Raw genomic sequence first — 115,343 nt, forward strand, 5'->3', positions numbered from 1 at the left:
AATTCCATTTAATTTATTGTTCTTATAATTCCATTCTGCTTTTAAATCTCCATTTTCATAAAATTCTTTTGTAATACCATTACGTTTATTCTCAGAAGTTTTCTTTTTATTCAAATATTTAACTATGTATTTATTTTTCTTTTTAGTAAGTGAAACTTTATAACTATCTCCATCATGTCTTAAATCTAAAAGAAATCCACCATCAGTTGTTTCAATTTTGGTTATTTTATCATAAATGTTTGCATTACTTCCAGATTGAAAAAAATCAGCCTCTTTAAATTGGTTGGTTATTTTAGAATATAAATCATCTTTTATCACATCTATAAAAGTATAAGAATCTTTTTTTGTGTTTTTAATTAAGATGGGAGAATACGTAATTTGATAACAGAATTCCATACCAGCATTAGGTTTAAAAACTTTTAAATAGTCGTTAGATTCTGCTTTGAAAAACTCTAAAGTACTACCTTGAGGAGCTTGTTTATCTAGTTTTTCCATTTTGTATACATTTTTACCTGCAATCAGATATTCATCATCATCATATACTATTTTCACGTATTTGTATGCCTTACATGTTTCATCGTATTTCTCACCATTAAAGTCTCTAAGCGATTTCCCAAGAATTTTAACGTAGATTCCAGATTCAACACTTTTTATTGGTCTAAGGTTTTTATCTAAAAGTTTTAAATTATCACCTAATAAAACAGCAACACCATCTTCATTTTCAAAATATAATTCCATTTTTTTATCTAATGGAGATTTTTTAGGTTCTTTAGGAATACGCTCTTTTTCATTTTCATTATATGTGATTTCAAACTTTTTGGAAAAATATTTCGGCATATATAAATATGCATTAATTAAATTCCCTGATGAAGTAAAAACTCTATATTCTTTCCCAAAGATATTTTCTTGAGTTTCTTTCTTCTTTTTAGCGTTTTCAATCATTTCTATAAATTTAGAATGAAATGCTTTTTTATAATCCTCAAATGATAAGTTTGGGTTTTCTTTAAACTTTAAGTAAACGTCTTTAAAAAGTGTTTGCGAACTAAACATAACTCCTGATGAAATAATACGTTGCCTTTTTTTATTTAAATTGACTAAAGTCAATCCCAAATCTTCAATGTTAGTTTTGAAATCTAATATCAATGAATTATCTAAAACATCTATAACAGTAAAGTCATAATTACCAATTTTCATTTCTTTACCAATATCTGATTTTTTGATTTTTAAATAATCATAACCTTTGATAAATCCACTTTCAAATTCTATTGTTCCCTTAAACCCCTCTGTTTTTATTTTAGTTTTAATATCAAAAGAGGTACTAATGGTTCTCCAATTATGGGAGTAAGCATTTCCGTTTTCAAAGCCTGAGGAAGAGTGAAATCCAAACCCAGAATTACCACTTTCTTGAATCTTTAAGATTGTACTATCATCTGCAATTTTATTCGTTTTAATTGATAACTTAAAAATACTTATTAGGTCGTCACTTATAAATTCTGGGAAATATGAATTGAATTCTAAAATGTGATTTGAAAAGCTTCCTTTCTTAATTTTAATGGTAGCATTTTTTATTAAAGTGTCTAGAGCCTTTTTTGATTGTGCTTCAGTGTATAGTTTTGTATTCCAAGGCAGTTTATAATCTTTATCTATTTTTGAATTATGCTCTTGTTTTTTAAATACTTCAGAAGTAAAAGCGTAGGTGAGTTTTTCTGCAAATTCAAGCTCTTTTAGTTTAATAGAATCTTTTTCTTGACTATAAGATAACGATGAAATAATTAAAAAGAATATTACAATTTTGGTTTTCATGTTTTTTAACTAATATTTTTTGCTTGTGCCTAACAATGTTGTAATAGCAATTGCTATTATATTCCATGTATTTATTACAAATCTAGTGGATTTTTAATTGATTTGAAATTGTTTATTGCCACTTGAGTATAAATTTCTGTTGTTTTTGTACTACCATGTCCTAGCAGCGTTTGAATATACCTTAAGTCAGTACCATTCTCTAAAAGATGAGTAGCAAAACTATGTCTTAACATATGCGGAGTTACTCTCCTGTTTATCTTTGATTTTTCTGCTGCCTTAACTACTATTTCTTTTACACTACTTCCACTATATTTAGTTCCTTTTAATCCTTCAAACAGGTATTTTTTTGGTTTCCATTCTTTATAATATACTCTTAATTCTTTTAAAACGGTTTTTGATAACAATGAATATCGGTCTTTATTATTTTTTGCATTTTTGATATGAATTAGCATCCGCTTACTATCTATATCTTGAATTTTTAATTCCAATAGTTCACTTCTACGTAATCCAGCAGAATATAATAGACTTACAATACAACGGTGTTTTATGTTGTTGGTATTGGCAATCATAGCGAGAATTTCCTCTTTGGAAAGTACTTGAGGGAGTTTTTGTTCTTTTCTAGGTCTTTCAATACTATAAAATCGATTAGGCATTCCCATCACTACTTCGTAATAAAACTTAATGCTATTGATCGTTTGATTAATATAACTATTAGATTTTTTTTGACGAATAAGTAATTGCAAATATGCTCTTATCTCCTGCTCTGATAATTCCACAATATCCTTATCGGGATACTGATTTATGAACTTCTCAAATAACGAGATGTATATTTTACAGGTGTTTAGGGCATATCTTTTAAGTTCTAATTTTAGAAGATATGCTTCTGGTACATATCTATATGAAGCTGCTTTAGCTCTATTACGATACCAGTTAACATCGACAGGCTCATTATCTCGTATAACTTTCTCTTTAAAGAAAGAATTTCCGTTAATCCAAGCGACACCTCTAAATTTCTCAAAAACATGATTCAAGTTTTCTTTGGTATTTATGATATATACCATAGCAAACTCTCTGCTCCATTTAGGATTGGGGAGTTCTTTTATCAATGCCTGGATTACCTTATCAGGATGAAACTGTAATCCAATCATCTTTTGGTTACCAATCAGCAAATGCTTTAAGGTGATATGTTTGGTGAGGTTCATGATACAAAAATGCAGTATTTAAAAATCATAGTAGTATTTTAGTCGAATAACATTCGAATAGGATTCGACTACTATTTGATTCATTAGAAACTATGAATATATGTCCACATTGCAAAGCTGAAATTATGGGTAGATCCGATAAGAAATATTGTTCTATCCATTGTAAATCTGCTCATCAATATCAAAAACGTAAATCAGAAGAAGCCTTATATTACACTATTGACAAAAAGTTAAAAACCAATCGTAAACTCTTAAAAGCGTATAATAAATCTGGGATGTCTACTATACGTAAAGAAAAGCTACTATCTGAGGGGTTTGACCCTACTTATTTTACGCATTACTGGAAAAACAAAAAAGGACAGATCTATTTGTTTTGTTATGAATATGGATTTCTGGATCTAAAGGAAAACCAGAAAGAAAAGTATCTTTTGGTAAGGTGGCAGGATTATATGAACAGTTAGGTAATAGGTAACAACTCATATAATCGATTTGCTTTATACTCCTGTATATTCTCTTATACCATTTTAATTTTGAAATAGTAAACAAAAAATACAGTTTTATTGGGTGAATTTAAGTCGGAAATTGAGTTTCTTTCTAACTAAAAAACCCTCAAAAAACCATTGCATTTTAGTTAGTTTTCTGCATAAAAAAGAGCGTGTATCAGCCTGTTTTTTAAAGGTGTTTTAAGTTATTTTTTACTTCAAAACGGTGTTTTTGAGTGGTATTTTTGGACGCCTAGAGCAATAAAATTGGCTTCTTAGATGAAAAAAAACGGCATCTAAGGTCAAAAAAAATGGCTTCTTAGGTGAGTTTTGGCGTTTTTTAGACAAAAAAACACTCCCCGGCACCATAAGCGCCAGAGAGTACTTTATAATGTGTAGCCTTAAACTACATGCTTACTCACTTTTCTTTTTAAATCGAAGTGTCTTAAGCATGTTGCTTAATTCTATACTTGGGCGATAACGAATTTTTGTTCGTTTAATTAATGATGGGGTTACCTCTTCTGGAGTATCAACCCCTTCACTATTAACCCCTAAACTAAAACTACCCAACTTACCCAAACGTATGGTACGCCCCTGGCTAAGCTCGTTCTGAATAGTTGTCACCAATCTAATGATTACTGCATATACATCTGCCCGGGTAACTGTTGATCCATCACTTACCAATTGTGATAACTGATCAATATCGGTTACTCCACTACTTACAACCAAAGCATAGTGCTTTGGGATAGCCGTAGCATCCCTTGGATCCTTTCTGGCTATCGATTTAAAATGTACTGACATATTCTATCATATTTAAAGATTCATATAACCAGTAATGAGTCAAGTTTTATTCCAAAGACAAAGAATTATACTACGAATACATCAAAACAATACGTAGATCACTGATTAACAACAACATAAAACAGATGTCAAAATAGCAGTTAAATATTATATTTATTGACAAAATGTCAATAAATTAACATTTTTACTGAATATTTTATGTTGAAAATTAAATATAAACTACAAATACACACTAGAATTGTTGTGTTTATTTATGCAAACTGCTATTTTAAAGATAGATTATCGTTGGCCAGCATACTAAAAAGAAGTAGTTGTCTTATATTATTATAAGCTGCAATTGTTTTGCAAAAAATAGTGTTAGTTTTATCGATACTTATCATTCAACCCAATACCATCGAGTATCATTGGGCTTATTTTCTCTAATCTTGATATACGAGTAGCTTCTCGCTTTGCGGTAGTAATATATTCTGCGTATTCTTTTTGTTTGAAAGGAGTTAATTGTTCAAAAGATTTTTTTAAATTATCATTAGCATTCAGTGCTGTTAATAATTCAGAAGGAATCTCGATTGTTTTTGATCGTACTGGTTTGATTTCCTTACCCTCTTTTTGATTTCTAATTGCTTCTTTTGCATACTGAAGTATCATTTTTTTGTCTATCTCATCAGTAGTATTAAACCTCCATTGTCGTAAACCTTTGGTTTTTCCTTCTTGAGCGTTTAGCAACTTCTTTGCCTTATCTTCTAAGAATACACCTTGATAAAACCAAATTCCAACATAGGATTTAAATGCTCCTATTCCTATTACATTTTTTCCATTAATAATATACACCGGAATCCCCCATTTTATAGTCTCTTCCATTTCGGTAGTAAGCAGTATTGATCTTAAGATTTCTATTGCTTCTTTCCATTCTTCATTCTTTGAAATAAATTCTTCGACAGATTCATTTTTTTGCATAGCCTCAGGTATTAAATTTATACGTTTCAGAACACTACCAAATTATAGATATAACCCGTTGTGCATTTAGGAAGGTTATTACAAAAAAGCGTCAATTCGAGTGTTTTGTCGTAATGGAATGGAGACAAAATGTATCGAGAATAGCTTTTTAAAACTAAAATCCTATTCTCGATACACTTCTCCTAAAGCCGAATCACTCGAATTGACGGATTATAGTTAAAAAAATATCTAAATGCACAACAAGTAGACATAGTATCCTTTTTCTTATACTCTTTCTAGTTTAAGATGTGGTTCTTCGGGTAGTAAAATTTCAATTTGATCTCCAACAGATACTTCTCCGCCCTCTACCACTACTCCCATAACACCAGCTTTTCTTATTAAATCCCCGTTCTCATCAGTGTCCAAAACAGCTTTCATCAATCCTTCTTTTATCGAATTCAATTGATTACAAGGGTTTCTTAAACCGGTTATTCTAATTTTCACTTTCTCACCAAGCTTCAGAATAGTACTCTTAGGAAGACTTAATAAGTCTACCCCGATAGTAGTAATATTCTCTCCTACCTCCCCTTTTTTGATATAAAACCCTTTCTTCTTCAATTCCTCAAATAGTTCAGAATGAATTAGATGTACTTGTCTTAAATTTGGTTGAGTAGGATCCTTTAATACTCTAGATCTATGTTTTACTGTTTTTCCCATATGGGCATCCCCTTTAACACCCAATCCTTTGATAAGAGTTATATGCTCGTAACTAAATTTATTAAAAGTGTGAGATTGACTCTTACTTACACCTATTATCTTTCCTTTCTTCATTTAGTATATAATACGCCAATATTCTTATTTTCTTTTCAACGTAGAAAAAGCTAAAACGTCTCTCCCGTCTGTGATATAATAACTATAACTAATATGATTTTCGTCTACTTTGGTTATTATCACAGTACCATCTTTGATACAAGTATTCGTGTTTTCTAATATTACTTCATTGAAAACAACACGATCATTCGAATACTCTACTAGTTCCCATTGCCCAGAACATTCTAAACTTGGGTATTTGATCTCAAAAGATTGTTGGTAAACATCAACCTCTAAATTAATAGACCAGGTGTTATTTTCTTCTAAATCTAATTGACAACCAACTCCTTCCCATTGACCATTAAGCCATACTATATCATCTGTTTTACATCCTATTAAAATTAAAGCAATAAAAATGAATAGTACGTTCTTAAATTTCATGTCGTTTTTCATGTTAAAATTCTAAATATTTTATCAAATCCAAAGTAATTTTAATCATGATTGTCATACTAGACGTTCTGTCTTTATTCTCTTTTAGATTACTTAAACCTTATAGATTTTGAGCTTATAAGTTCGATAATTTAGAGCATTTTACAAAGAAATATTTATGTTTTTGGTTTCTTTAGAATTCCAATTGAAGTTTATTTTTAGCTTCTTATCTGCTTCATTCCAATCAAACAAAGGAGAAGCACCACTTATTGTTATAGATTCTGGAGTGGATTGAATATTATGAATAATCAAAGTAATTTTTCTATCACTAAACGTATATTTAGCTCCTTTTTCTACTGTTAGCGCTATTGATAGTTTTTTATCGTTTGCTGTACTAATAAATTTTAATATTTCATAGTTTCCTTTTTCAAAAGCATTAGGTGTTTTGCCATCATCATCATATAATTTACCAGAACTCTGTTCTACAGTACTATCATGATAGTAATGTAATATTATCTCTTTTGTCGAATACATTTCGGTGGTTTGTACTGGTTGCACCATAGGAATAAATGCTCCTGCTTTTACAAACACTGGGATGTGATCTTCTGCAACTTCAACCGTTTTAAATGTTCCTCCTTCAAATTTCTGTTCGGTAAAGAAGTCGTACCAAGTAGTTCCCTTTGGAAACGGAATATCCATAGATGCAATACCAGGTTGTACTATGGGCGATACCATAAAATGATCCCCCCACATATAGGTAAAACTTATTTCAGATAATTCCTTATTATCTGTATTTTCAAAAAACAAAGGGCGCATCAGTGGTATGCCCGTTTGATTATTCTCAAAAGCAATAGTGTAATTATAAGGTAGTAAACTATATCTAAGTTCGATACTTTTCTTGGCTAAAGCTTTTGTTTTTGTATCATGAAAAACCGGTTCTGGTGCAATATGTTCTTGGGCATGTGGCCTAAATATTGGTTGAAATACTCCATATTGTAACCAGCGGGTATACAATTCTGAATCAAATGCTTCACCGCCAGCAAATCCTCCCAGATCAGAGTGCATATACCCTAATCCCTGCATCCCCATCTGTAATGCTATTTCGGTTTGGGACTGCAACCCTCCCCAACTTCTGTTTACATCACCAGACCATGGGATCATTCCAAACCGTTGAGATCCAGAATATCCTGCTCGCATTAATATAAACGGACGTTGATCAGGAAAATCTCTTTGGTACCCTTCCTGTACCAATCGCGCCCAATCATGACCATAAATATTATGAACCTCATCTGCGCTTCCTGTAGCATGCTGTAATTCTGAAGGGTGTACTTCTGGTTCTCCTAAATCACCCCACCACCCTGCTACTCCATAATCGCGAGTATATGTAGCATAAATATCCCAAAACCATTCTTTTGCTTTTGGGTTATAAATATCTATAATTCCGGTATTTCCAAAATAAAAATCATACGTAAACGGATTCCCTTGCGTATCTTTTCCTAAAACACCTTTCTTTACAGCTTCATCCCATTTTTTTGAAGTTGTTAGTACAAAAGGTTCTGTAACTAATATGGTTTTGATTCCTTGATCTCTAAAATCATTAATCATTTGTTTTGGATTCGGAAATGAATCTTTTAAAAATTCAAAGTTCCCCATATGTCCCTTGATTTCTTTTCCAAACCAATAAATATCAAGAATTACTGCATCTAATGGTATACTATCTGTTTTAAATCTAGCTATAGTTTCTTTGGTTTCTTTTTCAGAATGATATCCAAAACGGCTAGCAAAATTTCCAAATGCCCAACGAGGAGGTAATGGCTGTTTTCCTGTCAGATTGGTATATTGATTCATCAAATCTTTCCAATCATCTCCTGCTACTACCTGATATGTTTTTCTACCGCTAATGGTTTCATATCGTAGTGTATTATCTTTTTTACTATCGATATCTAAAAATCCAATCGGTGCATTATCAAAATGAACAGCATATATTTTAGAAGAAAGCACTACAGGCATTGTAAAATTCATTAATTCAGAATAATTTTCATACCCATAATGAGCTCTATTGTATAACTGAAGTTTTTTACCTCTGCGATTCATCCCTACCACTCGAGATCCAGCTCCGTAAATGACTTCACTTTTATCCAGGTTAAAATCTAAAATTTCGGTAGAATCTGTTTTTATATATCCTTCCTTTTCGGAAATCAGCTTCTTTCCCTGATACGTATATGAAATATGAAAAGGTTCCTTGGTGATATGAACACTAATACCACTGGTATGTATAGTTAATACACTATCATTTTCTAGTACCTGTACTTTTGAAGCAATAGAGTTTAAGATTACGGCATGAGATTGTGAATTAAATGTCTCCCCCGTTGGTATAAATGAAGTTTCTATAATTTTATCAGAATATGGTTTAATTATATATTTTCCATTATCCTTAAACACCTCGATATGAGTGTCTTTTTTTTTAAAACCTTGATATGGGCCTTCGTACTTCTTTTTACAAGAAATTGTCGCGAGTATAAGTGTTACAAATACAAGAAAAAAGGTAAACTTAGAATTCATATTCAATATGTATTTTTATCAACAGATAGTACTCAAATATAACGGAATCCCTATAGAATAAAACTATAACCATAGCTGCATCAGAAAAATTATTGATTTTTCAGTAAAACTCAATTTACTTAATCAAAATCACAAAAAATCACTACAACGTTTTCGTAAAAAAATCTGGTACAAACCTGACCTCTAAATACGTTTATCAAAAAGTACAGCATATTGGGTAACAAAACTTTGTTAAAGCTGATATAGGAGTAGAAATACAAAAGGAGGAACCGAAAATCCTAAAAAAAGAGTAGGAAAATCAAATACTCATTATTATGAAAATTAAAACCTGTAAAAATGTAAATTACTCAATTCTAATCTTGTTTATTGGAGCGTTCCTTTTCTCATCCTGTGAGAAAGAAGAAGTTGTATCTTCAGAAAAAGAAAATACAATCCTTAAAAATTCAGATAGCAAAAATCTGAAGCGAGAAACTATCGGGGTTTCTACTTGTAATTCTTATAACAGATCATCTTGTGGTGACGACCTGGTTCTGGATACAGAGGAATGCAATTTTATTTCAGGATCCGGAAGAGATATGCCAAATCAATATATCATTGATGATTTATTGAATAATTGCCGTACCGAAGAACTCCCGTCTAATTGTAGCTGGTGGGGAGGAAATGTAACACAAACCCGTATCATAAAATTGTATTTAAACAATTGTTGTTATTCTGCTGCTGTTTTTAATAGCAGATTAGACGGTTGGATGGATTTGGCCATTGACAATAAGCCAAATTCTTCATATTTGGTCACTAATTATGAGCGATTGCCTGGTGGGAATATGCATAATTCACCCTATGGACCTTATGAAATTAGAATTAGAGTTACCTATCGTAAAAAAATATGTAGCTTAACTTCATTACCAGGTGGTATTAGACAATAAATATCAATATGTATATATAGAACAGGCCATTTACAAGTGTAGATGGCCTTGTTTTATTGTTATAAAACTTCATTTATTGTTTTGATTTACGGATAAAGAAGAACATTTCATTACTTTAAATTTAGAAGACGACTAATGGTATCAAATAGATAATAGACATAATCATTTATTTAAGAATCATAAACAATCAGGTAATATACGTGATGTAAATTTAGAGTGTTATTAACTAAGCTAATCTTAAATGTACAGCACACGATGAAACGTCATTACCAAATCATTTTTAAAATAAGGCATTGTATATTTTTAAGTATATTCTGTATGGGGCTATTAAAAATACAAGCCCAAAAATTGACAACAAAAGACGAATCTAAAGAACAATCCAAATTCGATCTTCCTACTGATAATCATTTTAATAGAAAAACATACCAGAAAGGAACTGGTAAGTCCTATATAAACTTTGGAGATATATTGATATCCAGAGCAGTTTTACCAGCTGCCAGCTTCTCCAATGGACCCACTTCAGGACAGTTTATCAACCAAGGATTAATTAATCAACAACCAGTTCCTTTTTATAACAAACAGCCAATACAAGGATTTTCTGCAATTTTAAATAATTACGATAGAACTTTCACCGTATTATCCGATAATGGATTTGGGAGTATCGAAAATTCATCAGATTATAACCTTCGTCTTTATAAAATTAAACCAAATTTTAAGAGTATTATTGGCTGGGGTGATGGATCTATTGATGTATTAAGTTATATTGAATTAAGAGATCCTAATCATTTGATTCCTTTTGCCATTACAAATCATTTTAGTGATTCGAGAATTCTCACTGGTGCAGATTTTGATATCGAATCCATACAAAGAACTGCTAATGGTGAGTATTGGATTGGTGATGAATTCGGTCCTTTCTTATTACACTTTGATAAAAATGGTGTTTTATTAGATCCTCCAATTTCTTTACCAGATTTTGATAACACTGGAAAAGAACTTCGTGCACCACAGAATCCGTATAGTGAGGAATACAGTGCCTTACGAATAATGAACGCTATGCGGTCACATGCAAAAGCATATGGAAGTAAATCTCCGGTAATGTCTCCCTGGTATGTGATGCTTGATGATCAAAATACCAATACAGTTGTAGGAAGCAGAAAATTCCCTCCCTCTACCCTTTCTACTGCATCAAGTGAACTATTTAATGTCTCTTCTTTAAATCGTGCAGGTCACCAGGTAGTCGTATATACTGTAAATGATTTTGAAAATATAAACCTGCTTTTGGGCCTTGGTGTACAGGGAATTATCTCTGATCGCCCTGATATAGTATTAGAAGCTCTTCAAAACTTCGATAAAAACAAAGATGGCCAACCTGATTTCATGACTTCTGAAGGGTTGATCAATATCAATTTATTTGATGCCCAAGGACACAGAGGTGCTCGTAATTTGCGTCCGGAAAACACCTTACCTGCTATAGAGGCAGCACTAGATTTTCTGATGCCAACCATAGAAACTGATTGTGGTATTACTCTGGATGGAGTTCCTGTTTTGGATCATGATCCGCATATCGAAGCTGCAAAAACACGTAAAGCAGATGGTACTCCTTATGAGTTTAAAGATGAAGTTCTTGTTAAAGACCTTTCTTTAGATCAAATTCAAAGTACATACATTGCTGATAAAACCTTAAATGGGCGGCCTTCTCAAACAAATAATTTGTCTTTATCACCAGTTGCTGTGGCTTTTGCAAACCAGAATAAGTTTATAGATCCTTATATTATGCCATCTCTACAACAACTATTCGATTTTGTAAATTTTTATGTTTCATATTATCAAAACGGACCTGGAGCTTCAGATCCCGAGGCTGTGAAACGTTGGAAGAATGCATCCAAGGTTCGTTTTAACATTGAAACCAAAATTAACCCCAGAACCGATATCGATGATCGCGGAGATATCTTTGCAGAAAGGACTGTAGGTCCAGAAACTTTTACAAAAGCAGTGGCAGATGTAATTGTTGCAAATCATCTTACAGATCGGGCAGATATTCAAAGTTTTGATTTTAGAACACTGCTTATTGCACATAAACAATATCCTGAGATAAGAACAGTATGTTTATTTGGGGATTTCCCAAAAGTTGGTAATGCCGGAGACGGAACCAATTTACAAGATCAAAATGGGAAAAACACTCCATGGCTAGCAGGGCTATATTGGCCATATAGAAATACCAAATTAAAGACTCCTTTTCGTGTAAAAGGCAGTGGAGGTTTTGAAGGAATGGCACTAAGTACTGATAAGAAAACACTATTACCTTTGTTAGAAAAACCTCTTGAAGGTTCTGAAAATAATAATTTACTGATTCATGAATTTGATTTAGAAAGTAAATCCTACACAGGTAAAAGATTCGAATACCCTCTTCATAAAAACGCCAGTGCAATTGGAGATTTTATTATGTTTAGCTCAAAAAGAGGATTAATCATAGAGCGTGATGGTTCTCAAGGAGATATAAATGGTTATAAAGCAATTTATGAAGTAGCATTAGATAAAGATGAAACATTGATAGAAAAACGACTACATGTTGATCTTCTTAAAATCAATGATATTCGTAGAATATCTGAACCAGGATTAGAAGGTGATATAGGAATAGGAAAAGAGTTTGCATTTCCGTTTGTAACCATAGAAAGCGTTGTTGTATTTAACCCTTTTCTTATAGGAGTACTTAACGATAACAACTACCCTTTTAGCGTTGGGCGTCATATAGGTAAAGAACTTCCAGACGATAATGAGTTTATCCTTTTATGGTTAGATCAACCGTTAGGGAAGCAATGGAAAGAAATACAATCTGATACAAAAAATATAACGACCAACACTATCAAAGTTTATCCAAATACATTTAGAAATGAAGTTACTTTTTTAAATACTGGAAAAAATAAAAACACTGTATCTATTGATATTTATGACATAAGAGGTAATCTCATTAAAAAATTGGTTGATCAGCAACAAAATGATAAAGGCTTTACATATACCTGGAACGGTACATCAAAAAATGGTTTTGAAGTTTCTAAGGGAATCTATATTGCTGTAATTGAGATTGATGGAGAATTTATCAAAAAGAAATTCTTAAAAAAATAGTAGCATAACACTAATTTCGCATCACTCAATAAGCTAAACAGAGAAACCACCTGCAACAGGTGGTTTTTTTATGAAGTATGTTTTTTTGCTTAATAACCACATTAATAACAAGGCTTTAGCAGTTTATATGTAAAGTGAAAATTAAATATATTGTTATCCATGCAACCCTTTGTTTTCTCAATTGTCTTTGAAATATAAAATCATAAAAGCCATAATTATTTTTTTCAACAACTCAATCAAATCAAAAGTTATAAAACAAAACCAGTATGCATAGACATTCAAAATTTAAAAACCTAAAAAAAAGGACGCAGCAATTAATAATGTGCTGTTTGACTATATTTTTTGTAAGTACCAGTGTAATGGCACAGGACAGCTATACTATAAGTGGTACAATTAGAGATAATAATAATGGAGAAACGCTTTTTGGTGCTTCTGTTTTTCTGAAGGGTACTTCTATTGGTGTAATTACCAATGAATATGGTTTTTATTCTATTACCGCTCCAAAAGGAAACTACACTCTCATTGCATCCTATGTAGGATATACAGACATTAATAAGGAAGTAGTACTTGACAAAAATCAAAAAATAAATTTTGATGTTGTTGAGTCCTCTACAGAATTAGATGAGGTAATTATTAAAAGTGAAGAAACAGAACGTGTAAGTCTTAGAAAACCCGAAATGAGTGTTTCTAAACTAAATATCAAAACTGTAAAACAAATGCCTGTAGTATTAGGAGAAGTAGATATTATAAAATCTATTCAAATGCTACCAGGTGTAACCAATAATGGTGAAGGATCTAGTGGGTTTCATGTAAGAGGTGGTGCGGCAGATCAAAATTTGGTACTACTCGATGAGGCTATAATCTATAATACCTCTCACTTATTAGGCTTCTTTTCAATTTTTAATGCAGATGCTATTAAAGATATTAAATTATATAAAGGAGGGATTCCTGCTCGTTTTGGTGGTAGAACTTCTTCTGTCTTGGATGTTCGTCAAAAGGACGGAAACAATAAGAGATTTAGTCTTACCGGAGGGATTGGTGTAATTTCTAGCCGATTAGCTGCCGAAGGACCTCTTTTTAGTGATAAAGGTTCTTTTTTGGTTGCAGGTAGAGGTTCGTACGTTGATCTTATCTTAAAAGCAGCTGGAGAAAAAAATACTGTAGGGTTTTATGATGTAAACCTTAAAACCAATTATAAATTAAGTGAGAATAATAAACTATACTTATCTGGATATTACGGTAGAGATACCTTTAAGTTTGGAAATAATTTCAAAACCAGCTACGGAAACCTATCAGGAAACTTAAGATGGAACCATATCTTTAATGATAAATTATTTTCGAACTTATCCCTTATCTATAGTAAATACGATTATGATTTAGATATTGCGATCGAGCAATTCGAATGGATTTCTTCAATTAATAATTACAATGCCAAATATGATCTTAAATATTATGCCAGTGATAAATTTAAATTAGACTTTGGAATTAGCGGTATATATTATGATTTTGATCCGGGACAAGTACAACCAACATCAGAAAGTTCATCTATAAATCCTTTATCTCTAGATCGAAAAAAAGCTTTTGAAAGTGGTGTGTATGTAAATGCAGAACACAAACTTACCGATAAACTAACAGTACAATACGGTGTTAGATACAGTGCTTTTAGTCGATTAGGAGGGCAACCAATGGTAGACTATGCTAATAACCAACCTGTTGTTTATAATAGCACTTTAGGTTTTTACGAGAGAGGTACTGAAATAGGAGAAACCAATTTTGAAAAAAACAAAGCAATTAAAAGTTTTGGAAACTTTGAACCCAGAGCTTCCCTAGCCTATCAACTAAATGATGTTTCTTCTATCAAAATGGGGTATTCTAGAGCAGCACAGTATATTCATTTACTATCTAATACTACGTCAGTTACTCCGTTAGATGTTTGGACACCAAGTGGAAAGTATATCAAACCACAATTATCAGATCAATATGCATTAGGGTATTTCAGAAACTTTAAAGATAAAATGTATTCCTTAGAAGCAGAAGTTTACTATAAAACTACGGATAATCGCATAGATTATATTGATGGATCTGATTTAATAGGAAACAATACTATTGAAACCGAAATACTGAATGGAGAATCCAGAGCATACGGACTAGAATTGTTGGCTCGTAAAAATGAAGGGAAATTAACAGGATGGATTGCTTATACTTTATCAAAAGCAGAACAAAGAAGTTTTGGTGGTAATGCAGGAGGACCTGGAATCAATAATGGAGATTGGTATAACACTGCATATGACAGAACACATGATATTTCGGTAACAGGATCTTATAAATTAAGTGATAAATGGAGCTTTGGAGCTAACCTGGTTTTTCAAACAGGAAGACCCGTAACCTATCCAAATGGTCAATATGAATATGAAGGATTGTCTATTGCCAGTTATTCTGATAGAAATTCTGATAGATTACCATCGTATCACAGACTTGATATTTCTGCAACATACAGACCTAATAGAAAACCAAACAAAAGATGGAAAGGAGAATGGGTCTTTGGGATTTATAATGTATATAATCAGAAAAATGCAGCTTCAATATCCTTTGGTCAAAATGTAGAGACAGGAGCAAATGAAGCTACAAGAACAGCAATTTTTGGTATAGTGCCATCGGTAATCTATAACTTCAAATTTTAAAAAAAATATAAACATATGAAAGCTTATTTAAAAATAATATTCCTTTTTACTATAGTCTTTACTTCTTGTGAAGATGTAATAGACGTGGATGTACAAACAGCTCCTACCCGATTAACTATTGAGGCTTCACTAGATTGGGAAAAAGGTACTACAGGAAACAATCAAATCATAAAATTAAGTACATCAACTCCATACTTTGATACAACTTCTAATACAGGTGTTACTGGCGCTTCGGTTAAAGTAACTAATGACACCAGTGGTGTAGAGTTTGCTTTCACTGATCAAAATAATGGAACGTATACAACTACAGAATTTGTACCGGTACTTAATCAATCCTATACGCTAGAGGTGATTTATAAGGGAGAAAAATACTCTGCCAAAGAAACATTAATGCCTGTTGTTGATATTAAAGAAGTTAATCAATCAACCGAAGATGGTTTTGATGATGAAGTTCTGGAGGTTAACCTTAAATTTGATGATCCCAAAAATGAGGAGAACTATTACCTATTCAGGTTTAAAGAAGAGGGAGATCTCCTAGCAGAATTTGAAGATTTTAAAGATGAATTTGCCAATGGTAATGAAATCAGCTGGTACTATGAAAAAGAAGAAGATACTGATACCAAAACTGAAGAGTTTAAACCAGGAGATGTCGTAAATATTGACTTATATGGTATTTCTGAAGGGTATTATAATTACATAAAAATACTCATCGAGCAATCCGAAGATGTTGGTCTGTTTAGTGCAACTCCGGTTACTTTAAAAGGAAATTGTATTAACCTGGATAATGCAAACAATTATGCCAATGGGTATTTTAGATTAACACAAGTATCACGAAGAACGTATACTTTTAAATAATGGTGTAAGTTTAAAATTAATAGCATGAAAATATCAAAATGCACAACGGGTTTAATTAATAAATTTAATAAAGGTCAGATGATATACATCTGGCCTTTATTAAATTAGATATTCTTTTAATTTCTTGGGTACAGAAATGATTTTTCTACTTCAAAATCAATCACACCATCTTCTTTTACTTCATAAATAATAAAAAGCTCTCCCCAATATACCCCATCTGTAAAATCGGCTATAATCCATTTGTGGTTTAATAATCTTACTTTATTAATATTCATATTACCTTCCATCCCAACAAATGGGATTAATGGGTTATCTTCTCCAGCCTTATTTTGTCCTATAATCTGATCACTTATTGTTAAAGCTAATTTACTGGCATCATACCCCATTTCTTCAAAGTAACTTACTGCATCTTCATTACTTTCTAAAGTAAAATAGGTAAGATCCATATTAGCACTGGTTAACGAATCAATAGTGGCTTCCTTTGTTGTAATTTTGGTCTTTAAGTTCTCTATTTTTGCATCATAGGATTCTTTTGCTTTTTTAGCATTCATGAACTGGAAAAGAATAAATAATGCTGCAAAAATGAATAGATATAAAAAGATCTTATTTCTCATGTTTAGATAGTTATTTTTAAATTATCGTAAGCTATAAATACATTTTCGGGGAGGGTTTTCTCCACTTCAGCATGAAAGCCTAGCATATGACTTATATGAGTTAGATATGCCTTTTCTGGTTGTATTTCTTCAATAAATTCGAGCGCTTCTTCCAAATTAAAATGCGAATGATGAGGTTCTATTCTAAGTGCATTGATCACTAAAACTTTAACTCCTTTTAATTTTAATCTTTCTTCTTCTTCAACCGTTTTTACATCGGTCAGGTATGCAAAATCTCTAAATCTAAATCCAAAGACTTGTAAACGATTATGAAACGTATTTATAGGAATAACATCCAGGTCTCCCAATTGAAAAGGTTGATTCGTAAGTTCATTTTCAATAACACTTGGTGCTCCGGGATATTTGTTTTCTGAAGAAAAAATATACTCAAACCTAGTTCTAAGTGCTTGCAGAACTCTTTTATGCGCATAGATAGGAATATCACCTTGTCTAAAAAAAAATGGACGTATATCATCCAACCCCATAGTATGATCTGCATGTTCATGAGTAAAGACTACCCCATCGATTCGAGACACCTGATTCGAAAGCATTTGCTGTCTAAAATCTGGTCCGCAATCTACAACATACTGATACTCATCCCAAGATACAAGTATAGAAACACGAAGTCGCTTATCCCTAGCGTCGTCACTTAAACAAACAGGGTGAGTACTTCCAATAACCGGAATCCCCTGTGATGTACCTGTACCAAGAAAAACTACTTCCATATTTTAGTAAACTAGAGCAAATGTACTTATATTTTTTTGGTCAAAAATCACATATTCCTCATAAATAACACTTAAAATATTAGGGGATCTAGAAATTTACATTCAAACCTTTTTTAATACTCATTGTATTATTACCTTTACAGTAAACAAAAAAAGCCCTTTTTACTATGCCTATTAAGATAATGGGAGATAAAGAATTTGAATCTGTCCCTTCAATAAAGAGTAAAGCTTTACGTATTAACCTGAATCAAAACATCTATGGTACTTTTGCAGAGATTGGTGCTGGTCAGGAAACCGTTCGAAATTTTTTTAGAGCAGGTGGAGCTTCTGGTACTATTGCAAAAGCAATGAGTGCATATGATAAAGATTTTAGTGATGCTATTTATGGTATTGAAAACGATAAGCGTTATGTTACCGAAGCAAGATTAAAAAAAATGCTTAATCATGAGGTTACGCTTATAGAAGAAAGAATTACTCGAGAAAAACACCCTAATAAGTTATTTTTCAGCTATGCAAACACAGTAGCCACTATTGATTTTGCTAAAAAATATAAAGGCCATGGTTGGGTAGGTATTCGATATCAAACAACCCCCAATGAAGACTATAATGAAATATTGCTTCATATCCGTTTTCATGAAAATGATGCTAGATTACAGCAAATGACTTTAGGAATATTGGGTGTTAACCTTATTTATGGAGCCTATTATAAATACGATAACCCAAAAAAGTTATTGCGATATTTATATGATCACTTGGACAAGGACCAAATAGAAATTGACACCATTAATTTTTCTGGCCCGAGATTTACAAAAGTAGATAATCGTCTGATGAGTCTACAGTTAGTTAAAAATGGAATGACCGAAGCGGTAATGTTTGGACCTGATGGGCATAACATATTACCTGCTGCAATATTATATAAGAAAAACATATTAGCACTTCGTGGAAGTTTTAGACCTGTAACAAAGGTTAATATGGATATTTATGAAAAGTCACTCAATATGTTTTTGAGTGAGAATAAAGTAAATAAAGATAAAACCGTAGTAATTTTTGAAGTAACACTATCAAATCTAAGAGCCGAAGGTGAAATTGATGAAGAAGATTTTATGGCTAGAGCCAGATTGCTTTGTTCCCTTGGGCAAACAGTTATGATTTCTAATTTCAAAGAATATTATAAAGTAGTCGAGTATTTCTCTAATTACACCAAAGAACGTATGGCACTTTCTATGGGAGTTAATAATTTAGTGGATATTTTTGATGAAAAATACTACAGACACCTTAGTGGAGGTATTTTGGAAGCTTTTGGTAAACTATTCTTTAAAGATCTAAAAGTATACCTATACCCATTAAAGAATCATAAAACCGGAGAGATCACTACTAGTGATACGCTAAAAGTACATCCGAGAATGAAAGAACTTTATAAGTTCTTTAAGTATAATGGTAAGCTACAAGATATTACGGATTATGATCCTTCTATAATGAATATTTTCTCAAGAGAAGTATTACAAAAGATTCAAGAAGGAGAACCGGGATGGGAAGAACAATTACCAGACCTTATTCCTGAAATGATAAAAGCCAATAACTTTTTTGGATATAAAACAATAGAAACTGTAAAATAATAAGTTACAGTACAGATACAAAATGGATTTAAAAAAGCAGTATGGTAAAATAACCATACTGCTTTTTTAAATCCATAATATCCTCACACCTACAAAATTTGCGCAGCGTGATCTTTGGTTTTCACTTTTGCAATAACTTCAGAAATTATTCCTTTTTCATCAATAACAAAAGTAGTACGATGAATCCCATCATATTCTCTACCCATAAATTTCTTTGGACCCCACACTCCAAAAGCTTCAATTACAGCTTTATCTTCATCTGCCAATAATGGATAAGGTAATTCATATTTATTTTTGAAATTTTGCTGCCGTTTAGCACTATCTGCACTTACTCCAATAATTTCATAACCTTGTGTCAGGAAAGTTTGGTAATTATCTCTAAGGTTACAAGCTTCGGCAGTACAACCGGGAGTACTAGCCTTAGGGTAGAAAAAAACAACTAGTTTTTTTCCTTGATAATCATTCAGGGTAATGGTATTTCCATCCTGATCTAATGCCGAAAAATTAGGGGCCTTATCCCCTTCTTTTAATGTTGTCATTGTATATAAATTAAATGTAGTCTATACTATCTGTGTAACTAAACACCCATGTTTGTATGTAATAAACAATAAAATTCAACTTATCTATTACTTATTTTTGTACAGCGGGCAAGTTATAAAATTTCAAAAAAAACAGAATTAAATTTAACTTAATACTTCAGAAATAAGTTTGACAATTAAATCTTTATTTCTATTCCCACTATATAACCCTTTTGTTGTGTTCAGATATTTATGTATTCTTGCATTTAAATAAATGGGATTTGATATATGTCGTTGTTTACGTTTCTAAATATTAAAAAAAAGATACTTCTATTCGTTGTTTTTGTCTGCATAAATGTATTTAGCACTCTTGCACAAAACCAGGTTAAAATAGATTCTTTACTACAACTACTTGACACAAAAATCACAGATAAAGAAAAAGTAGATATTTATAACAATATAGCTTTGCAATACTCTTCTACCGACTCTACTAAAACCTTTAATTATGCAAATGAAGCTATTAACCTCTCTAAGCAATTAAATTATATTGAAGGTATTTCTGATGCCCATTATAGCATAAATCAAGCTACTATAGGATTAGAACATTCGAATAAAGCATTTGATTTATTTCAAAAAACAAAATATGCTAAAGGTAAAGCCAAAGCGTATAATGACTTAGCACTTACCTATAAGAAAAAAGGGGAATATGCTATGGCAATAAAGCATTTTACAAAAGTTTTAAAAATAGAAGATTCTTTAGGAAATAAAAACGATGTAGCTTTCTGTTATAGTAATATTGGACAAGTACACGCAAGATTAGGAAATTATACCAAAGCATTAGATTATAACTCTAAAGCTTTAGTATTGTTTAAAAAACTGAATAATAAAAATGGGATCTTTTCTGGATACAATAATATGGGAATGATCTATGTGTATCAAAGTAAGTATTCATCTGCATTAGAATATTTTATAAAAGCTTCTAAAATCAATGATGAAATAGGCAGTAAAAGAAAAACTATTATATCTCTTAGCAATATTGGGTTTATTTATGAAACTTTAGGAGATTACAACTTAGCTCTAGAATATTATTTTAACTGTTTATCAGTTAGTAAACAAATTAAAGATCAATCAAGTATATCTGAGGATTATTTAAACATTGGAAATGTTTATTTTGAACAAGGTGACAACACCAAAGCTTTAGCATATTCTTTTAAATCCTTAAAAATTGCCAAAGATTTGAATATTAAAGGCATCATGATATCAAATTATTGCTTAACAGGTGAAATATATCTCGATGAAAAAAATTTTAAAGAAGCGCTGAAGCACTTAAAAAATGGATTGTCATTAAGTCAGGAAATTGGAGAGCTATCTTCATCTACCACCGTAATGAATACCATAAGCGAAATTGAATTTGAATTAAAAAATTATCAAGAAGCAAAAAAATATCTTATCAAAAGTATTCATATTGGACAGGAGATTGGTTTTCCTACTGCGATAAGCGATGCTTCGTATGGTTTAGTAAAAGTAGAGAAAGCATTAGGTAATCATAAAGCTGCTCTTGAATCTTATGAACGATATCATGCCATTTATGACTCAACCTTAGGAAAAGAGAAATCAAAACAATTATCACAATTACAAGTACAATACGAAACTAAGAAAAAAGAACAGGAAATCAAGAGTTTGGCTCAACAAGCCTCTATCCAATCTTTAGAATTAAAACAAGCTAATTTTAATAAAACTATTTTTGCCATTATAAGTGTAGTTTTATTGCTCATTGGACTGGTGTTATATTTAGTAAATAGACAAAAGAGATTAGCATTAAAACAAAGAGCACAGGATATAGAACAAAACCTGTTGCGCGTACAAATGAATCCGCATTTTATTTTTAATGCCATGACTTCTATACAGGATTATATGAATCAAGGAGATGCAAAAAAAGCGAGTTTATATCTGGTAAAATTTTCTAAACTAATCAGACAGGTATTAGACAACTCTAGAAGTGAGTTTATTACTTTAGATCAGGAAATCAATATGCTAGATAATTACCTGAGTATACAAAACCTAAAACGTGATCATCCTTTTACTTTTAAGATTGAAGTAGAAGAAGATTTGAATGTTGATGAAATTGCCATCCCTCCTATGTTTGCGCAACCTTTTATAGAAAATGCTATTGAACATGGGGTGGCAACCATTACAATTCATTTCTCGAAGGAAGGAAATCATTTGGTCTTAAAGATATTGGATAACGGATCTGGCATAGAAGAAGCGATGAAGATAAAACGTAAAGATCATGTATCTCACGCTATTAAAATAACTGAAGAACGTATCGATTTGTATCGTAAAATGAGAAAGAAAAAAATTGCATTTGACATCCAAGACCTTTCTCAAGGCACACAAGTAACGTTTAATTTACCATTTCAACAGATATAAATGAAAGTAGTCCTTATAGAAGATAATCCTGCAGCAAGAAGAAATTTTTTAGAGTTACTTAATGAGTATTGTCCTAATGTAGATTTTATAGGAGAAGCGACAAATGTAGCAGAGGGAGTTGCACTTATTACTGCTAGTGAGCCAGATCTTGTATTTCTAGATATTGAGATGCCAGATGGTACTGGATTTGATGTATTACGAAAATTACCAGAAATCAATTTTCAGGTAATATTTGCTTCTTCTCATGAAAAATATGCGCTAAGAGCAATAAAATTTAGTGCCTTGGATTATTTACTGAAACCTATCGATCCCGAAGAATTAATAGAAGCCGTCCAAAAAGCGGAGTCAGAATTTGAGCATCATAAAACACCCCAGAGAGTACAAACACTTATAGACAATATAAATGATCAATCAAAAGAGCCTACACGCTTGGTTCTAAAAGATAAGTATGGTATTCAGATTGTATTTGTTAAAGATATTATACATTTGGAAGCAAATGGTAGTTACACAAAGTTTTTTATCCATAAGCAGGGTAGTCTTTTAGTATCTAAAGGCCTCAAAGAATATGAGAATATGCTTTCTCAACAACATTTTTTTAGATGTCATCAATCTCATATAGTAAATCTTGATTATTTATTACGATATGATAAACGAGATGGAGATTACCTGGTATTAAAAGATAAAAGTAAAATCCCATTAGCAACCAGAAAAAAAGAAACTTTACTGAAGCTAATAAATGACTTTAATTAATGTTTTTATAACAATAAAAAAACTCATCTTTACCCTTGTAAAAAGGAAAAAAGATGAGTTTATATAGAACAAATTATTTGATCATTACTTTTCTACGACTAGTAGAAGAATTATCAATAATTATTGGTGTATTCTTATTCTGATCTGTAATAATTGATCCTCCTTTAACACTTTTTGTTTGTTCATTTTTAATTTCAAACTCTAGAAATTTCACAAATTTACTTTTCATTAAATATCATTTTTTTAATTAGACATAGGGTAAATGTACAGACATTTTAATCTTCAAAATTTGTTGTTTTATAATCGAATGAGATTATGACATAAGTGACCAGAACAAATGTATAAGCGTGGCATATTATATTTTTTAACCTCACAACAGATAACAACTCACTTCATAATCATTACAATCTATACATCCACATTATTTTATAAATATAAAGCCTTCGATTCCTAGTTTTATTTTTAATTTTAGGGCAAAATTATTTCATAATATGACTAAACAGGAAAAGGTAGATTTTACTATTAAGACACTTCAGGAATTATATCCCCAAATACCAATTCCATTAGATCATAAAGACCCGTATACTCTACTCATTGCAGTATTAATGAGTGCACAGAGTACAGATGTAAGAGTTAATCAGATTACTCCTCTTCTCTTTGACAGAGCAGACAATCCATATGCAATGATTAGATTATCTGTAGAAGAAATTCGTGAAATTATAAAACCTGTAGGTTTAAGTCCGATGAAAGCTAAAGGTATTCATGGATTATCACATATATTGATCGACAAGCATAATGGACAAGTTCCTCAAAGTTTTGAGGCTTTAGAAGAGCTACCTGCTGTTGGTCATAAAACTGCTAGTGTAGTTATGTCTCAAGCATTTGGTGTACCTGCATTTCCTGTAGATACACATATTCATAGATTAATGTATAGATGGGGATTTACAAATGGTAAAAACGTTACGCAAACCGAAAAAGACGCCAAGAGATTATTCCCAAAAGAATTATGGAACGATCTGCATCTTCAAATCATATGGTATGGTAGAGAATATTCTCCTGCAAGAGGCTGGGATCTTGATAAAGATATTATTACCAAAACTATAGGCAGAAAAACTGTTTTAGACGAGTACCAAAAAGCAAAAAGGCCTATTAAAAAATAGGCCTTTTTATAAGTTTAATTCAAAATCGCTTCAAACTTAAGATTGTTATACTCTACAACCTGTAACGATTTTGAATAGTTTAGAAGAAAATCTATTGTTCTTCTGTTTGGTACTAAATGTTTTTCTTCTTTTTTAGAAGACTTAAAGTAAAATTTTGCCATATTATATAATCTTAAATTTATAGGGTTATATAAGGATAACGGCACTAATTCTACTTTATTGTATAAAAAAGTTATTAATTTGTTAAAACTATATTATTTTTTTCTATTACTTTTCTTAAATTAATTAACGCATATCGCATTCTACCAAGAGCTGTGTTTATACTAACACCTGTTTTATCAGATATTTCTTTAAAGCTCATATCTCTATACATACGCATTATTAAGACTTCTTTCTGATCATCTGGTAATTCTTGAATCAAATTGCGTAGATCTTCTTCAACCTGATCCTTTATTAATCGCTTTTCGGCATTTAGATTACCATCACTGATTACAGAGAAGATACTAAACTCTCCGTTATCTTCGAATTTTGGCATACGATTCCCTTTTCTAAAGTGATCAATTACCAAATTATGGGCAATACGCATTACCCAAGGAAGAAACTTTCCTTCTTCATTATATTTTCCATTTTTTAATGTTCGGATTACTTTTATAAAAGTATCCTGAAAAATATCTTCCGAAACATCTCTATCAAAAACTTTTGAATAAATGAAACTGTAAATACGTTGCTTATGACGTTCAATAAGAACAGAAAGGGCACATTCGTCTCCTTTAATGTAGTTGTTAACCAGAACTGCGTCTGTTAGGGTGTAATTTTTCATACCTTGACAAAATTTAGTACAAACAAGCGTGGGGCTCGTGCTATGTTAAACTTATAAAGTAAAGGTATGCTATAGGCAGTTTTATTTAAATTTTGGTTATTTAATTCGGGGCTAAGATAATAACATTCATTGAATTTCAAACAATTTCTTGTTAATTTTTTTAACTAAACTTTCAATCTACATAGATTATCATACTTGTTTAGTAATCCTTATCTTTGCTTCCTTACCGCATATTTACTATGATTCAAGACATTACAACCTTAGATCCAAAAGAGAATATAATTATCAAAGGAGCTAAACTTCACAACCTGAAAGATTTAGACGCTGTTATTCCTAGAAACAGATTAGTAGTCATTACAGGACTATCTGGTTCTGGTAAATCCAGTTTAGCTTTTGATACCTTATATGCAGAAGGGCAACGCAGATATGTAGAAAGTCTTTCGTCCTATGCAAGGCAGTTTTTAGGGCGTCTTAATAAACCCAAAGTAGATTACATAAAAGGCATAGCACCAGCAATAGCAATAGAACAAAAAGTAAATTCTACAAATCCAAGATCTACTGTCGGAACTACCACAGAAATCTATGACTATCTGAAATTACTTTTTGCTAGAATAGGTAAAACCTACTCCCCTGTTTCTGGTAATCAGGTAAAAAAAGATAGAGTAACCGATGTAATCGAATACATAAAATCTTTTGAAGATGGAGAAAAACTATTACTACTCTCCCCTATTCATATCGAAGAAGGTCGTACACTAGAAGGAAAACTAAAAGTATTACAACAACAAGGATATGCACGTATAAAAAACAATGGTACTGTATCCCGAATAGAAGACGCTTCTATACAAGAAAATGATGACTTTTATCTGGTTGTCGATCGTATCGTAAAAAGAGATGAAGAAGACTTTTATAACCGCTTGGCAGATGCTATTGGCTCCGCATTTTTTGAAGGTAAAGGCACTTGTTTTATCGAAACACTAAATGGAGGTAACCTCAAACAATTTAGTAATAAATTCGAATTAGACGGAATATCTTTCCTTGAACCCAATATTCATTTATTTAGCTTTAATAATCCATATGGTGCTTGTCCAAAATGTGAAGGCTATGGTGATGTAATAGGTATTGATCAGGATCTTGTTATCCCTAATACTGCATTGAGTATATATGAAGGAGCCGTTTTTCCCTGGCGAGGTGAAAGTATGGGATGGTATAAAGATCAATTGGTAAATAATGCCTATAAATTTGATTTCCCTATTCATAAACCTTATTTCGAATTATCAGATCAAGATAAAGAACTGTTATGGAAAGGAAATGAATATTTTGAAGGTATTACCAGTTTCTTTAAAGAACTAGAAGCCAAAGCTTATAAAATTCAGAATCGGGTCATGCTTTCTCGCTATCGTGGAAAAACAAAATGTAATACCTGTCAAGGAAAACGTTTACGTAAAGAAGCAAATTATGTAAAAGTTGATGGGGCTACACTTACTGATTTGGTAGAAAAACCATTAAATGAGTTAGCAGATTTCTTTAAAAATATTACACTTAATGAATATGATACTAAAATCGCTAATCGCCTTCTTAAAGAAATCAATACTCGATTAGAATTTTTACAAAATGTAGGGTTAGAATATTTAACGCTTAATCGTAAATCAAATACATTATCCGGAGGAGAATCACAACGTATCAATCTGGCAACCTCGCTAGGAAGTAGCTTGGTAGGTTCTATGTACATTCTTGATGAACCTAGTATAGGATTGCACCCAAAAGATACCGAAAAACTCATTAAAGTACTGCAATCTCTTCGTGATTTAGGAAATACCGTAATCGTTGTAGAACACGATGAAGATATCATGAAAGCTGCAGACGAAATCATAGATATAGGCCCAGAAGCAGGTACTTTTGGTGGTCATGTGGTTGCAACAGGTCCTTTTGACCAAATCCTAAAAGCAGATTCTCTAACTGCAAAATATCTGAATGGAGCTCTAGAAATTGAAGTTCCCGCAACTAGAAGAACCTCTAAGTATAATGTCGAAATTATAGGAGCACGTGAGAATAATCTAAAAAATATTGATGTAAAAGTTCCTCTCGGAGGTTTTACAGCAATTACAGGAGTATCTGGGAGTGGTAAAAGTACGCTTGTTAAAAAAATTATATACCCTTCTTTACTCAAACAATTGGGAGGGTATGGAGAAAAAGCCGGGCAGTTTACAGAATTAAAAGGCAATTATAGTAATATTAAACATGTAGAGTTTGTAGATCAGAATCCAATTGGTAGATCCTCTCGCTCTAATCCTGTTACTTATATTAAAGCCTATGATGATATTCGTAACCTATTCGCTTCCCAAAAATTATCCGGGATTCGTAACTATAAAGCAAAGCACTTTTCTTTTAATGTAGATGGCGGTCGATGTGAGACCTGTAAAGGAGAAGGAGAAGTTACAATAGAGATGCAGTTTATGGCCGATGTACATCTAGAATGTGAAACCTGCGGCGGAAAACGCTTCAAAAAAGATGTTCTCGAAGTAACATTTCATGATAAAAATATTCATGATGTACTCTCTATGACCATAGACAACGCCATTGATTTCTTTTCAGATCATAATCAAACCAAAATCCAAAGAAAATTACAACCCCTGCAAGATGTTGGCCTGGGATATGTGCAATTAGGGCAAAGCTCTTCTACTCTTTCTGGTGGTGAGGCTCAACGAATTAAACTAGCTTCATTTTTGGTAAAAGGAAATACCAAAGACAAAGCATTATTTATTTTTGATGAACCTACTACGGGGCTTCATTTTCATGATATCAAGAAATTACTCAAATCATTTAATGAATTGATTGCAAAAGGACATTCTATCTTAGTGATAGAACACAATTTAGATCTTATTAAATGTGCCGATTATATAATTGACCTGGGACTCGAAGGTGGTAAAAACGGAGGCAATATCATTGCAGAAGGTACACCCGAAGAAATTGTAAAAATCAAAGGTTCATATACAGGAGAATACTTGAAAGAGAAGTTATAATCTCCCTCTATATCTTGCAGCTACACAACTATATACTTACATAAGTTTCTCGCACGATGCAAGAGTTAAAGTGCACATATACATGAGCTTCTCGCATGATGCGGGAGTAAAATATATACTTACATAAATATCGTTACTTCTATTTTGAAATAATCACAAACATTAACATTATTCTAGTACCCAAACTTGTAATGTTATCATTGTCTTTTCGGCTAAAAGTTCTTAATCTCAAAATCAAAACAATGTCACTTACCGAAGATCTAAAAACTCGTACCCAAGCATCCCTAAAAAAATACCCCGAAAACGTTCATCAAATAATGAATAATGGGATAAAAGCATTAAAAGACACCGAAATCATAGCAAGGGCCTTAAAAACGGGAGATCGTATCCCTGAAATTATACTTCCAAATGCTTCAAATAAAAATATAACTGTACAGGAAATATTATTAGATAAAAAAGTGATATTATCCTTTTATCGTGGCGGATGGTGCCCTTATTGCAATTTAGAACTAAGCGCATTACAACAAGCACTACCAGAATTTGAAAAATGCGGTACTACATTAGTTGCCATAAGTCCAGAAACTCCTGATAATTCTCTAAGCACTTCAGAAAAAAACAATCTAAGTTTTGAAGTTCTATCTGATCTAGACAATAAGATTGCTTCTAAGTTCAATCTCACCTTTACGCTACCCGAAGACCTTATTGAAGTTTATAAAGGGTTCGGTATCAATTTAGAAAAAAGCAATGGAAACCCTAAACAACAACTCCCAATATCTGCGACCTATGTAATTGATCAGGACGGTACGATTATCTATCATTACATTAAAGAAGATTATAAAGAAAGAGCTGATCCTAAAGAAATAATTAAATTTCTGAAACACAAATAATTAACCTCGATTTATCATTTCTTACATGCTTTTGGCACGCCATTTGTGAAACATATATCAAATAGCGGAAGCCGAAAAGCTAATGAGTAGGCATAAACCCAAAACATGTAAGTTATGAAAAAAATGATACTTTTTATTGCAGTATTATTACTAGTAGGAACAACTGCACAAGCGACCGACCAAAAACACTCGGATCACCAGGATAGGGTTACAAAACGCTATTACCACAAGCAACCCATTGTATTTGCTGAAGGCGGAGTACAATTTTTCGTGTATCCCGAAGGAGACATTGATTACAGAATCATTAAAAGAAGACGTAGATCCCATTATGGGAACTGGAATAATAACGCATATAACACACCCGGTTCATATGCACATCGCAGACACCATAATAACTTTATTAGATATGATGATTATGGTCGATTGAAAAAGGTAGGACGCAATTACATTACGTATGATCGATATAACAGAGTGCGTAGAATAGGTGCCATATCAATGCGATATAATAGAAGAGGATTAGTATATCAAATAGGAGGTCTATATATCTATTACAAAAAATATGGTCGAATAAAATATGTAGAAGGTGGTATTCACTATGATGGTTGTGGATATTGTGGAATTGATTCATGTGCCATCACCCACACCCCGTATTATAATCAAAATTGGAAATCTAAACATTATAAACATGATGATGACGATGATGACGATGATGACGATGATGACGATGATGATCACTATTATAAGGATAGAAAAAGAAAAAAAAGATATAACGATGACGATGATTAAAAAATAGATTGTATAAAAATTGGTTAGTTGTTTAAATCCCGTTGCCAGGAGTATTTGGTAGCGGGATTTTCTGTTTTAGGGCGTTCGAGCGGGCTATCCGTTGCAATTCCTCACACGCTATTGGCGTGCTGCGGGATTTACACTACTATCCCTAACGCAAAACCACATACAATTGATGAACCTTATTTCCGACTTAAATACATTAAAACTTCGTTATAAGACTTAAAAGCACCATAAAACATGATGTTTTCTTAGTTTTAGCACAGCATCGCCCTATGGTTAAGCTGAAAAATGTAATACAACGGTATATTTTGAAGTAATTTCAAAGGGTAATAGATTTTCTAATGTATAACCCTGGTTTAAAGTGTTGTTAACCTTTTTTCAAGACAGCATGAATATCATATATTTATACCTTTTACCAGTTCTCATATGAAAATACTGTAAACTGAATCAAATTATTTTTGATTCAGACGAAAAAGAAATGATTTTAATAGGTAATTTCATATGAGAACTGGTATTGTACCCATCATAAATAGTCATTTTACTAAATATCAAATCAAAAAATATGAACTTTTGTAAAACTTTTCTATTACTTTTTATAATCGCTAATGCATCAATAACTGCTCAAAAAATGCAATTCGAAGACTACGACCCACCCTCTACTCTAGTCGTTCCCGGAACAGAAATTAAAAAAGCAAAATTTCCTTTTATCGATGTACATAATCATCAATTTAGAATGCCAACGCAAAATCTACAAGAAGTCGTTACAGAAATGGATAAACTAAACATGGCGGTAATGGTAAACCTATCAGGAAGAGGCCGAGGATCTGATGAGCATCTTACTAAATCACTAGAAAATGTTAAAACTAACTTCCCTAATAGATTCATCGTATTTACAAATATCAACCTTAAAGGAATAGATGAACCTGACTGGACAGAAAAAACAGTTGCTCAAATAGAAAAAGATGTCACTATGGGAGCCAACGGATTAAAGATCTATAAAAGTCAAGGGATGGATAATAAAGATAGTAAAGGCAATCGTATTAAAATCGATGATCCACGAATAGGACCAGTATGGGAAAAATGTGGTCAATTAGGTATCCCTGTTTTGATACATTCTGCAGATCCAAAACCATTTTGGGATGCACATGATAATAAAAATGAACGCTGGTTAGAACTTAAACTGCGATCAAGAAGAAAAAGAGATTCCAAAGTAACCGGTTCATGGAAAACCATAATACAAGAACAACACAATATTTTTAAAAAACATAAAAACACTAAATTTATCAATGCCCATTTGGGTTGGTATGGAAACAATCTTGCAAAACTTGCTGAACTTATGGATGAAATGCCTAATATGTATAGCGAGATTGGAGCGGTTATAGCAGAATTGGGGCGGCAACCTCGTAACGCAAAAGCTTTCCTTACTAAATATCAGGATAGAGTAATGTTCGGAAAAGATTCATGGAATCCCGAAGAATACTATACCTACTTTAGAGTTTTAGAATCAGACGATGAATATTTTCCTTACTACAAAAGATATCATGCGTTCTGGAAAATGTATGGATTAGATCTTGATGATGAAGTATTAAAAAAGTTATATTATAAAAATGCACTTAAAATAATCCCTAATATCGATAAGAGCCTATTTCCCAACTAGAAATAAGCAATTTGTGATTTCCATATTATAATACAATCGATATACAAAATATCGTATTAAAATATTTTGTATATCGATCTAAAACATAAACCAATTATTGTATTAATCTAATAAAGCAAGGGCATCCAAAATTTCTTGTGTAGTTTTAGGCTCAAAAGTAAACGAAAGTTCCTCTTCTTCAGAAATAACTACGCTTTTCGTTGCCAAATACTGTTGATTATTCTCGATAGTAATTACTACATAGGTAACTTCTAACCCTACTGGCAAAGAATCTGTATAGCTTTGTATAATTGGGGTCCCAGCATTAAAAATTTTAACAACGGCAGGTAAGTTATTTTCTTCAAAGATTAAATACACTGCGGTTTCTGTAGCATTAGGGCTATTAGTTAAATTGATATAATTTGTGGTTTTTGCTCCTGGATATGCATAAAACTTATCACAATTTGACCATCCTGTTTCAAATACATCATAGATATAAGAAGATGGAGCTGCATTATATACAATACCACTTGCACTATTACCACTTGCACCATCTCGTGTAGCATTCCAAACAATACCTCCATCATTTGTTGCAGTACCAGCAAAAGGGAGCATATCATTATCTTCTCCTCCTGCAGACGGTACCTGAACCTGATAAAATGTACCTGGCGCCATATCTAGAGAATTACCATTTTGGGTAACCACAACTTCTGTCTCTCCTTCAGAAAGAAGAAAGGTATTTTCGTCAGAAAAATTAATTGCATTAGTAGGTTTATTTGACAAAATCATTTGACTTGCCTTAAAAATTTCTTTAATAGCAACATCTACTGTACCGCTAATCAAATTTCCATCACCATCAACCAGTGAATTTGGAGGAAAAGTGATCTTAGTTCCATCCTCTCCAGTAAAAGTACCTCCTGTGGTTGCATCAAGTGTAAAATCTTGTTTTTGCACACCATTAGACTCATAAAATCCCAGAATATCATCATAATCAAGAATTTCTTGCTGTGGTATAAGAGCATCATCATTTTTTGAACAACTGCTCATCATAAAAGCAGCTAACACTACTATTGTGAAAATATTTTTTAACGTATTCATCATCTTAATTTTTTAAAGTTTATACCTTCATATCAATACACAAAGAATATTGTTACCCCAATCATTAATTTATTTTCACACTTTTTTCTGGATAATGTATATCCTAAACATAACAACTAGTCACACTACAAAACATACAACACTGTTTTGCAGCTATTTAAGTTTTTGGCACACTGCTTGATACTATAAAATTGAGAATGAAAAATTAATTTCTGTTCTCATATTTAAAACCACAGATTATGAAAAATTTTGTTTTACTTTTTACAGGCTTATTGTTAGCATCATTTACTGCTAACGCTTCAGAAACGAATACAGAATCGTCTGCTCGATATTACAATTATGGAAAATCATTCATCTTCTCTGAAGGAGGAATTAATTTTTCGGTATATGCAGATGGTCAATTTGATTTTTATATCAATGGACAAAGAAGCGATGTAAGTATCGGTGTTAATGCTCCTGGAGTAAACATAAGTTTTAATTCTGGATATGATTATGATGCTTATGTACAATATGATGATTATGGAGCTGTAGTACAAATAGAAGATGTACCAATCTTTTATGACTATAATGGTAGGATTGTACAAGCCGGAGACATATATATCAATTATAATAACTATGGGCGTATCTCGCGAGTTGGTGGATTATATGTGCATTATAACGGCTACGGAAATTTCTTAAACTGTACTGGTTATATCAACCGTTATAACAGATACTATGAATACAGACCTTTTCACGCATATTTTACAGTACCAGTAGTAAGCAGATGTATTGTGTACGAAAGACCATACAGAAGATATTATACGCCTTATAGATGTTCATATACTGTATACAGATCTAATTATTATAGTGGATATTACCACAGACCATATAGAAGTCGTAACTATTACAGGCCTCATAGTAGAGTATCGAGTTATAACAGAGGATATAGAGGTTCTAGTGCCAGAGGTATTACATATAGAACAAGAGGTCATAGAACAGCAATGTATAAAAGAAATGATCGTAACTATAATAAAGTAGCTCGTAGTAGATCTAATTATAATAGAGGCAATGCAACTCGTAGCAGATCAAATAATCATAGTACCAGAAGTACTACAAGAAGTAGATCAAACAACAATAAGGTTGGAAATATAAACAGAACACGTTCTGTAACACCGAATACAAGAACACGTACGGTGAGTAGAAATACTAAAGCCAGACAGAGAGTACAATCAAACAATAGAAGTACTCCCTCTAGACAAAGAGTTCAATCAACTCAACAACGAACCCGAAGTGCTGTAAACAACAGACCTAAGTACGATAGAAACAGTAGATCTCGTAATGCGGTAGCAAAGACAAATCAGGTTCGAAGACAAAGAAATTCTGGTAGAAATTACTCTGGTAATGTAACAAGACGTTCTAATAACAGTCAATATAGTAGTAAGAGAACAAATACACCCAGAACAAAAACAAACAGACAAAGAAGCAATACTTCTAACAGAGCATCGAGATCAAACAATTCTCGCTCTCGTAGTAGCAGAAGTAGAAGCTAAGAAGACATATAAGACATTAAATTTTTTGGTTGGTTAGTTGGAAAATCCCTCAGAGTAGTATGCTTTAAGCACCTCGAGGGATTTTCTTTATTAAATTATTAATATCGACAGATACTTTCAGCATATAAAAAACAATAGCATATCCCAAGCCAATTATAATGCTTTTAAAAATGATATTAAGAATCGGGTGAAACGGTAATTCCCAAAAATAAAATCCAAAAACAAAAGCTATAATTAGAGTTAATGCCAAAGCTGTTTTTTTTGAAAATGGATGCATCTTAAATTTAGCATAGACAATCCATAACTTAGCAAAATTATAACAAAACACTGCAATGCATGTAGCAATAGCTGCTCCGGTAACCCCAAAAGCAGGAATCCAAAGCATATTGAGTATAACAGTAAGAATTGCCATCCCTACTCCTATATATAGTACCATTCTGTAATAATCAGAACTGTACAGGATCGCATTATTATTCCCTAAAAGATTATCAAATAATTTAGCACTTCCAATCAAAACCACAACCCAGATAAGCAGTTCATACTCATTAGGGATAATTTCAAAAAGCTGGTTTACATTGCAAATAATCAGCACAAAAAGCAATCCACTTGCCACTAAAAGGTTAATAGAACTTTTTTTATACAAATCCCGTAATTGATCTTTTGCTTTTTCATTAATTAATTTGGCTGTTAACGGATATGTAATCTGGTGCATCGCCCTCGAAGGAATAATAATTACACTTGCAATATAGGCGCATATACCATATTTAGCCACATTTTCTATAAGAAGATAGCGTTCTATCATCGTCTTATCCAAATCAATTAATAAGGTAGCTACAGAGCCCGCAATTAAAATCAATCCAGAATATTTGAATACAGAAATATAATTGTTAGGTAATGAAAACTTTGGTTTAAAACGATGAAGTTTCAACGCATATACTTGCATAATACCTGTACGTAATAGATATGCAATCATAAGTGCGTATACGAATTGCTCAATTGTAAGGATTTCAAAATACACCATAAACAAAAGAATACTGATGCATAGCCTTAAAAACAGTTCTTTCATTACGTTTCCGAATACACTCTTAAGCTTTACTTTGGACCATGCAAAAAACACTTCAAAATAAGATACTGCAAATGCCAGAATAAAAATAGTCCATACATAAGGTTGTACTATTGTATTCTTATCACTAAACAAATCAAGAATTGTTGAATAGAAAAACATGCCTATCAATCCCAGAATCAAGGCTACCAAAAAAGGTAAGATCAACATCATAGTTAGAAACTTATCCTGTTGCTTCTCATCTGAATAGGATGAAAAAAATTTCACCAGCGTATTGTGTACACCAAAAGCCATTAAGGGCCATATCAGATTTGAAGCTGTCATTAGATAAGAGACCAATCCATAATCTTCTTCATTCATAAAATTAGTGAATAAGAACAAGGTATTTACAGCTCCAATACCAAACCCTACACAGGTAATAATAATATTTCGTATGGTTTGATTAATGACAACTCCCATTACTATCTTTTGATAATGTAATTTTAAAGGTTAAAAGTACAAAATACAGAATTAGGTATAGCAGTATATCGCCATTTCATTATTTTCTCACCATAGAAGATAGATCGTAATATGATATCCTCTAGATCTTATATGATATATGCATTATATTTTTCTTATAAAAATGCTATAAAAAAAGAGGTTATCAAGTATGACAACCTCTTTTATTATCTAAAGTGGTAAGGGACAAGAACTACTATCCCCAACAATTATCCAGTCCTTATCTCTTCTTAAAGCCTCTCTAGCTTCAAATGCATCGCAGTAAGTTAACTCTTTTACTCCAAAAGTAACATTAGATTGTAGATTAGGTAATGTAGCCCATTTGGTAAGCAAAGCATCATAGTTATCTTCAGATAAGCTTGTATAATCCAACATGTTATCCATATATTGAACATTTTGAACATCCCAACTACTAAGATCTCTATTAAAAGATGTAGCTAACTTAAACATACTATTCATATTAGTTACCTTACTCACATCCCAACTACTTATATCTCCATTAAAAGAATTAGCTCCATAAAACATACCCCCCATAGAAGTTACATTACTCACATCCCAACTACTTATATCTCCAGTAAAAGAATTAGCTCCATAAAACATAGTATTCATATTAGTTACCTTACTCACATCCCAACTACTTATATCTCCATTAAAAGCATGAGCTTCTGCAAACATATCTTCCATGTTTGTAACTTTACTTACATCCCAAGTACTTAAATCTCTATTAAAAGATCTAGCATTCTGAAACATACTATTCATATTAGTTACCTTACTCACATCCCAAGCACTCAAATCTCCAGTAAAAACATTAGCTCTATAAAACATATCTTCCATATCAGTAACCTTACTCACATCCCATTTACTAAGATCTCCATTAAAAGCAATAGCACCATCAAACATACGCTTCATGTTAGTAACCTTACTCACATCCCAAGCACTCAAATCTCCATTAAAAGCAATAGCACCATTAAACATAAGATACATACTCGTAACATTACTTACATCCCAAGCACTCAAATCTCCATTAAACGAAGTAGCTACAGAAAACATAGCCGACATATCAGTCACTTTAGAAAGATTAGGTACGTCTGTAGCATTATAGGTCATATTTTCACATTGAGCAAAAGCATTTATAAAAGATTCCCAGATAATATCTCCCCATTGCTCTATGGTCTGCAATTTTAAAGCATTTGAAGATTCTACTAATCCAAAAGCGGGGAAAGTACCCGAAATAGAAACTGTATAAACCCCTGCTTCTTTATAGTCATGTCTTGGTGTAGTAGTTTGATTGTTCTCAATAGTACCATCACCCCAATCTATAGTGTAATCATATGTAAAGTCATTATCAATCCTAACATAAATCTCTTCATTAGCCATCGTAGTTTTCCAAGTGGTAACAAATGGTTCTGCTACATTTTCTACAGTAACTGTAATATTTGCACTAACTTTATTTTTACCATTTGATACTTCTGCGGTAAGTGTATGCGAAGTAACTGTTTCAAAATCTAGTTTTTTATCAGCTACCAAACTTAGTTCTCCTGCATCTGTTAACTCAAAAAGATCATTACTATTTTGGGTTAATACAAACGTAAGTGCTTTGCTTTCTGGATCACTTGCTACTACACTCCCAATAACCACATCATCCGCAATATCTTCTTTTACGGTAAATGTCTGCGAACTGATTTCTGGTGCTTTATCAACTTCGGCTGTTGGGTTTTCTGTTTCTGTCTGTGGTTGTGTATCATCATCCTTACTACATCCAATAAATAATACGGCTATCATCAATATAGCCAATACACTTGCTTTAATTTGTTTTCGTTTCTTCATTTGTACATTTTTTTGAGGCTTACGCTCTGGTTTTTAAACAAAACCTGAGAAGCTTACGTAATTTTGTTTCTAATAATTTATATTTTGATACAAACCTAGCAAGATGTTTATCACGAAAAGAAGGTGTTTTTTATTCGCTATAGATTGTTGGATATTCGCTGAGCTTTAGTTGATATTTGCTATATCAGCTTATTACATATTTTGTTATTAACAACTATAAAGCAAGTGGTATTTCGAAATGAAGAAAAATTATATTTCGAAAAATTATTAGATTAATCGTATTATATTTATCGAAGTTTAATACAGTTAGATTTCTGGATTCTTTAATATTTCAGCCATTACTCTAGTCAGCTCCCTCCTGCTATACTTTCCTACTCCTATAACATGAGATGCTAATGTTCCTTTTTGAAACTGAACAAAATATTCGAGTATTTGGACTTTTATCTTTTCATACTCTTGATACTCAAAAAAGACTCCTGAATTTGTTTCTTTAATAATTTTGGATATATCTGCATCTTTAGGTCCAATGGCAATAAGAGGTCTTTTAGACACCATGTATTCAAATAATTTACCAGGAATAATACATCGAGTATCTTTACTGTCGATTTCAATCAATAGTAAAACCTGCGAACTTCTTTGAATTTTGATAGCATCTATGTGCGAGACATAACCTTTCAGTTCTAAAAAATCTGATAATCCGGCTTCCCGGATTGAAGACAATACATCATTACTAACAGCTCCTACCAATTGTAATTGAAATGCTTCAGAAAATGCTTTATTTTCCTTGGTCAAATCACACAAGGCTTTCCAAAGATTCTCTGGATTTCTACCAGACAATAAAGATCCTATATGCGAAATAGTAAATTTAGTATCCAAAATCGTTTCAGGAATCGATTCTTTATCATAACCATTAGTTATTACAGAAATTGGTGTATCCGTAATTTCTTTAAACTCATTTTGGGTAGTAAAACTAGTAACAACAATATGATCTGCGGTACTTAATACCTCTTTTTCCATAGATATATGCTTTTGCATAGATCGTTTTGTGAGTTTCAATTTATCATGATATCCTATGGTAGTCCATGGGTCCCTAAAATCGGCAAACCACTTTACTCCTGTTTGCTGTTTCAACTCCTTCCCTATCAAGTGTATGCTATGTGGTGGCCCCGTAGTAACTATAGTATCAATTTTGTTTTCTGAAAGATATTTTTTTAAATATTTAACCGAAGGTTTCACCCAAAATCTACGAGCATCGGGAATAAAAAAATTACCTCGTATATACAACAGCAATCGTTGTATGAAAGATTGTTTTGCTGTACCGGCAATAATCCCTTTACTTATCGTTTTGGTTTCCTTTTTAGAAAAAAACTGAGCAAAACGATACGGTTCGAAAATAGGTTGTTTTAAGATTTCTATTCCTTCAGGAATTTCAGACAACAAAGAAGTATCTTCTAGAGGATATGTTGGGTTTTCTGGAACATAAACTACTGGTTCTATATCAAATTCTCTAAAATACTTGACAAACTTAAGCCATCGCTGTACTCCGGGTCCTCCTGCAGGAGGCCAATAATATGTAATGATCAGAACCTTCACAATATATCTTACTTATCTTCTTTTGCTAAAGAGAATAAACTCCCTGTTTTCTTATATTGAAAATACAATCCTCCTATTATTAATAAAACAAAAAGAATAGAGCTTGTAAGTGTAATAGCACTACCTGTTTTAACAACCTGAGGTTCGAATTTAAATTCTATTGAATGTTTTCCTGCTGGTACTTTTAGGCCTCTTAACATATAATTTACTGGATATATAGGTGTAGTTTTCCCATCAATATATGCGTTCCAACCATCTTTATAATATGTTTCAGAGAAAACAATAAAACTAGGATTAGCAGCATATACATTATATGCCAGATGATTAGGCTGGGTTTTAGAAATTGAAACTGTAGAAATGCTATCTTTTTTAGGCGTAAAACCTTCAAAATCTCCTTGATAATCTTTTCTAATAACCGCCGTATTTTTGGTATCTATAGTATTTAAAGATTCAAATTCCTTTTTATAATTATCTACAAACTTTAGCTCTTCAACAAACCAAGCTGCTCCATTAATTGAGGGATTTTGCTGAACGTCTAGTTGTCCTTCTTTATTTTGTTGAATTACATATTTTACGTTAAGCATATTAATTACTTGCAAATTACCCTTGGCAATATGACCAAAATACAGATCTTCCATTTTTCTGGGGCGTACTGCAGTATATCCATTAATAGAATTAAAGAAGTAATTCGTGTGTGAATTATTAAAACCTCTAGCCTGATCTAATACTCTAAAATAGGATTCGTCTTTTAGGATTTCTTTATCCACCGCAGTTGGTTGAAAATAGTTTCTGTATTCACGCTTAGAGATAAAACCTTCATTATCAACACTACGTCTATCTACAGTAACCAAATCTATTACAATTAGTGCTCCTAGTACGATAAGGGTAATATTTTCTGAAAACTTTTTCTTTAAACTAAACCAAAGCACACCTCCCATTAGAATTATAAACAAAAGTGAACGCAAGCTATCACTTTTCATAATTGCAATTCGATCTTCTTTGATGGCATCAAAAATAACAGGTTGCTCAATCCCTAATTGAACTTCAGAAGATGATTTAAAACTAAACAAACTTCCTCCAAACAGCCAAAAAATCAGACACAATCCTCCAAAAACTCCTAATGAAATTAAAAATTTCTTTTGCCTTTCTTCAATAGATATTTTATCATTAAAGAAACGATGTAATCCAAAAACAGCAGCAATAGGTATTAGTAATTCTAAAATAACCTGAATACTTGATACTGCTCTAAACTTATTATAGAAAGGTACATAATCTATAAAAAACCTTGTTAGAAATTCGAAATTCTTACCCCAACTCAAAGCGAGTGATAATATCATTCCGGCTAATAGCCACCAGCGAAGTCTTCCTTTAACCAACAACAACCCTAAAAGTGCTAAAAACACTACTGTTATCCCCAAATATGGAGGAGCCTCTACAAAAGGTTGTTCTCCCCAATATAGCCCCGTAACTTTAGCATAATAATTAGCTTGCTCTCTCGGTTGTCCTAATTCAATCAGTTTTTGATAAAAAGCAGAATCTGTACCCAAATCAGATGCTCGACCTAATCCCATTAATTTTGGAACAAAAAGATTTAATGATTCTAATTTACCATAACTGTATTCTGTAATATATTCATAATCCAATCCATTCTTCTCTGAAGAAGTCGCTGTAGTTTCTGCCAATAATTTTTTACCTCTAATACTGGTGTCGACATATTCTGATGTAGATAATAAAGTTGTTGCATTTGTCGCCAATCCTAATAGCACAGCTAATACCAATGTACTTACAGATTTAAAAAAATGTGGAATTTCTTTTTTTCGTATAGCATCAACAAAATAAGCTACTCCCATAACTAGAGTAAGTAATCCCAGGTAATAAGTCATCTGATAATGATTGGCTTGTATTTCTAAGCCCATGGCCAGTGCTGTCAATAAAAATCCCCAAACATATCTTTTCTGAAAAACCATTATAATCCCTGAAAGAACCAACGGAAAGTAAGCGATTGCATGTGCTTTAGAATTATGCCCCACACCTATAATGATTATCAAGTACGCAGAAAACCCAAAAGCTAATGCACCCAAAATAGCAATCTTCCATGGGATACGCATGACAAGCATCAGAATATAAAAACTAAGCAGATAAAGAAAAAGATAATCTGCTGGTCTAGGTAAAAAACGAATCAAACGATCCAATTTGTCCATATAATCATGTGGAAATTTTGCTCCCAGTTGATAAGTAGGCATTCCCCCATAAGCAGAATTATTCCAATACGTTTCTTTACCGGTATTAGTTCGATACTCGTTTTGTTGTTTAGCCATACTCTCATAATGCTTTATATCATTTTGATAGAGCATTTTCCCACTTAATACTGGGTTAAAATAAGCCAATGAAACTATTACAAAACCTAAAACGACAAGAATATGAGGTAAGAATCTTTTGATTAAAGACATGATGTGTGTGAGTTTACTAATAAAGAGCCAAATTAATCAATTTCCTCATAATCGATATATTCTCCTACATCTTTATTAGAAGAATTTTGTTTTGATTTTTTTTCAATAGTTACTTCACCTTCTGTAGACTGCTGGGGTTGTTGATATTGATCAAATTGCTGTTTAAATTTCTCTCCTGCTTTCTTTGTAACATATCTAAGCAATAGAGGACCAAATAACCGCGTTATTATCTTTAGTCCATAATATACTAAGATTATAATGAGAATTATCTTTAATACCCCTTGTAGTGATGCTTCCTGCATAACATTTTTTTTCAAAAATAATGAACTCTGCATACAATTACAGGTAGACAGTCCTAAAAAAATGATAAAATCTGCTATATTTGAACCAAATCTATTGAATATGTGCCCTAAGTCTATTCTATTATTAATTACCCTATTTTTATGTAGCCTAACGGTTTCTGCACAATATACCGAGAAGATCAATACCAATAGACCTGGTACATCACAAGGTGCTTTCTCAGTTGGTAATAATGTTTTACAAGTAGAAGGTGGTTTTGGTTTTGGAAAAGAGAAACATAAACTCCTTAATACAAAGACTAATGTTTTTAAGCTTGATTATTCTGTGCGATATGGCTTGTTAATTGAACAATTAGAACTTAGACTTAATGGTACATTTAGAGCAGATGGAGTTAAACAAACTATTGGTGGTAACGAAGAAAAAATAAAGAGAAGTAATTTTGAAGTAAATACGATTGGTGCAAAATACCTGATTTACGATCCGTATAAAAGACCAAAGAAAGATTCTACTAATTATGATGAATTAAAAAGCTGGAAAGAGCGCTACAGGTTTAAGTGGAAAAGTCTTATCCCAGCAGTTTCTGCTTATGTAGGAGCAAACTTTGTATCAAAAGACAACCCATTTACTGCACCTAATGATGATAGCTTTAGTCCAAAGATTGTTTTAATGACTCAAAATAACTGGACCACCAGTTTAAATGGAAATTGGGTATTAGTCACTAACTTAATTGTTGATAAGGTCACTACAGATGATCCGATTATTGGTTGGATTATTACTTCTACTCATACAATTAATGAAAAATGGGCTGCTTTTGGAGAGTACCAGGGGCAGAAAAGTGATTTTTATAGCGATAATATTCTTAGACTCGGAGGAGCTTATTTATACAATAAAGATTTACAATTGGATGCAAATGTTGCTTTCAATTTTAAAGACACTCCTTCTATGTTTACTTTAAGTTTTGGAGCATCTTATCGATTTGATTGGCACACCAAAGACGAGATTATTGAACAGCCAGGATTAGAAGGTGGTGTCAAAGAAGGAGAAGAAGAAAATGAAGGCAAAGAAGAAAACGAAGAAGGTAATGAAGGTGAATTTGATGAACTTGAAGAAGGTGAAGAGATTGAAAATGATAGTCTGAAATTAGGAAAAACTCCTTTTGTCAATGATTTTGAAGATGATGGTTTCAGAGAAGAAATTGAAAAAGATCTTGATGAAAGACGAACTGAAGAACGATTAGAGCGTGAGCGTATTGAAAACGAAAAGATTTCTAAAAAAGAAGATAAGAAATTTAGAAAAGAAGAAGCTAGACGCCTAAAACGTGAAGCAAAAGAGGCTAGAAAAGCTGAAAAAGCTGAAATCCAGGCAGAGAAAGAAAAGCAAAAAATGATCGATGATATTGATGCCGAATTGGATAAAATAGAGAAAGAACAAGGTGTTGATCAAGAACTACAAGATATAGATAAAGAGCTCCAGGAGCTCGAAAAAATGGAAAAAGAGTTAGAACTTGACAATAAAGAAAAGGAAGAGAAAAAAGAAGAAAAGCAAGAGAAAAAAGAAGAAGAAAAGCAAGAAGAAGATGTAGATGCTGAGTACGAAAAGTACCAAAAAGAGCAAGAAAAAAATAAAAAAGCAGAAGAGAAGAGAAGAAGAAAAGAGGAAAAAAAGCGTCAAAAAGAAGAAAAGAAAAGAAAAAAAGAAGAACAAAAACGCAAAAACAAAGAAGAAAAAGATAATAAGACAGATGACTCGGATCTTGACAAGGAATTAGAAAAAATAGATCAGTAATAGTGATTAAAGGCAAGAATAAACTCTTTAAAGTACTTAAATAAAGAATCTAATGCAATTTTACTAAAATGATCTGTATGCAATCATAATATTTAATAAAAGGATTATATATTTGTGATGAATTAGAGATGATATATGATTACGATTAAAGAAATTACTTCAAAAGGAGATTTAACAACGTTTGTTAAATTTCCTTTTGAATTATATAAAGATTCCCCATATTATGTTCCTTCTATTATTAAGGAAGAAGTAGATGTGATGAATCCAAAGAAGAATCCTGTTTTTAGAAACTCTGACGCAAAATATTTCTTAGCTTACAAAGGCGACACTATAGTAGGAAGAATCGCTGCAATTATAAATTGGATTGAGGTAAACGAACAAAAAAAACCAAAAGTACGTTTTGGATGGTTTGATGTCATTGATGATATTGAAGTAACTAAAGCATTATTAGAGAAAGTTTCAGAATACGGAACTCAACACGGATTAGAATACATGGAAGGTCCTGTAGGTTTTTCTAATATGGATAAAGCAGGAATTCTTATTAAAGGATTTGAAGAGCTAAATACCATGATTACCTGGTACAACTACCCTTACTATTCAAAACATATGGAGCAACTTAATTTTGAGCCTGCAGCTACATGGGTAGAATATAAAATAAGAGTTCCGAAAAAGACGAAAGAAAAGGTAATAAAATTTGCCCAGGTAATTAAAGAACGTTATCAACTTCAGCTCCTTAAATTTAACAAAAGTAAAGAGATACTTCAATATGCTGACGACATGTTTGATCTACTAAATAAGACCTATAGTAGCTTACAAACTTTTGTTCCTATACAGCAATATCAAATAGATATGTATAAGAAGAAATACTTACCATATCTAAATCCCGAGTACATTACTTGCATCGCAGATAAAACAGGCAAACTTATAGCGTTTTCGATCGTAATGCCTTCATTTTCTAAAGCTTTGAAAAAAATGAACGGTAAAGTCTACCCGCTAAGGTTTCTACATATCCTAAAAGCACAGCGTAGAAATGATACAGCAGCTTTTTATCTTATAGGAGTAGACCCAGAATACCAAAACAAAGGAGTTACTGCACTTATTTTTAAAGAAATGAATGAAGCTTTTCTTCGTAATGGGATCGAAGTTGTCGAAACTAATCCCGAGCTTGAAGAGAATAAAGCGATCCAAGCCCTTTGGAATGGCTATGAACACGAACAACATAAGATGAGACGAACATTTAGAAAAAATATTTAGTCCCCTACCTATTTTTATCTACATATCGATGTCTTAAGATGTAATCTTAATTTTATATTTAAGGTTATTAATACTTAGTTAAATAATGAATAACTAACACTACCTTCTTAGATTTTATCTATTTTTAATAAGACCAACATTTCTACTTCTTACAAGTAGACACAAAACTTTGACATAAAGTCTGAGTGTCTCTAAAAAAATCAGAGTTTAAAAATTCTTAAAGCCTAATTATCATGTTAAAAAACATTTTAAATGTAAACGGAGTTAAAAAACTAAAAAAACAAGAAAAGACAGCTATTACTGGAGGTTATCGAGGTCCAGATATATGCCTGCTTCTTAATTGTGCCGAAAGACTTGATGGAAAATGTCGTTGTGAAAATGGAATGTGCGTATTTGACCGACATTTTTGTAAATAGACGTAAAAATAATCTAAAAACAAAAAAATCCGCTATTTAGCGGATTTTTTACATATATTTTTCTGTAATTATCACTCTCCCATTGCAGCAGCAACAGCAGCAGATATACGTTTATAAGTTCCGTTTTCTAATCGTTCTCGTATTGCAGAAAACGCATTAAGTGTTTCTTCTATATCTTCCAAAGTATGAGAAGCTGTAGGAATTAACCTTAGCAATATCAAACCTTTAGGTATAACAGGATATACTACAATAGAGCAGAAAATCCCATAATTTTCCCTAAGATCTTTTACCAGAGCCATAGCTTCAGGAATACTTCCTTTTAAATACACTGGTGTCACACAACTCTGGGTAGTTCCTAAATCAAAACCTCTTTCCCTAAGTCCATTCTGTAAATTATTTACATTCTGCCATAGTTTAGCCTTTAGTTCAGGCATCGTTCTAAGCATATCTAAACGCTTAAGAGCTCCTACTACTAATTGCATCTGCAATGATTTTGCAAACATTTGAGAACGTAAATTATATTTTAAATAATCTATAATCTCTTGGTCAGCTGCAATAAATGCTCCTGTACTCGCCATAGATTTAGCAAAAGTAGCAAAGTATACATCTATTTGATCCTGAATCCCTTGCTCCTCACCTGTTCCTGCTCCTGTTGCTCCTAATGTCCCAAATCCATGTGCATCATCAACAAACAATCTAAAGTTATACTTTTCTTTTAAAGCAACAATTTCTTTTAACCTTCCTTGTTCTCCTCGCATTCCAAAAACTCCTTCAGAAATCAGTAAAATCCCTCCTCCGGTCTTTTGCGCCATTTTTGTGGCTCTCATCAAGTTTTTATCAATACTTTCTATATTGTTATGTCGATAGGTGTATCGCTGCCCTTGATGTAATCGAACTCCATCAATAATACATGCATGCGCATCTACATCATACACAATAATATCATCTTTACTTACTAGTGCATCAATTGTAGAAACCATTCCCTGGTATCCAAAATTTAATAAATATGCTGCCTCTTTATCGACAAATTCTGCCAATTCATCTTGTAATTGTTCATGAAGATCTGTATGCCCACTCATCATCCTAGCTCCCATTGGATATGCAGATCCGTAAGCTGCAGCCGCCTCTGCATCTACCTTACGAACTTCTTCTTTATTTGCTAATCCCAAATAGTCATTGATACTCCAGGTAATTACTTCTCTCCCTTGAAACCTCATTCTATTTGATATAGGCCCTTCTAGTTTAGGAAAAACAAAATATCCTTCTGCCTGATCCGCCCACTTTCCTAATGGCCCTTTGTCTTTATAAATCTTATCAAATAAATCTCTCATTTATCAAAAAATTGTTTCTTATAAGTGTGCGAAAATACGGAAAATTGATTTGATGACATAATTATATTCGATTTCACTTTTACAAAGTGTCATTTTAACATTTTATAAAATCTACTATACAATAAACCATAAGTATTTTAATAGTTTTCTGTAATTTAATAAATAAAATTAACATCAATAATTGAGGAAATAAGAACCGTATTATGAAAATTATATCAAAAAAAAACATCCCTATATTCTGGGATGTTCATAAAATTCTATTTTATATTTTTTTTATTTAATGAATTGAACTTTTGTTGCATCAATTTCATTTTTACTATCAAAAAATCCTTGCTCTGTCATCCAATCATCACTAAATACTTTACTCATATATCGTGATCCATGATCCGGAAGAATAATAACAACATTACTGTTTTCATCAAACTCCCCCTGCTCTGCAAGTTGTTTTACACCTTGTATTGCTGCTCCACTTGTATATCCTAGAAACAAGCCTTCTTTCTTTACTAATTCTCTGGCTGTATGCGCACTATCTTCATCACTTACTTTCTCAAATTTATCAATAACATCAAAATCTGTTGCAGTAGGGATTAGATTTTTACCTAAACCTTCAATTCTATAAGGATATATTTCTTCCTCATCAAATTCTCTGGTTTCATGATATTTCTTTAAAACCGATCCATAAGCATCGATTCCCATAACACATACATCACTATTTTTTTCTTTTAAAAATCTGGCAGTCCCTGAGATAGTTCCTCCAGTTCCACAACATGCTACAAAATGTGTAAGCTTACCATTGGTTTGATCCCAAATTTCTGGCCCTGTAGAATTGTAATGAGCATCAATATTCAATTCGTTGAAATATTGATTTATATATACAGATCCTTTTATTTCTTCATGAAGTCTTTTTGCCACCTGATAATAAGATCTGGGATCGTCTGCACTAACATGAGCCGGGCATACATATACCTTTGCTCCCATATTCTTAAGCATTGCTATTTTATCCTTAGAGGATTTAGAACTAACAGCAAGAATACAGTCATAGCCTTTGATAACGCTAACCATTGCCAAACTAAAACCAGTATTACCACTTGTTGTTTCTATAATGGTATCACCAGGTTTAATAAGACCTCTTTTTTCTGCTTCTTCTATAATATAAAGTGCAATCCTATCTTTGGTGGAGTGTCCCGGGTTAAAAGATTCTACTTTTGCGTAGTAATTTCCCGGAAAGTCTTTCATAATTCTGTTTAATTTTATAAGCGGGGTATCGCCAATAAGCTCTAAAACATTATTATAAGCCCTAATATCTTCTCTCATATAATTGTGTTTTACAGATTAGTGAGATAAAATAGGGGTCCACTAACTGTTACAAAAACGGTACGAAGTTACATTATTTTTTTGAATTACTCTTCAATACCTTCCAAATCTAACAAAAAAGCATATTCTTTTGCCACTTCTTTAAGTGCTTCAAATCTTCCTGAAGCTCCTCCGTGACCAGCTTCCATATTTGTATGTAATACCAATAAATTGTCATCAGTTTTTAACTCTCTTAATTTCGCCACCCATTTTGCCGGTTCCCAATATTGCACTTGAGAATCATGTAAACCTGCAGTTACTAACATATTTGGGTATTCTTGAGCTACAATATTATCATAAGGAGAATATGACTTCATATATTCATAATACTCCTTTTCATTAGGATTCCCCCATTCATCGTATTCTCCTGTGGTTAAAGGTATACTATCATCAAGCATAGTGCTTACAACATCTACAAAAGGTACCGCTGCCACAACACCATTATACAATTCTGGAGCCATATTAACTATCGCTCCCATCAATAGCCCTCCTGCAGACCCGCCCATAGCATATAAATGATTGGCAGAAGTATATCCTTGCGCTATTAAAGACTTTGAACAATCAATAAAATCTGTAAATGTATTCTTTTTTTTAAGAAGTTTTCCTTCTTCATACCAAGACCTTCCCAGATATTCACTTCCTCTTATATGAGCAATAGCATAAATAAATCCTCTATCTAACAAACTTAATCGAACTGTAGAAAAATATGGATCTATAGTTGACCCATATGAACCATAACCATATTGTAATAATGGGTTACTTCTATCCTTTTGTATGCCTTTTCTGTATATTAAAGAAATAGGAATCTTAGTTCCATCTTCGGCTGTTGCCCATACTCTTTCTGAAATATAATTATTTTTATCAAACTTACCTCCAAGTACATCTTGTTCCTTTTTTATCTCTTTCTCCTTAGATTTCATATCAAAATCAATCACCGAATTAGGAGTGGTAAGAGAATTATAAGCATATCTTAGGTTTTTGGTATCAAAATCAGGGTTTGCACTCACATAAGCAGTGTACGTTTCGTTATCAAAAGGAAGATAATAATCAGCAGTACCATCCCATCTTTTAATATTGATTTTATTAAGACCATTATTACGCTCACTAATTACTAAATACTCTTTAAAAATCTCTACATCTTCAATCAAAACGTCTTTACGGTGTGAAATAACATCTTTCCAGTTTTCTTTGGCAGTGTTATCCTCTGACACCTTCATTAGCTTAAAATTAGTAGCTTCATCTGCATTAGTCAACACATAAAAATGATCATCATAATGAGCTATTCCGTATTCTAATCCTCTTATTCTTGGTTGAAAAACTTTAAATTCTCCAGTAGGGTCATCGGCTCTTAAAATTCTATATTCTGAAGTTAATGTACTGCTTGATCCTATTACAAGGAATTTTTTGGATTTGGTTTTATACACAAATGTCGAAAAAGTATCATCAGTCTCATTAAAAACCTCTACATCATCTGACACCGGAGTTCCTAAAACATGTCTATAAATTTTATCAGATCGTAGTGTTTCATTATTTTTTTTGGTATAAAACAAAGTTTTACTATCTGTTGCCCAGGTACTTCCTCCTGTAGTAATTTCTATACTTTCTGGGTATACTTCACCTGTTTCGAGATTTTTTATTCGTATGGTATATTTACGTCTACTTACAGTATCTACACCAAATGCTACTAGCTTATTATCAGGACTAATACTAAGTCCAGACAGCCTATAATAACTATGTCCTTCTGCTTCTTTATTGCAATCAAAAAGAATTTCTTCTTCTGCATCAAGACTTTCTTTTTTTCTAGAATATATAGGATAATCTTTCCCTTTTTCAAAACGGGTTAAGTACCAATACCCATTTAATTTATAAGGAACCGAAGAATCATCCTCTTTAATACGACTTTTCATTTCTTCAAAAAGATTTGTCTGAAATTTCTTTGTATGAGCAGTCATTTTATCGTTATAGTTATTCTCCTGTTCTAAATAGTCAATTACTTCTTGGTTTTCACGATCATTTAACCAGAAATAGCTATCAACACGAACATCACCGTGTTTCTTCAGATTTTTGAGTTTTTTTTCTGCAATTGGTGATTGAACTTTGGTATCTGGTGTTGTCATAGCATTTTTTTTACAAGAAGTTGCGAAAATAAGTCATAAAAATGAATATCATGTGTGAAGTTTTCATAATAATCTTGTTAGTTTATTAACAACCAAAATACTAATTTTGTATTTATAAATTTTAAAAATATATACACATGTTTGGAGATATGATGGGGATGATGGGTAAATTAAAAGAAACCCAGCAAAAAGTAGAGGAAACTAAAGAGAGATTAAATACCGTTTTGGTAGATGAAGAAACTTCTGATGGTTTGCTTAAAATTACACTCACCGCCAATAGAGAAATCAAAACAATCTCTATATCTGATCAATTATTAGAAGACAGAGAACAGTTAGAAGATTATCTAATTTTAACCATAAACAAAGCTATTGCTAAAGCTACGAAGGTTAATGAAACTGAATTAGCTGCAGTTGCTAAAGAAGGTATGCCAAATATTCCTGGATTGGATCTGTTCAAATAGCCTTGTCATCAATTAAAAGGTGTTGAACTTTAAAAAAATACAGTTAGCTATTTTTATATTTTTCTTTCTCCTTTTAATTCTATAATTTTAACAAAAGCTAAAAAATTAACTAAAATCTAACAATATGTTTGAACTCAAAAATAAGGAAGGGTCTAGCTATCATTTTACTTTAAAAGCTAAAAACGGACAAGTAATTTTAAGTAGTGAAGTATATAACAGTAAATCTGCAGCAGAAAACGGAATCTCGTCGGTTAAAAAAAATGCATCTGAAGATGGTCGATATGAACGTAAAACAGCTAAAAATGGTAAGTTTTATTTCAATCTAAAAGCTGGTAATGGCCAAGTAATAGGTAGTAGTCAAATGTATGCTTCTGAGTCTGGAATGGAAAACGGAATCAATTCTGTAAAAGAAAATGCATCTGGTGCTGATACTAAAGAAATTTAATTTTTAAAATGTTTATAGATAAAGCTGTTCATTATACATGAGTAGCTTTATTTTTATTTAAAGCAACCGAAGGTAACAACTCTAAAAAGTATTCGTGCTTTTTCTGAGTATAATCGAGATGAGTCACAAATCTTAATTTGCCTTGTCCCATTCCATAAAAATGAATATCTTTTGATGCCATCTGAGTAATAAAATCTTCTTCATTACCATCTATAACAAATATGACTATATTGGTATCTATAGGTTCTACTTGTTTTACAAAAGGTAATCTTTTTATCACTTCGCCAATTTCTTTGGCTCTTTTATGATCTTCTGCTAATCGGTCAATATGATGATCAATAGCATACAATCCTGCTGCTGCCAAATACCCTAACTGACGCATTCCCCCTCCTAATATTTTTCTAATACGGATGGCCTTTTCCATAATCTCACTATTCCCGATTAAAACAGATCCTATTGGTGCTCCCAAGCCTTTGCTTAAACAAACAGAAATCGTATCAAAAACTTCTCCGTATTGTACAGCATTTTCATTTTTTGCTACCAAGGCATTCCATAGTCGTGCTCCATCCAAATGATACCCTAGATTATGCTGATCACACACTTTTTTTATTTTTTTAATCTCTTCAAAATCATAGCATGCTCCTCCTCCTTTATTAGTTGTATTTTCTATACACACCAAGCTTGTTAATGGGCTATGATAAAAGTCTGGTGGATTAATTGCATCTTCTACCTGAGTAGCGGTCACCATACCTCTATGACCATCTAGTAACCTGCAAGATACACCACTATTAAAAGAAACTCCTCCTCCTTCATAATTATACACATGTGCATATTTATCGGCAATCAATTGCTCTCCTGGTTGTGTATGCAGCTTAATGGCCGCTTGATTTGCCATACTTCCTGACGGAAAAAACAATGCAGTATCTTTACCAAATCTATGTGCTATCTTCTCTTCTAATGCATTTACCGTAGGATCTTCTTTATACACATCATCCCCTACCTCAGCATTCATCATAGCAGTAAGCATTTCTGGAGTAGGCTTGGTAATTGTATCGCTTCTAAGGTCTATTTTCATTTTTTATGATACTAATATGATTTATGTTGTAATCTACTCAACCAATAAAAATAATGTTATTTTTGCGAATAGCACTAGCATATTACTCTAAAATAGATGTTCCTCCAAAAAATTATTATGTATAGATTTTTTATATATTACTTTTTGCTACAATTTCTTTTTACCTCAACTTCATTAACTGCACAACACTATACAGATTCTTTACAACAAAAGTCATATGATGAGCTTATAGAAACCTACCTTAATTATTCACAAACAAATCGTATAAAAAGTAAAAAAATTGCTGAAATCTATTTAGAAAAAGCAAAAAAAAATAAAGATACTTTACAAATTGCAGAAGCATATTTATTACATTATTATGAAACAAGAAACTCTATTGGAATACAATACTTAGACAGTATCATAAAAACCACAAAAAACAAACAAAATAAAAAATATCCTGCATATGCTTATTTTAACAAAGCTCAATATTTCTTATATAAAAAAAGAGAAATTGAAAACACATTAAATAATCTAGCTATAGCACGTAAATTTGCTAAAACAAATTACAATACAAATTTGCTACACAGAATAGAATATTTGATTGGAATTGTAAAAAGTGAACATCTAGATGAAAAAGAGGGAGCCATATCAATATTTAAAAAATGCATGGTTTTTTATGCTAACGAAGAAAAAAACAGTCATAAATCTCACTATTTCAACACCATACACGCTATAGCTGAAACTTACATAGGACTAAAAAAATACGATTCTGCTTCTTACTATAACACCTTAGGATATCATAAAACTTCCAAAAACACAGATCTTAACTCAAATTCAATAAAAACATATTTCATCCTTTGTGAAGGTATCAATCAATATGCTCAAAAAAAATATACTGTAGCTATAGATAGTATTCATAAAGCATTACCAAAAATGATAGAATTTCAAGATAAATCTAATATCATTGACAGTTATTTTTATTTAGGGAAATCATATCATGATCTTAATAATAAAGAAAAAGCAATCTTCTATTTTAAAAAAACAGATTCATTACTCAAAACTTTAAATTCTATTCCTCAATATAAACATGTAAAGACATATGAATATTTAAAAGAACATTACAAAAATATTAATGACATACAAAATCAAAACATCTATCTTAATAGACTAAACTCTATACTAGATCAGTATTTAAATGATCGAATTTTTATTAGTAAAAAAGTAAAAGAAGATTATGATATTCCTCTTTTAATAGAAGAGCAAGAAAAACTCATTAAAAAATTAAACAAAAATGCAGGAACTTATATCTCCAGCATAATCTTATTGGCTATAATACTAATTACATCAATTGGTTTGTTATACTATCAATACAGGAAAAAACGAGTATATCGATTACGGTTTGAGAAATTAATGACAGAACAAACGATACCTAATACAACAGGTACTCATGGTCACCATACTAAGACAGAAAACCCTTCTCCTAATAAAAGCATAAAAGTACCTGAAAAACATATTACCTATATTTTAAATAAATTAGATGAGTTTGAAAATGATCAAAAATATCTTTCTTTAGGTATAAGCGCACAATCCTTAGCAGATGATATTAAAACCAATGTTAAATATTTATCATTGGTTATCAATCATTATAAAAATAAATCTTTTATCAATTATCTAAATGAATTGCGAATAACATATGCAGTAAAAGAATTAAAAGAAAATACTATGATTAGGAAATTTACTATAAAAGCTATAGCCAATGAGATGGGATATAATAGTGCCGAAACCTTTTCTAATGCTTTTTATAAACAAACAGGTATCAAACCTTCTTTTTTTATCAAAAACCTTAAAAAAAACGAACTGAACCATTAAAATCAGTTAGTCTTTTAAATTTAGAACAAAAATAACTGATAGTTTTTGTGTAGAACATCGTATTCTTTTTTCATTCCTGGATCTCTCTATATAGAGGTCGTTATTTTATTTTCAAATTTACTCATTGTATTTACAAAATAACCACTAATAAAAACACTTTCTCATCCCCCCTAAACATCTCTTAAAAACCTCCCTAGTTTGTAATAATTATTTATGTTTTCATCAAAAACACCCCTCTTATACTTAGCAGAAAAAACAAAGTGATAAATCAAAACAGATAAGATAGTAGAGCTAGTTATGTATTTATTCTATTAAAAACACAAGCAAAGAATATGTATCATTACCTCCTTGATATTCACATTACAACACATCAAAACCATTATGCATCAATCAACAAAAAACAATCGAAATTCTAGAATTTCTAGTAGTAGTTAGAACAATACCGTACTTAAACAAGTACTTTCACATAACTTAGCCGTTAATCTAAAATGTTATACTTATGAAAAAAAAATCAGGAATTAAAAAGTTAAATTTAAATAAAATAGAAATCTCAAAACTAAATCTCAAAACAATTCGTGGAGGAGGAATTATCGAAGAAATCATAGGTACCGCTAGTGGTGTACTTGATAATAACACTTGTCATTGTACGGGTACAAGTAAAGATAATGATAATAATTGCCTTTCTAATCCAAATAAAAGAATTACTTGGTAAAAGAAGAATTTAATTCATTTCTAAAGATTTGTATAACACTACTCTTGATTTTTTAATTAAGAGTAGTGTTATAATTAAACAGCTTGAACAACATCAGGTATTTTCACTTCTAACAGTTGGTCGTTTTGTAAGGTAACGACTCGATCTGCCATAGCAATTGTATCTGGTCTATGAGCGATAATTATTCTTGTAATATTTAACTTTTTCACGGTAGTATTCACTACAGACTCAAGACCTACATCAAGATGTGAAGTAGCTTCATCCAGAAACAATATTTTAGGTTTTTTATATAAAGCCCTTGCTAATAACAGCCTTTGCTTTTGCCCTCCAGACAGGCTACTTCCCATATCCCCTATCAAAGTATGATATCCCATTGGCATTGCCATGATATCTTGGTGTATTGCAGCCATCTGTGCACATTGTTCTATCCATTTCTGATCAAAATCTGGATCAAAGAAACTAATGTTATCTGCTATACTTCCTGATAGCAACTGATCATTCTGCATTACTGTACCTATCAGATTTCTATATGTTCTTAATCCTACCTTCCGTATATCATACCCATCAATAAGGATGGTGCCTGTTTCTGGTTTTAGTAATCCCAACATCACCTTTATAAGAGTAGTTTTTCCACAGCCAGACGCTCCCACTATTGCTATAGAGTTTCCTTCTTCTATTTTAAAATTAAGATTCTTAAAAAGATATGGTTCATTATCAGAGTATCGAAAACTAATATTTTCCAGATGTAACTCTCCTTTTACCTGTGGTAATTCCCTTTTATTATCAATATCCTTTTCCTGTTGAGTTAGAATAATATCCCCAAGACGTTCCATATGTAGGGAAAGCATTTTAAATTGTATAAATTTATTTACCAAGGCAGAAGCTTTTTCTGTAAACTGGCCTTTATAAGACATAAAAGCATACAACATTCCGATAGTCATCAAACTATCCATTACCAAAGAGGCTGCCAGGTAAATCACAATAATATTTTCGAGACCAAATAAAAATCCATTAATAAAGTTATACCCGATGTCCAACTTTCCTATTCGTATACCCGTATTCATGGCATCTGCATAATAATTATGCCATACGGTTTGTCGTTGACTTTCGTTACCAAATAATTTAACGCTTTGGATACCTCTTACGGTTTCCATAAAATTAGAATTCTGTTTGGCATCAGCTACAATAGCTTCTTCTTTCAATTGTCTATAAGGACGGTACAATGCTAATCGTACAATAATATACAACGCTACAGCAGCCATAACGATAAAAGCTAGTGTAGTACTATATACAAATAGCATTACCAAAAGTCCTATAGCCATTATACCATCTACTACCGTTTCAATAAGGCCAGTAGTTAATAATTGTTTTACATCTTCAAGAGAACCAAATCGCGAAATGATATCTCCAATATGTCTTTTCTCAAAGTAATCCATTGGCAGTTTTAACAAATGCCGTAATAGATTAGCTGCCATCTGGATATTAAGTTGCGTTCCCATATATAAAATAACCACACCACGTAATGCTGTTACCCCCAAATTAACCAACCTCATAAGTCCAAAACCTAAAGCTAATATCAGCAACAAATCCAAATCTCTACTAATGATTACATCATCTACCACCAATTGCATGTAAAACGGCGTAGCGATAGCAAATACCTGCAATAACAATGATAATATTAAAATCTGTGTTAATACCCGCTTCAAACCAGTTATTCTACTCCAGAAATCAGATAGCTTTGCTCTTTTTGAAATTTTTTCTGGTTTAAAATCTGGTGTAGGCGTTAATTCTAAGGCGACTCCTGTAAAATGTTTTGAAACTTCTGATAATTTTAAAACTCTTTTTCCTACAGCCGGATCATGTATGGTTATTTTATTTCCTTTTACAGATGTGAGTACTACAAAATGATTTAAATCCCAATGTAAAATGCAGGGTGTTTTTAATTGAGAAAGCTCTTCTAAATCAAGGCGTAACGGTCTCGAACTAAACTGAAGATTATCGGCTAGTTTTATAAGTCCTTGTAGTGTTGCTCCTTTAGAAGATATAGAGTATTTACGCCGTAAAGCATTGAGATCTGATTTATGTCCATAGTAATTAGCAACCATAGCTACAGAAGCTAACCCACACTCTGCTACCTCTGTCTGTATGATTACAGGCACTCTTTTTCTCCAACCGTAATGAAGTAAATGAATTGGATTTTGCATATGCTATAATTTTCCTTTTAAACTATAAATAGGTTCTAGCAACCATTGCCCCAGGCTGCGTTCTTCTAAAATAATATCTGCTGCCACAGACATTCCTGATTGTAATGGCATTTTTTTACCATAGGCACTAATATTTTGTACATCTAAGGCTACTTTTATACGATATACAGGTTCCTGCATAGGGATCGGAATCTCCACCTCATTAGGATTAATAACCGCCTCTGCTATTTGCACAATTTTACCTTGATACAATCCATATCGTTGATATGGAAAGGCATCATATCGTAGTAATACCTGCTGATTCTTTTTTACAAAACCAATAGCTCTCGAAGGCAAAAACAATTCAGCATACAACGTTGTATTTTCGGGAATAATCGTTAATATAGGAACAGCAGAAGATACATTTTGTCCAATATTAACCTGAGTTGAAGTAATACGACCATTTACCGGGGCTTTAACCATATAAGAATGACTGTTTTTTAATTCTATAAGGCGTTCTTCTATTTGTACCAACTGGTTTTGCAATTCTTTTAATCGGGTACTTTTGCGTAAAGGGGATTGCTCTTGTTGCTTTTGTATATTAGCAATTTCTGTTTTCTTATTAATTTGCAATCTTTTTGTAGCATTAAAAGATGCCTTAGCACTAAAATACATACTTCTTTTACTACTAAGGTCATCTTCAGAAACTAGCCCTTTTACTCTCAATTTTTTATAGGTATTCCATTGGTTTTTTGCCAGCTGTACTTGTTCTTTCTGACTTTGTAATTGTTGATTGATCTGATAGTATTCGTTCTTGTGATTAGCTAGAATTACTGATAAGCGATTACCTTCGCTATCCAGAACTTGCGTTTCATCAATAATTCGTTGTTCGAGGTTTGTTTTTTGTTGCTCTAGTCGGGTGATCAATTGCTGATTGATACTTATACTATCTTTTGTACCTCGTTCTGTAGTAACTTCGAGTAAGTTTTGGCCTTTACTAACTTCTTGGCCATCTGTACTATGTTTTTTATCAATAACACCGTTAAAAGGTGCATACACGCGTACTAAACCTTTATCGGGCACCAAATACCCTGTTACCATTTCACGACGAGCAAAGGTTCCGAAAGCTAAAAAGAACCCCACTATGACAACAACCAAAGTAATTGTCCCTGTAAAGATCCAAAATGATATGGGGCGAATTAACAAAACGTCTCCTAATAACCGTTGTGTATTACTCTGTATAGCTTCTTTACGAAATAGCGGGGAACTCATATCTAATATTATTTATACTCCTGTAAAAGTCTTTTTCTTTCCAGATCCTGTTAGGCAAATCCCAAACGTTTTTTGACAATCTGGAGTGCAAGAATCAACTACCCCAGCATTTCCATGATAGACGCCTCCATTTATTTGCTGTAATTGAAGATTAGAAATTGTACTTTTTTTAAGATTTAATTTTTTCATTATATTGATTTTTATCTTTTTATTTGATGTGATTTCTTTATACAAAATTGTTATTTAAACCCTCCTGAGCTTTCTCTCAGGAGGGTTTATTATCAAAAACTATTTGGCTTCATGAACTTCTGAACCTACAGCAACTGCTGTTACACGTGGACCTGATATTGCTTTCCATGCTTTTTTTCCATATTTAACTGCAGCTTTTACAATTACACCGATTACTGCTCCATTTACGTCTTGTACTTCTTTACCGTTTAATTCTCTCATGATTATGTATAGTATTTATAAAACCTTCATAAAGGTTTTTGTGATTAATTATTATTTTTATGTTAATAAGTAGCATTAAAAAAGCATACTTATTTATTGTTTTTAATAAGCTATTACACTTTAGAGGAGATCTAACAATTTTCTATTATGAAAAACCTATACTTAGATTATTATTAGACCTCCATCCTGTAATTGATAATCTAATATCAAGAATTTATTAATTCTTAATATTAATTACCTCTGGATTCAACTTATTTACCACTATTTAATACTTCGTTTGCTCCAGCGCCTCCCGCAGCAGCAGTCACAAACTTCCACGCCTCTTTCACTCCTTTTACTATACTTTTTCCACCTTTCACTATTATTTTGATAACCACTCCTCCATTTACTTCTTGTACTTCTTCAAATTTTAAATCTCTCATTTTTTTAAATTTTAATTATTAAACTTATTTTTCATCAATGCGCTTTGACATCAACAAACATACAAAAACAAAACACTGAATAACAAGTAGTTATGACTGGTATTCTAGAATTTCGATCGTTTTTCCAGAATTTCGATTTTGTTTTTATAGAAAAAATGCGATGATTGTTTTTTTGGATACTATTATCCATTAAGAAAGTGAATGTCTAGTCATAAAAAAAGTAGTTTTCACTAAGCTTTTTATATACATCAAAACAATGTAAAGCCAAAATATACACAGTAACAGAATCAATCATTGAAAATTGATATAATTCTTATCTGTTATAAAGTAAAAAAACCGCCTGAAGTTCATTTCAGACGGTTTACATATTTTACAACTCATTTACATATAGAGTCTAAGAAATAGGGAACCAATACATTTTATTCTCCTAAAAAATTTTAAATAACTACCCGTTGTGCATTTGAGATTTTTTATCCTACTAATTTCAAAATGCACAACGGGTCAGTAACTATATTAAAGTTTACATAACTTATTTATTATAGCATACTTTGTTAACCCTGCTAAATTTCTAACATTCAATTTTGAAATTAGATTTTTTCTATGGCTTTCTATGGTATGCTTACTCAAAAACAGTTTATCAGAAATTTCTTTTGTTGTAAACTCTTGAGCAATTAAAATAATAACCTCAATCTCTCTCTTTGTTAATTGAACTTCTTCCATTTTTAAATATTTTATTGTATTAATTTTCTACTTTCAGGTATAAGTGGTGCAGACAAAAAATCGTCTGAAAATGTATTTTCAGACGATTCAACTCAGTTTTCGAAAAACTATGTACTCACAAATCAGCTAAAAATGTGTTATCAAAGAAAATCGAAAAAATAGTGTTATTTACTTTTGAACATTACACACACACCATACAACTCATTGGTGCATCAGAGTAACAGGCTCCTCCTCCTCCAACGGGTTGTTCTGAAGGACCATTTTTACCTATAGTACGAAATGGATTCATTATGTTTCCTCCTTTAATAGCATTTAGTTGCGTAACATTCATTTTAATAAAACTTAACTTCTTTTTGTTTTTCATGATATATATTTAAATTTAAACAAACATCAAAGCGCTTTGACAGAAACAAACATAGCTCACACCATAAGCTTAATGCAAATAGTAGTATTGGGTATTCTGGAAAAACGCTCGTTTTTCCAGAATTTCGACTTTTTTTTAAATTAAATGACAGGAAATCTTACCACGAAGTAGTTAAAACAATCTTTTAAAGCTGTGGTTTTTGAAACTATTTGATTTTATATAGAAAAAGGAATTAACTAATTAAAAGGCACTCATCCCATTTGGTTTCAAAAGGAGCCAAATAGGATATAATAGATAATCCGATACCTGCAACACCTTCAAGAAGGCTAACCTCATTTTTCCACTTTTCTTCCTCTGCTCCTCGCCATACCATATATCCTGCATATCCTTGTTCGTGTATTGCCATATCCAGCGCCTTCTGAGCCCAAAAATCAGAAGCTTCCTTAAATGCTACATCGTTTGTCTTTTTATATAAATAATTATAAATAAGAAGTATACCGTATGCTCCATGACATAATCCAGCATCCAGAACTCCTGCTTCTTCAATGTCTCTTCGTTGCGTAGAATATTTTAAAATCGCTATTGCTTCATCGCTAATTTGGGTATCTCCTAATATTTTACCAGCTCTATATATTGATATCCCAATCCCCAAATCACCATAGCACCACGCTAGCCTTGAATTATTATCAACTACATCTTCATTAATAATCCAGTTTGGAAATGTAGCCGTCAGTGTTTTATCTTTATTTCTACAATGCAATATATACTTTACCGTCTGCTCTAACATCTCTCTAACATCATCATAAAATTCTTTATGCTCTGCAATTCGAGACAGGAAATTTACCATACTTGATATTCCGTGTGATAAGCTTAAATTACAGCCGGTAATATCTTCTTTTTGCTTTAGCACAGATTCCCACCACATTCCAGAGTCATTCTTTTTTGATGATTTCTTAAGTTCTGCTATCAATTCATCCAGGTAATCCTTATACTTTGTTTTTGATTCTTCTGAAGTTACATTTTGATATCTTTTTAGAAAATAATATCCATACCCCATGGCACCATGCAGAAAATCATAATTCCCTGTTTTTATGTCTGCCCTCATTGCCTCTAACAAATAAGAATCTAAATCTGATGAAAGAAAATCATCATCCAACTCTACAAACTCTTCTTCCTTAAGAATTTCCAACACCCAACAAGCTCCTGCAATTCCAGTGCAAAAAGTAGGATAAGTGAACCCATCATTAATAAATTCTACAGCTTTCGTAATGGTTTCTGCTCCTTTATCCGCATGAATATCCTCATCCAAAAATTTTGAATAATAAAACTGAAATAATGCAACTCCAGAAACTCCGGACAACACTCCGATTTCTTTATTTTTTTCTGTCTTAGCGTCTAAAATCTCACTTATTTCTTTTAATTTATTCCTTAGTTGAATTTCAATGGTCATGTAGAGTTTCGTATTTGGTATTTCGATTTTGTAAAAGTGGTAAAGATAAAAAGTAAAATAGCAGGGCTTCAAAGAATATCAGTCTAAATTCTAGAATTTAGACTGATATCTATTTAAATTATATTAAACAATAGGCATATATATTTAAAAACCACAGCTAAAACTACCAATAGGAGATCCATCTGGTATTTTAGGAGATGGTAATGCTTTAAAATTTTCTGGTTTCTCTATAAACTTATTGATTTGATTAAGGTAATAATCATTATACATTTTATCAATAGCATCACCTGTCGTGTTTTTAAGAAGGGGGATTAACCCTTTAATTTTGGCATAAGCGATAGCATTAACCTGTGAATATGCTTGTGTATTTTTACTTAAATTCATTAAATGTTTTAAAACATTAGTTTTTACAGTATGTTGTATTTCTTTATGATACTTGTTTTTTGCTTTGGTTTCGAAAGAGAATTTCAATAATTGATCAAGAGTTTCTACTAACCCTAATTGATTTTGATCCAAACTTTTTTGTTGTACTAATCGAGATGTTCTTTCTGGATGCAGTAATAAAGAAAGACTCATATCACTCGCTGTAGAAGCTACACTTAAAGCATCAAAACCAACTCCTGTTTTTCCTTTAAAAGACTCTCTGGTTCTACCATATCCAAAAGCTCTTGGTGGAAATAATTTTAATTTATCTTCTGGAATAGCTAAAATCTCTGGGGCTAATGTTTGTAAAACCTGCTTAAGTGCTTCTTTTTGCTTTTTTGAACTAATCGTTTCTACAATAGTTTGTTGATCTCCTTTTACTGCATAATTATAGTTTAGCCCTCCAATAAGCTTCACAGTAGCTTGAGTTTGATATCTATGAAAGAAATAAAGAGGTACAAAAACATCTTCTAAAACCGAATACGGTTCATTACTTCTTATGTTGTTTGCAGAAAAATTTCGGATTGCTACCTCTCTAATTTTCAACATATTTCTCAACTCTTCGGTAACACTTCTACCATTATCCCACAAATGAGCCAACTCATGTGCTCCTCCTTGTGCTCTGGCATCACTATCTGAAATAAATCGAAGTCCAGATTGATAAGCATCATTCAAAATTCTATTCAGTGCTTTCTTTTCTTTAGTTTCTTTACCAAATTCAGAATAACTATAAGCCACCGTTACCTTATCCCATTCTCCTATATTGGTATCATAAGTATCCGACAAATCTATTTTACCATCCTTAAGTGCCACTGTTGGATGAGGGTAATCCATTACTGAGGCTCTTCCGTTTGTGCTTGTGGTAAAATTATGTGTAAAACCGATAGTATGCCCTACTTCATGCGCAGACAATTGACGAATACGAGACAGTGCCATTTCTAACATGGGTTGATAATTATCATCTCGTGTTGCAAAAGGTTGATTTAACAATGCCTGAGCTATCAAAAAGTCCTGACGTATCCTTAAACTTCCTAGACTTACATGTCCTTTAAGAATTTCCCCCGTTCTGGGATCTACCACACTTGCACCATAGCTCCATCCTCTGGTAGAACGATGTACCCATTGTATTACATTATACCTTAAATCCATAGGATCTGCATCTGCAGGTAGCATTTTAACCTGAAATGCATTTTTAAAACCAATAGCTTCGTATGCTTCATTCCACCATCTTGCTCCATCTAATAATGCAGATCGCACTGGTTCTGGTGTGCCGGGATCCAAATAATAAACAATAGGTTCTTTTGCCTCACTTATAGCCTGATTTGGATTTTTTTTCTCTAATCGATGTCTAATAATATAACGCTTCTTTATAGGATCTTGTATCGGTGTTGCATAATCCAAATACGAAATAAATATAGCTCCACTTCTAGGATCAAACACTCTCTTCTTATATCCGCTATCAGGTAACTCTACAAACGAATGATGTTGAATAACCGTTAAGAATTTTGAGTCTGGGGCCACAGATCTAATATTTTTCCCAGTGGGTGAACCTTTATAAGTAATCAAAGCCTCAAATTCTACGTTTTTAGGGAAAGCTTTAGTTTTTTCCAGACTCAAACTACTTCTTGTTTTATCAAAACTGTACGTTCCTTCTTTTTGAAATTTTAATCGATCAATTATGCTATGCGTATCTTGTAAAAGAAAAGGAGTTAAGTCAATAATATAGGTGTTAGACTTCTCCTCTTTAATAGGGAATCCAAATAGTACCGATTTTGCAAAAGCTTGTTCTACACTTCTCTTCTCTAATGTATTGTCTGTTATCGCCCGATATCGTTGATTAGGCTGTACAAGTAATAATTTATTACCTGATTTTTGAAACTTAACTACTACTCCACCCCCAATCTGTCCTCTATCTAATCCTATATCATTTGATCCTAACCCCGTCGCCAAAGAATGTACATATAAAAACTCTGAATCAAGCTTGTCTACTTCAAGATAGATCTCATCTTTTGATTCATTATAGTAGAACTTAAAATAACCATCAAAAGAGGCTAGATTTTTCTGTTTTTCTAAAAATTGAGCAAAAATGATATTCCCTGTAAGGAAGAATAAACAAATGAAGCGTAGTTTCATAAACTATGATGGCTAAGTTCTAAAAAGCATATTATTTACTACTATGTTTTTAAATTCCATCCAGGCAGTATTGGAAGCAAAGGCTATAGCTGCTACGGTTGCCATTTTACTGGTTGAATTTTTTATTTTTTCTAAGACTAAAAACCAATTCAGATAATTCTGAAGGTATTTTGTTGCCACTCCATTGAAGGGCTCCATAAATTTCCTTAGACGCATATCCATATTATTCACATTTTGTACGTGATATATTTTGTCAACAGCTCTTTGACCCTTCGAAGCATTAAATTTTTTGTGTGCTACCTTCTTGTCTTTTGCAAATGCAGTATAGCTTCTGTGACTGTCGCTACAAAGGGTTTCTACTTTAGCCAACTTCCCTTGTAATATAGTCTCCAAGTCACTTTTACTAATGCGACCTCTGGTAGCTACTTTGAAATCTTTGTTCCCTGATCGGTCACAACTGGCTATCACAGCTACTTTTTCATTACTGAGACCAGCTTTACTTGCCTTTGCGCCACGTTTTCTAGCAGGACGATCCAAATTTCGATTCCCTTTTTCAGAGTAAGCAAAGAAAAGATCATCACTCTCTAGGATTCCTTGGAATTCATCCACACTTACGCTCCCAAAGGAGACAAGTAATTTGTGCCTCCAATCAAAAGAAGTCTGAATAGAAATCCCTGTTTCTTTGGCACTCTTGCGAATACTATATCCAGAGAGTAAACAGAATAAATAACGATTAACTTTGTCTTTCTTCTTGAGGTTGTACCAGAACTTACCGGTAGTTTCACTAAAGTTTTTATGACAAGTATTACAAACATAGCGCTGTACTCCTTTGAGCTTACCATTAGCCTTAATTTTATTGCACTTACAATGAGGACAGCTTATGGCTTTACTCTGATTGCTATCAATCAGGGCTGAACCCTCAGTAGAGATCTCCAATAATGTGGAAACAATTTCTGATTGAACCAAAGCCGATGAACTAATGAAAAAATCTCTAAAATCTTCTGGTATCATTTCTCCGTTTTTATAAAGTAAAGATAAAACATATTCTAATTAGAACTTAGCCACTATGATTTATGTGATAAAATTCCTAAATCTATAAAATAACACAAAAATTGCTTCTTACTGAACTGTTAAATCTTATTTTTGTCAAAAATAATTAGAATATGATCAATACTGAGACTTTACAAGATCTTAGGGAGCGCCTGGTTGCGTTAAGGAGGTATCTTTGACATTGATGCCAAACTTATAGAAATAGCCAATCAGGAAGAAAAAACATTTGCTCCGGATTTTTGGGATAATGCCCAAGAGGCCGAAAAACTAATGCGTACTCTAAATGCTGAAAAGAAATGGGTTTCTGATTACGAAAATGGAGTCACACTAGTTGATGACCTCGAAGTTCTTTATGAATTTTATAAAGAAGGTGATGCTACCGAATCAGAAGTTTCTGAGCGTTATGATGAAACCAAATCATTAATTGAAGATTTGGAATTTAAAAATATGCTTAGTGATGAAGGAGATAGCATGAGTGCTGTATTACAAATCACTGCAGGTGCTGGAGGCACCGAAAGTTGTGATTGGGCAAGTATGCTTATGCGTATGTATCTTATGTGGGCAGAAAAGCAAGGTTTTAAAATTAGGGAACTTAATTATCAAGGTGGTGATGTAGCAGGTATAAAAACGGTTACCCTGGAAATAGAAGGAGACTATGCATTTGGGTGGTTGAAAGGAGAAAATGGAGTACATCGATTAGTGCGTATCTCCCCATTCGACAGCAATGCAAAACGCCATACTTCATTTGCTTCTATTTATGTATACCCTCTTGCTGATGACAGTATAGAAATAGACATCAATCCCGCTGACTATGAAATTATCACTTCTCGTTCTAGTGGAGCAGGTGGACAAAATGTAAATAAAGTAGAGACCAAAGTACAACTTACTCATTTCCCTACCGGAATCCAGATTTCATGCTCAGACACAAGGTCACAACAAGAAAATAGATTAAAAGCACTACAAATGCTTAAATCACAATTGTTTGAAATTGAACTCAAAAAACAACAAGCACAGCGTGATGAAATCGAAGCTTCAAAAATGAAAATAGAATGGGGATCTCAAATTCGTAATTATGTTATGCATCCTTATAAACTAGTTAAAGATGTAAGAACTGCAGAAGAAACAGGTAATGTAGATGCTGTTATGGATGGAAATATCAACCAATTCTTAAAGGCTTACCTTATGACAATGGGGCAAAAAAATGAAGATTAAAAAAATACAAAAATAAAATGATCACAATTTATCATAATTCGAGATGTAGTAAATCCAGAGGATGTCTTGCCATACTTGAAGAACAAAAAGAAGGTATTAATGTGGTTAACTACCTAGAAAATCCACCTTCAGAAGAAGAATTGAAAGGAATACTTAAACTCTTAGGTATACCTCCTTTTGATTTGGTGAGAAAAAATGAAGCCATCTGGAAAGAAAATTTTAAAGGTAAAGATTTTACTGATGCCGAATTGATCACTATACTTTCTAATAATCCAAAATTAATCGAACGCCCTATTGTGGTTAATGGAAATAAAGCAATAATCGGGCGACCACCAGAAAAAGTTATTGATATTATATAGGTACCCCCCTCTTACAAAATATTTTTTCGCATAAGATTAAACCTTTTACATTTCTTCATGTCTAAATGCATGTAATGCATAATAGGTGATATTACGTATCACACATTTTAAGTACATCACATTTAACACATCATTAACCGCCTTCTTGTACCTGCTTGGATACTTTTGGTCGGAATTATTCAATTTTAAAAATGAAGAAATTTTTATTCTTATTATTTTCGGCATCAACACTTATGCTATCAGCCCAAAATAGAAACTTTTCAAAAGGACCTGTAAATATTACCGGTCTGATTCTAGATCAAGATACCAACAAACCCCTCGAATATGCTACGATAGCTTTTTTTAGTCCCAGATTACAGAAAATTGTTACTGGTGGTATTACCGATAAAAACGGAAAATTTAATATCGAGGTAGATGCCGGAGTATATAACATAAGTGTCGAGTTTATTTCATTTAAAACAAAAAACCTTCCCAAACAAAAGTTATTCAAAAACACTAACTTAGGTACAATTACTCTAGGGTTGGATACCGAAACACTAGATGATGTAGTAGTCATTGCAGAAAAAACCACTGTCGAAATTAAATTAGATAAAAAGATTTATAATGTGGGCAAAGACCTCACAGTAAGTGGCGGTACAGTAAGTGATGTACTAGATAACGTACCTTCTGTTTCTGTAGATGTCGAAGGTAATGTTGCGCTTCGTGGTAACGATAATGTAAGAATCCTTATTAACGGAAAACCATCAGGTTTAGTTGGTTTAAACAGCACCGATGCATTAAGACAATTACCTGCCGAATCTATAGAAAGAGTCGAAGTAATCACATCTCCTTCTGCTCGTTATGATGCCGAAGGAACCGCAGGGATTTTAAATATTATTCTAAGGCGAAGCAAATTACAAGGTATGAATGGAGCAGTTACCATCAATGGAGGTTACCCCCTATCTGCTGGTATTTCGGGAAACTTAAATTATCGATCTGGAGATTTTAATTTTTTTACGACTTCAGGATATAACTATAGAGAAGTTCCGGGGAATTCTTTTTCCCAAACTCAATATCTTTTTAGTAGCCTACCAAACTCCTTTTTAAGAGAAGAACGTGATTTTGACAGGATACGTAAAGGATTGAATTCTAATATCGGAATCGAATGGTATATCAATGAAACTTCATCTGTTACTACATCTTTTTTATACAGATCTAGTGATAAAGAAAGTAATACAACAAATAAAATAACAGAGTTAAATTCAAATGGAGATATTTTAAGTCAAAATATTCGTTTTGATCCAGAAATTGAAGATGATATTACGAAACAATACGCTCTTAATTATACAAAAGATTTTGATACCAACGGTCATAAATTAACTTTCGATTTTCAGATAGAAGACAGCAATGAAGATGAGCGATCAAAAATTACACAAGAAAATATAACCGCTGTAGAGCTTGTAGAAACAATAGAAGAACAAAATCGTATTCTGTTGCAAGCCGATTATGTGCTACCTATTGGCGAAAACACTCAATTTGAATTAGGATATAGAGGTAATTTTAATGACCTGGATACCGATTATCTGGTACAGTTAGAAGATAACGGAACCATAACTACAAATTCTGATTTATCCAATACCTTATTATACACAGAACAAGTAAATGCCGGGTACACACAATTGGGAAGTAAATGGGGAAAGTTATCCTATTTATTAGGACTTAGAATGGAAAGCACACGAATTACTATCGATCAACAAACTAGTAATGATGTTAGTAAAAAGAAGTATACCGATATATTCCCGACAATTAATCTGGGGTATGAAATCTCTGAAAAACAAAGTTTAACTCTTGGTTATAACCGTAGAATACGTAGGCCCAGATCCAGATTTATTAATCCTTTTCCATCTAGATCCAGTGTTACTAATTTATTTCAAGGAAACCCGGATCTTGACCCAAGTTACTCTAATGCAATTGATTTAGGGTATCTAAATAGAATGGGAAAACTTACTTTAAATACATCTATATATTATAACCATTCCACACAGATATTCACTTTTATTTCTGAAGATACAGGTGACACAGCTATCATTGGAGCAGATGCAAATAATCCTGGTACAGAAGTCCCTATTATTAGAAGAACACCTATAAATCTCACCAGTTCTGATCGGTATGGTTTCGAGTTTACTCTTACTTACAATCCAAGTAGGAAATGGAGAGTAAATGGTAATTTTAATGCATTTCAGAATAGTGTTCGAGGAGAGAATAATGGAGAAAATCTTGATGCAGATAATTTTAGTTGGTTTGCAAGGTTTAATAATAAAGTTACATTACCTGCAAAAATAGATTGGCAAACCAGTCTATTTTATAGAGGACCAAGTGAAAATGCACAAACAAAAAGTGATGGTATTTTCAGTATGAATTTTGCCTTCAGTAAAGACCTTTTTAAAGAAAAGGCTTCCCTTACTTTTAACATTAGTGATGTATTTAACTCTCGAAAACGAACAAGTACTTCAACAACAACAACATTTATTTCGGATAATGAATTTCAGTGGAGGAAACGTAGTTTTAATCTATCCTTCACCTATAGATTTAATCAGAAAAAGAAAAGACAACGTTCTCAAAGGGGGAATAATGGAGATGAAGAATTTGAAGGGTAATAAAAAAGATATTTACAAAACAAAAAAGGAAGTCAAAATGACTTCCTTTTTATATATGTGTTATAAACTATTATGCTTCTTCTTTTGCTTTTCGTTTAGCCTCTCTTCTTAATTTAAAGTTCTCGATGTTAGCTCCTATAATCCAATAAGGAACAACAAAGGTTAATAAAAAGATCATTAACCAAAATCCAATGGTAAGGATAGTTAAAAACGCTAAAAAACCAAGGTACTGATCGAATTCAAACATAATAGTATTCTAATTTTCAAATTTTGTCAAAGATAATAACTCTTACTTATATGTCATAGCAGAAATATGATTTATTTTTAAATCCTTTATAATCTTAATTTATATATTAAAAAATAGCTGCTTTATTCAGAAATAGCGAGGCAAATGCTTAAATTTGCGCTCTTAAAAAAAAAACAAATCATCTTACCAAATGGAATATAGAATAGAGAAGGATACGATGGGCGAGGTAAAAGTACCTGCTGATAAGCTTTGGGGAGCACAAACAGAACGTTCTAGAAATAATTTTAAAATTGGTGCATCAGCATCTATGCCATTAGAAATTGTGTACGGTTTTGCATACTTAAAAAAAGCTGCAGCATATACAAATTGCGAATTAGGAGCATTACCGATAGAGAAAAGAGATCTTATTTCGCAAGTATGCGATGAAATATTAGAAGGAAAACATGATAACCAATTTCCTTTGGTTATATGGCAAACAGGTTCTGGTACTCAAAGTAATATGAATGTAAATGAGGTTGTTGCCAATAGAGCACATCAATTAGCAGGTAAAACAATTGGTGAAGGAGAAAAAACATTGCAGCCAAATGATGATGTTAATAAATCTCAATCATCAAATGATACATTTCCGACAGGAATGCATATCGCTGCTTATAAAAAAATGGTAGAGGTAACCATTCCTGGAGTTATTCAATTAAGAGATACTCTTAAGAAAAAATCTGAAGAATTTAAAAACGTAGTGAAAATTGGTCGTACCCACTTTATGGATGCTACACCACTTACTATCGGGCAAGAATTATCGGGTTATGTTTCTCAATTGGATCATGGAATAAAAGCCTTAGAAAACACTTTACCTCATATGGCAGAATTAGCTTTAGGAGGAACTGCTGTAGGTACAGGGTTAAATACTCCTAAAGGGTATGCAAAACGTGTTTCAGAGTTTATAGCACAGTTTACCAGTTTACCATTCATCACAGCAGAGAACAAATTTGAAGCATTAGCTGCACATGACGCTTTTGTAGAGAGTCATGGTGCATTGAAACAACTAGCGGTTTCATTAAATAAAATAGGAAATGATATTCGAATGCTGGCTTCTGGACCAAGAAGTGGGATTGGAGAATTAATTATCCCTGCTAACGAGCCAGGAAGCTCTATTATGCCTGGTAAAGTAAACCCTACGCAATGTGAAGCGCTAACTATGGTATGTGCGCAAGTTATGGGTAATGACGTAGCTATTAATGTTGGTGGAATGCAAGGACATTTTGAACTGAACGTATTTAAGCCTGTAATGGCTGCAAATTTACTTCAGAGTGCTCAACTCATTGGGGATGCTTGTGTTTCTTTTGATGAACATTGTGCTCAAGGAATTGAACCTAACCAAAAAAGAATTACTGAATTATTAAACAATTCATTAATGCTAGTAACCGCTTTAAATACTAAAATCGGATATTATAAAGCTGCTGAAATTGCTAATACTGCTCACCAAAACGGTACGACGCTAAAACATGAAGCTGTGGCTTTAGGATATGTAACTGAACAAGAATTTGATGAATGGGTGAAACCAGAAGATATGGTAGGTAGTTTGAAATAACAATCCTAACTCAAAATAAGAAGGCTTTACAGTTTGTTGTGAAACAGACAGTAAGGCCTTTTTTATGCGTTATAATGTAAATCATTTTAGTTTTTTTTAAGGATTAATCTAATTAAATTGTTAAGTTTACGTTAATGAAATTTATCATATTCTTAGTATTACCCCTTCTTTTTCTATCGTCTTCAGTTAGTTCTGATACTTATATAGGAAAATGGGAAATTACAGGGGGATCGGTTATTGAAATCTATAAAGATGGAGATTATTTTTTTGGAAAAATCAATAAACGAGCAAAGCGTCCATTATCTAATCTTAATGGTTTGGACAATAAAAACCCACAAAAAGAACTTCAAGGTCGCGTTTTACTTGGAATGAATATTTTAGAAAATTTAAGTTATAAAGATGGGGTATTATCAGGCGGTACAATTTATAACGCTGATAGTGGTAAAAGTTATATTGTAAAAGTTTGGATTAATAGTGACGATACTGACATTTGTTATATAAGAGCTTATAAAAGTTTATTGTTTAAAACATTTGAGGCTAGAAGAGTTAATTAGTACAGAAGCCAACCATCTCTAATAAAAATAATTTTTGCTCGCATTATTCTGTCTCGTACATTCTTCATCAAAACTATGAATAGCTAGATCGTCAAGAAACATACTAATTAGCTAATATACAGATATTCGCAAAAAATTTTTAAATTTGTTTACCTCCTCATTTCTGAAATAGCAAACTATGAACCATACTTTTGTTGTTAGAAGCATCATATATTGAATTTAATTTTAACTATAAATAAACAACAATATGAAAATCTTAAAGAAAATAGGAATTGTACTCATTGCACTTATTGCTATTATTCTTATAGCAGCAATCTTTGTTTCTAAAGAAGTAGTTTATGAAAAAACTGTTAGTATCGATGCCCCTATTGAGGTGGTATGGGAGAATGTAAATAGTCTCGCTGATTTAGACAAATGGAATCCGTGGAATGACTATGACCCAAATATGAAAAAAGAGTTTACAGGTACAGACGGTACAATTGGTGCGAAAAATAGTTGGGAAAGTGATGTAAAAGAAGTAGGGAAAGGCAGTCAAACCATTGCCAAAATTGAAGAACCCAATCTTTTTGAAACCGATCTCAAATTTCATGAACCCTATGAAAGTGAAGCAAAGGGATATATTAAGGTACAAAAGGAAGACAATACCACAAAAGTAACCTGGGGTTTTCAAAGTGAAATGCCCTACCCTTTTAATCTAATGAATCTATTTACTGATATGGAAGAAATGATGGGTGAAGATTGGAACAAAGGCTTATCAACACTAAAAAATATTTGCGAAAATAAAGGATAATAACACAGAGAGTTTAACAATAAAAAGCACAGTTAGAAATTAACTGTGCTTTTTATTATTTATAAATTTCAGAATCTTATAATCTTTCTAATTCCAATTCAGAATCAATTTTTACTTGTTCTAAAGCTTGTTCCAAATCCCAAATCAAATCTTTAGAGTGTTCTACTCCTATCGACAACCTTACTAATTGATCTGTTATATTCATTTGTTGTCTTTGCTCTTCATCCACTCCTGCATGTGTCATTGTTTTTGGATGTTCTGCCAAACTTTCTGTGCTTCCTAAACTTACTGCCAGTTTCATAAGTTTTAGGTTATTCAGGAATATAAATGCTTCTGCTTCGCCTCCTATGATATCAAAAGACACCATTGCTCCCGGAGCAGAACATTGTTTTTGAAACGTTTCATATTCTTCGGTTCCTTCTTTCAATAGCCCTAAATAGTACACATTTTTAACTTTGGGATGATTATTCAAATAATCTGCAATTATTTGTGCATTATGAGTTTGCTGATCCATTCTTACTTTTAACGTCTCTAAGCTTCTGAGCATTAACCATGCTGTATGCGGACTTACCATATTCCCCAAGAAAGTACGTAATGTTTTTACTCTAATCATTAATTCTTCATTCCCTAAAACCGCTCCTGCAATAAGATCACTGTGTCCTCCTATATATTTTGTAGCAGAATACAACACCAAATCTGCTCCACATTGTAAAGGGTGTTGCCACAATGGTCCCATATAGGTATTATCAACAGCTACCAAAGCTTTTCTATCATCTGTACTAAACTGTTTTGCTACCTGGTTGTACTTTTCAATATCTACAATGTCGTTAGTTGGATTTGCAGGAGTCTCAAGATAGATCATTGCTAATCGGTTTGCTTTTCCAGAATCTTTGATCATCTGAACCACTTCATCTATACTTTGATTAGGCATTACTCCTATTGTATGCACTCCAATTTTATCCAAAAAATGATGGATAAAATGATCCGTTCCTCCGTATAAAGGATTACTATACACCAACAAATCTCCAGGTTTTAGAAATTCTAGTAACACCGTACTTATTGCAGACATCCCACTTTCAAAAACTGCACAATCATCTGCCTTATCCCAAAGACAAAGACGGTTTTCTAGGATTTCTAAATTGGGGTTATTAATTCTACTGTATATAAGACCAAGTTCTTCTTTAGGAGATTTCTCTCTTAAACCATAAGCTAATTCAAAAAAAGCTTTTCCTTCTTCAGCAGTTTTAAAAACAAAAGTTGATGTTTGAAAAATAGGACATTTAATAGCTCCTTCAGATAACTCTGGTTTATAACCATGTGTCATCATTAAACTCTCAGGGTTAAAATCGTGTTTCTTCATCTATATATTATTTTTCTTTTTTGGTGATCATATCTCAATTGAAACAGATAGTATACAGTTCTCTATTATCATTCTTAATTCATTAACATATAAATACCCATTTCAATTCATAAAATTACAGATTAAAGAATTAAAAGCCACATATTATACTATTTTAAGAATATAAAACACCAATACCACACTTAAAAAGAATTTTATTCTATATTTGATTTATTATCATGCTTTATAAAGAAAAATATTATGGACAAAATTGATCGATCAATATTATTGTTATTGCAAAAAGACGGTAAAATTACCATTAAAGAAATTGCAGAAAGATTGAATCTAACTACTACTCCGATCTTTGAACGTGTAAAAAAACTAGAACGAGAAGGATATATAAAATCATATAAAGCCATATTAGATCGTAAAAAAACAGGGCTACAATTGATGGTATTTTGTAATGTTACTTTAAATCTTCATCAAACCGATTATTTAAAAAAATTTGAAAAAGATATTCAACAATTCCCCGAGGTTGTAGAATGTTATCATGTAGCAGGTATGTTTGATTATTTAATCAAAATCTATGCAGAAGACATGGAGCGTTACCAGGATTTTTTATCTAATAAATTGGCGTCTCTAGAAAATATTTCTAAAGTTCAGAGTTCTTTTGTGATGACTGAAGTAAAGGATTTTTCATATTTACCAATTCCTTAATAAAATTATATTTTGAGCTTAACAAAAGATTTAGAATACATACTGTATTTTTGATATTCAACTAAAGAAAATTGCGCAAATTATGAATATTAGAAATGCAAAAGTACTAATTACAGGTGGTAATTCTGGGAGAAACGAAACAACATTACAAGAAACTGCAAAAGCATTACATGTTGATTACATAAAAGCAGATGTAACTCAAGAAAATCAGGTTCAGGATATGGTACAGGAAGCCAAAAATAAAATGAATGGACTTAATGTATTGATCAATAATGCTGGTTATGGATATATTTCAAAACTTATTGATATCGAAGCCGATAAATTTATCGATCAGTTTAAAACCAATATCCTTGGTGCTACACTATGTGCTAAGGAGTCGGCAAAGCATTTTGTTGCTCAAGAATACGGGAATATTATCAATATCGGATCTACATCTTCATTAAAAGGTTCGCCAACGGCTTCACCATATGTAGCCACAAAATTTGCTTTGCGAGGTATGACAGAGAGCTGGAGAAATGAGTTACGCCCTCATAATATTAGAGTTATGCAAGTAAATCCTAGTGAGGTAATGACTAGTTTTTCTGACAATAGGATAGCTAATAATTCTAAAGCAAAACAATATACCGAGGCTGAACAACAAACTAAACTTAGAGGAGAAGAGATTGCCCATACTATTAGTAGTCTTTTAGAAATGGACGATCGAGGGTTTATTACCGAAGCTACAGTTTTTGCAACAAATCCCAAAGTATAAATTATCTCATTATTTTTACCAGAAGCTCTTTAAGGATATCACCTTGCGGAAGATTTGTGGCTCCTACTCCTTTGCTTTTTACATCGGCATCTCTTAGGCTAGCAATAATCCCACTCACTTTTTTCATAGGATAATTATGAGCTGCTTCTGAGTAATCTTTCACAAAATATGGATTGATTTTTAATGCACTAGCAACATTACGCTGTGATTTATCAGCCAATCCATGATATTGCAATACTTGAGAAAAGAAACTATACAGTAAAGAGATAGTAACCACCAACGGATTGTCTTTAGGGTTTTGTGCAAAATAATTTATAATCAGGTGTGCTTTAACTCCATTTCTGGTTCCTATAGCCTTGCGAAGTTCAAAATTATTAAACTCCTTACTAATTCCAATATTTTTTTCAATTTGATCAGCTGTAATTTCAGTTCCCGAAGGAATAATTAATTTTAGCTTTTCTAATTCATTATTTATCTTACTAAGATCTGTACCCAAAAACTCTACTAGCATTTGAGATGCTTTGGGTTCAATAGTATATTTGGCCCCACCAAGAACCCTTCTTATCCAATCTGCAACCTGATTTTCATATAATTTTTTACTTTCAAAAATAACCCCATTCTTCGCAACTATTTTATAAAGCTTTTTTCTTTTATCTATCTTTTTATATTTATAACACATCACCAAAACCGTAGAAGGTTGCGGGTTTTCTACATAACTCACCAACTTTTCTATTGTTCTGGATAATTCCTGAGCTTCTTTAACAATTACAACCTGTCTTTCTGCCATCATCGGAAAACGTTTTGCATTAGCCACTATATCTTCTATGCTCACATCACGACCATACAATACCATTTGATTAAATCCTTTTTCTTCTTCGGCAAGTACATTCTTGTCAATAAATTGAGAAATCCTATCAATATAATATGGTTCTTCTCCCATAAGGAAATAGACAGGTTTGATATTTCCTTTTTTTATATCACTTACGATTTGTTTTACTTCATCCATTCAGAAAAAATCATCAAATTTGTGTTATGCAAAAGCTTAACTTTCCAGAGTATCGGTTCAGGTTCAAAAATAGCGAAAATAAAGTTTCTATTTTTGACAGAATTCGTAAAAAATTCATCATTCTTACTCCAGAAGAATGGGTACGACAACATACCGTTCATTATCTGATTGAAGAAAAGAAATATCCTGAAAGCTTAATTAATGTAGAAAAACTAATACAACTCAATGGACTTAACAAACGTTATGACATTATTATATTTAATCCAGACGGTAGTATTTTTCTTATTGTAGAATGTAAATCAGCTCGTGTAAAAATAACACAGGGAGTATTTGATCAGATTGCAAGGTACAATCTTGCTTTAAATTCAGAATATTTAATGATCTCTAATGGTCTCGATCATTATTATTGCCAAATGAATTATACCGATAAGCAATACACTTTTTTAAAAGATATACCAGATTATAAATAGCTATTCTCTTTCTGGCTTAAGATACTACGGTTTTTTACTCAAAGTTTTAATATTTCATATTCAAAACCAGATATGATATCAATTCAATAGCGTTACTTTATTCTTTTTTATTTGAATTTATCTCAATTATTCCTTTTACTTTGCAGATGTGAATATCGCAGTCGTCATATTAAATTGGAATGGAAGATCATTATTAGAGCAATTTTTACCTTCGGTGATCAAAAACTCTAGAGAAGCTATTGTTTATCTTGCCGATAATGCTTCTACAGACGACTCTATTGCTTATGTAACAACTAATTTCCCTGAAGTTAGAATTATACGAAACAAAGTAAATGGTGGTTATGCAAAAGGATACAATGATGCATTATCAAAAATTGATGCCGATATTTTTTGTCTTCTAAATAGTGATGTTGAAGTCACTAAAGATTGGTTAGTTCCAATTCTCAAAACATTTGAGACCAATACAAATGTTGCTGCCATACAACCTAAAATCCTTGATTACAAAAAGAAAACTCATTTTGAATATGCTGGAGCTGCGGGAGGATACATCGACAAACTGGGATATCCGTATTGTCGAGGAAGAATATTTGACTCTCTCGAAGAAGATAATGGGCAATATGATGATGCTACACCTATATTCTGGGCCAGCGGAGCCTGCTTATTTATAAGAAAACAAGTGTTTGAAGAGGTTGGGAAACTAGATGAAGATTTTTTTGCTCATCAGGAAGAGATTGATCTTTGCTGGCGTATCCACAGTAGTGGTTATACAATAATGTATGAAGGTTTATCAACAATTTATCATTTAGGAGGAGCAACTTTAAGTTCTATGAATCCCAGGAAAACATTTCTAAATTTTAGAAATGGTCTTTATCTGCTGATTAAAAATGTACCGGGGAATAGAGTGTTTTTTTTGATTTTCATAAGAATGATCCTAGACGGTATTGCTGCAATCAGATTTATTACACAAGGAAAGTCCTCTCATTTTTTTGCCATTTTCAAGGCACACATTAGCTTTTATGCAAATTTCAATACTTTTAATAAAAAACGTAAAAAACTTTCAAAAACGGGGAAATATTATTCGCTTTTTTCCGTTGTATGGCAGTATTTTATTTTGAACCGTAAACATTTTGATCAATTATAAGGTTATATAATAAATTATTGTTAATGACTTAGCATTACGTCACATTTTTAATAATTTTGAGTTATATAACCAGAATAAGACTAAAAACAAATTTTCTAATGAAAAAAGCAATGATTATTGGGGCCTCTCTAGCAATTCTACTATCTTCCTGTGTTTCGCAGAAGAAGTTTTCAGAATTAGAAGCCAAAAACAAAGAAACTGAAGATCTATTAAATACAGCTACAGTTAAATTAAATAGCTGTCTAGAAGAAAAAGCAAGTTCATCTTCGCAACTTAAAGTTCTTCAAGATCAAGTATCTAATCTTAAAAATCAGAATTCTGCTCTATTAAACAATGTAGGTAATTTAGCCACTCTTTCTACTAAGGAAGCAGAAAATCTAGAAAAATCTCTAGAAAGTATAAAAGAAAAAGATTTACAAATAAGAACAATGCAGGATGCTATTACCAAAAAGGATTCTGTAACCTTGGCACTTGTAACAAGTCTTAAGGGAGCTTTAGGAAATCTTGCCGATGAGGATATTGAGATTAATGTAGAAAAAGGAGTAGTATATGTTTCTATTTCTGATAAGTTACTTTTCAAGAGCGGTAGCTATAATGTTTCTGCAAGAGCTCGTGAAGTATTAGGTAAAGTAGCAAAAGTTGTTAATGATAAGCCAGATATCGAATTCTTAGTAGAAGGTCATACAGATAATGTACCTATTAAAAACAAAGTACTTTTGGATAACTGGGATTTAAGTGTAAAACGTGCTACTTCTGTAGTAAGAGTATTACAAAATGATTTTAAAGTAGATCCTAAACGTATGACTGCGGCAGGAAGAAGTTATTATATACCAGTTACTGATAATAATTCTGCAGCAAACAAAGCAAAAAACAGACGTACAAGAATTGTTGTACTACCAAAACTTGATCAGTTTTATAACATGATTGAAGATGGTATGAAAAAAGCTTCAGGAAAATAGTAAAAGAATATTTTTCTATTCATATAAAAAGGGAGATCATTCTGATCTCCCTTTTTTATATTTCGGCAAGTAAGTATTACATTCTTTCTTTAATCCAAAATGATACCCGTGCCATTCTGCCTGGGTAAATTATGAGTTTCCCTTCCTTCTGATTGAAAAAATTTCTTCCAAAAAGAAGATTCCATCCACCTGGATTCTGCTCTGTACAACCCGTTTTTTACCATATAATAACTATCAAAAATAGAAAATAATGTTTTAGAGTATGTCACAAATCCTTTCCGATCGCCTGTTAATATATAAGATTCAATAGCATCTGAAGCTTCTCTTACCGTATAAATTGCATTGGCAATACCATGAGAAGAAAGAGGATCAAAAGATAAAGCTGCATCCCCTACCGCCAGCCAATTTTCTCCTGATAAATAGTTAGCTATAGAAGAATTAGCATCTAACCCTACAATTTTCACTTCAGGCTGTTCTACCAGAAAATCTTTTAACAAAGTAGTTTTAGATAAAACCGATTGCCAATTCGAATAATCTCTCAATTTCAACTGAATAAGGTTGTCTTTATTCGTGAAAATTGATAAAACATTGGTTTTTTCATCTAAACCTGAAACAATACCCCAACCGTCTTCAAAAGATTCTACAAATATATCATATGTCAATTTTGAATGTTCAATTCTTGGTAAGTGACAGCTAAAAGATATAAGATTGTCATATAATCGAATAGGGATCTTCAATTTATTAAGAATAGCACGATTTCTTCCTGTGGCATCTATAATCATCTTTCCTTTAATGATTACTTTTTGATGATCATTTTCTACTTCTACAATAACTTCTTCTTTAGAAATTATCATATTCAACATCTTTTCATAACTCACCATATCCATATTGCATAGTTCTTCAAGATCGTCTACTAAAGTTTTCTTATTAATTTTTAACCCATTTTTATATGATAATTGAGAGAAAAAATCATTATTTAACACCCTTGTATTCCCCCACATTGAATGATAGCCATATGTTTTCCGAATTGTATTTTTTTCAAATATCTTTATCAGATCAAGAGCATGTAATAATGGCATTGAAGAAGGAGGTAATGTTTCTGCCAAAGCAAAGTGTTTCTTCTTACTCTTACGATCCAAAACCAGATGTTGTATTCCTTTTTTCTTCAAAAGAAATGACAATACTAATCCTGCAATACCTTTACCTACAATAATAACATCTGTGTTCATTACTTTTTATACGTTATAAGAAACAAATACCATTTCTGATAGTTCCCTAACACCATTTTTCGGTTTTAAGTTTTCTTAAAGTTACTAAAAATCCTACTGCATTATACACGTATTTATACGTGGTTTTATACTAAAATCAAGTATAAATAATGCAATCCCAATCATAGGTTTTTACTAATCCTTCAATTATTACTTTACTTCTATTTATTATTTTAATGTAAGACATTTCTAAATAAAATTTTTGGAACAAAAAAAATACTGATATCTTTGCCGCCAAATTTTTTGAACCAAATCTTAAAAAAAATGAAAAAACTATTTACTACGGTACTACTCCTACTTTGTATGATAACCGTAAAATCTCAATCCTATATTGGATTTCTCACTGATAACTACAGTGGTGTTCATGGGGTAATCAGTAACCCTGCTAATATTGTGGACTCAAGATTTAAGACTGATGTAAACCTAATTGGTGCCAGTGCTTTTGCTGCAAATGATTATTACGCCGTTAACTTTAGTGATATTTTTGATGATAATTATGATATTGAAGACGATGCAAAAACATTTCCAAAGGATAAAAATAGCGTAATAGGAAACGTTGACATTTTGGGACCTTCTTTTATGTTTAATATCAATGAAAAAAATGCTATTGCTTTATATAGCAGGGCAAGAGTTTTCTATAATGTTAGTGAAATCAATGGTAAAACTTTCGAAAGCCTTGAAGATGGCTTCGATCAGAGTACTGATTTTATTGTAAATGAAGGAGATTTATTTTTTAGTGCACATGCATGGGCAGAAATTGGTGCTTCCTATGGTCGTGTTATTATGAATAAAGATCAGCATTTTATCAAAGGAGGTATAACACTTAAATACCTACAAGGATTAGGAAATGCATATGCAAGCGGAACAAACGTATCAATAGATTATGATGCAGATGGTACAACTCTACCCGGAGGCATAACAACCGGAAGTGTAACAACTACTGGAGAAATGAATTATGGATATAGTGAAAACCTTGAAGATAATAATGATGAATTTGAAGTTGTTAATTCTGCAAAAGGTTTTGGAGCAGATCTTGGTTTTATATATGAATGGAGACCTGACTACCAATCATACACTTCTACAGATAGTAAAGGGAATTCGTATACCCCAAAAGACATCAATAAGTATAAATTAAAATTTGGGTTATCGCTTACTGATTTAGGATCAATTAAATATGATGATGGTGTTGAAGAGAGGTATGACATCAACAATGTTCTTAATGAAGATGATTTTGAAAGTATTGATGATCTTGATGAGATAGAAAATTTTTATACTAGATCAAGCACTAAAGATATAGAAAAAGCTATTTTACCTACAGCTTTACACATTAATGCGGACTGGAATATCAATCAAAAATTCTATGTGAATTTGAATTCTGATATTTCACTTACCTCAAAAAAGAAAGTTAACAGAAGTAGAGTTGCGAATATTGTATCCTTAACCCCTCGTTTCGAGAGTAAATGGTTTAGCTTTTATTCTCCTTTAAGCGTAGTTCAATATGGTGGTTTTCAGTGGGGAGCTGGACTTAGAGCAGGACCTTTTTATGTTGGTTCTGGATCCATATTAACTGCATTAATAGGAAGTGAAATGAAAGCAGCAGATGTATATGTAGGTCTTAAAGTGCCAATATATCAATCCAGACCAAAAGATAAAGATGGAGATGGAGTATTAGATAAAGTTGATGAATGTCCAGAAGAAGCAGGACCAGAAGAGAATTATGGTTGCCCATGGCCCGATACTGACGGAGACACCGTATTGGATAAAGATGACAAATGTCCTGAAGAAGCCGGAGAAGTAGAAAATAGTGGTTGCCCTTGGCCTGATACAGATGGAGATGGTTTGTTAGATAAAGATGATACTTGCCCCGAAACGGCAGGACCACAAGACAACCAAGGATGCCCTTGGCCTGATACAGACGGAGATAGCATTTTGGACAAAGATGATAATTGTCCTAACGTAGCAGGAACTGTTGCTAATAATGGTTGCCCTGAAGTTACTGCTGAGATCCAGAAAACACTTAATGCATATGCTAAGACTATTCTTTTTGATTTAGGAAAATCTTCTATCAAAAAAGAATCTAATCAAGCATTGAAAGATATCATTAATATCTTAAATGAATATCCTACCGCCAAATTCACAGTAGAAGGACATACAGATAGTGGAGGTAGTAACAAACTTAATCAAAGATTATCTGACTCCAGAGCTAATTCTGTAAAAAATTATCTGACAGATAATGGAGTGGATCAGTTTAGATTATCAGCAATAGGATACGGTGAAGATAGACCAATTGCTACCAACAAAACTAAAGCCGGAAGAGCTCAAAACCGTAGAGTTGAGATAAACTTAGTACAAGAATAAGATATAAGTAAATTTTTAAACTCTTTTTTACTTAAAAACAAATAATCCTTGAGAAGTTTCTCAAGGATTATTTGTTTTTAAAATTGATTTTCTAATCGATATTATTAATCAATACTTGAATTACGAAGATATATTATTTAAAGAAATATAGGTTTTTGGAGTATACCCCGTAAACTTTTTAAAAGTGGTTGAAAAATATTGAGACGAACTAAACCCTAAGTCAAAAGCGACCGTAGTAATACTATCTTTCTTCAATAAATCGATTTTTGACTGCTCGATTTTTAATCTATTTATATATTCTTTGGGAGGAATACCTTTGATGTTTTTGAACCAGAATTTAAAATAACCGACAGAAACATTACAAATATTTGCTAGTTCATCAACATAGATAATACGATGTAAATTATTCAAAATATAAGTATCGATATCATTTAATCTTTTTAAAGGAAGGCTGCCTTGTTTTCTTTTTGAAAGAGTCAATACTTCTAATATGGTCTGAACAATGAGTTGGTTTATAGTTATTTCGGATAGAATATTACTGCTTGTTTTTAGCTCATTTAAAAGTTTTTCAAGTATAAATTTGACTTGAAACGCTCCTTTAAAAGTTCGTTCTGAAGCCTTTTTTAACTCTCGAAAAAGATAGTTTGAATGACCCCTTGATAAATTACATAATCTATGTTGGTTATCAGAACAATTAATTTGCAACCAGAATAATTCTCCTTTATCTTCGGGATATTCGCCAGTACTATGCTCTTTGTTTGGAGGAATGATAAGAATGTCATTGCCATGCAATTGAAATAATTCTTCACCAATTACATAATGTTGCTCTCCTTTAATGCAAAAACATAGTTCTATAGTATTGCGATGTTCATGTATTGGTAATTGAGGTTGTGCTTTAGAATATTTATAATATCCAAACTGTAAACACCCATTAATACCATAATCTGGTAAAAAATGTACTATACGTTCTTCTGAATTTGTATTCATTTTGTATAAAAAAGTAAGGCAGTACAAATTTAGAAGATTTATAAAGATGTTTTATTCATCTTTGGATAAAAACAATACGATAAAATGGACACTATAAAAAAAGAGTTTTTAACCAACGGATACACCAAAATAGATCGGCTTTTTGATAGTACAGAAGCCGAAAAATTATTAGAGATCTACAACAGTGTATTGAATAACAAGGAAAAAACAACAAATTTAAGAAGTGATTTAGCAGGGATGGATACTACCAGCAAGGCAATTGAACGGATTACTCAAATCATGAGACCAAGTTTGGTGGTGCCTAAAATACTAGGTCATATCGCATATAAAAAGGCATTACATTATGCGAAAAAATTATTGGGAGATGATATGGAATTAGATTTTGATATGCTTATTAATAAAGCACCTCATACTAACACTCCTACCCCATGGCACCAAGATGCTGCGTATTGGATAAATTTACCTGATAAGAGAGCTGTAAGTTGCTGGATAGCTTTAGATAATGTATATGAGAGTAATGGCTGTATGTGGTTTCTCCCTGTGCCAGATCAACAAATATTAAAACATAACAATTTACCTAATGGAGGAGCTTTATATTGTAACGTCGATACAACTCATGCGATACCTGTTCCTTTACAAGTCGGCGGATGCACTTTTCATGATGGTTTCACGCTACATTATAGTAAAGGAAACACTACAGATAGCCAACGAAGAGCTTTAATCCTAAATTTTAGGTCAAAAGAAATGATAAAATTAGAAAGAAACCAGGGAATAGATCATACTGGGGTAAGAAAGCAACGTTCATAAAAAGCTTTTTATCTCGGCTAGATAATGTCGATACTCCCCTTACCTTCTCTTAGTAATATTGGTTCACCACTGGTTAGGTCAATTACAGTAGAAGGCATATTATCACCGTATCCACCATCGATCACCATATCCACCAGGTTATCCCATTTTTCTAATATCAATTCTGGATCTGTGGTATACTCTATGACTTCATCTTCATCATAGATAGAAGTAGATACTATAGGATTACCCAGTTCTTCTACAATAGCTGTACAAATATTATTATCGGGGACACGAATACCAACGGTTTTCCTTTTTTTGAATACAGTTGGCAAATTATTACTACCTGGAAGAATAAAAGTATAAGGCCCAGGAAGTGATCTTTTCAACAATTTAAAAGTACTGTTATCAATTTGTCTTACATAGTCTGAAAGATTACTCAAATCTTTACAGATAAATGAAAAATTAGCTTTTGCTAGTTTTACACCTTTGATCTGTGCAATCCGTTCCAAAGCTCTATTATTTGTAATATCACACCCCAATCCATACACCGTATCTGTAGGATAAATAACTAAACCTCCGTTACGTAAACAATTAACTACTTGTTGTATTTCGCGTGGGTTTGGGTTTTCATTGTATAATTTTATGAACTCTGCCATATAAAATGATTGTAAATAAAGATAATGCAAAATACATTATAATAAGTTAATCCTATGAAGGAATAAGCCCCCTATGTTATTCTACAAAACCTTCAACTTTGCAAAGCGAAGTAGCAGTTTCTTAATCCCTCCTTTTTCAAAATGAATCTCTGCTTTCTTATCCTGTCCTACTCCTTCAATTTTAATAATTTTCCCTCTACCAAATCGCATATGCTCAACTGCTGTTCCGGGAATGAGTTCTTCATCAAAAAGATTTGTATTAGATGAAATATCAGACGTATCATTAGATGTAGGTCTAAGTTTTCTTAGTTTACGTAACTGTTCTTCGGTAGGCTTATGCGCCAGTGGTGGTGCTCCAGAAACTGGTTTTTTAAGTCGTAACTTACTTTTATCAACTTCTCCAAAAATATCAGAATCAATTAATGGCTTATATCGATAACTCTCTATCGGTGTAATATATTCTAAAAATTGCTCATCTATTTCTTCTATAAATCGGCTAGGTTCGGCATCTACCAGTTTTCCCCATCGATAACGAGATTGTGTATAAGTAAGGTAGGCTTGTTTTTCTGCACGTGTCAATGCCACATAAAACAGTCGTCGTTCTTCCTCAAGTTCACTTCGAGTATTCATACTCATACCAGACGGAAAAAGATCTTCTTCCATTCCTACGATATATACATATGGAAATTCTAGTCCTTTAGCCAAATGAATAGTCATCAACGCTACTCTATCATCATCTCCTGTATCCTGATCCAGGTCGGTAGCCAAAGCTACATCTTCTAAAAATTCGGCCAATGATCCTCTTACATCTGCTACTTCTTTTTGCCCTTCTACAAAGTCACGTATTCCATTAAGTAATTCTTCGATATTTTCGATCCTGGCAATACCTTCTGGAGTACCATCTTTTTTAAGTTCTTGTAGTAATCCTGTTTTTTTAGCAACCATTTCGGCCAGCACGAATGCATCAGAAGTCTCATTAGTGATTTGAAAACTTTTGATCATGGTTATAAAGTTTTCTAATCGAGTTTTAGTACCACTATTAATCTTTAAATTAATACGATCCAGATTTTCTATCACTTCAAAAATAGAGCGATCATAATGATTTGCTGCAACTATCAGTTTATCCACAGTTGTTGCTCCAATCCCTCTGGCTGGATAATTGATTACTCGCTTTAAAGCCTCCTCATCTTTAGGGTTAATCACTAACCGTAAATATGCTAATACATCTTTAATTTCCTTTCTTTGATAAAAGGAAAGTCCACCATAAATCCTATATTTTATGTCTCGTTTGCGCAATGCATCTTCTATAGCTCTGGATTGTGCATTAGTTCTATACAATACTGCAAAATTTCCATTACTCAATTGATGTTGCATCTGATTTTCAAAAATAGAACTCGCCACATACCTCCCTTCATCTCCATCAGTCAATAATCGATTTACAATTATCTTTGGTCCATCATCATTTGCTGTCCAAACTACTTTATCAAGTTTGGTTTTATTTTTATCTATAATAGAGTTTGCAGCTTCTACAATATTTTTAGTAGATCTATAATTTTGCTCTAATCGATATTGTTGTACATTATCATAATCTCTTTGGAAATTAAGAATATTATTAATGTTCGCTCCACGGAAAGCATAAATACTCTGTGCATCATCTCCTACCACGCAAATATTCTGAAATTTATCTGATAATGCTCGTACAATAAGATATTGACTATGATTCGTATCCTGGTACTCATCTACCAGGATATATCTAAATCGGTTTTGATATTTAGCAAGCACTTCAGGGAAACGATTCAGTAACTCATTAGTTTTTAATAGAAGGTCATCAAAATCCATTGCTCCAGCCTTAAAACAACGATCAACATAATGTTGATAAATCTCTCCCATTCTAGGGCGCTTTGCCATGGCATCTGCTTCTACTAGTTCTGCATTCTGAAAATATGCTTTTACGGTGATCAGACTGTTTTTATAAGAGGAAATACGAGAATATACCTGTTTATATTTATAAATATCTTTATCGAGTCCCAGTTCTTTGATTATAGAAGCTATTAATCGTTGGGAATCCTGAGTATCATAAATTGTGAAATTAGACGGGTAACCTAATTTATCTGCTTCAAACCTTAATATTTTGGCAAATATTGAGTGAAACGTACCCATCCATAGATTTTTAGCCTCACTTGGACCAACAATACTCGCGATACGTTTTTTCATTTCGCGAGCCGCTTTATTGGTAAATGTTAAGGATAGTATATTAAATGAATCTACACCCTTATGCATCAAATAAGCAATACGATATGTAAGTACTCTTGTTTTACCCGAGCCAGCACCCGCAATAACAATCATGGGCCCATCTATTTGAAGTACAGGCGCTCGTTGTGCATCATTTAATTCTGCTAAATATTCTTCCAAAGTAACATTATATTTAAAGGCGAAATTTAAGGAAAGAACTACGGTTATGGAAACGTACTTTATGTTTTTTGTAAACAAATCATAGTCAATAACTTTTATCAAGCATCGATATCTTTTCAACATGGATCAATTATCTTATAAAAAGCTAATAATCAAACTTTAAACACAAAGGTAAAATGCGCCAAACAGCTAATGATCAACAGTGATATATAATGTAACAATAGTAATCTGTTATTATTAAGATGTGAATTAAATTTTTACTTTTTAAATGTGAATTATCAACAATGTAAATTCTTACAAGTTGATATCTTTTTGATAATTAACATAGATAAAATGCAATTTTTTAAGATAAAATGTACTATATTTAACAAAAACAAGAACTAAACACTAGTTTTTATCAAATTAAAAATCAACCAAACTCAGTACTTATGGCCCCAAACATGAATGTACAAATGGTACAAAAAGAACAGATTAAATTTTTAAAATTTCCCAAAGAAGATGTATTAAATAAAAGAAAAGATCAAATTGATCGATTTTTAGAATTACAGAGAGCACTCTCTTTAGGAAATCTAGAACATCATAAAGTAAGAATCGTTTTTGTAGACGATAAAGGTTTGAAAAGAGTGGAAACTACCATATGGGGGATAACCGACAAAGAGGTTATCTTAAAACAATCTACAATTATTCCACTAGAAAGAATCATAAGCATTTCATAATTATGTATTATATATAAACACTAATTTTTCTAAATCTAGATATCTTTTTTATATTCTAAATTTAGATTCTAAGAATGGTATATATGTGTTTTTTGAATATAGAAATACATATATATTATTTTTATTTTTTTAATATATATAGCAAAGAAGAAAATATAGCCCACAATATTAATATTTTAATATATATTAGATTTTTTTATACTAAAACTAAGAATATTTAGTTGTGGTAAAAATTACAGTCGAAATAATTACTAAATAACAAAACTCAACATGAACAGAAAACTGGTACAGTGTTTTCTTCTTATTATCATAATGATAGGAAGTCACAGCACTTACGGTCAATCTGATGATTCCTATCTTTTATCAGATAATCAACAAGATTTTATAAATAATTTAATTAAACCAAAGAAAAACAAGCCTTCTGCAATAAAAATTGCAAACAATCAGTCTTTCTCTTTTAAACTTAATGTACAAAATCAAACCGATCAGGATCTTACCTTAATAGGATCTGTTAATGATCACCAATTATCGTCATTCTCTTTTGTTAAGACAGATAATTTATTACAAGGAAATATTATACTTCATGATATAAAAAAGGCATATACTTTATATTCTAAATCCAATGGTCAGGTATTTGTTAAAGAAACAGATATTAATACAATTCTTTGTGTAGATTTTGAAAAAGCAAATACAGAAGACGTAGATACAAAAACTACAATTTCAAAAGCAGCTCCTCAATTAGAAAGTCTTCCGGGAGCTCCCGGTATTATTTATCTTGATTTTGATGGAGAAGTAGTTTCAGGTACAAGTTGGCTCAGTGGTGCTACAATTAATGCACAGTCTCCAAATTTTTCTAATGAGAAAATAATCAAAGTATGGAAAATTATGGCCGAAGATTTTCGTCCGTTTAATTTAAATGTGACAACCAGAAGAGATCTTTTTGACGCAGCTCCTAAAAACCGTAGAATGATGTGTATTTTTACAACTACAAAAGATGCTGCACCAGATTCGGGAGGAGTTGCTTATCTATATTCATTTTCGCGGAATAGCGATAATCCTTGTTGGGTATATAATTTGGGAACCAGATCCGCTGGTGAAACAGGGTCTCATGAAGTCGGTCATACTTTAGGATTATCACATGATGGAAAACCTGGTACAACATATTATTCGGGACACGGAGAATGGAGTCCAATTATGGGATGGAGCGCCAACAAACCTTTAGGACATTGGAGTAGCGGAGAATACCCTGATGCTACAAATACGCAAGACGATATCGCAATTATTTCTGGTGACATAAATGGTGTTGGCTTTCAAAATGATGATCATGGCAATACAATTAATGATGCCACTTCTATAAAAGTATCTCCTGCCGGAGTAGTAGATGCAAATCAAAATTTTGGATTAATCAGTACTAGAAATGATAAGGATATTTTCACTTTTGCAGTAGAAACAGGAAATGTAACTTTTAATTTTAATCCAGATCCTGATTATCCAAATCTAAATATTCAAGCTAGAATTTTAAACGAATTAGGGCAACAAGTTGCTATTTCGGACCCTGTTGGTCTTTCTGCTTCAATTTCAGAAAATCTTAGTGAAGGAATTTATTTCATTGAAATTGATGGCGTGGGTGAAGGAACATTAACCAATGGATATTCTGACTACTCTTCCCTTGGTAATTACTCTATTTCAGGAAATTATACTCCTGGAGACGATAAAAACCCACCTTTATCAGACTTTGAAGCAACAAAAAACTGTTTTGTAATTGATTTTAGAAGCACTTCTACCAATAGGATCAATTCGTATCTTTGGGATTTTGGTGATGGGAATACATCAACCAATGAAAACCCTACGCATACATATGCCACAAACGGTAATTATACTGTATCACTTACAACCACTAATGATTCGGGTAATAATAAAAAAGAAAAAGCAAACTTTATTGTTATCGCGTCTCCCAATCAACCAATTATTACTGATCAAAACATCTGTAGTGGAGAATCTGCAACTTTAACCGCAACTGGAAATAGTGATTACAAATGGTACAACACACCAACTGGCGGTACAAGCATTGCATCAGGATCGACATATCAAACTCAAGCGCTTACAACCAACAAAAGTTATTATATAGAAGGAGTAATTGGTGGTTGTATTACTAGCACAAGGACTGAAGTAAAAATAGCCGTATCGGAAAGTCCTAATCAACCGGTTTCTTCAAATCAAACTATATGTAGTGGAGAATCTACAACTTTAACTGTAACCGGAAATAGTGAGTACAAATGGTACGACACTCCAACTGGAGGTACAAGCATTGCATCAGGCACAACATATCAAACACCTGTACTTGATGATACTCAAATTTACTATATAGAAGGAGTAATCGGAAATTGTACTACAAGTACAAGAACTGAAGTAAAAGCAATTGTATCACCAAGTCCAGAACAACTGGTAGTTACTAATCAAAATATCTGTAGTGGAGAATCTGCAACTATTGTTATATCTGGAAACAGTGAATACAAATGGTATACTGTATCGACAGGAGGTAATAGTATTGCTTCAGGCTTAACTTATGAAACCCCAGTTCTCGATACTAACCAAACCTATTATATAGAAGGTACTATAGGAAATTGTATCGCAAAAACAAGAGCTGAAGTAAAAATTATTGTCTCAGAAAACCCAGAACAACCTTCAATAAAATTGAATCAAAGCCACAAACTATTTGTCTCTTCTGAGTTTTCTTCTTTCCAATGGTACTATAAGGGCGAGCCGATAGACGATACCAATCAGGCGGAGTATTTACCAACCAAAGTAGGAGAATATAGTGTAGAAGTATTTAATGAGGCAGGTTGTAGTGTAACTTCTAAAATATTTGATGTTGACCAATCGCTTCTTAATTTGGGGCAGGATAACAAAACATTTATCTACTACCCTAACCCCGTTAATGATGATGAAGTATTACATATAGATGGTATAACTGCGAATGATTATTCTATAAGAATTGTAAGTATACAAGGGCAGGTACTCATTGATTCAACTCCTACTGCTCAAATGAATTTATCCGAACTTGCAGATGGACTTTATATTATCTTAATTAACAACAAACCTGTTGGTAAATTTGTAAGAGAATAAAAAATAACATTTGACAAAATCAAAGCATATCTCTAAAGTTTAGAGATATGCTTTTGTCGTTTATACCTTTTTTTCATTTTGAATTTTCTAATTCTTGAAACTATGAATGCTAAACAGTTAAATACATTCCAAGCATTGGTCATTTCAATGACATACTAGCTTTCGATAGTTCTATCTAACTTATTTATTGATCTAAAGCTATCCTTTTTTTGAACGTAGTGTTCTTCACCTATCACCCAGTAGCGTATCCTATAGGCTTGTAATAGCTAATAATATGGAGCATCAGCAAAAATTGATGTTAAGAAATAAAAAATAGGGTATGCTCAAATTAAACTGTTGTTATTATAAAAACATCAATACATTATAAATAATAAGGGCAAAAATGAATAGAAAATTAACACAATTTTTTTTTATTATATCCATTATAACAGGGAGTTACAACGTTTACAGTCAATCTAACAAATCTTATCTTATATCAGATAATCAACAAGATTTTATAAATGATCTGATTCAACCAAAGAAAAGAAAGTATTCTGCAAAAAAAATTGCAAACGATCAGTCCTTTTCTTTTAAGCTTAATGTACAGAATCAAAATGAAAAGAATCTCACTTTAATAGGAACTGTTAATGGTCATCAATTATCTTCATTCTCTTTTGTTAAAACAAATAATTCACTAAAAGGAAATATTATATTACACGATATAAAAAAAGCATATACTTTATATTCTGAATCCAATGGCCAGGTATTTGTCCAAGAAACGGATATCAATAAAATTCTCTGTGTAGATTTTAAAAAAGCAAACATAAAAGATGCAGCAGATACAGGGATTACATTTTCAAAAGCAGCTCCCCAATTAGAAAGTCTTCCGGGAGCTCCTGGAATTATTTATCTTGATTTTGATGGAGAATTAGTTTCAGGTACAAATTGGCTTGGTGGTGCTACAATTAATGCACAATCTCCTAATTTTTCTAATGAGAAAATAATCAAAGTATGGAAAATTATGGCTGAAGATTTTCGTCCGTTTAATCTTAACGTAACGACCAAAAGAGATATTTTTGACGCAACCCCGAAACACCGTAGAATGATGTGTATTTTTACAACAACAAGAGATGCTGAACCAGATTCTGGAGGTGTTGCTTTTTTAAATTCGTTTGCATCTATTGATAGTGATGATCCATGTTGGGTATATAATGTAGAAGATACCAGAGCGGCTGGCGAAACAGGATCTCATGAAGTGGGCCATACTTTAGGATTATCACATGATGGAAGACCTGGCGAAGAATATTATTCAGGCCACAGAGAATGGAGTTCAATTATGGGGTGGAGCGCCAACAATCCTATAGGACATTGGAGTAGTGGTGAATATCCAAATGCAACAAATACAGAAGACGATATCGCAATTATTTCTGATAACATAAATGGTTTTGGTTTTCGAAAAGATGACCATGGTAATACTTTTGATAAGGCAACTGCCATTAAAGTAACTGTCTCGGGGGAAGTAAATGCTAATGAAAATTTTGGATTAATTAGTACCAGAAATGATAAGGATGTTTTCTCCTTTGTTGTAGAAACAGGAAATGTATCTTTATCTTTTAACCCAGATCCAGACTACCCCAATCTAAACATCCAAGCTAGAATTTTGAATAAATCAGGTGAAGAAATAACACTTTCAAATCCAAATGGACTTAGCGCATCAATCAACCAAAATCTTACTGAAGGAATTTATTATATTGAGATTGATGGTGTAGGTGAAGGAACATTAACCACTGGGTATTCTGATTACTCTTCGTTAGGTAATTACTCAATATCTGGAAACTATATCCCTCGACTTGATAACAAACAACATCTTATTACCTACTACCCTAACCCTGCAACTGCTACTGACAAAATATTACATATTGATGGTATAACCACAAATGATTACTCTGTAAAAATTGTTAATCTACAGGGACAAGTACTAATTGATGCTATACCTACTCCCGAAATGGATGTATCTAAACTTTCACAAGGACTATATATTATTTTAATAAATAACAAACCTCTTGGAAAGCTTGTAAAAGGGTAAAAAAATCGTTTTAATAAAATCAAAGCATATCTTCTAAGGTTTGGAGATATGCTTTTTTTGTATAAAAAAAAGCAAAACATTATTTTAACTTTCCATTAATAGATTTTTGAATATCTTTAGAAACAAAATTTTAAAACTTGAAAAACAGAATAGCATCGTATATTTTTATTTTACTTCCATTTTTTATTTTTTCTCAACAAAAATCTAAAGAAGGTAAAATAATAACTGAATATGGTAAAACCTATACAGTTAGCAATCCAGATTTTAAGACTAAAGTGCAGCATGATTTAAAAGCTGTATTTGATGTTGGAAGAACATTTAAAGATAGCTCAAAAGTAAATCCTCTTTTTAATACTGCTGCAAGGTATCTTAATATGCATGCTGATGCAGGAGTATCATTTGAAAAATTAAAAGTAGCTCTCGTGATCCACGGTTCAGCCGCAAATGATATTTTGAACAATACAAATTATAAAGCCAAATACAATATTGCAAACCCTAATGCACCACTACTTTCTGCATTAGCAAAAAAAGGAGTGAAATTTATTTTGTGTGGTCAGACTGCCGCACATCGAGATATTTCTAAAGAGGATACGCTTCCTGAAATACAGATCGCATTATCTGCAATGACCGCATTGGTACAATTACAAAATGAAAACTACAGACTTATTAATTTTTAAATTTAATGAAACTAGTATGATTATATTCCTCTCTTTATGCATGATACGACATGATGAATTTTAATCACCTTGAAGTATCTGTGCCCCTCTTTAAACACTAAAACTAGCACATGAAAACACAACCATCATCTCTTCTATTTATTTTTTTAATGACCTTTTGTTCGATACAGGCGCAACAAATTGACTCCGATATTAATGCATCGGCAGAAAAAATAGAATCTAAAGTAATTGAGTGGAGACGAGATTTCCATCAAAACCCTGAACTTTCTAATCAAGAATTTGAAACTGCAAAAAAGATAGCAAAACATCTTAAAAACCTTGGACTGGAAGTAACCGAGAATGTTGCTAAAACTGGCGTAGTGGCTATCCTTAAAGGTAAAAAAGAAGGTAAAACTGTAGCACTTAGAGCAGATATTGACGCATTACCAGTAACCGAACGAGTAGATGTTCCTTTTAAATCAGTAGTCAAAACTACTTTTTTAGGAACTGAAGTTGGAGTTAGTCATGCTTGTGGTCATGATACGCATACTTCTATATTAATGGGAGTAGCAGAAATTCTAACAAAACATAAAGATAAAATAAATGGTACGGTTAAATTTATATTTCAACCGGCAGAAGAAGGACCACCACCAGGAGAAGAAGGTGGAGCTAAATTAATGATAAAAGAAGGTGTTTTAAAAAACCCAGATGTAGACGCTATATTTGGCTTACATATCAATTCTGGTACCGATGTTGGAAAAATTCGTTACAAGCCAGGAGGAACAATGGCAGCAGTTGAACGATTTGTTATTACTGTAAAAGGAAAACAAACACATGGTTCTGCCCCTTGGACGGGAATAGATCCTATTCTGATTTCGGCCAAGATTATTGATGGATTACAAACGATCATAAGTAGAGAATCTCCTCTCGTAAATGAAGCTGCAGTAATCACAGTAGGTAAAATCACTAGTGGTGTACGATTTAATATCATTCCTGAAAGCGCTGAAATGATTGGTACAGTACGAACTTTAGATCCAAAAATGAGAACTCATATTATTCGTCGTATGAATGAAATGGTACCTGCTATTGCTAAAGCATATGGTGGTGAAGCTATTATTAGATTTCAAAATAATACTTCTATAACTTATAATGACCCGGATCTGGTAAAAAAGATGTTGCCCACAATTGAAGGCATTGCTGGTAAAGAAAATGTTATCTTATCAAAAGCTACTACTGGAGGTGAAGATTTTTCATATTTTCAAGAAGTGGTTCCTGGATTTTATTTCTTTCTAGGTGGTAAAACACCAGGATCAAGTCAAGCAGCTTCTCATCATACACCAGATTTCTTCATAGATGAAAGTGGATTAGTATTAGGAGTTAAAGTAATGTCTCAGTTAACTATTGATTACCTTAATGCCCAATAGATAAAATAGAAATGGAAAATGCGCTTAGTTTTTTAGGTTCGATATCCTGGTGGATGTGGATCATTATTGTCCTTGTATTAGTTGCGATTCGTGATATCTTTTTTAATAAAAGGCATACTGTTAGTCATAATTTCCCGATTATAGGTCATCTAAGGTATTTGTTAGAGAGTATTGGCCCAGAAATACGACAGTATTTTGTAGCTAATAATCGAGAAGAACTTCCTTTTAACAGAATTGAAAGAGGTTGGGTATATGCTTCTTCCAAAAATGAGAATAATTATGAAGGGTTTGGTACAGATAGAGATATCTATTTACACCAGCATATTTTTGTAAAAAATTGCATGATTCCCTATAAAATGGATAAGAATCACCCTAATAAGAAGGATAAATCCTTCCTTCCTTGTGCAAAAGTAATGGGGTTATATAACCAGAGAGAGAAACCTTTTAGACCAGGATCGGTTATTAATGTTTCTGCAATGAGTTTTGGATCTCTTTCTGCGCGAGCAATAGAATCTTTAAATATCGGTGTACAAAAAGGAAATGCCTATCATAATACTGGAGAAGGTGGACTTTCTCCTTATCACAGTAATGGAGGTGATGTCATTTTTCATTTTGGAACAGGATATTTTGGAGTACGCGATGAGAATGGTAATTTTTCAATGAAAAAAATTAAGGATCTTGTTGCCAATAACCCTTTTATCAGAGCTATTGAAATTAAGCTATCTCAAGGAGCAAAGCCTGGTAAAGGTGGAGTCTTGCCTGGTGCAAAAATCACTCCAGAAATAGCAAAAATACGAGGTGTTGAAATTGGTGAGGATGTACTATCGCCTTCTGCACATAAAGCATTCTCTGATGTTCCTGAACTATTACAATTTATAGAGGATATCGCCAAAGAGACAGGGCTTCCTGTAGGAATCAAGGCTGCAATTGGTAAAACAGAGCAATGGGAACTCCTTGCAGAGCTAATGGTAAAGACCAACAGAGGACCGGATTTTATCACCATTGATGGTGGTGAAGGCGGTACCGGAGCTGCACCACCGAGTTTTGCTGATCATGTATCTCTTCCTTGGGTATATGGTTTTGCAGCTATTTACAAGATTTTCCAAAAACATAACCTTACAGATCGAGTGGTTTTTATAGGTAGCGGAAAACTAGGTTTTCCTGCAAAAGCAGCAATGGCATTTGCCATGGGAGTCGACTGCATAAATGTCGCCCGTGAAGCTATGATGAGTATTGGTTGTATCCAGGCACAAGTATGTCATACTAATCGATGTCCTAGTGGTGTGGCCACCCAGAGCAAATGGTTACAAAAAGGAATTAATATCCCATTAAAATCTGATCGTTTGGCGCAGTATTTCAAAACATTTAGAAAAGAATTTACAGAAATCACCCATGCAGCAGGATATGAGCATCCTTGTCAGTTTACAATGCAGGATATAGATCTTAATGTAGATGATGGAGAACTTACCAAGACATTAAAAGATTCGTTTAAATATACTAAGACTCCTGTTGAATATACCTGTGCGCAAGATTTAAAAAAGTGCACATATCTTGGAGGATATTACCAAAAAGAAATTTTAGAATAATACACATAAAAACAATTATATACTTTAGAATGAAAATCGAAATTATACCATTGATCATCTCCCTAGTACCTGCAATATTAATAACATTACTTGCTGTTTATTTTTTTAAATTACATACAACAAATGAAGAAAAACGTCGTAGGTTTCTTTTACATAGAGAAAATCAAAAGCAATCTTTACCACTTAGACTTCAGGCATACGAACGCATGATATTATTTTTAGAAAGAATCTCGCCTGGTAATCTATTAACAAGAATTGCTCCTATTTCAGAAAATAAAAAAGATTATGAATCTTTATTAACTCATACAATTGATCAGGAATTTGAGCATAATCTCACCCAACAGATCTATGTTTCTGATGAATGTTGGAACACGCTTAAGGCTTCTAAAAATGCAACTATTGCATTAATTCGAAAAACTGCATTAAAAGAAGATGTAGATTCGGCCGATAAAATGAGGGAAGTAATTCTTACAGAACTTATCGAAAAGGGAGCTCCTAGTGATACTGCAATTGCAATTATCAAAGAAGAAATTGGTGATTTGTTATAGAGGCTTGTCGTATTTAAGAATCTATCACCTTTAAAGGATTATCCTGCAAGATCAATATTCTTAAGCTTATTTTCTTCGGAAGATTTTGCTTTTTGGGCTGCATATTCAAAGCCCTGTCGCCACCAGCTACTCATCAATTTTTTATCAAAAACCAAAGAGTTTTCTGTTAGTTTAGACGGGGTATAATATAGATTTAGGGGGACTTCTTTATTAATTGCTGCTAATTTCCCTAATACAGTGTCATGCCCTTCAACCTGATCCAGCATATAACTAAACAGGTTTACCATAAGTGAAAATGGATTTTTACCCAATACTTTATTATGCTCCATGTTTTCTGACTCCAAAATAATGGCGTCAACCTCTGTAGCTCCTCTTCGTATTGCTTCTCGAATAGGCACCATACATCCAAAACCTCCATCTGCATATTCGCACCCCTCTTTGGTAACTAGACTCATAAAAGGAATATAGTTACAGGATATCCAGATCCAGTCACAAAAATCCTCATAAGAAAAATCATTAATAGATTTGTATTCTGTGCAATTTTTGGTGAGATTAGAAACGGTAACTACAATATCATCAACTGTTGTACGTGCAAGCATAAACTCTTCTTCAGAAAAATTTCTGCGTATAGCGCGTCGTAAGTTTTTACTTTCTCCAAATGTTCGCTTTCTCTTAATAAATTGCCATAGGGAGGAAAAAAAATTAATCGATACGTATTCTCTATTCCCTTTTTTTCTAACGACAAAAGGATTTACATTAAAGATTGTATGTTGATTAACATTAGTATAAATGTCATACATTTTGTCAATATTACCCAAAGCCAATTGTGAAATTAAAAGGCTTCCTGTAGAAGTGCCTAGAAACAGGTCATATTCCTTACCTTGTTCCTGAATTAAGTATTGCGCTACACCACCAGCATAAGCTCCTTTACTACCTCCACCAGAAATTACTAATGCACGCATATTTTATGTTATGGGGTTATTTTTTCCTTCAAAAAATCATATTGATTCTTCGGTAAACTATTCAATAAAACTACGTATTTCTTTTTATATTTTTCGTCCTTAAGTATTTTATCGAGAATTTTTCTGCAAGAATTCCTGAAACGCCAATTATGATGCGTTGCCCCACCAACAAGGTCTATTAATGATTGATCAGAAAAAGCTTGTAAACTTTCTAAATAAGTAAAGGCATTCTCTCGAGTGCTAAATCCAAATTTTGATGATGTATACCCTGATAGTTCCAGGTAAAATTTTTGATGTTCGCTAGTATGGTAATCCTTTGTGTTTAATGCAAGAACTAACCATAACATTCTAATATTTTTAGTATTAAAGCCTACAATTTCTTTGGTAAGATCCAGATATTCTTTTCGTTTTTCAGGAAAACTGGTCCATAAATGATAAAGCGCCGGCTCTATAGTAGCATATGAGGCATCGTTTAGTAAAGATTCATATTGTTCTTGTAATCCCTTAGGAACTGCACTCAATGTATTGGCAATAGCCTGACGTACAAAAATATTATTTGTCTCAAAAGCTTTATCATATAAAGCAATAACCTCTGGAGAGCTTTTCCCTTCCAATTGATAAACCGCTTCCTGGCCAATGTAATCATTTGCAGGAAAATCCAATGCCTTAGCCAAAGTACCCCATTTTCCTGCCATAGGCTGAGTACGCTCTTGTGCCAAGCCTAGGTAATTCTTAATGAAATCTGATTTTGCAAGTATATCTAATGCTCCTTGTGAAGGAAATTTTACATTCTCTAACCATAATTGTCTAAATGCTTTCAAATCGGTACCACTCACCTCCCCCGCTATTGCAAAAAAATCATCGGTTGTAACATTTTGAAACTTATGTTTTTCGAGATAATTATAGATTGTAATTTTAAAACTAGTATCGCCAATCAAATTCCTTAATGCATGAATAGTCCAGGCTCCTCTCTGATAAAATGTTAGAGAACTTGCTTTGGGATTCAATAATGATGTTGCATTCTTTGTTTTAGACAACTCAGTAAGTTGTTCTGCACTTTCGTACAATTTGTATTGAAAATAATCATCTCCAAAAATTTCTTTTTCTGCTAATAGCGCATAATATGTTGCAAATCCTTCTTGAAGCCAATGATGTGTTCCTTCTGTTTCGGTTATCAAATCTCCAAACCACTGATGTGCCAACTCATGTGCATTGACATTAATATAGTTTTGATCTATAAATGCTGTTTCATCAACCATAAAGGCATCAGAAAAAATGGTTGTTCCAGTATTTTCCATACCTGCATATAAAAAATCTTTAACAGGAATTTGCTTATAATTTTGCCAGGGAAACGAAAATCCAATCTCTTTTTCTAAAAAATCAAAAATCTTCTTACTGTGTTTATAGGTCGATTCAAATTTGTTTTTATCTGCGGGATAGTAATACATTTCTAAGGGAATTCCACTTGTAGATGTTTCTACTACTTTATCATATTTACCAATCGCAAAAGCAACCAAATAGCTACTCATTGGATGTTGCATATCATACTGCCAACTTTGGATAGAATCATTGACGGATTCTGTTTTAATTAGCTTTCCGTTAGCAATAACTTCGTAACCTTTATGAAAATCGATCGTAAGGTCATACTCAACCTTCTCATTCATATCATCAAAACTGGGTAACCAATTAGAAGTATATTTTCCTTGCCCTTGAGTCCAAATCTGATCATTCCCTTCATAATCTTTAACAAAATAAAGTGCTTTTTTAGGTTTAGCTTCATAATGAATCACTATTCGATGTTGGCTTTCATTTTTAAAGTTTGAATTAATACTAATCTTCTTATCATCATATTTAAAATCTACATTTTTATCATCTAAAGACACTTTGTTGATTGTCATATGTTGAGCATCAACAAAAATAGATTTCACAGACTTTGTTATTTTAAAAGTGTATGTTACTTTTCCTATTACTTTTTTAGATTTTGGGTTCACTGTTACATCGACTTTACCCTTTAGGAAATCAACATCAGTTTGTTCCTTTTTAGAATCATGAAGTTGCACAGAAGCTACTTCCTGAGCATTGCCGATGAAAGAAAAAACAAGTATTAAAAAGCTTAAAATAAATTTCATACTATACATAAATCAAATGTTCTGCCAAAATAACGAAATTAGTCGGTTCATGTTACAAATTTTTTGATTGACAATATTTCTATAATATAGTATATTCGCTATAATGAATCCTAATATTTTACAAACTCCTATTGATTATCTAAAAGGTGTTGGCCCATCACGTGCTACATTGCTTAGATCTGAGCTGGGGATTAATACCTATCAGGATTTGATTAATCTTTTTCCGAATCGATATCTTGATAAAACACAATACTATAAAATCAACCAATTGCAGCGTAATTCAGCAGAGGTACAAATTATAGGTAAGATCGTTAACATTAAAACTGTAGAACAAAAAAGAGGAAAGCGATTAGTTGCTAAATTTATTGATGAAACGGGTAGTATAGAATTAGTTTGGTTTAGAGGACATAAATGGATTCGTGAAAATCTAAAAATCAATACTCCCTATGTCATTTTTGGAAAAACCAAATACTATAATGGTTTTAGTATGCCACATCCCGATATGGAGTTATTGACAGAGCATCAGCAAAACTTAAGAACGGTAATGCAACCCATATACCCTTCTACCGAAAAACTCTCTAATAAGGGTATCACCAACCGGGTAATGAGTAAAATGATGCAACAATTGTTTGTAGAAACCAAAATACGTTTCTATGATACACTGTCTCAAGAAATTCTTGACGAACTTAAACTTATATCAAAAAGTGAAGCTGTTTTTAATATTCATTTTCCTAAAAGCCAGGAATTATTATCCAAAGCACAGTATCGATTAAAGTTTGAAGAGTTATTCTATATTCAGCTACAGCTTATTACCAAAAAGTTAATTCGAAAACAAAAGATAAAAGGGTTTCCTTTCACAGAAGTTGGAGAACATTTTAATGATTTCTACAAAGACCACCTTCCTTTTGATCTTACCAATGCACAAAAACGAGTGATCAAAGAAATTCGAAATGATATTGGTAGCAGTGCTCAAATGAATCGTCTTTTGCAGGGAGATGTGGGATCGGGTAAAACCATAGTGGGATTAATGACGATGTTGTTAGCTATTGACAATGGGTTTCAAGCTTGTTTAATGGCTCCAACCGCAATTCTGGCAAACCAACATTATCAGGGAATTACTGCACTTACCAAAGAGTTGGATGTTAATGTAAAGTTATTAATGGGCAGTTCTAAGGCAAAAGAACGACGAGAAATACATCAGGAGTTAGAAGAAGGAACACTACACATCTTAATTGGTACTCATGCTATATTAGAAGATAAAGTACAGTTTAAAAATCTGGGATTAGCAATTATTGATGAGCAACATCGATTTGGAGTAGCACAACGAGCCAAATTATGGCATAAAAACACTTATCCACCTCATATTTTGGTAATGACAGCAACTCCAATACCCAGAACATTAGCCATGAGTTTATATGGTGATCTGGATATTTCGGTAATTGATGAACTTCCACCAGGTCGAAAAGCTATTAAAACGGTACATCGATACGATAGTAATCGGTTAAAAGTATTTAAATTCATATCAGAAGAAATACAGAAGGGAAGACAAATTTATATTGTCTATCCATTGATACAGGAATCAGAAGCGATGGATTATAAAGATCTTATGGACGGATATGAAAGTATTGCTCGCTCCTTCCCTGCTCCAGAGTATCAAATTTCTATTGTTCATGGTAAAATGAAACCTGCCGACAAAGATTATGAGATGGAACGCTTTGTAAAAGGTGAAACCCAAATTATGGTAGCCACTACAGTTATTGAGGTTGGAGTTAATGTCCCAAATGCTAGTGTAATGATTATAGAAAGTGCAGAACGTTTCGGGTTGTCACAATTACATCAGTTACGAGGACGTGTTGGTCGAGGTGCAGAACAAAGCTTTTGTATTCTCATGACTAGCTTTAAGTTATCTGCAGATAGTAAAACTCGATTAGAGACTATGGTACGTACTAACGATGGTTTTGATATTGCCGAAGTAGACTTAAAACTACGAGGCCCCGGAGATATTATGGGTACCCAGCAAAGTGGTGTACTTAATCTTAAAATAGCAGATATTGTAAGAGATAATGATATTCTGAAAACCGCAAGGCACTATGCTATGAAAATACTAAATGAAGATCCTTCACTATCCTTAGAGAAAAATAAAGTATTGCTATACACGTATCAACAACTCGCCAAACATAAGAATATATGGAATTACATTTCTTAGTATATACATTGAAAATTAAATTCAATAAATAGATTAAGCAGAATTATAAGAATGAATTTAAAAATGGAAGTATCTATAAGACATGCAAGAATCGAAGATGCCGAACCTATATCTCTACTTTCTGATCAGCTGGGATACAAATCTAATAACAACAGGACGCTAAATCGTTTGGTTGAAATTTTAAAAAATAAAGATAATTGTGTTTTTGTAGCTGTTGATAATGATAAAATAATTGGTTGGATACATGGGTTTTACACTTTAAGAGTAGAGTCTGATCCTTTTGTTGAAATTGGCGGCCTTGTTGTAGATAAAAATTATAGAAAAAACGGGATTGGAAAATTGTTAGTAGAATACATTATTAACTGGTGTACATCAAAAAAGTATAGATTAATTAGAGTGAGATGTAATACCATAAGAATAGAAAGTCATAAATTTTATAAGAACATAGGATTCATAGAAAAGAAACAACAAAAAATATTTGATAAACAATTAGAGTGAAAAATTATACCTAAACAACTAATTTCCGTCTTAAAATGCCATATCAACAGATACCAGAATACCCCGAAAACTATTCTCCAGGCAACATTATTTCGAGACTTATCGATGGTCTTGGATATCGCTATTATTGGGCTACAGATAGTCTTACTAAGACTGATCTAGAATACAAGCCATCTACAGAAGGATTTAGTGCCTATGAAACAATTGAGCATATCTATTGGCTTTCAATAATGATTACAAATACTGCACAAAATTTACCTTGTGTTAGACTTACTCCCACCGATCTATCGATAATGACTTTTGATTCTCTTAGAGAGAAAACGTTATCTAATCTTAAAAAAGCAAGTGAATTATATACTGGAAAAACAAAAGATGATATAGATAACTACATAATTATTATACAAAGAGAAGAGCATAAAGGAGAATTCCCTTTCTGGCATATGATCAATGGCCCAATATCTGATGCAATCTACCATACAGGGCAAATTGTATCTTTTAGAAGAACAACAGGCAATCCAATAGATTCAAAAGTTAATGTATTTACAGGGAAAGCAAGGAGTTAAATTTTGGTTAAGAAGAGAATTAAAATTTTTTTTTACTTTCATAATCATATTTTTATCTTTTGTAATGGCAAATTTTCAGATTTTTAAAAACTCTGAGGAGAAAAAGTTATTTTAGTATTCTTACACAAATTTTTTACATTAATTATGGATCATCAGGAATATATCATAAAGGAAGCCACTCCAAAAGAGTTTGCAAAAATTGGAGAATTAATGGTTACTGTATATTCACAACTAGAAGGATTCCCTTCTAAACAAGAACAACCTGATTATTACAAAATGCTGGCCAATATCGGAGGTTTAACAGAAAACCCTAAAACGAAGTTGTTGGTTGCTGTTTCATCAAATGGAAAAATAGGTGGTGCAGTTGTTTATTTTGGTGACATGAAATATTATGGTTCTGGCGGTACTGCCACAAAGGAAAAACATGCTTCAGGATTTAGATTATTGGCAGTCGATCCAACTACCAGAGGTAAAGGTCTAGGCAAACGTTTAACAAACACTTGCATACAGGTTGCAAAAGATGAAAAACAAAGTCAAATGATAATTCACTCCACAAAAGCTATGCAAATAGCATGGAAAATGTATGAGAATATGGGTTTTAAAAGATCCGAAGATTTGGATTTTATACAAGGAGAACTTCCTGTTTTTGGCTTTAGATTAGTACTTCATAAATAATAGTAAAAAATGAAACCAAAACTAATCATCTTGTCTGACCTATGGGGAAAGAAAAAATCAGATTGGATTGATTATTATATCAAAGAGCTTCAAGATCATTTTGTTTTACAATATTATGACTGTTGTGAATTAGGAGCGATAGAAACATCTACATACACAGAAGAACATCTTCATAAACAATTTATTAATGGAGGAATAGATCGAGCGGTACAAAACTTACTTACACTTGAGAAAGGAAAAATACATATAATCGCTTTTAGTATTGGTGGGGTCATTGGTTGGAAATCTGCTATAAAAAATCTGAATGTATTATCATTATATGCCGTTTCATCAACCAGATTACGATATGAGATCAATAAGCCCAAAGCGAAAATGAAGCTCTATTTTGGAGAAGATGATCCTTATATCCCTAAAAGGGAATGGTATGATATGATGAATCTTGATGTTATTATAGAAAAAAAGAAAGAGCATCAACTATATATCGAACCAGAATTTGCTATACAATTAAGCAATAGAATTATAACTAGTATACATTATTAAAAAATAAAAAAAGCCTCACAATACAATATTGTAAGGCTTCGGTAATTACACTTAAAAAAATTATTTAATCATTATTTTTTCTGAAATACTTCGATTTCCATCAGATATTGTTACAAAATAAATTCCTGATGTTATTCCTTCTAAAGAAATTTTGTTATCGGTTACTACTCCTGATTTTATTATGCTGCCTTGCATGTTGGTCAACGTAAAATTACTGTCACGATCATCTTTCAAACTAATTTGAACATAAGTTGTAGCTGGATTAGGGTAGACTCTAGCCAAAAACACTTTATCTTCCTGTTCTAATTTTCCGTCAATTTTTATTGATGACGCTCCTTTTGCTCCTGTTGTTGATCCTATATTCACAGTATAATCTTCTACTTCTCCATATCCAAAAGTCTCGCAAGATGTTGGCGCTCCATTCCACTTCATAGCAACTCGCATTCTGGTATTTCCAGACGTTGCTGTTGATGGTACATCAAAATTATATGATAGATTACCAGTATCTGATGTCGATCCACTTACTACTTTTTCAGCTCCTTCAAAAGTTCCGTTTTTATTAAAATCAATCCACACTCCCCAATGTTCTGTGTAAGATGCACTTGCAAATCCAACACTTAATACAATAGTATTAGCCCCATAGCTTAGATTTGCTATTTGAGAAATAAAATCACCATAACCAGCATTAGCTAATGTGGTGTTAGAGATTCCTCCTATTCCTACATAATCAATATACTCATATTTTACAGTATTCCCTTTTGACAGGCAGTAAGAAATCACCGTATCCAGAGTGGTTACTGCAACAGAATTACTTAATACAGAAGTATTTCCGACAGCATCAAATGCAGATATCTTAAATGTATAATTCGTTCCTGTGGTTAAGCCAGACACATTATAAGTGCTTCCGGTAGTAGTTGTGAGTACTGTTCCATTTTGGTAAATCGTATATCCAGTAACCCCAATATTATCGGTAGAAGCTGTCCAGGAAAGTTGTGTGCTATTTTTTGTAATATTAGAAGCCATTACATTACCAGGAATCGTTGGTGCTTCAGTATCTGAACCTGTATTACCTCCTCCACTGAATGTATGCTTTCCCAGGCCATCAAAGGTATTACGAGGATATGAATTCCACTCAGATGTAGTATACGTTGAAGATGGTGATGACACTTCAGTTTTTCTTTGTAGAGTAGCATCCTTAGCAAAATTTGACGATCCTCCATTAAAAGTCCCTACTATATCTATTAAAACTCCATTTTTAAATAGCCCTACAGGATCATTACCATTAAAACTTAATTCTGAAGCCCCTGAAACCAAATCTGCTTCATTTTTAATAGTATTCGAAGCAGAACTATTAGCTGCTACATAAACATCGTTATTTGCTAAAACACCTGAAAGACTCAATCCTCCGGACCATGATCCAGAACCATTAGTTTGTCTTTTGATTACATATTCAGAAAGGTTAACCGATACTCCTGTGAAATTTGCAATTTCTAAAGCTTTATTATTCGAAGACCCTTCTATATATTCAGAAAAAAATAATGCTGTAGCATTACCGCCGGGTGAAGTGTTTTGAGTAGTGACACTAATCGTAGTACTTGCGGTAGATCTATTGCCTGCTGCATCTTTTGCCTTTACATAAAATGAATACGTAGTGTTGGCCGTTAATCCAGAAACAATATAATTTGTTGTCGTTGTAGCGCTTAAAAATGTTCCATTCCTAAATACATCATATCCTGTTACCTCGACATTATCTGTAGATGCTCCCCAAGATAAGTTTGTAGAGATTTGAGTAGTATTTGCAGCAATCAGATTTGCAGGAATACTTGGAGCAACAGTATCACTACCTCCTGTATTCCCAAATCTATCTTCGGCTTGAGGTCCGCCCCAAATTTGTGTAGCAAATGCAGGATTATCAATAAATGGATTTCTGTTACCCTGTATATTTTCAAGAATTGGATTACGTTGTAATTCTAATGGTGAGACAGGGTCCTCGGCATTCCACTCTAAAAATAACTGCAACATATTATTATCACTTGAAGCTGCTACTCCTACTCCAACATTTTTTGGTAAACAACGATTATTATAACGTATATACATATACATCATCATTCGAGCTACATCTCCTTTCCATTCATCACCAGGATACCAATGTCCTTGAGAAGTAGATCCTGAATTACCCGATCCATCAGCAAATTTTCTATTTCCTCTGGATGAATTACGCTGTACATCTGCTGGTCGCAAGTGATGAGCATCTGCTCCTGGACCAGATGTTCCAAGGTTAGGATTACCCAATGATTTCGGATACACATGCTCTCTGTTCCAATCCGTAGAACCTCCCCCATTGTTATTGACTCCTCTTGTCCTGTCTGTATTAGAATTTCCATCAGTATCACTATACCCATAAATTAAAATAACCTTTGAAGGATCAGAAGGTTCTAAATCTGTCTGCTTTAATGCATTCCAAACTCCAGGAGTATAACTAAGAAATGTAGTGTGCGTATTGGTCACTTTATCAACCAGTTCATTTTTTAATGCCGTTCCAGATAAAGTAAGATTTACATCACTATAATATGATGGTATTTGACTATATCCTATAACAGGTATAGCCAATAATAAGAGAAATAACTTTTTCATAATATTGTAAGTTAGTTTATTAAGTATGATTTAATGATTTTCGAATCTAAAGTTATTTTATTAAACCTACTATAGTAAAACGTTATCAAATCGTTACATAGTATGTTGACAATCTACTATTTACTCATAAAAAACATTCAATTCACTATAATTCAACCAATTGCCAATCCTAACGAGTGTTAATAAGTTATTTCTTACAAAAAAATCAATGTAAATTCCTTCAAAAAACAAGAAAAACGTGAATATGATTTTCATACGTATTACCAATACTATTTTGAAATCTTAAGGTTTTTAGTACTAAAATTATTCTTTGACGATTTAATTTAAAGTTATGAAACAGGATGAATCCCTTACATATTTAGAGGTTTTAATGTAATTGATTTACAGTATTTTAAATTAAATTTAAGCATAACTTAAATATAATATACGATGAAAAAAATCTTAGATGTAACAGGAGTTCAAAAATTAAGTAAAGATCAACAACAGAATATTAAAGGAGCATGGGGACGTGCAACTTGTTGCCCAAGTGGGAGAGGGTGCCTTATTAGCTTTGGAAATCAAAGTTTTTGTGAACCTGGTCGTTGTGATCGTTGGGGACGTTGTATCTTTTACTAAGAATACTTATAACCATATAAAAGACAGACTTTCGAGTTTGTCTTTTTTGGTCATTAACAGTTCTAATCCTACAATACTTTTTTACAAACTTGAATTATTAACTTTTTTAAATATTTCGTATCATGAAAAATATCATAAATCTAACAGGAGTCCAAAAACTATCCAAAAAAGAACAACAAGACATCAAAGGTTCTTGGGGTCGCAGAGTTTATTGTAAAGGTCCGAGACAATGTTGTTTTCGTCTTGCTAACGGATCAGAATTTTGCGATTATGGATATTGCCAATCTAATGGAAGTTGCATGTGGGCATAGCTTCACAAAAATGTAATATTATTTAACACTTTAAAAAACTGACTCACAACATTTTAAAGTATATTTAAATACTAACTTAAATATATATACAATGAAAAGTATTTTAGAATTAACAGGAGTTCAAAAATTAAGTAAAGATCAACAACAACAAATTAAAGGAACATGGGGACGTGCCACCTGTTGTGGACCAAAAAAGTGTCGTGTTCCTGGAACAAGTTTTTGTGATTATGGATATTGCCGATCTAACGGAAGTTGTATGTGGGCATAACTAAAAAACAATAATATTACTGTAAAATTGTAATCAAAGGATGTGCCTAAAAAGCCATCCTTTTTTTAATAATAATGAAATTGCTCCATATATTTTTACCCGTTGATTAAAAAATCCATATGTCAGTATTCAAAAAATTTATAAATCAGTATACCACGACATATATGAAACATTGTTTAAATATCATGAAGTTGATGAGGTAAAAATCTTAATTGAAAATAAAGGAAAAAATACTTGTTATTATAGCTACAAAAAAGTAACAACTTAAAACTAGGTTAGAAATTCATTAAGTATAAAATCTTATCTTTAACTTATGTAAACCATGCATCATAACAAACATTTATGAAAAAAAGAACGCACATAATATTTCTGGCTATTTTTTTAACTTTTTTGTCTTGCGCTAAAAATAAAAAAGACGAAAAAAATGAGTTTCCTAAGAATGAAATTTCTAAAACTTGGAATAATTTCTTGAACGCATTAGACTCGAATAGAAAAAAGGATTTTAAAGAGTTATCTGGTAAAAAAATACGTTGTTATTTATGTTTGGAAAATACATTGGCTGAACAAAAAGAGATAGAAGTTCTGAAAAACAATGATTCTTTGTGGTATGACAAAATTTACGATGAATTGATTTACATTCCAATTGATAGTTTTCTGAAAAAGGATTTTGATTTGATTTTTAATCCTGAATTTGTGAACGCTCTAAAAGAAAAAAAAACCATATTTCATAAAAGAATTATAGATGGAATCGAATATTATGAAGTTTTAGTGACGACAACAGAACCTACTTTAGACCACGAAGGGGGGCAACATAATTTTCAATTTAAAAAAATTAATGGAAAATGGAAACTTAATGGAATAGAAACAATACCTTAAAAATCATCTAAAACAACGTGTCCTAGGCAAGGCTCTTTCACTAAACCATTACGCCTACAAAATATGCATCGTAATTGTTCTCGTTCAATATCCGGAACATAAATCTCTGAAAAAAAAGAAGATACAAAAGTGGTTGGCTAAAAAATATACTGACTTAGAAACAGTAAATTAAAACGGATTTATAATTCTCTGGATTACATTCATAAAAAAAAGAAATACAAACCTTCTGGTTTAGCATCTTAATATATCAAAAAACTTATCTAAGGAAGAGTATAAATTACAATAACGCTTGTTAACATCATAAATAAAAAGCGTGGTTCGAGCATAAATAATAAAAAAGTAAGAAACACTATAGAATAAAACACAACTGCCCTTGAGGTTTGCAACATTTGCTATATTGTCTGTTGTAACACTAAAAAAATTCTGGCAATAATTTTTTAAATTCCTTTTGTCCCAAAGGTGTAAGAAATGGGTATAGCATGCTTAAGAGTGTATTTACTTGATTGTCTAGATGGTTTGAGTTAAATTTATCAAAGTATAGCCTCGTAGAATATAACCATGTATTCCCATAACTAATCATTCTTTCTGCCAAAAAACGATATTCCAATTCAAAAGATGGGTCTCTCATCAAATTTTGTTTTTTCATTTTTTCAAATAGTAAAAAACAACCTGTGATTCTGTTTTTATATACTTCTTGAAAATGTTTTTTCACCTTTTCACTTACAGTTAAGAGGTAATATAAATCTGTCCAGAAAAACTTATAATCAATCATTCTCTTCATGCTTTGTTCAATATCGCTCCTAATTTGAATTATTGACACTTCAATATTTTTTAGATTCTTTATTCTTTCATCAAATTCTGTAACCATTTCAAAATATAAAGCCTCAAAAATATCCTCTCGCTTTTTATAATGGTAATTTAAATTTCCTGAACTCATATCTAGTTTTAAGGCAATCATTCTTATAGTCACTTGACTGTAGCCTTTTTCATTAAACAAAGTTCTGGCGACCTCTAAGATCAATTTCTTTTTTTTATTCATTAGTAAACTTGTCCTAAAAAAATATTATTAGTAAACTTGTCCTAAAATTACAAAATGAAATCATTATACAACTCAGAATTCGGAAAAAATGAAATACTAAATCTTTATAATGAGAAATTAGATGGTTTAGAAATAGAATTTGAAGACAAGGTTATTGATACCAATTTTGGAAAAACTAATATTATTATAGTTGGTGATTCAACAAAACCACCGTTACTTTTAGTTCATGGGTCTAACGGTTGCGCTCCCATTGCTTTAGAAACCTACCCTACTCTTTATAAAGATTTTCAGGTATTTGCTATAGATGTACTGGCGCAGCCTAATAAAAGCGCAGAAACTAGGTTAAGTATGAAAGATAATAGTTATGGTTTATGGATAAACAACCTTATAAGCCAACTAGAATTAAAAAATGTAACTATGGTTGGTTTCTCATTCGGTGGTCTAATAATTCTCAAAACTTTGATTGAAAATCAAAACAATATAAAAGAAGTGATCTTATCTGCACCTGCTTTTATTGTTAATGGAAATCCTATTATTGCTTTATTCAAAGTATTTATTCCTATGAAACGATATATAAAAACCAAAAACACAAAATATCTAGAAAAATTCTTGGATGTTCTTTTTTCTGAAAAAGATGAATTTGCTCTTAGATACTTATCAAAAGTATTTCTATATTTTAATATGGACTTCACTCCTATTCCAATAATAAAAAAGGAAGAAGCACAATTGATAAAAACTCCAATTACCATAATTGCTGCAAAAAGAGATATTATGTTTCCTGGTAAAAAAATGATTAAACGGGCAAACAATATTTTTCCTTCTTTAAAAAATACTGTTTTACTAGAAAATTCGAAACACGTCCTAAACAGAATTGATAATACGAAAATTGAAAAATTGATAATGAAAAAATAATATATTACAATAAAGTGGAAAATAATAGAGTTTTTAGTGCTTGACTCAAAAAACCTCTAAATTTAAAATTTCGGAGACTATTTTTAAGAAAAATTGTAGATTTAAAAAAGAAGTCGTCTTACATAATAATTTCGAAACACTCACATATGCCAATAGACAATATACCTGAATTATACATAAATAACCCAAAACTTAAACCAGAGCTTTTTGTATATGATTTTAAAATGACCGAAGATATCATTAAAACCAAGGTAAATTTAAATATGCACATGTTTAGTTTTTTACAAACCGGTAAGAAGCAAGTGCATTTTGCAGAGACTTCTGTTTTAGTCGATAATAAACAATCATTGCTCATAAAAAAAGGGAATTGTTTGTGGAGTGAATTACTAGACAAAGAAGAGATTTATTATTGTAAGCTCTTTTTCTTTTCAGAACAGCGATTAAAAGAATTTTTAAGCAAGCATATCAAACATAAGGAACAACCCAAAGAAACGCCTTCATTTTTTGCCATTGAAAATGATTCATATTTAACATCATACCTCAACTCATTATCAACAATTGCAACAGTACCTTCAGCACTTATTGATAATTTATTATCAGTGAAATTTGAAGAATTGTTAGTGTATTTAATTCATAAGTACAAGACTGTTTTCGAAAACTACTTAATGTCTTTAATAGCGCAAGAAGAAGTATCATCTTTCAAAAAAAGCGTTGAACAAAATATCCATTCTACACTTTCATTAGAAGAAATTGCCTTTTTATGCAATATGAGTCTTTCTACCTTTAAACGCCATTTTATAAAAGAGTACAAGGTATCACCAGGGAAATGGTTACGTGACAAACGGCTATTAAAAGCCAAAGAACTATTAGAAGATGGTACATTAAAATCATCAGATATTTATTTAGATTTAGGATATAGCAACCTATCTAATTTCAGTAGCGCTTTCAAAACCAAATTTGGAATGAGTCCTTCAGAGGTAAGATAAGTACACTTTATTTAAAAAAATTAAGAAATGACCTTTTTTCACAACTAATTGAACTTTTCTCGTAAACGTTTAATTCCTTTCTATCGTATTTTTACAGTGCAATTATAAATAACAACAAAAAAATATATTATGAATATTACACTAGAACAAGCAGAAAAAATTATTACAGAATCAAAATCAAAATCAGTTGCATTAGATACTAAGATGAACATTGCAATTGTAGATGCAGGAGCAAATTTGGTAGCCTTTGCTCGTATGGACGGTGCTTGGTTAGGATCTTTGGACATCTCTATCAAAAAAGCAAAAACAGCGCGTTTCTTTGATATGAATACTGGTGTTATTGGAGAATTATCGCAACCAGGAGGTTCATTATTTAACATCGAGCATTCAAATAACGGATTAATCACTTTCCCTGGAGGAGTGCCGATAAAAGATAAAGAAGGTAATGTAATTGGTGCAGTAGGTGTAAGTGGAAGTTCTGTAGAGAATGACCATGCAGTTGCTGAAGCTGGTGCAAATGCAATCTAATAGTTAAAATATGATATCAAAAGGGTAGCTTTATGTTACCCTTTTTTTTATGAAATCAAAACTCATATAATGAAAAAACACATCGCAGAATGTACCGGAACATTCGCATTAGTTTTTTGTGGAACTGGTGCGATAATTGTAAACTAGGTAGGTCATGGTAGTTTAGAATAGTTAGATAAGTAACAACATACCTTATGTAAATTCTACTCTCTATCTTTACGTTAAAAATGAAGAGATATTTAGGAGAGGCCATTAAATCTAACGCATCAAATAGATAATAAGCAGTATTAATTTTCAAACTTCATTTGTATACGTCAATACCAATAAATAAATTTGAATCAACAGTATAAATTAAAGAAATGAATACATATGTTGCTTTTCTACGAGGAATTAATGTGAGTGGTCACCACAAGGTTCCCATGGCCGAACTTCGTAAAGAAATGGAAAAACTGAATTTCGAAAAAGTGACTACGATTCTTAATTCGGGAAATATAATATTTGAAACAACAAAAGATGATGTAAAAAGTCTTGAAAAAATGATTTCTGATCATTTAGAAAAAACCTTTGGCTTTCCTATTCCAACTATTATAAGAAAATCTGAAATGATGTATCATTTATTGGATTGCGATCCATTCAGAGACATACTAATAACAAAAGATATTCGATTATATGTTTCCTTTTTACATGAAGATGTTGAAACCGATTTACAATTACCATGGACAAGTGATAATAACGCTTTCAAAATTATCGATAAGATCGATAAAACTATAGTAAGTGTTTTAGACCTTTCTATAACCAAGACCCCAAAAGGAATGGAAGTCCTAGAGCGATATTTTGGTAAGCATATCACAACTCGTAACTGGAATACCATCAAACGAATAGAAAAGAAACTTGAAGTCAACTCATAAATCATGAATTAAAGCAAAAGAAATCTGAATGTAATTTTTAACCATTTAAAACTAAATTCATATGAAACATAAAGGCTATATCGAGATTGATCAATCTTTAGATAAAGTGGCAGAGCTGTTTGCGAACCCTGATAATCTTAAGGAATATCAAGATGGGTTTATTAAAAAAGAATTGATTAGTGGAGAAAAGGGTAAAGTTGGTGCTATTTCTAAAATGTTTTACAAACATGGAAAACATGATATGGAATTGATTGAAACAATAACCAAAAATGAACTACCATATTCATTTGAAGCTAGTTATCACCATAAACACATGGACAATACTATGAAGTGTAATTTCATTTCATTAGGTGAAAGAAAAACAAAATATGAATTCGAATACGAGTACACTCGCATAAACTGGATTATGCCAAAGTTGATGGCAATTTTATTTCCGAGTATGTATCGAAAACCAGCAGAAAAATGGCTCAGCCAATTTAAAGAATTTGCTGAACGACAATAATACTGTAGTTTTCTTCTCTATACTACTTTTATGCTAATAATTTGAATGATTGTTTAGCAATCTCTAATTCTTCATTAGTAGGAATAACTAATATTTTTACTTTTGAAGAAGCTAAACTTATATCTCTTATTTCTTTAGATCGAATACTGTTCTTTTCTTCATCTAATTGAATACCAAAAAATTCTTGATCTTTACACACCAAGTCTCTAATCTTATCAGAGTTCTCCCCTATTCCAGCAGTAAATACAATAGCATCCAAACCGTTCATAATCGAAGCATATGCTCCGATAAATTTTTTGATACGATATGCATTCATTTGCAGCGCTAACTGGCAGTCTTTATTTCCTTTTTCCGCTTCAGATTCAATATCTCGTAAATCGCTATACCCTGTTAATCCCAACATTCCACTTTCTTTTTGTAAGAGATCATTCACTTCTTTTAGTGAATATCCTAAGGAATTAACCATATAAAAGATCACTGCAGGATCAATATCTCCAGACCGAGTTCCCATAATTAGGCCATTCATAGGTGCAAATCCTAAAGTATGATCAATACTTTTACCATCCTTAACAGCAGTCATACTACATCCATTTCCTAA

At 32.3% G+C, this 115,343-nt stretch carries 98 protein-coding genes and 1 pseudogene (2 of these 99 cut by a window edge); 54 read left to right on the plus strand and 45 right to left on the minus strand.

The window, feature by feature from the left end; translation table 11 throughout:
• On the minus strand, positions 1-1,803 hold the 5' portion of the coding sequence (locus tag ATE84_RS17710; protein ID WP_101449230.1) for a toxin-antitoxin system YwqK family antitoxin. 474 nt of this gene lie to the left of the window's left edge; the window shows 1,803 of its 2,277 coding nt (coding positions 1-1,803); it begins with the start codon at positions 1,801-1,803; its stop codon lies off the left edge, out of view.
• Between the two features lie 74 nt (positions 1,804-1,877).
• Positions 1,878-3,005, minus strand: coding sequence for a tyrosine-type recombinase/integrase (locus tag ATE84_RS17715; protein ID WP_199176890.1), 1,128 nt, complete (start codon positions 3,003-3,005; stop codon positions 1,878-1,880).
• A 125-nt stretch (positions 3,006-3,130) separates the two neighbouring features.
• On the opposite strand from ATE84_RS17715, the gene ATE84_RS17720 reads away from it, so the two are divergent.
• On the plus strand, positions 3,131-3,466 hold the full coding sequence (locus ATE84_RS17720; protein WP_233195839.1) for a hypothetical protein: 336 nt from the start codon (positions 3,131-3,133) through the stop codon (positions 3,464-3,466).
• A 435-nt stretch (positions 3,467-3,901) separates the two neighbouring features.
• Here the strand turns inward: ATE84_RS17720 and ATE84_RS17725 are convergent, their stop codons facing one another.
• The 5 genes from ATE84_RS17725 to ATE84_RS17745 all read right to left on the minus strand — a co-directional run bounded on the left by ATE84_RS17725 (position 3,902) and on the right by ATE84_RS17745 (position 9,022).
• On the minus strand, positions 3,902-4,288 hold the full coding sequence (locus tag ATE84_RS17725; protein ID WP_101449233.1) for an HU family DNA-binding protein: 387 nt from the start codon (positions 4,286-4,288) through the stop codon (positions 3,902-3,904).
• A gap of 363 nt (positions 4,289-4,651) precedes the next feature.
• Positions 4,652-5,242: a YdeI family protein gene (locus tag ATE84_RS17730; protein WP_101449234.1), complete on the minus strand. Its 591-nt coding sequence runs from the start codon at positions 5,240-5,242 to the stop codon at positions 4,652-4,654.
• A gap of 264 nt (positions 5,243-5,506) precedes the next feature.
• Positions 5,507-6,052: an MOSC domain-containing protein gene (locus ATE84_RS17735; RefSeq protein ID WP_101449235.1), complete on the minus strand. Its 546-nt coding sequence runs from the start codon at positions 6,050-6,052 to the stop codon at positions 5,507-5,509.
• A 24-nt stretch (positions 6,053-6,076) separates the two neighbouring features.
• A complete protein-coding gene (locus ATE84_RS17740) occupies positions 6,077-6,484 on the minus strand; it encodes a hypothetical protein (protein ID WP_143273665.1) in 408 nt (135 codons plus the stop codon).
• A gap of 138 nt (positions 6,485-6,622) precedes the next feature.
• Positions 6,623-9,022, minus strand: coding sequence for a TIM-barrel domain-containing protein (locus ATE84_RS17745; RefSeq protein WP_101449237.1), 2,400 nt, complete (start codon positions 9,020-9,022; stop codon positions 6,623-6,625).
• A 314-nt stretch (positions 9,023-9,336) separates the two neighbouring features.
• On the opposite strand from ATE84_RS17745, the gene ATE84_RS17750 reads away from it, so the two are divergent.
• The 4 genes from ATE84_RS17750 to ATE84_RS17765 all read left to right on the plus strand — a co-directional run bounded on the left by ATE84_RS17750 (position 9,337) and on the right by ATE84_RS17765 (position 16,604).
• Positions 9,337-9,945, plus strand: coding sequence for a hypothetical protein (locus ATE84_RS17750; protein ID WP_101449238.1), 609 nt, complete (start codon positions 9,337-9,339; stop codon positions 9,943-9,945).
• Between the two features lie 318 nt (positions 9,946-10,263).
• The gene (locus ATE84_RS17755; protein ID WP_158237283.1) at positions 10,264-13,068 is read left to right on the plus strand and encodes an esterase-like activity of phytase family protein; all 2,805 of its coding nucleotides are present in this window, start codon (positions 10,264-10,266) and stop codon (positions 13,066-13,068) included.
• Positions 13,069-13,388: 320 nt separating this feature from the next.
• Positions 13,389-15,749, plus strand: coding sequence for a TonB-dependent receptor (locus ATE84_RS17760; RefSeq protein ID WP_101449240.1), 2,361 nt, complete (start codon positions 13,389-13,391; stop codon positions 15,747-15,749).
• A gap of 15 nt (positions 15,750-15,764) precedes the next feature.
• Positions 15,765-16,604 (plus strand): DUF4249 domain-containing protein, encoded by an 840-nt coding sequence (locus ATE84_RS17765; protein ID WP_101449241.1) that lies wholly within the window; start codon positions 15,765-15,767, stop codon positions 16,602-16,604.
• A gap of 116 nt (positions 16,605-16,720) precedes the next feature.
• On the opposite strand, the gene ATE84_RS17770 is transcribed toward ATE84_RS17765, so the two are convergent.
• Complete coding sequence (locus ATE84_RS17770; protein ID WP_101449242.1) at positions 16,721-17,218, minus strand: hypothetical protein; 498 nt, start codon at positions 17,216-17,218, stop codon at positions 16,721-16,723.
• Positions 17,219-17,220: 2 nt separating this feature from the next.
• Complete coding sequence (locus ATE84_RS17775) at positions 17,221-17,982, minus strand: MBL fold metallo-hydrolase (protein ID WP_101449243.1); 762 nt, start codon at positions 17,980-17,982, stop codon at positions 17,221-17,223.
• Between the two features lie 167 nt (positions 17,983-18,149).
• Between ATE84_RS17775 and ATE84_RS17780 the strand changes: the two genes are divergently transcribed.
• A complete protein-coding gene (locus ATE84_RS17780; RefSeq protein WP_101449244.1) occupies positions 18,150-19,598 on the plus strand; it encodes a TonB-dependent receptor in 1,449 nt (482 codons plus the stop codon).
• Between the two features lie 89 nt (positions 19,599-19,687).
• On the opposite strand, the gene bcp is transcribed toward ATE84_RS17780, so the two are convergent.
• On the minus strand, positions 19,688-20,137 hold the full coding sequence (bcp, locus tag ATE84_RS17785) for a thioredoxin-dependent thiol peroxidase (protein ID WP_101449245.1): 450 nt from the start codon (positions 20,135-20,137) through the stop codon (positions 19,688-19,690).
• 267 nt (positions 20,138-20,404) lie between these two features.
• Between bcp and ATE84_RS17790 the strand changes: the two genes are divergently transcribed.
• Positions 20,405-22,546 (plus strand): tetratricopeptide repeat protein, encoded by a 2,142-nt coding sequence (locus ATE84_RS17790; RefSeq protein WP_101449246.1) that lies wholly within the window; start codon positions 20,405-20,407, stop codon positions 22,544-22,546.
• Positions 22,547-23,296 carry a LytTR family DNA-binding domain-containing protein gene (locus ATE84_RS17795; protein WP_101449247.1) on the plus strand — a complete coding sequence of 250 codons (750 nt, stop codon included), beginning with the start codon at positions 22,547-22,549 and terminating at the stop codon, positions 23,294-23,296.
• Between the two features lie 73 nt (positions 23,297-23,369).
• On the opposite strand, the gene ATE84_RS26275 is transcribed toward ATE84_RS17795, so the two are convergent.
• Positions 23,370-23,525, minus strand: a complete 156-nt coding sequence (locus ATE84_RS26275; RefSeq protein ID WP_158237284.1) for a hypothetical protein — start codon at positions 23,523-23,525, stop codon at positions 23,370-23,372.
• Between the two features lie 262 nt (positions 23,526-23,787).
• Between ATE84_RS26275 and nth the strand changes: the two genes are divergently transcribed.
• Positions 23,788-24,456, plus strand: coding sequence for an endonuclease III (gene nth, locus ATE84_RS17800; RefSeq protein ID WP_101449248.1), 669 nt, complete (start codon positions 23,788-23,790; stop codon positions 24,454-24,456).
• Positions 24,457-24,470: 14 nt separating this feature from the next.
• Here the strand turns inward: nth and ATE84_RS26485 are convergent, their stop codons facing one another.
• Positions 24,471-24,617: a hypothetical protein gene (locus tag ATE84_RS26485; RefSeq protein ID WP_199176891.1), complete on the minus strand. Its 147-nt coding sequence runs from the start codon at positions 24,615-24,617 to the stop codon at positions 24,471-24,473.
• Between the two features lie 74 nt (positions 24,618-24,691).
• On the minus strand, positions 24,692-25,276 hold the full coding sequence (locus tag ATE84_RS17805) for an RNA polymerase sigma factor (RefSeq protein ID WP_024769545.1): 585 nt from the start codon (positions 25,274-25,276) through the stop codon (positions 24,692-24,694).
• A gap of 239 nt (positions 25,277-25,515) precedes the next feature.
• Here ATE84_RS17805 and uvrA point away from each other — a divergent pair, with 239 nt between their 5' ends.
• From uvrA to ATE84_RS17825, 4 genes are all read left to right on the plus strand, one after another.
• Complete coding sequence (gene uvrA / locus ATE84_RS17810; RefSeq protein ID WP_101449249.1) at positions 25,516-28,296, plus strand: excinuclease ABC subunit UvrA; 2,781 nt, start codon at positions 25,516-25,518, stop codon at positions 28,294-28,296.
• Between the two features lie 242 nt (positions 28,297-28,538).
• Positions 28,539-29,183, plus strand: a complete 645-nt coding sequence (locus ATE84_RS17815; RefSeq protein WP_101449250.1) for a peroxiredoxin-like family protein — start codon at positions 28,539-28,541, stop codon at positions 29,181-29,183.
• Between the two features lie 114 nt (positions 29,184-29,297).
• The gene (locus ATE84_RS17820; protein ID WP_101449251.1) at positions 29,298-29,969 is read left to right on the plus strand and encodes a hypothetical protein; all 672 of its coding nucleotides are present in this window, start codon (positions 29,298-29,300) and stop codon (positions 29,967-29,969) included.
• Positions 29,970-30,534: 565 nt separating this feature from the next.
• Entirely contained in the window at positions 30,535-31,629 is a 1,095-nt protein-coding gene (locus ATE84_RS17825; RefSeq protein ID WP_101449252.1) for an amidohydrolase family protein, read from the plus strand.
• Between the two features lie 102 nt (positions 31,630-31,731).
• On the opposite strand, the gene ATE84_RS17830 is transcribed toward ATE84_RS17825, so the two are convergent.
• Positions 31,732-32,706: a hypothetical protein gene (locus tag ATE84_RS17830; RefSeq protein ID WP_101449253.1), complete on the minus strand. Its 975-nt coding sequence runs from the start codon at positions 32,704-32,706 to the stop codon at positions 31,732-31,734.
• A 239-nt stretch (positions 32,707-32,945) separates the two neighbouring features.
• On the opposite strand from ATE84_RS17830, the gene ATE84_RS17835 reads away from it, so the two are divergent.
• Complete coding sequence (locus tag ATE84_RS17835) at positions 32,946-34,235, plus strand: hypothetical protein (protein WP_101449254.1); 1,290 nt, start codon at positions 32,946-32,948, stop codon at positions 34,233-34,235.
• A 64-nt stretch (positions 34,236-34,299) separates the two neighbouring features.
• On the opposite strand, the gene ATE84_RS17840 is transcribed toward ATE84_RS17835, so the two are convergent.
• From ATE84_RS17840 to ATE84_RS17860, 5 genes are all read right to left on the minus strand, one after another.
• Positions 34,300-35,757, minus strand: coding sequence for a polysaccharide biosynthesis C-terminal domain-containing protein (locus ATE84_RS17840; RefSeq protein WP_101449255.1), 1,458 nt, complete (start codon positions 35,755-35,757; stop codon positions 34,300-34,302).
• A 210-nt stretch (positions 35,758-35,967) separates the two neighbouring features.
• Entirely contained in the window at positions 35,968-37,623 is a 1,656-nt protein-coding gene (locus tag ATE84_RS17845; RefSeq protein WP_101449256.1) for a BspA family leucine-rich repeat surface protein, read from the minus strand.
• Positions 37,624-37,929: 306 nt separating this feature from the next.
• The gene (locus tag ATE84_RS17850) at positions 37,930-39,219 is read right to left on the minus strand and encodes a glycosyltransferase family 4 protein (protein ID WP_101449257.1); all 1,290 of its coding nucleotides are present in this window, start codon (positions 39,217-39,219) and stop codon (positions 37,930-37,932) included.
• Between the two features lie 5 nt (positions 39,220-39,224).
• The gene (locus ATE84_RS17855; protein ID WP_101449258.1) at positions 39,225-41,666 is read right to left on the minus strand and encodes a YfhO family protein; all 2,442 of its coding nucleotides are present in this window, start codon (positions 41,664-41,666) and stop codon (positions 39,225-39,227) included.
• Between the two features lie 32 nt (positions 41,667-41,698).
• Positions 41,699-41,968, minus strand: a complete 270-nt coding sequence (locus tag ATE84_RS17860) for a DUF4834 family protein (RefSeq protein ID WP_101449259.1) — start codon at positions 41,966-41,968, stop codon at positions 41,699-41,701.
• 61 nt (positions 41,969-42,029) lie between these two features.
• Between ATE84_RS17860 and ATE84_RS17865 the strand changes: the two genes are divergently transcribed.
• The gene (locus ATE84_RS17865) at positions 42,030-43,751 is read left to right on the plus strand and encodes a transporter (RefSeq protein WP_158237285.1); all 1,722 of its coding nucleotides are present in this window, start codon (positions 42,030-42,032) and stop codon (positions 43,749-43,751) included.
• A 135-nt stretch (positions 43,752-43,886) separates the two neighbouring features.
• Positions 43,887-45,005 (plus strand): GNAT family N-acetyltransferase, encoded by a 1,119-nt coding sequence (locus tag ATE84_RS17870; RefSeq protein ID WP_101449261.1) that lies wholly within the window; start codon positions 43,887-43,889, stop codon positions 45,003-45,005.
• Between the two features lie 487 nt (positions 45,006-45,492).
• On the opposite strand, the gene ATE84_RS17880 is transcribed toward ATE84_RS17870, so the two are convergent.
• From ATE84_RS17880 to ATE84_RS17890, 3 genes are all read right to left on the minus strand, one after another.
• Positions 45,493-46,752 (minus strand): aminotransferase class I/II-fold pyridoxal phosphate-dependent enzyme, encoded by a 1,260-nt coding sequence (locus ATE84_RS17880; RefSeq protein WP_101449263.1) that lies wholly within the window; start codon positions 46,750-46,752, stop codon positions 45,493-45,495.
• Between the two features lie 273 nt (positions 46,753-47,025).
• Entirely contained in the window at positions 47,026-48,066 is a 1,041-nt protein-coding gene (locus tag ATE84_RS17885) for a PLP-dependent cysteine synthase family protein (RefSeq protein ID WP_101449264.1), read from the minus strand.
• Positions 48,067-48,152: 86 nt separating this feature from the next.
• Positions 48,153-50,222, minus strand: coding sequence for a S9 family peptidase (locus ATE84_RS17890; protein WP_101449265.1), 2,070 nt, complete (start codon positions 50,220-50,222; stop codon positions 48,153-48,155).
• Between the two features lie 137 nt (positions 50,223-50,359).
• On the opposite strand from ATE84_RS17890, the gene ATE84_RS17895 reads away from it, so the two are divergent.
• Positions 50,360-50,683 carry a YbaB/EbfC family nucleoid-associated protein gene (locus ATE84_RS17895; RefSeq protein WP_101449266.1) on the plus strand — a complete coding sequence of 108 codons (324 nt, stop codon included), beginning with the start codon at positions 50,360-50,362 and terminating at the stop codon, positions 50,681-50,683.
• 124 nt (positions 50,684-50,807) lie between these two features.
• The gene (locus ATE84_RS17900) at positions 50,808-51,128 is read left to right on the plus strand and encodes a YegP family protein (RefSeq protein ID WP_101449267.1); all 321 of its coding nucleotides are present in this window, start codon (positions 50,808-50,810) and stop codon (positions 51,126-51,128) included.
• A gap of 31 nt (positions 51,129-51,159) precedes the next feature.
• Here the strand turns inward: ATE84_RS17900 and ATE84_RS17905 are convergent, their stop codons facing one another.
• Complete coding sequence (locus ATE84_RS17905; protein WP_101449268.1) at positions 51,160-52,203, minus strand: low specificity L-threonine aldolase; 1,044 nt, start codon at positions 52,201-52,203, stop codon at positions 51,160-51,162.
• A gap of 117 nt (positions 52,204-52,320) precedes the next feature.
• Between ATE84_RS17905 and ATE84_RS17910 the strand changes: the two genes are divergently transcribed.
• Positions 52,321-54,054: an AraC family transcriptional regulator gene (locus tag ATE84_RS17910; RefSeq protein ID WP_233195840.1), complete on the plus strand. Its 1,734-nt coding sequence runs from the start codon at positions 52,321-52,323 to the stop codon at positions 54,052-54,054.
• A 499-nt stretch (positions 54,055-54,553) separates the two neighbouring features.
• A complete protein-coding gene (locus ATE84_RS17915; RefSeq protein WP_101449270.1) occupies positions 54,554-54,766 on the plus strand; it encodes a hypothetical protein in 213 nt (70 codons plus the stop codon).
• A gap of 74 nt (positions 54,767-54,840) precedes the next feature.
• Here ATE84_RS17915 and ATE84_RS17920 read toward each other — a convergent pair whose 3' ends face one another.
• The 10 genes and pseudogenes from ATE84_RS17920 to ATE84_RS17945 form a co-directional block, all read right to left on the minus strand.
• Complete coding sequence (locus tag ATE84_RS17920) at positions 54,841-56,970, minus strand: peptidase domain-containing ABC transporter (RefSeq protein WP_101449271.1); 2,130 nt, start codon at positions 56,968-56,970, stop codon at positions 54,841-54,843.
• Positions 56,971-56,973: 3 nt separating this feature from the next.
• Positions 56,974-58,221 carry an HlyD family secretion protein gene (locus tag ATE84_RS17925; protein ID WP_101449272.1) on the minus strand — a complete coding sequence of 416 codons (1,248 nt, stop codon included), beginning with the start codon at positions 58,219-58,221 and terminating at the stop codon, positions 56,974-56,976.
• 12 nt (positions 58,222-58,233) lie between these two features.
• On the minus strand, positions 58,234-58,410 hold the full coding sequence (locus ATE84_RS26280) for a hypothetical protein (RefSeq protein WP_158237287.1): 177 nt from the start codon (positions 58,408-58,410) through the stop codon (positions 58,234-58,236).
• 99 nt (positions 58,411-58,509) lie between these two features.
• Positions 58,510-58,671 carry a hypothetical protein gene (locus tag ATE84_RS26285; RefSeq protein WP_158237288.1) on the minus strand — a complete coding sequence of 54 codons (162 nt, stop codon included), beginning with the start codon at positions 58,669-58,671 and terminating at the stop codon, positions 58,510-58,512.
• 251 nt (positions 58,672-58,922) lie between these two features.
• Positions 58,923-59,093: a hypothetical protein gene (locus tag ATE84_RS26290; protein WP_158237289.1), complete on the minus strand. Its 171-nt coding sequence runs from the start codon at positions 59,091-59,093 to the stop codon at positions 58,923-58,925.
• Between the two features lie 513 nt (positions 59,094-59,606).
• Positions 59,607-59,816, minus strand: a pseudogene (locus tag ATE84_RS17930) (response regulator transcription factor); the annotation flags it as partial.
• Positions 59,817-59,994: 178 nt separating this feature from the next.
• Positions 59,995-60,177 (minus strand): hypothetical protein, encoded by a 183-nt coding sequence (locus tag ATE84_RS25895; protein ID WP_143273666.1) that lies wholly within the window; start codon positions 60,175-60,177, stop codon positions 59,995-59,997.
• Between the two features lie 232 nt (positions 60,178-60,409).
• On the minus strand, positions 60,410-61,627 hold the full coding sequence (locus tag ATE84_RS17935) for a lanthionine synthetase C family protein (protein ID WP_101449273.1): 1,218 nt from the start codon (positions 61,625-61,627) through the stop codon (positions 60,410-60,412).
• Positions 61,628-61,771: 144 nt separating this feature from the next.
• Positions 61,772-64,183 (minus strand): zinc-dependent metalloprotease, encoded by a 2,412-nt coding sequence (locus ATE84_RS17940; protein ID WP_101449274.1) that lies wholly within the window; start codon positions 64,181-64,183, stop codon positions 61,772-61,774.
• Between the two features lie 12 nt (positions 64,184-64,195).
• Positions 64,196-65,194: an IS1595 family transposase gene (locus ATE84_RS17945; RefSeq protein WP_101444842.1), complete on the minus strand. Its 999-nt coding sequence runs from the start codon at positions 65,192-65,194 to the stop codon at positions 64,196-64,198.
• Positions 65,195-65,346: 152 nt separating this feature from the next.
• On the opposite strand from ATE84_RS17945, the gene prfB reads away from it, so the two are divergent.
• From prfB to ATE84_RS17960, 3 genes are all read left to right on the plus strand, one after another.
• Positions 65,347-66,445 (plus strand): peptide chain release factor 2 gene (gene prfB / locus ATE84_RS17950; RefSeq protein ID WP_143273667.1). Its coding sequence is split into 2 segments (ribosomal slippage): positions 65,347-65,409 and positions 65,411-66,445, totalling 1,098 coding nucleotides; the frame shifts between segments, so codons are not numbered across the junction.
• 17 nt (positions 66,446-66,462) lie between these two features.
• On the plus strand, positions 66,463-66,804 hold the full coding sequence (gene arsC / locus ATE84_RS17955; RefSeq protein ID WP_101449275.1) for an arsenate reductase (glutaredoxin): 342 nt from the start codon (positions 66,463-66,465) through the stop codon (positions 66,802-66,804).
• Between the two features lie 191 nt (positions 66,805-66,995).
• On the plus strand, positions 66,996-69,440 hold the full coding sequence (locus tag ATE84_RS17960) for a TonB-dependent receptor domain-containing protein (RefSeq protein WP_101449276.1): 2,445 nt from the start codon (positions 66,996-66,998) through the stop codon (positions 69,438-69,440).
• 70 nt (positions 69,441-69,510) lie between these two features.
• Here ATE84_RS17960 and ATE84_RS26490 read toward each other — a convergent pair whose 3' ends face one another.
• Complete coding sequence (locus ATE84_RS26490) at positions 69,511-69,687, minus strand: hypothetical protein (RefSeq protein WP_167549785.1); 177 nt, start codon at positions 69,685-69,687, stop codon at positions 69,511-69,513.
• A 190-nt stretch (positions 69,688-69,877) separates the two neighbouring features.
• On the opposite strand from ATE84_RS26490, the gene fumC reads away from it, so the two are divergent.
• The 3 genes from fumC (at position 69,878) to ATE84_RS17975 (ending at position 72,619) form a co-directional block, all read left to right on the plus strand.
• A complete protein-coding gene (gene fumC / locus ATE84_RS17965; protein WP_101449277.1) occupies positions 69,878-71,275 on the plus strand; it encodes a class II fumarate hydratase in 1,398 nt (465 codons plus the stop codon).
• Positions 71,276-71,409: 134 nt separating this feature from the next.
• Positions 71,410-71,829 carry a DUF2147 domain-containing protein gene (locus ATE84_RS17970; RefSeq protein ID WP_101449278.1) on the plus strand — a complete coding sequence of 140 codons (420 nt, stop codon included), beginning with the start codon at positions 71,410-71,412 and terminating at the stop codon, positions 71,827-71,829.
• 247 nt (positions 71,830-72,076) lie between these two features.
• Positions 72,077-72,619, plus strand: coding sequence for an SRPBCC family protein (locus ATE84_RS17975; RefSeq protein WP_101449279.1), 543 nt, complete (start codon positions 72,077-72,079; stop codon positions 72,617-72,619).
• Between the two features lie 76 nt (positions 72,620-72,695).
• On the opposite strand, the gene ATE84_RS17980 is transcribed toward ATE84_RS17975, so the two are convergent.
• Positions 72,696-73,979, minus strand: coding sequence for a cystathionine gamma-synthase family protein (locus tag ATE84_RS17980; protein ID WP_101449280.1), 1,284 nt, complete (start codon positions 73,977-73,979; stop codon positions 72,696-72,698).
• 240 nt (positions 73,980-74,219) lie between these two features.
• Between ATE84_RS17980 and ATE84_RS17985 the strand changes: the two genes are divergently transcribed.
• Together ATE84_RS17985 and ATE84_RS17990 are read left to right on the plus strand one after the other, a co-directional pair.
• Positions 74,220-74,675, plus strand: a complete 456-nt coding sequence (locus tag ATE84_RS17985) for an Lrp/AsnC family transcriptional regulator (protein ID WP_034238836.1) — start codon at positions 74,220-74,222, stop codon at positions 74,673-74,675.
• A 79-nt stretch (positions 74,676-74,754) separates the two neighbouring features.
• Entirely contained in the window at positions 74,755-75,426 is a 672-nt protein-coding gene (locus tag ATE84_RS17990; RefSeq protein ID WP_255412057.1) for an SDR family oxidoreductase, read from the plus strand.
• A 1-nt stretch (position 75,427) separates the two neighbouring features.
• Here ATE84_RS17990 and holA read toward each other — a convergent pair whose 3' ends face one another.
• A complete protein-coding gene (holA, locus tag ATE84_RS17995) occupies positions 75,428-76,432 on the minus strand; it encodes a DNA polymerase III subunit delta (protein WP_101449282.1) in 1,005 nt (334 codons plus the stop codon).
• A gap of 26 nt (positions 76,433-76,458) precedes the next feature.
• Here holA and ATE84_RS18000 point away from each other — a divergent pair, with 26 nt between their 5' ends.
• The 3 genes from ATE84_RS18000 to ATE84_RS18010 all read left to right on the plus strand — a co-directional run bounded on the left by ATE84_RS18000 (position 76,459) and on the right by ATE84_RS18010 (position 79,002).
• Complete coding sequence (locus tag ATE84_RS18000) at positions 76,459-76,902, plus strand: type I restriction enzyme HsdR N-terminal domain-containing protein (RefSeq protein ID WP_101449283.1); 444 nt, start codon at positions 76,459-76,461, stop codon at positions 76,900-76,902.
• Between the two features lie 148 nt (positions 76,903-77,050).
• Entirely contained in the window at positions 77,051-78,043 is a 993-nt protein-coding gene (locus ATE84_RS18005) for a glycosyltransferase family 2 protein (RefSeq protein WP_101449284.1), read from the plus strand.
• A 98-nt stretch (positions 78,044-78,141) separates the two neighbouring features.
• Complete coding sequence (locus tag ATE84_RS18010; protein WP_101449285.1) at positions 78,142-79,002, plus strand: flagellar motor protein MotB; 861 nt, start codon at positions 78,142-78,144, stop codon at positions 79,000-79,002.
• A gap of 89 nt (positions 79,003-79,091) precedes the next feature.
• On the opposite strand, the gene ATE84_RS18015 is transcribed toward ATE84_RS18010, so the two are convergent.
• Complete coding sequence (locus ATE84_RS18015; protein WP_101449286.1) at positions 79,092-80,231, minus strand: NAD(P)/FAD-dependent oxidoreductase; 1,140 nt, start codon at positions 80,229-80,231, stop codon at positions 79,092-79,094.
• Between the two features lie 303 nt (positions 80,232-80,534).
• Here ATE84_RS18015 and ATE84_RS18020 point away from each other — a divergent pair, with 303 nt between their 5' ends.
• Positions 80,535-82,628 (plus strand): OmpA family protein, encoded by a 2,094-nt coding sequence (locus ATE84_RS18020; RefSeq protein WP_101449287.1) that lies wholly within the window; start codon positions 80,535-80,537, stop codon positions 82,626-82,628.
• Between the two features lie 120 nt (positions 82,629-82,748).
• Here ATE84_RS18020 and ATE84_RS18025 read toward each other — a convergent pair whose 3' ends face one another.
• The gene (locus ATE84_RS18025) at positions 82,749-83,615 is read right to left on the minus strand and encodes an AraC family transcriptional regulator (RefSeq protein WP_101449288.1); all 867 of its coding nucleotides are present in this window, start codon (positions 83,613-83,615) and stop codon (positions 82,749-82,751) included.
• Positions 83,616-83,699: 84 nt separating this feature from the next.
• On the opposite strand from ATE84_RS18025, the gene ATE84_RS18030 reads away from it, so the two are divergent.
• On the plus strand, positions 83,700-84,422 hold the full coding sequence (locus ATE84_RS18030; protein WP_101449289.1) for a phytanoyl-CoA dioxygenase family protein: 723 nt from the start codon (positions 83,700-83,702) through the stop codon (positions 84,420-84,422).
• A 17-nt stretch (positions 84,423-84,439) separates the two neighbouring features.
• Here ATE84_RS18030 and ATE84_RS18035 read toward each other — a convergent pair whose 3' ends face one another.
• Positions 84,440-85,060: an L-threonylcarbamoyladenylate synthase gene (locus ATE84_RS18035; RefSeq protein ID WP_101449290.1), complete on the minus strand. Its 621-nt coding sequence runs from the start codon at positions 85,058-85,060 to the stop codon at positions 84,440-84,442.
• Between the two features lie 81 nt (positions 85,061-85,141).
• Complete coding sequence (locus tag ATE84_RS18040; protein ID WP_101451087.1) at positions 85,142-87,472, minus strand: ATP-dependent helicase; 2,331 nt, start codon at positions 87,470-87,472, stop codon at positions 85,142-85,144.
• Positions 87,473-87,900: 428 nt separating this feature from the next.
• Here ATE84_RS18040 and ATE84_RS18045 point away from each other — a divergent pair, with 428 nt between their 5' ends.
• From ATE84_RS18045 to ATE84_RS18075, 7 genes are all read left to right on the plus strand, one after another.
• Positions 87,901-88,188 carry a hypothetical protein gene (locus ATE84_RS18045; RefSeq protein WP_051473707.1) on the plus strand — a complete coding sequence of 96 codons (288 nt, stop codon included), beginning with the start codon at positions 87,901-87,903 and terminating at the stop codon, positions 88,186-88,188.
• Between the two features lie 270 nt (positions 88,189-88,458).
• Positions 88,459-91,314, plus strand: coding sequence for a PKD domain-containing protein (locus ATE84_RS26745; protein ID WP_101449291.1), 2,856 nt, complete (start codon positions 88,459-88,461; stop codon positions 91,312-91,314).
• Positions 91,315-91,696: 382 nt separating this feature from the next.
• A complete protein-coding gene (locus ATE84_RS18055; RefSeq protein ID WP_101449292.1) occupies positions 91,697-93,379 on the plus strand; it encodes a zinc-dependent metalloprotease in 1,683 nt (560 codons plus the stop codon).
• Between the two features lie 137 nt (positions 93,380-93,516).
• Positions 93,517-94,056, plus strand: a complete 540-nt coding sequence (locus ATE84_RS18060; RefSeq protein ID WP_101449293.1) for a DsrE family protein — start codon at positions 93,517-93,519, stop codon at positions 94,054-94,056.
• A gap of 149 nt (positions 94,057-94,205) precedes the next feature.
• Positions 94,206-95,459 carry an amidohydrolase gene (locus tag ATE84_RS18065; RefSeq protein WP_101449294.1) on the plus strand — a complete coding sequence of 418 codons (1,254 nt, stop codon included), beginning with the start codon at positions 94,206-94,208 and terminating at the stop codon, positions 95,457-95,459.
• An 11-nt stretch (positions 95,460-95,470) separates the two neighbouring features.
• Positions 95,471-97,045 carry an FMN-binding glutamate synthase family protein gene (locus ATE84_RS18070; RefSeq protein WP_101449295.1) on the plus strand — a complete coding sequence of 525 codons (1,575 nt, stop codon included), beginning with the start codon at positions 95,471-95,473 and terminating at the stop codon, positions 97,043-97,045.
• Positions 97,046-97,074: 29 nt separating this feature from the next.
• The gene (locus ATE84_RS18075; RefSeq protein ID WP_101449296.1) at positions 97,075-97,593 is read left to right on the plus strand and encodes a hypothetical protein; all 519 of its coding nucleotides are present in this window, start codon (positions 97,075-97,077) and stop codon (positions 97,591-97,593) included.
• A 38-nt stretch (positions 97,594-97,631) separates the two neighbouring features.
• Here ATE84_RS18075 and ATE84_RS18080 read toward each other — a convergent pair whose 3' ends face one another.
• Positions 97,632-98,555 carry a patatin family protein gene (locus ATE84_RS18080; protein WP_101449297.1) on the minus strand — a complete coding sequence of 308 codons (924 nt, stop codon included), beginning with the start codon at positions 98,553-98,555 and terminating at the stop codon, positions 97,632-97,634.
• Positions 98,556-98,563: 8 nt separating this feature from the next.
• Positions 98,564-100,684 (minus strand): M1 family metallopeptidase, encoded by a 2,121-nt coding sequence (locus ATE84_RS18085; protein ID WP_101451089.1) that lies wholly within the window; start codon positions 100,682-100,684, stop codon positions 98,564-98,566.
• Between the two features lie 103 nt (positions 100,685-100,787).
• Between ATE84_RS18085 and recG the strand changes: the two genes are divergently transcribed.
• From recG to ATE84_RS18110, 5 genes are all read left to right on the plus strand, one after another.
• Positions 100,788-102,890 carry an ATP-dependent DNA helicase RecG gene (recG, locus tag ATE84_RS18090; protein WP_101449298.1) on the plus strand — a complete coding sequence of 701 codons (2,103 nt, stop codon included), beginning with the start codon at positions 100,788-100,790 and terminating at the stop codon, positions 102,888-102,890.
• 51 nt (positions 102,891-102,941) lie between these two features.
• Positions 102,942-103,388: a GNAT family N-acetyltransferase gene (locus ATE84_RS18095; protein ID WP_199176893.1), complete on the plus strand. Its 447-nt coding sequence runs from the start codon at positions 102,942-102,944 to the stop codon at positions 103,386-103,388.
• A 35-nt stretch (positions 103,389-103,423) separates the two neighbouring features.
• Complete coding sequence (locus ATE84_RS18100; RefSeq protein WP_101449299.1) at positions 103,424-103,951, plus strand: hypothetical protein; 528 nt, start codon at positions 103,424-103,426, stop codon at positions 103,949-103,951.
• 144 nt (positions 103,952-104,095) lie between these two features.
• On the plus strand, positions 104,096-104,626 hold the full coding sequence (locus ATE84_RS18105) for a GNAT family N-acetyltransferase (protein WP_101449300.1): 531 nt from the start codon (positions 104,096-104,098) through the stop codon (positions 104,624-104,626).
• A gap of 9 nt (positions 104,627-104,635) precedes the next feature.
• Complete coding sequence (locus ATE84_RS18110; RefSeq protein WP_101449301.1) at positions 104,636-105,166, plus strand: alpha/beta hydrolase; 531 nt, start codon at positions 104,636-104,638, stop codon at positions 105,164-105,166.
• A gap of 60 nt (positions 105,167-105,226) precedes the next feature.
• Here ATE84_RS18110 and ATE84_RS18115 read toward each other — a convergent pair whose 3' ends face one another.
• Positions 105,227-107,800: an endonuclease gene (locus ATE84_RS18115; protein WP_101449302.1), complete on the minus strand. Its 2,574-nt coding sequence runs from the start codon at positions 107,798-107,800 to the stop codon at positions 105,227-105,229.
• A 429-nt stretch (positions 107,801-108,229) separates the two neighbouring features.
• Between ATE84_RS18115 and ATE84_RS18120 the strand changes: the two genes are divergently transcribed.
• From ATE84_RS18120 to ATE84_RS18130, 4 genes are all read left to right on the plus strand, one after another.
• The gene (locus ATE84_RS18120; RefSeq protein WP_101449303.1) at positions 108,230-108,415 is read left to right on the plus strand and encodes a hypothetical protein; all 186 of its coding nucleotides are present in this window, start codon (positions 108,230-108,232) and stop codon (positions 108,413-108,415) included.
• 122 nt (positions 108,416-108,537) lie between these two features.
• Positions 108,538-108,726 carry a hypothetical protein gene (locus tag ATE84_RS18125; RefSeq protein WP_101449304.1) on the plus strand — a complete coding sequence of 63 codons (189 nt, stop codon included), beginning with the start codon at positions 108,538-108,540 and terminating at the stop codon, positions 108,724-108,726.
• A gap of 91 nt (positions 108,727-108,817) precedes the next feature.
• Positions 108,818-108,994: a hypothetical protein gene (locus ATE84_RS26295; RefSeq protein WP_158237290.1), complete on the plus strand. Its 177-nt coding sequence runs from the start codon at positions 108,818-108,820 to the stop codon at positions 108,992-108,994.
• Positions 108,995-109,336: 342 nt separating this feature from the next.
• The gene (locus ATE84_RS18130; protein ID WP_101449305.1) at positions 109,337-109,870 is read left to right on the plus strand and encodes a hypothetical protein; all 534 of its coding nucleotides are present in this window, start codon (positions 109,337-109,339) and stop codon (positions 109,868-109,870) included.
• A 412-nt stretch (positions 109,871-110,282) separates the two neighbouring features.
• On the opposite strand, the gene ATE84_RS18135 is transcribed toward ATE84_RS18130, so the two are convergent.
• The gene (locus ATE84_RS18135; protein WP_101449306.1) at positions 110,283-110,909 is read right to left on the minus strand and encodes a TetR/AcrR family transcriptional regulator; all 627 of its coding nucleotides are present in this window, start codon (positions 110,907-110,909) and stop codon (positions 110,283-110,285) included.
• Positions 110,910-110,963: 54 nt separating this feature from the next.
• Between ATE84_RS18135 and ATE84_RS18140 the strand changes: the two genes are divergently transcribed.
• The 5 genes from ATE84_RS18140 to ATE84_RS18165 all read left to right on the plus strand — a co-directional run bounded on the left by ATE84_RS18140 (position 110,964) and on the right by ATE84_RS18165 (position 114,745).
• Positions 110,964-111,821: an alpha/beta fold hydrolase gene (locus ATE84_RS18140; RefSeq protein ID WP_101449307.1), complete on the plus strand. Its 858-nt coding sequence runs from the start codon at positions 110,964-110,966 to the stop codon at positions 111,819-111,821.
• Between the two features lie 146 nt (positions 111,822-111,967).
• Positions 111,968-112,807, plus strand: coding sequence for an AraC family transcriptional regulator (locus tag ATE84_RS18145; RefSeq protein WP_101449308.1), 840 nt, complete (start codon positions 111,968-111,970; stop codon positions 112,805-112,807).
• A 129-nt stretch (positions 112,808-112,936) separates the two neighbouring features.
• The gene (locus tag ATE84_RS18150) at positions 112,937-113,335 is read left to right on the plus strand and encodes a heme-binding protein (RefSeq protein WP_101449309.1); all 399 of its coding nucleotides are present in this window, start codon (positions 112,937-112,939) and stop codon (positions 113,333-113,335) included.
• 359 nt (positions 113,336-113,694) lie between these two features.
• Positions 113,695-114,243 (plus strand): DUF1697 domain-containing protein, encoded by a 549-nt coding sequence (locus tag ATE84_RS18160; protein WP_101449310.1) that lies wholly within the window; start codon positions 113,695-113,697, stop codon positions 114,241-114,243.
• 61 nt (positions 114,244-114,304) lie between these two features.
• Positions 114,305-114,745, plus strand: coding sequence for an SRPBCC family protein (locus tag ATE84_RS18165; RefSeq protein ID WP_101449311.1), 441 nt, complete (start codon positions 114,305-114,307; stop codon positions 114,743-114,745).
• Positions 114,746-114,773: 28 nt separating this feature from the next.
• Here the strand turns inward: ATE84_RS18165 and ATE84_RS18170 are convergent, their stop codons facing one another.
• Positions 114,774-115,343, minus strand: the 3' end of a protein-coding gene (locus tag ATE84_RS18170) for an acetate/propionate family kinase (protein WP_101449312.1). The gene runs 615 nt beyond the window's last position; the window shows 570 of its 1,185 coding nt (coding positions 616-1,185); its start codon lies off the right edge, out of view — the gene reads right to left on this strand; its stop codon occupies positions 114,774-114,776.

The organism is Aquimarina sp. MAR_2010_214 (assembly GCF_002846555.1).
Lineage (GTDB): Bacteria > Bacteroidota > Bacteroidia > Flavobacteriales > Flavobacteriaceae > Aquimarina.

Coding starts and splice junctions, on each gene's coding strand:
- ATE84_RS17715 (WP_199176890.1), bottom strand. CDS start 3,005: ATGAACCTCACCAAACATATCACCTTAAAGCATTTGCTGATTGGTAAC.
- ATE84_RS17720 (WP_233195839.1), top strand. CDS start 3,131: ATGGGTAGATCCGATAAGAAATATTGTTCTATCCATTGTAAATCTGCT.
- ATE84_RS17725 (WP_101449233.1), bottom strand. CDS start 4,288: ATGTCAGTACATTTTAAATCGATAGCCAGAAAGGATCCAAGGGATGCT.
- ATE84_RS17730 (WP_101449234.1), bottom strand. CDS start 5,242: ATGCAAAAAAATGAATCTGTCGAAGAATTTATTTCAAAGAATGAAGAA.
- ATE84_RS17735 (WP_101449235.1), bottom strand. CDS start 6,052: ATGAAGAAAGGAAAGATAATAGGTGTAAGTAAGAGTCAATCTCACACT.
- ATE84_RS17740 (WP_143273665.1), bottom strand. CDS start 6,484: ATGAAAAACGACATGAAATTTAAGAACGTACTATTCATTTTTATTGCT.
- ATE84_RS17745 (WP_101449237.1), bottom strand. CDS start 9,022: ATGAATTCTAAGTTTACCTTTTTTCTTGTATTTGTAACACTTATACTC.
- ATE84_RS17750 (WP_101449238.1), top strand. CDS start 9,337: ATGAAAATTAAAACCTGTAAAAATGTAAATTACTCAATTCTAATCTTG.
- ATE84_RS17755 (WP_158237283.1), top strand. CDS start 10,264: ATGGGGCTATTAAAAATACAAGCCCAAAAATTGACAACAAAAGACGAA.
- ATE84_RS17760 (WP_101449240.1), top strand. CDS start 13,389: ATGTGCTGTTTGACTATATTTTTTGTAAGTACCAGTGTAATGGCACAG.
- ATE84_RS17765 (WP_101449241.1), top strand. CDS start 15,765: ATGAAAGCTTATTTAAAAATAATATTCCTTTTTACTATAGTCTTTACT.
- ATE84_RS17770 (WP_101449242.1), bottom strand. CDS start 17,218: ATGAGAAATAAGATCTTTTTATATCTATTCATTTTTGCAGCATTATTT.
- ATE84_RS17775 (WP_101449243.1), bottom strand. CDS start 17,982: ATGGAAGTAGTTTTTCTTGGTACAGGTACATCACAGGGGATTCCGGTT.
- ATE84_RS17780 (WP_101449244.1), top strand. CDS start 18,150: ATGCCTATTAAGATAATGGGAGATAAAGAATTTGAATCTGTCCCTTCA.
- bcp (WP_101449245.1), bottom strand. CDS start 20,137: ATGACAACATTAAAAGAAGGGGATAAGGCCCCTAATTTTTCGGCATTA.
- ATE84_RS17790 (WP_101449246.1), top strand. CDS start 20,405: ATGTCGTTGTTTACGTTTCTAAATATTAAAAAAAAGATACTTCTATTC.
- ATE84_RS17795 (WP_101449247.1), top strand. CDS start 22,547: ATGAAAGTAGTCCTTATAGAAGATAATCCTGCAGCAAGAAGAAATTTT.
- ATE84_RS26275 (WP_158237284.1), bottom strand. CDS start 23,525: ATGAAAAGTAAATTTGTGAAATTTCTAGAGTTTGAAATTAAAAATGAA.
- nth (WP_101449248.1), top strand. CDS start 23,788: ATGACTAAACAGGAAAAGGTAGATTTTACTATTAAGACACTTCAGGAA.
- ATE84_RS26485 (WP_199176891.1), bottom strand. CDS start 24,617: ATGGCAAAATTTTACTTTAAGTCTTCTAAAAAAGAAGAAAAACATTTA.
- ATE84_RS17805 (WP_024769545.1), bottom strand. CDS start 25,276: ATGAAAAATTACACCCTAACAGACGCAGTTCTGGTTAACAACTACATT.
- uvrA (WP_101449249.1), top strand. CDS start 25,516: ATGATTCAAGACATTACAACCTTAGATCCAAAAGAGAATATAATTATC.
- ATE84_RS17815 (WP_101449250.1), top strand. CDS start 28,539: ATGTCACTTACCGAAGATCTAAAAACTCGTACCCAAGCATCCCTAAAA.
- ATE84_RS17820 (WP_101449251.1), top strand. CDS start 29,298: ATGAAAAAAATGATACTTTTTATTGCAGTATTATTACTAGTAGGAACA.
- ATE84_RS17825 (WP_101449252.1), top strand. CDS start 30,535: ATGAACTTTTGTAAAACTTTTCTATTACTTTTTATAATCGCTAATGCA.
- ATE84_RS17830 (WP_101449253.1), bottom strand. CDS start 32,706: ATGAATACGTTAAAAAATATTTTCACAATAGTAGTGTTAGCTGCTTTT.
- ATE84_RS17835 (WP_101449254.1), top strand. CDS start 32,946: ATGAAAAATTTTGTTTTACTTTTTACAGGCTTATTGTTAGCATCATTT.
- ATE84_RS17840 (WP_101449255.1), bottom strand. CDS start 35,757: ATGGGAGTTGTCATTAATCAAACCATACGAAATATTATTATTACCTGT.
- ATE84_RS17845 (WP_101449256.1), bottom strand. CDS start 37,623: ATGAAGAAACGAAAACAAATTAAAGCAAGTGTATTGGCTATATTGATG.
- ATE84_RS17855 (WP_101449258.1), bottom strand. CDS start 41,666: ATGTCTTTAATCAAAAGATTCTTACCTCATATTCTTGTCGTTTTAGGT.
- ATE84_RS17860 (WP_101449259.1), bottom strand. CDS start 41,968: ATGCAGGAAGCATCACTACAAGGGGTATTAAAGATAATTCTCATTATA.
- ATE84_RS17865 (WP_158237285.1), top strand. CDS start 42,030: ATGATAAAATCTGCTATATTTGAACCAAATCTATTGAATATGTGCCCT.
- ATE84_RS17870 (WP_101449261.1), top strand. CDS start 43,887: ATGATTACGATTAAAGAAATTACTTCAAAAGGAGATTTAACAACGTTT.
- ATE84_RS17880 (WP_101449263.1), bottom strand. CDS start 46,752: ATGAGAGATTTATTTGATAAGATTTATAAAGACAAAGGGCCATTAGGA.
- ATE84_RS17885 (WP_101449264.1), bottom strand. CDS start 48,066: ATGAGAGAAGATATTAGGGCTTATAATAATGTTTTAGAGCTTATTGGC.
- ATE84_RS17890 (WP_101449265.1), bottom strand. CDS start 50,222: ATGACAACACCAGATACCAAAGTTCAATCACCAATTGCAGAAAAAAAA.
- ATE84_RS17895 (WP_101449266.1), top strand. CDS start 50,360: ATGTTTGGAGATATGATGGGGATGATGGGTAAATTAAAAGAAACCCAG.
- ATE84_RS17900 (WP_101449267.1), top strand. CDS start 50,808: ATGTTTGAACTCAAAAATAAGGAAGGGTCTAGCTATCATTTTACTTTA.
- ATE84_RS17905 (WP_101449268.1), bottom strand. CDS start 52,203: ATGAAAATAGACCTTAGAAGCGATACAATTACCAAGCCTACTCCAGAA.
- ATE84_RS17910 (WP_233195840.1), top strand. CDS start 52,321: ATGTATAGATTTTTTATATATTACTTTTTGCTACAATTTCTTTTTACC.
- ATE84_RS17915 (WP_101449270.1), top strand. CDS start 54,554: ATGAAAAAAAAATCAGGAATTAAAAAGTTAAATTTAAATAAAATAGAA.
- ATE84_RS17920 (WP_101449271.1), bottom strand. CDS start 56,970: ATGCAAAATCCAATTCATTTACTTCATTACGGTTGGAGAAAAAGAGTG.
- ATE84_RS17925 (WP_101449272.1), bottom strand. CDS start 58,221: ATGAGTTCCCCGCTATTTCGTAAAGAAGCTATACAGAGTAATACACAA.
- ATE84_RS26280 (WP_158237287.1), bottom strand. CDS start 58,410: ATGAAAAAATTAAATCTTAAAAAAAGTACAATTTCTAATCTTCAATTA.
- ATE84_RS26285 (WP_158237288.1), bottom strand. CDS start 58,671: ATGAGAGAATTAAACGGTAAAGAAGTACAAGACGTAAATGGAGCAGTA.
- ATE84_RS26290 (WP_158237289.1), bottom strand. CDS start 59,093: ATGAGAGATTTAAAATTTGAAGAAGTACAAGAAGTAAATGGAGGAGTG.
- ATE84_RS25895 (WP_143273666.1), bottom strand. CDS start 60,177: ATGAAAAACAAAAAGAAGTTAAGTTTTATTAAAATGAATGTTACGCAA.
- ATE84_RS17935 (WP_101449273.1), bottom strand. CDS start 61,627: ATGACCATTGAAATTCAACTAAGGAATAAATTAAAAGAAATAAGTGAG.
- ATE84_RS17940 (WP_101449274.1), bottom strand. CDS start 64,183: ATGAAACTACGCTTCATTTGTTTATTCTTCCTTACAGGGAATATCATT.
- ATE84_RS17945 (WP_101444842.1), bottom strand. CDS start 65,194: ATGATACCAGAAGATTTTAGAGATTTTTTCATTAGTTCATCGGCTTTG.
- arsC (WP_101449275.1), top strand. CDS start 66,463: ATGATCACAATTTATCATAATTCGAGATGTAGTAAATCCAGAGGATGT.
- ATE84_RS17960 (WP_101449276.1), top strand. CDS start 66,996: ATGAAGAAATTTTTATTCTTATTATTTTCGGCATCAACACTTATGCTA.
- ATE84_RS26490 (WP_167549785.1), bottom strand. CDS start 69,687: ATGTTTGAATTCGATCAGTACCTTGGTTTTTTAGCGTTTTTAACTATC.
- fumC (WP_101449277.1), top strand. CDS start 69,878: ATGGAATATAGAATAGAGAAGGATACGATGGGCGAGGTAAAAGTACCT.
- ATE84_RS17970 (WP_101449278.1), top strand. CDS start 71,410: ATGAAATTTATCATATTCTTAGTATTACCCCTTCTTTTTCTATCGTCT.
- ATE84_RS17975 (WP_101449279.1), top strand. CDS start 72,077: ATGAAAATCTTAAAGAAAATAGGAATTGTACTCATTGCACTTATTGCT.
- ATE84_RS17980 (WP_101449280.1), bottom strand. CDS start 73,979: ATGAAGAAACACGATTTTAACCCTGAGAGTTTAATGATGACACATGGT.
- ATE84_RS17985 (WP_034238836.1), top strand. CDS start 74,220: ATGGACAAAATTGATCGATCAATATTATTGTTATTGCAAAAAGACGGT.
- holA (WP_101449282.1), bottom strand. CDS start 76,432: ATGGATGAAGTAAAACAAATCGTAAGTGATATAAAAAAAGGAAATATC.
- ATE84_RS18000 (WP_101449283.1), top strand. CDS start 76,459: ATGCAAAAGCTTAACTTTCCAGAGTATCGGTTCAGGTTCAAAAATAGC.
- ATE84_RS18010 (WP_101449285.1), top strand. CDS start 78,142: ATGAAAAAAGCAATGATTATTGGGGCCTCTCTAGCAATTCTACTATCT.
- ATE84_RS18015 (WP_101449286.1), bottom strand. CDS start 80,231: ATGAACACAGATGTTATTATTGTAGGTAAAGGTATTGCAGGATTAGTA.
- ATE84_RS18020 (WP_101449287.1), top strand. CDS start 80,535: ATGAAAAAACTATTTACTACGGTACTACTCCTACTTTGTATGATAACC.
- ATE84_RS18025 (WP_101449288.1), bottom strand. CDS start 83,615: ATGAATACAAATTCAGAAGAACGTATAGTACATTTTTTACCAGATTAT.
- ATE84_RS18030 (WP_101449289.1), top strand. CDS start 83,700: ATGGACACTATAAAAAAAGAGTTTTTAACCAACGGATACACCAAAATA.
- ATE84_RS18035 (WP_101449290.1), bottom strand. CDS start 85,060: ATGGCAGAGTTCATAAAATTATACAATGAAAACCCAAACCCACGCGAA.
- ATE84_RS18045 (WP_051473707.1), top strand. CDS start 87,901: ATGGCCCCAAACATGAATGTACAAATGGTACAAAAAGAACAGATTAAA.
- ATE84_RS26745 (WP_101449291.1), top strand. CDS start 88,459: ATGAACAGAAAACTGGTACAGTGTTTTCTTCTTATTATCATAATGATA.
- ATE84_RS18055 (WP_101449292.1), top strand. CDS start 91,697: ATGAATAGAAAATTAACACAATTTTTTTTTATTATATCCATTATAACA.
- ATE84_RS18065 (WP_101449294.1), top strand. CDS start 94,206: ATGACCTTTTGTTCGATACAGGCGCAACAAATTGACTCCGATATTAAT.
- ATE84_RS18070 (WP_101449295.1), top strand. CDS start 95,471: ATGGAAAATGCGCTTAGTTTTTTAGGTTCGATATCCTGGTGGATGTGG.
- ATE84_RS18075 (WP_101449296.1), top strand. CDS start 97,075: ATGAAAATCGAAATTATACCATTGATCATCTCCCTAGTACCTGCAATA.
- ATE84_RS18080 (WP_101449297.1), bottom strand. CDS start 98,555: ATGCGTGCATTAGTAATTTCTGGTGGAGGTAGTAAAGGAGCTTATGCT.
- ATE84_RS18085 (WP_101451089.1), bottom strand. CDS start 100,684: ATGAAATTTATTTTAAGCTTTTTAATACTTGTTTTTTCTTTCATCGGC.
- recG (WP_101449298.1), top strand. CDS start 100,788: ATGAATCCTAATATTTTACAAACTCCTATTGATTATCTAAAAGGTGTT.
- ATE84_RS18095 (WP_199176893.1), top strand. CDS start 102,942: ATGAATTTAAAAATGGAAGTATCTATAAGACATGCAAGAATCGAAGAT.
- ATE84_RS18100 (WP_101449299.1), top strand. CDS start 103,424: ATGCCATATCAACAGATACCAGAATACCCCGAAAACTATTCTCCAGGC.
- ATE84_RS18105 (WP_101449300.1), top strand. CDS start 104,096: ATGGATCATCAGGAATATATCATAAAGGAAGCCACTCCAAAAGAGTTT.
- ATE84_RS18110 (WP_101449301.1), top strand. CDS start 104,636: ATGAAACCAAAACTAATCATCTTGTCTGACCTATGGGGAAAGAAAAAA.
- ATE84_RS18115 (WP_101449302.1), bottom strand. CDS start 107,800: ATGAAAAAGTTATTTCTCTTATTATTGGCTATACCTGTTATAGGATAT.
- ATE84_RS18120 (WP_101449303.1), top strand. CDS start 108,230: ATGAAAAAAATCTTAGATGTAACAGGAGTTCAAAAATTAAGTAAAGAT.
- ATE84_RS18125 (WP_101449304.1), top strand. CDS start 108,538: ATGAAAAATATCATAAATCTAACAGGAGTCCAAAAACTATCCAAAAAA.
- ATE84_RS26295 (WP_158237290.1), top strand. CDS start 108,818: ATGAAAAGTATTTTAGAATTAACAGGAGTTCAAAAATTAAGTAAAGAT.
- ATE84_RS18130 (WP_101449305.1), top strand. CDS start 109,337: ATGAAAAAAAGAACGCACATAATATTTCTGGCTATTTTTTTAACTTTT.
- ATE84_RS18135 (WP_101449306.1), bottom strand. CDS start 110,909: ATGAATAAAAAAAAGAAATTGATCTTAGAGGTCGCCAGAACTTTGTTT.
- ATE84_RS18140 (WP_101449307.1), top strand. CDS start 110,964: ATGAAATCATTATACAACTCAGAATTCGGAAAAAATGAAATACTAAAT.
- ATE84_RS18145 (WP_101449308.1), top strand. CDS start 111,968: ATGCCAATAGACAATATACCTGAATTATACATAAATAACCCAAAACTT.
- ATE84_RS18150 (WP_101449309.1), top strand. CDS start 112,937: ATGAATATTACACTAGAACAAGCAGAAAAAATTATTACAGAATCAAAA.
- ATE84_RS18160 (WP_101449310.1), top strand. CDS start 113,695: ATGAATACATATGTTGCTTTTCTACGAGGAATTAATGTGAGTGGTCAC.
- ATE84_RS18165 (WP_101449311.1), top strand. CDS start 114,305: ATGAAACATAAAGGCTATATCGAGATTGATCAATCTTTAGATAAAGTG.